Here is a 111,257-nt window from a genome sequence, read left to right as displayed (position 1 = left end):
AAGGCCGGCGGCCCGGCCAACGACCTGAACCCGGGCGGCCGCGCCGAGGCGCCGGCCCCGCCCAAGGGCGAGCTTGGCCAAGTCATTGCCGGCAAGGAACTGTTTCACGGCAATTATTGTGGGAAGGGGCAGCGCGGCGAGGGGTTGCCGCCGACCGACGACCTGGACGCCGCATGCATGCGCCACGATGCCTGCTATGACACGGCCGGGTACAGTTCATGCGCCTGCGACGCGACGCTGAAACGGGAGGCCTCCGTTGTCTCGGACAGCCCGAAGGTGACGCTGGAAGTCCGGCGCAGGGCCCTCAGCGTGATCGAGGCGACGGCCGCGATGGACTGCCGCGCCCCCTGATCCCGGTCGGTGGACCGGCTCCTCGGCCGGGACTTCGGAAGTCGCGCCCGTCCCGCACCGCCGCGGGACCGGCGGCGGCGCAGGCCGCGCGCCGGCAGATCACCCTACGGCCGCACATAGCTCCACCCCTGCTCCTGCCGCTCCATGATCTGCACGACACCGGAGGGTACGATCGTCGCCTGCGGCAGCAGCGGGATCGGATGCCCCTCGGCCTTCTCCATGGCGGTCTTGGTGTTGTTGCAGGCCGAGAACTGGATCTTCGACGGGAAGCCGGACTCGGCGAAATGCGCGATCCGGTCGGCCACGGTGGATTTGTCGGCCCGATACATGGCGAGGCCCGGCCCGAAGGCGACGATGTCGATCTCCACCGCCTCGTTCTTGGCGCGGTAATGATCGACCACGTTGGTGGCGTTGTTGAGCGTCAGGTTCATCGTGGCCGGGTCGGCTGTGTCCACCTGGAACACGACGCGGTGCCCCCTGCCCGTCTCGACGGCGGAGACCGGGGCGGCGGCGAGCCCGGCCAGCAGGAACAGGATCGGGCGTCGGGGGAGCTGTCGCATGGCTGATCTCCGGTCAGGGCCGGCGCCTGACGGAGCCCGTGACTTTGGCCCAGGCCCGGCGCCCGTGATAGCGAAGCCGCGGCTCCGAAGTCGATCCGGATCGGCGGTGCGATGCCGGGGAAGCGGCCGTGGCAGCGATATGGGTAACAGCCCTGGTCCGGGCGCTGACCTCGGGAACCGTCGTCGTGCTGGCCTCCGTGCTGGCGGAACTCCTCGGACCGGTCTGGGGCGCCCTCATCGTCAGCCTGCCGGTCTCGGCCGGGCCGGCCTACCTGTTCATGGCTTTGGAACACGACACCGACTTCGTCGCCGGGGCGGCCCTCAACGGCTTCGCCGCCAATGCGGCGACCGGCCTGTTCCTGACCGTCTACGCCCTGCGGGCCAGCGGCCGGGATCTGGGCTCGACCCTCGGTCCGGCGACGCTGGCATGGCTGGCGGTGGCCATCCCCGTATCCGCCGCGTCCTGGACGCCGCTGACGGCCCTCGGGCTCAACGCACTCGTCTATGGCGCGGGGGCCGTCGCGACCCGGCAGGCGGTGCGAACCTCCCTCGTCCGGAGCGCGGTCGTCGCGCGGCCGCGACCGGTGGATCTCCTGGCCCGAGCGACGGCCGTGGCCCTGTTCGTGGCGGTTGTCCTGGCTGTCAGTTCGGCCCTGGGACCGGCGCGGACCGGGGTGGTCGCCGCCTTTCCGGTCACCCTGACGAGCACCTTCGTGATCCTGCATCGCCGGATCGGCGGGGGCGCGATGGCACGCTTGGCCAGCATTGCGATCCGGGGCGTCTTCGGCTTCGGCCTGGCGCTGCTCACGCTTCACCTGACGGTCCAGGCCCTCGGTGCCGCCGCCGCCCTGTGTGCCGCCCTCCTCGTCTCATTGATCTACTCGGCCGGGCTTCTCATCCTGCAGCGCCGGCCCAGTCCGAAGGAGCCCGGCATCGTCACGCGGTGAAGCGGCGGGGCGTCCGATCCCCGGTGTCGCGGTACGCTCGACCGCCCTGTTGCGGGGGACGCGCCAGGAGCCGAAATCCTCGCGGCGGCGTCAGGCTGGACCCGCCACGCCCCCCCCGGGACCCGACGCAATCCGGGATGCGCGCCCTCCGTCACGGTGTCAGCCCCTCTCGGGCGCCGAGGATGCGGTCCCGGTCGGCACAGGCTGCCGCCCCTGCGCGCGCCGCTCCTCGACGCGCTGCAGGATGACGTAGAAGCACGGCACGAACAGCACCGCCAGGCAGGTCGAGGCCAGCATCCCGCTGAACACCGTGATGCCGATCGACTTGCGCGCGGCGGCGCCGGCCCCGGAGGCGGTGACGAGGGGCAGGACGCCGAGGATGAAGGCGAACGAGGTCATCAGGATCGGGCGGAAGCGCAGCCGCGACGCCTCTACGGCCGCGGCCGCGATGTCGAGACCGGCCTGCCGCTTCTCGCGGGCGACCTCGACGATCAGGATGGCGTTCTTGCTCGCCAGCGCGATCAGCAGGATCAGGCCGATCTGCGTGTAGAGGTTGTTGGCGACGCCGAGCAGCAGCAGCGCCCCGACCGTGCCCAGGAGCGCCAGCGGCACCCCGAGCAGGACCGCCAGCGGCAGGATCCAGCTCTCGTACTGGCCGGCCAGGACCAGATAGACGAGGAGGATGGCGAGCCCGAACACGAGGTAGATCTGCGCGCCGACCGCCTTCTCCTGGTACGACATCGCCGTCCAGTCATAGCCCGTGCCCGGCGGCAGCACCTTGGCGGCGATCTGCTGCATCAGGTCCAGCGCCTGCCCGGAGCTGAAGCCCGGCGCCGCCCCGCCCACGATCGTGGCCGTCGGGTAGAGGTTGTAGAGGCTGATCAGGGACGGGCCCTGCACGGTCTTGATCTCCACGATGGTGCCGAGCGGCACCATCGCCCCGTTGCCGGCCCGCACCTTCAGGTTCTCGACGTCCTCGGGGCGGAGCCGGTAATCGGGCGCGGCCTGCACGTAGACCTGGAAGGTCCGGCCGAACTTGTTGAACTGCGTGACGTAGGACGACCCCACGTAGCTCGAGAGCGTCGAGAAGACCTGCCCGACCGTGACGCCGAGCGCCTCGGCCTTGATCCGGTCCACCGCGATCGCGATCTGCGGCACGCCGGCCCGGAACGAGGTGTTGAGCTTCCGCAAGCCCGATTGCGCGTTCCCGTCGGCGACGATCGTCCGGGCGAGGCTCTCCAGCAGGGGGTAATCGAAGTCGCCGTTGCGCAGCTCCACCTGCATGGTGAAGCCGCTGGCATTGCCGATGCCCTGGATCGGCGGCGGGATGAGCACGAAGGTCGCGGCGTCCTCGACGCCCTCCAGCATCGTATTGAAGCGGTCGTAGAGGCTGCGCAGATCCTGGCCCTTCTCCCGGGCCCGGGCGTCCCAGTCCTTGAGGACGACGTAGGCGACACCGGCATTGGGCAGGGTGGCGTTGGAATCGAGGACCGAGATGCCGCTGATGGTGAGCACGTTGTCGACGCCGGCCGTCGCCTTCGCCTGCGCGCTGATGCGCTGCATCACCGCGTCGGTGCGCTCCTTCGAGGCCCCGTCGGGCAGCTGGGCCCCGATCAGCACGTAGCCCTGATCCTCCGTGGGCAGGAAGGCGGTGGGCAGGCGGGTCAATCCCCATCCCGCCAAGCCGATCAGCAGGAGCGCGAGGACGGCCATGAGGCCGCTGCGCCGGACCATGTGGGCGATCAGCCGGGCGTACCAGCCCTCGACGACCCCGTAGACGCGGTTGAAGCCGCGGTAGAACAGGTTCCGCTTCTCCGGCGGCACCGGCTTGCGCAACCACAGGGCGCATTGGGTCGGCTTCAGCGTGGCGGCGTTGATCGCGCTGATCAGCGCGGTGGCGGCGATCACCAGGGCGAACTGCTTGTAGAGCTGCCCGGTCAGGCCGGGGAGGAACGCGGCCGGCACGAAGACCGACATGAGCACCAGGGTGATGCCGATGATCGGGCCGAACAGCTCCTCCATCGCCTTCTCGGCCGCCGCCCGGGGCGAGAGGCCCTCGTCGATATGGTGGGCCACGCCCTCGACGATCACGATGGCGTCGTCCACCACGATGCCGATCGCCAGCACGATGGCGAACAGCGTCGAGAGGTTCACGCTGAAGCCCATCGCCGCCATGGCGGCGAAGGCGCCGATGATGGTCACCGGCACCGTCGTCGCCGGCACCAGCATGGCCCGCCAGTCCTGGACGAAGACCAGGATGACGATCAGGACCAGCACGGCGGCCTCGAACAGCGTCCTGTAGACCTCGTGGATCGAGGCCTGGACGAACGCGGTCGTGTCGAACGGGATGGCGTAGACGAGGCCCGGCGGGAAGGTCTTGGCGAGTTCGGCCATCCGGGTGCCGACGGCGTTCGCCACCGTGAGCGCGTTCGCCTCCGGCAACTGGTAGATGCCGATGCCGGCGGCGGCCTGACCGTTCAGGGTGAAGGACTGGCTGTAGGTCTGCGCGCCGAGTTCGACCCGGCCGACGTCGCGTAGGCGGGTGATGCGGCCGCCGTCCTGCGCGTCCGCCTTGATGATGATGTTCTCGAAGTCCGGGGCGTCGTTCAGCCGCCCGTTGATGTTGAGGGTGTACTGGAAATCCTGTCCGGTCGGCACCGGCGGCATCCCCAGGGCCCCGGCGGTGACCTCCTGGCTCTGCTGCTGCACGGTGTTGATGATGGCGTCGGGGGTGAGGCCCCGGGCCTGGAGCAGATCGGGGTCCAGCCAGATCCGCATCGCGTACTGGCCGGCGCCGAACACCGTGACGTTGCCGACGCCGGGGAGCCGGGCCAGCTCGTTCTGCACGTTGATCACGCCGTAATTCGACAGGAACAGGCTGTCGAACTTCCCGTCGGTGGCCGACAGCGTCACGAATTGCAGGATTGCGGTGGATTTCTTCTGGGTCGTGACGCCCTGGACCTGGACCGCCTGCGGCAGCGAGGACATCGCGATCGCGACGCGGTTCTGCACCAGCACCTGCGCCTGATCGCCGTCCGTCCCGATCGCGAAGGTGACCGTGAGGGTGTAGGTGCCGTCGCTCGCGCTGGTCGACTGCATGTAGAGCATGCCCTCGACGCCGTTGACCTGCTGCTCGATCGGCAGCGCCACCGTGTCGATCACCGTGCGGGCGCTCGCACCCGGATAGCGCGTGGTGACCTGGACCGTCGGCGGCACGACGTTGGGGTATTGCGACACGGGCAGGTTGAGGAGCGACACCGCGCCGACCAGCACCATGATCAGGGCCAGCACGTTGGCCAGGACCGGCCGCTCGATGAAGAAGCGCGAGATCATGCCGTTGGCCCTCGGTGCCGGCGTCTCAGGGGCGGTCCGCCGCATCGGCGGGCCGCGGATGGGCGGATGCCGGCCTCCGGTGACCGGGCGGATCGGTGCCCTGGACCATCGGTCTCGCGGGCTCGGCCGGGCGCACCGGCCGGTGTCTCACCGCTGAAGCGGCGCCGGGCTTGGGGAGGCCTCGGCCACCGCCGACTTCTGGGGTGCGACCTTGGCCCCGGGGATGGCTCGCTGGATGCCGTCCGTGACGACCCAGTCGCCGGGGGCGAGCCCCGCCTCGATCACCCGGTACCGCCCGTCCCGCGCCCCGAGCGTCACCACCCGCTGCGCGACCGTGTTGTCGGCCCCGACCGTGAGCACGTAGCTGCCCTGCTGGTTCGTCCCGATGGCGTCGTCGCGGACCAGCAGCGCCTTGTCGTCGCGGCCGACCGGGATCCGGACCCGCACGAACAGGCCCGGGAGGAGCGCGTGATCGCCGTTCTCGATGAGCGCCCGGGCCAGCAGGGTGCCGGTGGACGGATCGACCTGCGGCGCGAGGTAGTCGAGCCGGCCGGTATGCGGATAGCCGGTCTCGGTCTGCAGGCCGATCTCCACCGGTATCTTGGCCAGATCGCCCAGCGGCTGCTGCGTCGCGCGCAGGTGCTGCTTGACCAGCAGCACCTGCTGCTCGCTGACGTTGAAGTAGACGTAGAGCGGATCGATGCGGACGAGCTGCGCCAGCTTGGTCGGCCCGCTGATGCCGACGAGCGCCCCGACATCCGCCAGGTGGTTGGTGACCACGCCGTCGAAGGGCGCGGAGACCTGCGTGTAGCCGAGGTTGATGGTGGCGATGTCGAGGTTGGCCTGCGCCTCCATGACGGCGGCGCTGGCTTGGTCCTGCTTGGTCTTCGCGTCCTCGACCCGGGCCTGCGAGGCGAATTCCTGCCGCCCCAGCGTGGATTGGCGCTGATATTCGGACTGGGCGTTCGCCAGGGCGGCCTGCTGCGCCGCCAGGGCGCCCTGCGCCTGCTTGAGCTGCGCCTCGTAGGTGTTGCGCTGGATGGCGAAGAGCGGCGCGCCCGCCTTCACCACGGCGCCGTCCTTGTAGGTGATCGCCTCCAGAAAGCCCTGGACCCGCGCCTCGAGATCGACGGCCGCGAACGCCTTGGTGTTGCCGGTGAGTTCGAAGTAGCGCGTCACCGTGCGCACGACCGGCTGCGAGACCGAGACGCCGGGCGGCGGTGGCGGGACGTACTGGTTCGAATCGCGGCAACCGGCGGCGCATCCGGCGATGGCCGCGAGGGCGAGAAGACGGACGGATCCGGGAAGCTGCAGCACGATCGGCACGGCCGGCCCTCAACCTGAGATCGTTACGGATGGTCTTTGGCCTCGGTCCTGCCGCGGCTACTGACCATCCTCGGCCTTGGCTTCCCGGGCGAGGGTCAGGCATTCGAGCAGATCGACATAGCTGGGCAGGCCGTCGAGTTGCGCTTCCGCCGCGCAGCGTGTCCGGTCACCGGCCGGGTAGCTGGACCACTTTTTTTCGACCTCGGCCCGCGCCGACCCCTCATCCTCGAGGCAGAGCTTCTGCCGGCCGGCATCGAGGGTCATCTGCTGCGTCGCCGCCCGGCAGCTGCCGTGAACGTCGAAGACCGGCATCGTGTCCGAGACCGGCGTCGCCAACGCCAGCTCCATCAGCAGGGCAGGAACGGCAAACATCATGATCGACACACCCGCGCAGCGCGCCAACCGGACAACCCGGTCGATCCTGACTTTGGCGGCCCAACACAGATGCCCCGCCCTGCGACAATACAGGTTCGATGCGCAAACGGGCCCGATTCGGTCGCCTGTGCTCTATCGATAGCACATTTCGCAGCTGAGCCATGGCCTCAAAAATTGTTATCAACCAAGGCGGACTACCGAATCCCGCGATCCCCCGTCAGATCGGGCACACGATGTATTTACGTCTTATTTAAACGTCCCAACCGATACGGGACAGCAACAGACCCAACGATACACCTGCATCACGGTATTTCGGCGCGCCCAGGATCGACGGCCCGCGATGATTCACCTGTGAAAGACGGGCGCCGCCAAGGCGAGGGGATCGGCCGATCTTGGACCCGGCGGAGTGGGACGATGGACCGAGCCCCGAACAGCCGAACATGCAGGGTTCGTCGCGGTCGCGCGATCCCCCCTCCCGTCGGCCGGCGGGACGGGGCCGGTGTCGCGATCCCCTGCCTGTCGGCTTGGCCGCCGTCTCACCGCTCCGCGCGGTGGAGATGCCACAGCGCGCCGACCAGCCCGAGATTGGCGAGGCTCAGGGCGAGCAAGAGCCACAACAGGGCCTCCGGGCTGGCCTGGGTCAGCACGAACGCGCCGGCCGGCGGGGCGAGCGCCTGCGCGACCAGCCCCGGCCGCGCCAGGCGGCCGACCACCAGCGGGTAGCGCACCGGACCGAACAGGGCCAAGGGCACCGTGCCCCGCGCGATCGAATAGATCCCGTTGCCGCCGCCGTAGAGCACCAGCCAGATCCCGACGCCCGGCAGCCTCAGGGCCAGCAGCACCAAACCCAGCGCCACCAGGCCCAGGGCGGCGGTGAGAGTCCAGAGCGGGTGATGCCGCCCTTCGAACGACATCTCCACGATGCGGGCGCCGACCTGCGCCGGGCCGATCAGCGCCGCGTAGGACACGGCGGACGCCAGCGCCACGCCCCGCGCCTGCAGCAGCGTCAGCAGATGCACCGACACCAGCGCCATGATCGCGCCGCCGAGGACCAGCACCCCGGCGAACAGCCGGAACGCCCGCCGCTCGGCGGCGGACAGAGGGCCGGTGCGCGCCGCGCGGTGCTCCGCCGCCGCCGCCGGCGGGTTCGGGATCAGCAGGAGCACCAGCGGCAGCGTGACCCCGAGATGCAGGCCGGCATAGGCGAGGCAGGCGCCCCGCCAGCCGACCTGCGCGACCAGGAACGCCGAGAGCGGCCAGCACACGGTGCTGGCGAACCCGCCCCACAGGGTCAGGGTGGTGATCGCCGGCCGTGCCGCCGCCCCGTAGAGGCGCCCGAGGGTGGCGAAGGCCGGATCGTACAGGCCGCAGCCCATGCCGAGCCCCAGCAGAAGCCAGCCGGCCAGGTAGACCGGCAGGACCGGCGCGGCGGCCAGCGTGATCAGGCCGGCCGCCAGCAGCAGCGCCGCCAGCGCCAGAACCGGACGGCCGCCGTGGCGGTGGATCGCCGCCCCGACATGCGGCGCGGCGAACGCGGCAACGAGGAGCCCGAGGGACAGACCGCCGACCACCCAGGCCAGCGGCCAGCCGGTGCTCTCCGCCACCGGGCCGGCGAGCACGGCGGGCAGGTAGAACGAGGACCCCCAGGCGAGGATCTCGATCACGCCGAGGGCGGAGATCACCGGCCAGCGCCTCCCCCCGGACACGCGCGGCCTACCGGGGACCGAGCAGCGGCAGCCAGGCCGCCAGCGCCAGCAGCGTGGCCAGCAGCACGGGCGGGGTGATGACCAGACCGACCTTCATGTACTGGCCCCAGGTGATCCTCTGGCCCTTGCTGTCCAGGACATGCAGCCAGAGCAGGGTGGCGAGGCTGCCGATCGGCGTGAACTTCGGCCCGAGGTCGCAGCCGATCACGTTGGCGTAGACCATCAGCTCGCGGGTCAGCGGCGACAGGTCCGGCGCCCGCTCGATCGCGAGCGCCCCGATCAGCACGCTCGGCATGTTGTTCATCAGCGACGACAGGATCGCGGCGGCAAAGCCGGTGCCGATGGTGGCGGCCCACGGGCCGTGGCCGGCGAGCCAGACCAGGCCCTTCGCCAGCGCGTCGGTCAGGCCGGCGTTCCGGAGGCCGTAGACCACGAGGTACATGCCGAGGCTGAACAGCACGATCTGCCAGGGGGCGCCGGTCAGCACCTTGCGGATCGGGATGATCCCGCCCCGGTTGGCGAGCAGCAGGAGCACCGCCGCGCCGGCGCAGGTGACGGCCGACACCGGCACCCCGAACGGCGCGGTGACGAAGTAGGCGGCGAGCAGCACGCCGAGCAGCGGGAACGCCGCCCGGAACACCAGCGGATCGCGGATCGCGTCGGCCGGGCGTTCGAGGGCATCGACCGGGTAGGCTTCCGGCACGTCGCGCCGGAAATAGGCCCACAGCACCAGCAGCGTCGCCGCCAGGGACACCAGGTTCACCGGCACCATCACGGCGGCGTACCGGCCGAAGGTCACGGCGAAGAAGTTGGCGGAGACGATGTTGACCAGGTTGGAGATCACCAGCGGCAGGGAGGTGCTGTCCGCCACGAACCCGCAGGCGACGATGAACGCCAGGGCCGCCGCCGGCTTGAAATCGAGCCGGAGCAGGATCGCCAGCACGATCGGCGTCAGCAGCAGCGCCGCGCCGTCGTTGGCGAACACCGCCGCGATGGCCGCGCCGAGGAGCACGACCAGCGGGAACAGCCGCCGGCCCCGGCCGCCGCCCCAGCGGGCGATGTGCAGGGCCGCCCAATGGAAGAACCCGGCCTCATCGAGCAGCAGGGAGAGGATGATGAGCGCCACGAAGGTGAACGTGGCGTCCCAGACGACATGCCAGACCACCGGAATGTCGCCCGGATGGATCACGCCCGCGGCGAGAGCGACCCCCGCGCCGGCCAGTGCGCTCCATCCGATCCCGAGGCCCCTGGGCTGCCAGATGACGAACACGAGGGTGGCAAGAAAAATGGCGAGCGCGAGCATCCGGGCGTTTTCGTCTTATGGATCGGTGTGAGGCTCAGGCCGTGGCGACGCGGCGGCCGTGCTCGTCCACGACCCGCTCACCGTCTTCCTTGACGAACTCGCCCTGCTGCACCGGCAGAAGATCGAGCACGGCTTCCGACGGTCGGCACAGGCGCACGCCCTTGGGCGTGACCACCAGCGGGCGGTTGAGGAGGATCGGGTGCGCCGCGATGGCGTCCAGGAGCTGCGCATCCGTCAGCGCGGGATCGCCGAGGTTCAGCTCCGCGAACGGCGTGCCGCTCTCCCGCAGCACCGCACGCACCGACAGACCGGCGCGGGCCAGGAGCTGCACCAGCAGCGCCCGCGCGGGCGGGGTTTTGAGGTACTCGATCACGTGCGGCTCGATGCCGGCGTTGCGGATCATCGCGAGGGTGTTGCGGGACGTGCCGCATTCGGGGTTGTGGTAGATCACGACGTCGAACGGCTCAGGCATGGGCGGTCTCTCCAAGGGCGGGGCAGCAGGGTGCCAGGGCGGCCATCGCCGGGGTGCAGACCTCCGGGCGGCCCTGGCAGCAATCTTTCATCAGGAAGGCGATCAGGCCGGACAGCGCCGGGTAGGCGGCGCTGTAGATGATCGAGCGGCCCGCGCGCCGCGATGCGACCAGGCCCGCGTGGCTCAGTTCCTTGAGATGATGGGACACGGTGGCGGCGGAGACGCCCACCGCCTCAGCCAGCACGCCGGAGGCCAGCCCGTCCGGGCCGGCGGTCACGAGCACCCGCACCAGGCGCAGACGGTGCTCCTGGGCGAGGGCCGCGAAGGCGGCGAGGGCTTGCGGCTCGTCCATATTCGTTACAATCTTCAAATCACTCTTTGAACGTACAAGAAAGCTGAACCTTGGACAAGCCGCGCCAGCCTTTCACCGATGGCCTGCCGAACCTGAGCGCCGCGCATTTCGTGGTGCCGACCCGCGCGCGCCTGGAGGCGGTCAAGCCGCTCACCCACGCCCCCCGGTTCCTGATCCTCTACGGCTCCCTGCGGGAGCGCTCGTTCAGCCGCTTCCTCGCCTACGAGGCCGCCCGGCTCCTGGAAGCCATGGGCGGCGAGGTGCGGATCTACGACGCGCACGGCCTGCCCCTGCCCGACGACACGACCGCCGATCATCCGAAGGTGCAGGAGCTGCGCGACCTCTCGATCTGGTCCGAGGGCCAAGTGTGGGTGTCGCCGGAGCGGCACGGCACGCTGACCGGCGTGATGAAAAGCCAGATCGACTGGCTGCCGCTCTCCGAAGGCAGCGTGCGGCCGACCCAGGGCCGCACGCTGGCCGTGATGCAGGTGTCCGGCGGCTCGCAGAGCTTCAACGCCGTGAACAGCCTGCGGATTCTCGGCCGCTGGATGCGGATGATCACGATCCCGAACCAGTCGTCGGTCCCGATGGCCTACAAGGAGTTCGACGAGGCCGGCCGGATGAAGCCGGGGCCGCTCTACGAGCGCGTCGTGGACGTGTGCGAGGAGCTCATGAAGTTCACGCTGCTGACCCGGGAGCGGGCCGACGACCTCGTCGACCGCTACAGCGAGCGGAAGGAGCGCGCGCCGGAGCGGCTGAGCGCCGTGGCCGCCGACATCGGCTTTGTGAAGCGCTGAGACACACCGCCGCCGATGCGACCGTCCACGCGGGCGCCGTCGTGATCGCGGCGGCCACCGGCCGCCCGTGGGGCAGGTCTGTGCGGGTCCCGGCGCCCCGAGGGTCGACCGGATCCGCTGTCGCCGCGTCCACCCTCGGGGGAGCGACGGGTTCGCCCCCCGCACGCCGCAGGCCTGCACGAAGGACCTTGACGAAGGGCCTTGACGCGGTTCGGAGGGGTCCCGTATCTCTCGAGGACGGCAATGGTGTCTGCCGGGCCATCAAGGCCGAACCGCCGTCAGGCTGATGACTCCTACTTCTTGCGATCCCGCAAAGTCTTGCGGCGTCGCATCAAGGGGATGTCATGCGCGCAACCTTCCGAAATCTGTTTACACGCTTCAACGTCGCGGCCTTTGTCCGCACGCGGCACGATCATGCCGTCTCGGTCGCGCGCTGGATCCTGGTTCTGCTGCCCATGGCCGCCGCCGTGGGCTCCCTGTGCGCGGCCTTCCTCTGGAGCCTCGATGCGGCCACCCGGGCGCGCTTCGCCTATCCCGGGCTGCTGTTTCTCCTGCCGCTCGGCGGCTTGGCTATCGGGCTGCTCTACCATCGCTTCGGCCAATCCGTGGAGGGCGGCAACAACCTCATCGTCGAGCAGATCCATGTGCCCGGGGGCGGCGTGCCCCTGCGCATGGCGCCGCTGATCTTCCTCGGCACGGTGGTCACGCATCTGTTCGGCGGATCGGCGGGCCGCGAAGGCACGGCCGTCCAACTGGGCGGCAGCCTCGCAAGCGCCTTCGGCAAGGCGGTCCGCCTGGATGCGCCGAGCTTCCGGATCATGCTGATGGCCGGGATCGCCGCGGGGTTCGGCGCCGTCTTCGGTACGCCACTGGCCGGCGCGGTCTTCGCGCTCGAGGTCCTCGCTGTCGGACGCGTCGAATATGCGGCCCTCGTGCCCTGCCTCGTCGCGGCCGTGGTCGGCGACTGGACCTGTCAGCTGTGGGGCATCGAACACGGGGTCTACCGTATCGACGACCACGCCGGAGCCGTCGGCACGCACATGGTCGAGCCGCTGCTCCTGGCCAAGGTCGCGGTGGCAGGCGTGGCCTTCGGACTGGCCGGCCTGGTGTTCGCCGAGGCGAACCACATGCTCGGCGGATGGTGCAAGCGGGTCATCGCCTTCGCGCCCCTCCGCCCCGTGGCGGGCGGCCTCGCGGTGATCGCCCTGGTCTACCTCTGTGGCACGCGGGATTACCTGGGACTGGGCGTCTGGTCGGCGGATCCGCACGGGCTGACCATCGCCCGCTTCTTCGGTCCGGAGGTGCATCCCTGGAGCTGGGCGCTCAAGATGCTGTTCACGGTCGTCACCCTGAGCGCCGGGTTCAAGGGCGGCGAGGTCACGCCGCTGTTCTTCATCGGCGCGGCCCTCGGCAACGCGCTGGCCGGGGTGCTGGGGGCGCCGGTGGATCTCCTGGCCGGCCTCGGGTTCGTCGCCGTGTTTGCCGGAGCGGCCAACACGCCGCTGGCCTGCACGCTCATGGGTATCGAGCTGTTCGGCGCCACGCACGGCGTCTACATCGCGACCGCCTGCTTCCTGGCCTACCTGTGCTCCGGGCACAGCGGCATCTACCTGTCCCAGCGCATCGCCGTCCCGAAGGTTTCCGTGGGCGCCCTGCCGCCGGACGCCACCCTGCGCCATGCACGCACGCACCGCGCGGCCCGGCTGACCGCGCCGGCCCCCGCGCCGGCCACCGACAGATAGGTGCGCCCCAGGGCTTCGACGCGTCCGGTCATCCCGGCCGGGATCGGGATGGTGCGGGCATCTCCATGACGTGCGCCGACAGGGCTCGACCACGTCAAGCCCGTTCCCTGGGGGGCTCCAGGCCCCTCTGCGGGGAACGGGTCGTGCAGGCGAAGGCCGACGGCCTGCTCAAGGCCGTCGGCCGAGGACGCCCCGGTCTCAATGGGCGCCACACGCCCCCCGCAATCCGCGCCCTGCCCCTGCACCGCCGTCGGGCCGGCCCGCAAGCGGCGGAGCCGGCCCGCGCCGGGAGGGCGGACCGGGAGGATCCGGCCAGGGGCTCGTCAGGCGGCGCGGACGGTTGCGAGGAAGCGGGCGACCTCGGCACCGAGATGCTCGGACTGGCGCGAGAGTTCGGAGGCGGAGGCGAGCACCTGGCTGGCCGCGGCGCCGGTCTCCTCGGAGGCCTGCGCGACGCCCGCGATGGTGCCGGTCACCGCGGTGGTGCCGGTTGAGGCCTGCGCCACGTTGCGCACGATCTCCTGCGTCGCCGCCCCCTGCTGCTCCACCGCCGCGGCGATCGAGGTCGCCACGCCGTCGATCTCCCGGATCCGCCCGGTGATCCCGCCGATCGCCGTCACGGCCTGCCCGGTCACCTCCTGCACCGCGCCGATCTGCCGGGCGATCTCCTCGGTCGCCTTGGCGGTCTGCTCGGCCAGCGCCTTCACCTCGGCAGCCACCACCGCAAAGCCCCGCCCCGCGGCGCCGGCCCGCGCCGCCTCGATCGTGGCGTTGAGCGCCAGCAGGTTGGTCTGCCCGGCGATCCCGGAGATCATCCCGACCATGTCGCCGATCCGGGCGGCGGTCTGGCTGAGCGCCTGGACCAGGGCGGCGGTCTGGTCGGCCTCGCCCACCGCCGACTGCGCGAGCCGGGCCGAGCCGGTGACCTGCCGGCCGATCTCCTGCACCGACGAGCCCAGCTCCTCCGCGGCGGCGGCCACGGTCTGGACGTTGGCGGCGGCCTCTTCCGCGGCCGCCGCAACGGTGGTGGATTGCGAGGCCGTCTCCTGGGCGGTGGCGGTCATCTGCCGGGCGGTGGCCTGCAGCTCCGTGGCCGAGGACGAGACCATGCCGACGACGCCGCCGACCGACCGCTCGAACCCGTCGGCGAGTTCGATCATGGTGCGCCGGCGCGCCTGGGCCGCGGCCGCGTCGGCCAGCCGCTTGACCTCGGCCTCCTCGGCGGCCTTGCGGGCGACCAGGGCCTTGATCCCCTCCACCGCCCGGCCGACCGCGCCGATCTCGTCGCCCCGGCCAGCCTCCCGGATCTCCGCCTCGATCTCCCCTTGCGCCATGCGTCGTAGGACGACGACCAATCTGCCGAGCGGGCGCGTGATGCCGACGATCGTCACGAGGGCGGCCGCAGCGAGCCCGACCAGCAAGCCGAGCGCGCTGAACGACACCAGGGAGATGCGGGTGGCGTTGGTCTGCTCGGTCAGTTCGGCCGAGCCCTTCTCCATCGCGCCATCGATGTCGTTCCCGAGCTTCGAACTGCCCTGCACCAGGGCGACGAAGGTCGGGTCGATCGTACGATGGACCAGCGCGAGAGCCTCGGCGTTCCGGCCCGCCAGGCAGAGCTGGCGAACCTCGGAGACCTGCTGGACGAACTGATGGATACGGGCCGCCTGCTCGTCGATGCGCGCGCCGAAATCCGGCGCGAGTCGGCGCAGGTCGGCCAGAGCCTTTGTCAGGGTGGGGATGGCGTCGTCGAATCCAGTGTTGGCCACCTTCATCTGAGCTTCGTCTGTCTCAGCGAGGATGCGATACACCCAGTAATTCATCTCGAAGACGCTGCGATTCAGGCGACGCGCCGTTGCAACCGCCTTCGCATCGCGATCGATGAAAGAACTGTAGGCCTTATCGATCTGGCCGATCCGCGCCTGCGCAAACCAAATACAGCCACCGATCACTCCACCGATAAGCACGATGACCGCTGACAGCTTTGTCAATATTTTAGCGTTGGAGAGCAAGGACATGGTTCCACCTGTGTGCATCAGGCGAAACGTCAACGAACACGATTAAATTTCGGTTCAAGTTTCCGTGATGCGGAGAGAGCCAGCGCGATTCCGGGGGCCTCGGGGCCGGGCCGATGCGCGGCCGCTCTCGGCGATGCGGTCAAGGAACCGCCCCTCCCGGGCGCCGCTCCGCGGATTCGCGCGGTTGCGGCTCCGCATGCGGCCCGGTGCCGGCTGCGCCCGCCACAGGGGGCAGGACCTGACGGAGCACATGGCGGAGCTTGTCGGGGTTGCGGGTGATGTAGAGGGCGGTGATCCGACCGTTCTCGATGGCGAGCGCGGTCGTCTGGAGGAGATCGCCGCGTTCCCGGCTGATGTATCCCGGCAATCCGTCGATCCAGACCGGCGCGACCATCGCGGCCCGCTCGGGCCCCCATTTGCGCCGGACGCCCGCGAAGAGACGGAGCAGGCGCTCCGACCCGACGATGGGGTTGGGAAAGGCCAGGACCTTGCCGCCGCCGTCCGAGCAGAGCACCACGTCCTCCGCGAGCAGCGTGCGCAGGGTCGCGATGTCCCCGCTGGCGGAGGCCGCGAAGAAGGCGTGGGCGATCCGCTCGCCCTCCTCCCGCGCCACGGGAAAGCGCGGCCGTGCGGACTGCACGTTCCGGCGGGCGCGCACCGCGAGCTGACGCACGGCGGCCGCCTCCCGATCAAGCGTGTCCGCCACCTCGCCGAGCGGGATGCCGAACACGTCGTGGAGCAGGAAGGCTGCGCGCTCGAGGGGCGAGAGGCGTTCCAGCGCCATCATCAGCGTCAGCGTGAGATCGTCCTCGTCCACGCCGTCCTCCCCCGTCTCGACCAGGGGCTCCGGCAGCCAGGCGCCGACATAGGTCTCCCGGCGGGCGCGGGCCGACTTCATCTGGTCGAGGCAGAGCCGGGTCACGATGCGGGCCAGAAACGGATACGGGGCCGCGACCGCGCCCCGATCCGCCGCGATCCAGCGCAGCCACGTGTCCTGCACCATGTCCTCGGCCTCGCTGCGGGAGCCGAGCATGCGGTAGGCGATGCGCAGGAGGCGCGGACGATGGGCCTCGAAGGTGGCGGTCGCCGCGTCGGTCTGCGTGTCGGTCGGCGGCATGGGATCTGTCTGCGGAGCGATGGCGAGACCCGGGGATCCTCGCACGCGGCCGGAGGGAGTGTCACCGCCGGTCCGGCACGGTCAGGTCGCGGTCGTCCGTATCGACGACGAACACCGCGAGAAGGCGGGACGGCTCCGTGGCGCTGGCATTGGCGCTCACGGCGTGGTGGTCGCCCGGCTGCTCCACGAAGCTCTCGCCGACCCGGAAGATCTGCTCAGGCCCGTCGTTGATGCGGCTGCGGATCGCGCCCTCGATCACCGTCGCGGTGATGAAGGCGGAGCGCGCATGCCTGTGGGCGGGGGAGGACCCGCCCGGCCCGTACGCGACGAGGACGCCGCGCAGACTCTTGCCGGGGATGCCCGGCAGGGGGTGGTCGAAGATCGTCGTGACGCGGGCCTCGCCGGCCCGCAGCTCCGCCGCCCCGACCGGGAGCGCGAAGCCGGCCAGGCAAGCGGAGAGGATGAGTGCTTTGACCATGGGGGTTCGTCCAGCGTGGTGAGGGAGGCCGTCAGACGGTCGCGAGCCAGGTCGCGAAGCGCGTGGATCCGAGGCGCGCCGCGGCAGCGTCCTCGGGAACGAGCGAGCCCTTCTCCAGCGCGGCGCCGAAATACCGTGCGCCGCGGTCGGCCGACACCGCCCGGCGGTCGCCGGCGGCGGCGGCGCATCGGGCGACGAAGTCGCGGAAGGGCAGCCTGTCCGGTCCGGCGATCTCGATCGTCCGGCTGCGGGGCTCGTGGACGGCGACCTCCGCCAGCGCGGCCGCGACGTCGGCGGCGGCGATGGGCTGGAAATCGGCGTCGGGGACGACGATGCGATCGCCCACGACCGACGCCGCGGTGATCGTGGCGACGAACTCGAAGAACTGGGTTGCACGAACGATCGTGTAGGGCAGGCCGGACGCCACGATCAGCCGCTCCTGCGCGACCTTCGCCCGGAAGTATCCGTTCCCGTCCAGGCGATCCGTGCCGACGATCGAGAGGGCGACATGGTGCGTCACGCCGGCCCGACGCGCGGCGGCCAGGAGGTTGCGGCTCGACCGCTCGAAGAAATCGAGCACCGCCGCATCCTCGAAGGACGGTGCGTTCGCGACGTCGACCACGACCTCGGCGCCGACGAGAACCTCGGCGAGCCCCTCACCCGTCAGGGCGTCGACGCCCGTCCGCGGGGAGGCGGCGACGGCTTCGTGTCCCCTGCGGCCGAGTTCGGCGGTCAGCTGCCTGCCGATCAACCCGCTCCCGCCGATCACAACCACCTTCATGACGCGCGTCTCCTGCGTGAACCGGGCGGCGCGGCGGGGTGCCGCTGAGGCGCTCGTTCGACGTCAAGACGAGGGGACGACGCGGGATGTGACATGCCGTCGGAGAAAAAGGCGATGCCGCCGCGTGGGACGCCGTCCATGGCCACGACCGGACGCCAGCCCCCCTCCGGGCTGAGCGTCACGGGGTCGATCCGGGCCTCCCCCATCAAGCCGACCCGGAGGGCGTTCCAGCGGACAGTCCTGGCCAGACCCGGCCAGTCCCGTGACGGTCTCGCCGACCGTGTCGGCGCCGGCACCGATGCGTCCGCGGGCGACCGGACGGCCTCCGACGCCCTTCGCCGTCGCGGCGACGTCCGCGCCTCCGACCAAACCGCCGATCCGCACAGGGTCCCGATTGAAGACGTCCGCGCCGGCGTCGCGTGCGGCTCAACCGATATCGCCTTCCGCGCGACCCCGACGGGACAGCGCGCCATCCCGGAATGGCCAGGGTCCGTGGCGGAAGCCTGGACCCACTGGACTGGACCGCTCGCCTGGAACGCTTGGAGGAGGCCGCCGTTGCACCCGTCGCGAGAGGGTGGGCGTCTGGCTTGCGAGACCGCAGCCGATGCCAGTCCGAGACAGGATGTGAAGGGCAGCGCGATGATCGACACGGACAGGATCACGGGGGCCGCGCGCGCGTTCGGCGGCACGGTTCAGGGCTCGGTTGGCGACCTCGCCGGTTCGAACCGCCATGCGGTCGAGGGCCGGCTCCGCGAAGCGCAGGGCACCGCCGAGAACCTCTACGGTCAGGCCAAGGACGCGGTCCGGCACGCGGCCGACGAGATCTCGGACCACGCCGCGGAGGCCTATGACCGGAGCCGTGCCTACGCGTGGGAAGGTCACCAGACCTCCGTCGCCTGGCCCCACGCTTCCTTGCTCGTCGCCGGGCTCGCGGGCTTCGGTCTGGGCTTGCTCGTCAGCAAGCTCTGAGCCGCGACGCCCGCTCGCATCGACACCGTCGGCGGCGTGGCCCTAGCGGATCTCCCAGGCGGGGCCGCTCGCGGGCCCCGCGCGGCCGATGATCGGCCCGCGTCCCGGCCGCGCCTCCACGGCGCCGGGCAAAACGGTCCCCGCGCGGTCGATCGCGCGGCGACGCAAATCCGTGCGGCCAACCCGACCGGCCGGTCCCGCGTGTCGGTCTTTGCCGGGTCGACATCTCATGGTTGTATGGGGGCGTGCCGCGGCCCCTGTCGGCCGGCGGCGAGGCCCGCCCGTCGGCATGGCACGGGAACGGCAAGGGAGGCACCGCAATGGCCAGCGTGGTCGCCGAGGATCAGGACGCCCGGAACGCGCTCGGCGAGAGCGAAATTCCCAAGGCCACGATCTGCCTCTGGTACGACACGGAGGCCGAGGCGGCCGCCCGATTCTACGTCGCGACCTTTCCGGACAGCGCCATGGGCGCGGTTTACCGGGCACCGGCCGATTACCCGTCGGGCAAGGCGGGGGACGTGCTGACGGTGGCGTTCACGGTGGCCGGCATCCCGTGCATCGGCCTGAACGGCGGTCCCGCCTTCCGGCACAGCGAGGCCTTCTCGTTCCAGATCGCCACGGACGACCAGGCGGAGACGGACCGGCTCTGGACCGCCATCGTCGACAATGGCGGGCAGGAGAGCGCCTGCGGCTGGTGCAAGGATCGCTGGGGCATCGCGTGGCAGATCACGCCACGCGTGCTCACCGCCGCGCTGGCGGCCGGCGGCGCGGAGGCCCGGCGCGCGTTCACGGCCATGATGACCATGGGGAAGATCGACGTCGCCGCGATCGAGGCGGCCCGGCGCGGATGACGTCGCGTCGGCCTGGACCCTGTTGCCGATGACCGAGCCGATATCCGCCGCGGCCCACGCGCGCACCATCCTGGCCGCGCACGAGCATCGCCGCCCCATCGCACCGCTGACCGGCTGGGATCCGACCTTCGACCTGCCGGCGGCCTACCGGGTCGCCGAGGCGATCCGGAGCCTGCGTGCCGGGCGCGGCGAGCGGAATGTCGGCTACAAGATCGGCTTCACCAACACGACCCTGTGGGAGCGGTACGGCGTCCGGGCGCCGATCTGGGGGCATGTCTACGACACGACCCTGCGCGACCGGGCCGCCCTGGGCGGACCGGTGCCCCTCGCGGCCTTCGTCGAGCCCCGGATCGAGCCGGAAATCGTGTTCGGTCTGGCACGCGCGCCGGAACCCGGCATGGATGCCGAGGCGCTGATCGCCTGCCTCGACTGGGCCGCGAGCGGCTTCGAGATCGTGCAGTCGCTCTATCCGGGCTGGCGCTTCGCGGCGCCCGACACCGTGGCGGCCTTCGGGCTGCACGGGTTGCTGGTGGTGGGCGAGCGGGTGCCGGTTCCGGCGGCCGCGCGGCGCGCCTGGATCGGCGACCTCGCGGGCTTCACCGTCGACCTGCTGCGGGACGGCGCCGTCGCCGACCGGGGCGGCGGCCGCAGCGTCCTCGGGACGGGACCGCTCGCCGCCCTCGCGCACTTGGTCGATGCGCTGGCTAACGATCCGGTCGCCCCGCCGCTCGCAGCCGGCACGGTCGTCACGACCGGCACGCTGACAGACGCGCTTCCGGTCGCCTCCGGCCAGCACTGGAGCACGCGGCTCGACGGGCTGCGGCTTCCCGGCATCGACCTTGCCCTGATCTGAAAGACCCGGCACGGGTTATCGTGCCAGGATCGTGTCGTTTCCCGGGCCGGCTCCGGGACTCTGGCATTGGTGATGGTTAGCCGACATGCCAAATGCTGAGCGATGCCTGGACGCCTGCGGCGACGCCACACGACCTTCCTCGTCTCCGTCACCGTGCAGGGCTCCAGCCCGGCATCCGGCGCCACGGTCTACGCGGTGATGAAGCCCAGCGCCGCGGAGGCGCTGGAGGCCGTCCGCCCTCTGGTCGACCCGTCGGCCACCCTCGCCGTCGTGGGCAGCCTATCCACCCGGATCGCCAAGGCCCTCAAGCTGAAGCGCGACGAGCCGCGGGTGGTCTGAGCCGCCCGGTTCCGGCTCAATCCACCGCGAGCCGGTAGCCGACGCCCCGCACGGTCTGCAGGAAGACCGGATTGGCGGGGTCGACCTCGGTCTTGCGGCGCAGGCGGTTGATCTGCACGTCGACGGTGCGCTCCGCCGCGGCCCCGCCGGGGCCGGCGAGCTGCTCGCGCTCGACATTGGCGCCGCCCGCCATCGCCAGGATCGTCAGGATCTCGCGCTCGCGCTCGGTGATGCGGATCAGCTCGTCGTCCCGGCGCAGCTCGCCCCGGTCGACCCGGAACGCGAACGGCCCGAAGGTCACCGCCTCGGCGGCCGCCGCGCGGGGCCGCGCGCTGCGCTTGATGATGTTGTTGAGCCGCAGCGTCAGCTCCCGCGGCTCGAAGGGCTTGGGCAGGTAATCGTCCGCGCCGATCTCCAGCCCCATCACCCGGTCGTTCGGGTTGGAGCGGGCGGTGAGCATCAGGATCGGCACCCGCGACGTCTCGCGCACGCTGCGGGCGTAGTCGAAGCCGTTCTCGCCGGGCATCATCACGTCGAGGACCATGGCGTCGAACACGACGCTCTGGGCCCGGGCCCGGGCCTCCGCGGCGCTCGCCGCGGCGGTGACCCGGAAGCCCTGGTCGGTGAGGTAGCGGGCGAGCAATTCGCGCAGCCGGCGGTCGTCGTCGACCACGAGGACGTGGGGCGCCTCGTCGGGCAGGTCGGCCCGGGCGGCATTGCTCACGCGCACTCCTCCCCGGCGACGCGCCCGTCGCTCCCGCCCCCGCGCCGCGCCATCAGGCGCTGGACCGCCGGGCGGTCCTCCGGCTCGATCATCGCCATCAGGAAATCCTCCGGGGAGCCCCGGGCATCCGGCGCCGCGAGCGCCCGGGCGAGGCGGCGGGCCTGGACCCGCGTGAGGTCGGCCGCGAGACGGGCGCCGGCCTCGGTGCAGTAGAGGAGGCGCTGGCGCCGGTCGCTGGAACCGGGCTTCTGCGCGACGTAGCCCTGCCCGATCAGGTCCTTGAGCACCCGGTTCAGGCTCTGCTTGGTGATGCGCAGGATGTCGAGGAGTTCGGCGATGGTCAGGCCGGGATAGCGGTCGACGAAGTGCAGCACCCGGTGGTGGGCCCGGCCGAAGCCGTAGGCGGCCAGGATCCGGTCGGGATCGCCCACGAAATCCCGGTAGGCGAAGAACAGAAGCTCGATCAGGTCGTCGCTGCCGAGGGCGGCCGGCGCGGCACCCGGGACGGGTTTCGCCGCGAAGATCGCCTCGCGCGGGGCTGTCCGTGTCACGGCGCGGCCGCTCCCAACGGGTGATAGGTCAGTCCCCATGACGTTTCTCAAGGCGGCCCGGGCCCGTCAACCCTGACCGGGCCGGCCGGGGCGCCGGCCGGCGGCGATCCTCAAGCGGGATTGCCGCCGGTCCGGCCCCTCCGCTACGCAGGATCCTCGATCGACGGGAGCGGACGGACATGGCCGAGGCAGCTGAACCGGGACCGGGACGCCTCTGGATCCGCGATCCGCGCGCCATCCTGGCCGAGGGCGCCGGGGGCGGGATCGTCGTGGCGGGCACCCGGATCGTCGAATGCGTGGCGGCGGGCGCGAAACCCGCCGCGCCCGTGGACGAGACCTTCGACGCCTCGCGCCACGTGGTCATCCCGGGGCTGATCAACACCCATCACCACGCCTTCCAGACGCTGACCCGCGCCCACCCGCTGGCGATCAACAAGCCGCTCTTTCCCTGGCTGAAGGCGCTCTACACGGTCTGGGGGCGGATCACCCCGGAGGCGTTCCGGCTCGCCACGCAGGTGGCCTTCACCGAGCTGCTGCTCTCGGGCTGCACCACGGCGGGCGACCATCACTACCTGTTCCCGAAGGGGCTGGAGGATTCGATGGACGTCCAGGTCGCGGAGGCCCGGGCCCTCGGGATCCGGGCCGCGATCACCCGCGGCTCCATGAGCCTGTCCGACCGGGAGGGCGGGCTGCCGCCCGAGAGCCTGACCCAGGACGACGACACGATTCTTTCGGATTGCGAGCGGGTGCTGAACCTGTTCCACGACCCCGCCCCCGGCGCGATGGTGCAGGTCGCGCTCGCCCCCTGCTCGCCCTTCGCGGTGACCCGGCGTCTGATGCGCGAGAGCGTGGCGCTCGCCGCCCGGCACGGGAGCCGGCTGCACACCCATCTCGGCGAGACGCTGGACGAGGACGCCTATTGCCAGCAGATGTTCGGTTGCCGGCCGGTGGAGTACCTCGAGGAGGTCGGCTGGCTGAACGACCGGGTCTGGCTCGCCCACGGCATCCACTTCACCGATGCCGAGGTCGCCCGGCTCGGCAAGGCCGGGGTCGGCGTCTGCCACTGCCCGACCTCGAACATGACCCTGGCCTCGGGCCGCTGCCGCACCTGCGAGCTGGAGGCGGCGGGCTCGCCCGTGGGCCTCGGCGTCGACGGCTCGGCCTCGAACGACAGCTCGAACCTGATGGAGGGCGTGCGCCACGCCCTGATGATCAACCGGCTCACCTACGGGGCGGAGGCCGTGACGCATCTCGACGCCCTGCGCTGGGCCACCGAAGGCTCGGCCGCCTGCCTCGGCCGCACCGATATCGGCCGGATCGAGCCGGGCCGGGAGGCGGACCTCGCCCTGTTCACCCTGGACGAGCTGCGCTTCTCCGGCGCCCACGACCCGCTGGCGGCTCTGGTCCTGTGCGGCGCCACCCGGGCCGACCGGGTGATGGTGGCGGGCCGCTGGCGGGTGATCGACGGCCAGCCGCTCGGGGTCGATACCGGGATGCTGCGCGAGGCGCATTCCCGGCTGGCGGTGGACCTGTTCGGAGCGGTGTAGAGGGCGAGCCCTGACCCGCCCCGCTCCGTCATCGCGAGCGCAGCGAAGCGACCCAGGGCAGCGCGCGATCTCCGGATGCGGCGTGTCCCTGGATTGCTTCGCTCCGCTCGCAACGACGAACGGCGGGGCTCGCCCGTAGGCGAGCCCCGCGCGCTCCTCAGAACAGCCCGTCGATCTGCCCGTTGGCGTCCAGCCGGATCGTGTCGGCGGCGGGCACCCGGGGCAGGCCCGGCATGGTCATGATCTCCCCGCAGATCGCCACCACGAAGCCGGCGCCGGCCGAGAGCCGGACGTCGCGCACGCCCACGATGTGGCCCTCGGGGGCGCCCATCAGGGTCGGGTCGGTGGAGAACGAGTACTGGGTCTTGGCCATGCAGATCGGCAGGTGGCCGTAGCCGTCCTTCTCGAAGGTGGCGAGCTTGGCCTGAGCCTTCGTCTCGATCTGGATGTCGGCGGCCCCGTACAGCTTGGTGGCGATCGCCCGGATCTTGTCGGAGAGGCGGCTCTCCGTCTCGTAGGCGTGGCGGATCGGCGCCGGCTCGGCCTCGGAGAGCTTCACCACCGTGCGGGCCAGCTCCTCGGCCCCGGCCCCGCCCTCCGCCCAGTGGCGGCAGGTGATCGCCTCGACGTCGAGCCGCTCGCGGCACAGTTCCTTGAGCTTGGCGTGCTCGGCATCGGTGTCGGCGTAGAAGTGGTTGACGCCGACCACCACCGGCAGGCCGAAGCCGCGCAGGTTGGTCACGTGCCGGGCGAGGTTGGCGAAGCCCTTCTCCAGGGCGTCGATGTTCTCGGCCCCGAGGTTCTTCTTGTCGACGCCGCCATGCATCTTGAGGGCGCGGATGGTCGCCACCACCACCACGGCCGAGGGGGTCAGCCCCGCCTGCCGGCACTTGATGTCGAGGAACTTCTCGGCGCCGAGATCGGCGCCGAACCCGGCCTCCGTCACCGTGTAGTCGGCGAGCCGAAGGCCGGCCCGTGTGGCGATCACCGAGTTGCAGCCATGGGCGATGTTGGCGAAGGGGCCGCCATGGATCAGCGCCGGGTTGCCCTCGAGCGTCTGCACGAGGTTGGGCTGCAGGGCGTCCTTGAGCAGCACCGTCATGGCGCCGGTGGCCTTCACGTCCTTGAGGGTGACGAGCTTGCGGTCGCGGGTCTCGGCGATGACGATCCGGCCGAGGCGCTCCTCCAGGTCGGCGAGGTCCTTGGCGAGGCAGAACACCGCCATCACCTCGGAGGCCACCGTGATGTCGAACCCGTCCTCCCGGGGGAAGCCGTTGGCGACGCCGCCGAGCGACTGGGTGATCTGGCGCAAAGCCCGGTCGTTCATGTCGACGACGCGGCGCCAGTGGATGCGGCGCACGTCGATGTTGAGCTCGTTCGCCCAGTAGACGTGGTTGTCGATCAGCGCGGCCGCGAGGCTGTGGGCCGACGTGATGGCGTGGAAGTCGCCGGTGAAGTGCAGGTTGATCTGCTCCATCGGCACGACCTGGGCCTTGCCGCCGCCGGCGGCGCCGCCCTTCATGCCGAAGCACGGCCCGAGCGACGGCTCGCGCAGGCAGATCATGGTCTTCTCGCCGATGCGGTTCAGGGCGTCGCCCAGGCCCACCGTGGTGGTGGTCTTGCCCTCGCCCGCGGGCGTCGGGGAGATCGCCGTGACCAGCACGAGCTTGCCGGGCTTCCGGCTCTCCAGCCCGGCGATGTAGCCGTGGTCGATCTTGGCGATGTGCTTGCCGTAATTGTGGAGCGCGTCATCCGGGATGCCGAGCTTCTCGGCGACCTGCGCGATCGGCTTCAGGGTCGCGGCGCGGGCGATCTCGATATCTGACGGCATGGGCCTTCCTCCCTGACTCGCGGGCGCGATGCCCGCCCGCCGGCTCTTGCCGTGCGAATCTCCTGCCGTGCGGGCTGCGGCTTGGCCGCCCGCGAACGGCTGCGCACTGTGCGTCAAAGCCCGGGAAAATGCGCGTCGATTTTTATGATGTGGCGGACAAAATACTCTTGTCGCCCCCGACGTCCCCAGCTCCGACGCACGGAGCGGGTCCGGACCAGCGAGACGCCCGGTCGAGGCCTGCCATCGGCGCCTCGACCCTCAGAACCTGACCAGCTCCACGCGCCGGTTCTTCGCCCGTCCCTCCGCGCTGTCGTTGGCGGCGACCGGGCTGGACGCCCCGAAGCCCCTGGCCTTCAGCCGATCCCTCGCGACGCCGGCGGCGACGAGCTTCGCCATGACCGCCTTGGCACGGCCGTCGGACAGGGCCTGGTTGTGCGCGGCGGCTCCGGTCTCGTCGGTATGGCCGTTGATCGCGAGCCGCAGGCCGGGATTCGTCCGCAGCAGGCCCGCCACCGCGTCGATCTGCGGGGCGGAGGCCGGCAGGATCTCGGTCCTGTCGGTGGCGAAGTTGACCTGGATCACCGCCTTTCCCGTCGTGTCGAGGTCCTGCTTCAGCTGCTCGGCGGGCAGGAGGGCGGCGGTCTGGAGAAACGGCTTGGTCTCGAGGATGGTCCAGGCCGCGTTGTTGCTGCCGGGCACGAAATGGACCCAGATCTGCCGGTCCGGCCGGCGGATCACCCAGGTCTGCACCGGCTCGTTGTAGACATTGCCCAGGCCCTCATACATCCCGATCCGGATGTCCTCGGGCAGCGTCTCCGTGAGGGAGGCGGGGATCCTGCTGTCGGCGATCTTCCGGCCGCCGGCCTGTGTCAGCACGGCCTCGATGTTCTTCTTCAGCTCATAGGATGCGTAGGTCTTGCCGTCCTTGGTGCCGATGAGGGACAGGAAGACCTTGCCCTCGACCTCGTGGAGCGCCGTGCCGGTCCAGAACAGGAAATGCCCGAAAGCGCGGGTCTCGGGCGGGTTCAGCGGCTGGTAGCCGTCGGGAAGCGCGAAGTAGGGAAAGCCGCCGAGCGGCGCGTTCGAGACGGGAACGGCCTCCAGGATGGACGCAGCCGGCCCGGACACCTTGTCCTGCGCGCTCGCAGGATCGGCCGGAATTCCGGATGCCGCACAGGCGAGGGCCAGCAGGATCCAGACCGGCTTCAGCGCTTTCACGATCCACTCCGACAGGTTGCGGAGGCGCGAGCCTAGCGGGCCCGGATCGGCAGGCAATTAGGCCTCTTGAGCTACGGTCCCCAAGAGCATCCCGCTCGTCTTTGCGCTTTGCAGGACGGCGCGACGGGATGTCGGGTGCAGAATACCGGCGATCTTACGCAGGCACCGGGAGCCTGAACGGGCGCAGGCTCATGCCCGGAGGCCGAAGATCTTGCCCTTGTGGCCCGAAGCCGCCTTGCGGATCTTCGGGACGGCGCGCCCGAGCGTCGGCTACGGGCGGCGCCGGCCGCCGCACCGCCGTGACGAACGAGGTGCGGACCGCCAGCGCGCCGGATCGGGAGAGGGGCGCTAGCCCCCCGACTTCTTGGCCTTGTCGGCGGCGCCCGGCGCCTCGTGCGGCTGGGGGGCGCCCTTCGGCAATTCCGGGTTCTCGGCGTTGTGCGGGGCGGCGACCGGGGCCGGCACGGTCTCGGCGGTGGCGGTCGGCTTCTCGATGTCGGGCAGACCGTCCTTCAGCTTCGCGTTGATCTGCGTGAGGTCGTCCGGCTCGGGGTTCAGATCCTTGGCGTGCTGCCACTGGAACTTGCCCTCGAGGCGCCGGCCCGAACGCCAGTAGGCGTCGCCCAGGTGGTCGTTGATGGTCGGATCGCCGGGCTTCAGCTCGACCGCCTTCTCCAGCTCGCGCACCGCATCGTCCCAACGGCCGAGGCGGTAATAGGCCCAGCCGAGGCTGTCGACGATCATCCCGTCCCGGGGGCTCGCATCGGCGGCCTGCTGCAGCAGCTTGAACGCCTCGTCGATGTTGACGTTCTGATCGACCCAGGAATAGCCGAGATAGTTCATCACCTGCGCCTTGGCGGCCGGCTGGTTGGCCGGCACCAGGGACAGGGCCTTCTTCAGGTCGGCCTCGGCCTTCGGCCACTGCTTGGCGCGCTCGTAGGCGGTGCCGCGGAAATAGTAGGTCGTCCAGTAATTGGCCTGCGGCCGGTCGCCGATCAGGCCGATGGCGCGGGTGTAGGTCGCGGCCGCCTCCTCGTACTTCTTGCGGGCGCGCTGCACGTTGCCCAGCGCCGTGATGACGTCGATGTCGTCCGGGTGGGCCTTCATCGCCGCGTCGAGATGGGCCAGGGCCTCGTCGCCCTTGCCCATCTGCTCCAGGTTCAGGCCGATCTGGATGTCGGCGTTGAGCTTGAGCGGGGAGGCGGCCGGGATCTGCGCGTAGGCCTCGTTGGCCCGCTCGGGCTGCTTCATCCGGTCCAGCGTGTCGGCCAGCGTCAGCCGGGCGAGGGCGTGGTCGGGGGCGAGGTAGAGCGCCAGCCGCAGGTAGATCACGGCGGGCAGTTCGTCGCCCTGCGTCGAGCCCGCGGAGCCCAGCCCGTACAGAACCTCGGCTGCGCCCTCCTGGGCGGTGCCGATCAGCCGCGTGAGCGGCTTGCCCTCCTTGAGCTTGTCGAGGGCGTCGCGCACCAGCGGGTGGCGGGGCGAGAGCTGGTCGAAGTCGGAATAGGCCTGGATCGCCAGATCGGTGCGGCCGAGGCTCGCCTCCATCCGGGCATAGGCGTCGACGATGCGCAGGGTGTTGCGGTCGGCCTCGTAGGCGGCCTTGAGGCGCCGCTCGGCCTCGGCGTTGTCGCCGGTCACCGAGGCGATCAGGCCGGCATGGTAGTCGCGGAAGGTGTTGTAGTAGCGCTCGCCCCGGAGCTTGTTGACCGTCTCCAGCGCCTTCTTGCCGTCGCCCGCGCCGGCATACGACCAGGCGGTGAGCAGCGTCGCGGTCAGGTCGGTGGCCGCCCCGCGGCCGCTGCGCGAGAAATTCTGGCGGGCGGCGGCCCATTGGCCCGCCTTGATCTGGCGCACCCCCAGCGAGAGGTTGGCGAGCCCGTTGGTGGGATCGCGGGCGATGAGCTTCTCGGCGGTGCGGAACGCGTCCGGCAGGGCGCCGTCGGCGAGCAGCGAGATGAAGGCGCGCTCGACCAGCTCGGCATTGCGCGGATCGGCCTTGACCGCCTCGCGGTAGAAGGTCGCCGCCGCCGCCGTGTCCCGGGACGCGCCCGCGATGTAGGCGGAGAGGAAGTTGCCCTCCAGCGAATCCGCGGGCTCGTAGTCGAGCACCGGGGTCGATTCCCTCGGCTGCGCGGCCAGCACGGTCTGCGGCAGCCCGGCGGCGAGCAGAAGGGCGAGCGCCGAGACGCTCCGGCGGGCGCGTGTGATCATCATGAACCGATCGCGGCTCCTGGGCGCCGGCCCGTCAGGGGCCGGGCGCGAGAATGGCGGGGCATCCCCGAAAAAACGCTGGGGACACTGAACCCATCCCGCCAGCCCCGCAAGGCGAAAGGATGACGCCGCGCCCTCCCGGCCCGGTCCGGGCGCCTCACATGTTCGGGTAGTTCGGCCCGCCGGGCCCCTCCGGGGTCACCCAGTCGATGTTCTGGTTCGGATCCTTGATGTCGCAGGTCTTGCAGTGGACGCAGTTCTGCGCGTTGATCTGGTAGCGCACCCCGTCGCTCGCGGCGGAATCCGCCACCCACTCGTAGACGCCCGCCGGGCAGTAGCGGCCGGACGGCCCGCCATAGACGTCGTGCTCGGAGCGCTTCTGCAGCTCCAGGTCGCGGACCTTGAGGTGCGGCGGCTGGTCCTCCTCGTGGTTGGTGTTCGACAGGTAGACCGAGGAGAGCCGGTCGAAGGTCAGCTTGCCGTCGGGCTTCGGGTAGACGATCGGCGTCACCTCGGAGAGCGGCTTGAGGCAGGCGTGGTCGGGCTTGCCGTGCTTGAGCGTGCCGAACGGCGAGGCGCCGAAGATGCTCGTCGCCCACATGTCGATCCCGCCGAGGCCGACGCCCACCAGCGTGCCGTACTTGGACCAGAGCGGCTTGACGTTGCGCACCGCCTTCAGGTCCTGCCCGATCGGGCTGTCGCGCCAGCCGGCCTCGTAGGCGGTGAGCTCGTCGCCGGCGCGGCCCGCCTTCAGGGCGTCCGCGATGGCGTCGGCCGCCTGCATCCCGGAGAGCACCGCGTTGTGCGAGCCCTTGATCCGCGGCACGTTGACGAAGCCCGCCGAGCAGCCGACCAGGCAGCCGCCGGGGAAGACCAGCTTCGGCACCGATTGCCAGCCGCCCTCCATGATGGCGCGCGCGCCGTAGCCGATGCGCTTGGCGCCCTCGAAGGTCTCGGCGATCAGCGGGTGGGTCTTGAAGCGCTGGAACTCCTCGAACGGCGACAGGGTCGGGTTCTCGTAGTTCAGGTGCGTGACGAAGCCGACCGAGAGCAGGTTGTCGTCGAAATGGTAGAGCCAGGAGCCGCCGCCGGCCTTGTTGGGCAGCGGCCAGCCCATGGTGTGGCGCACGAGCCCGGGCTCGAACTTGCCCGGCGCGAGCTGCCAGAGCTCCTTCACGCCGAGCCCGTACTTGAAGTGGTCGCTGTGCCGGTTGAGCGAGAAGCGCTGGATCAGGCCCTTGGTCAGGTTGCCCCGGGCGCCCTCGCCGAACACCGTGTACTTGGCGCGCAGCTCCATGCCGCGGGTGTAGTCCTCGCGCGGCGCGCCGGACTTGCCGATCCCGAGATCGCCCGTGGCGATGCCCGCCACCGCGCCCTTGTCGTCGAACAGCACCTCGGAGGCCGGGAAGCCCGGATAGATCTCGACGCCGAGCGCCTCGGCCTGCGCGCCCAGGTACTTGCAGACGTTCGAGAGCGAGCCGACGAAATTGCCGTGGTTCGACATGAGCTTGGGGAAGAACAGGTTCGGCAGGGTGATGCCGCTGTTCTTGGTGAGCATCATGAACTCGTCGCGCTGGACTTCCGTCTTGAGCGGCCGCTCCGGGTCCTGGCGCCATTCGGGCAGGAGCCGGTCGAGGCCGATCGGGTCGATCACCGCGCCCGAGAGGATATGGGCGCCGACCTCGGAGCCCTTCTCGACGACGACGACGCTGATCTCCTCGCCGATCTCGGCGGCGCGCTGCTTCAGGCGGATCGCGGTGGCGAGGCCGGCCGGGCCGGCGCCCACCACGACCACGTCGAAATCCATGCTCTCGCGTTCGGGCAGCGCCATCCTCGCCTCTCCTTTTCTTCTTCCAGTCTTCTTCCAGCCCCCGATCCGCGGTGGGCCGGCATCCCTGCTGCCGTCTCAAGCGATTCCAAGCTAGAAAGGCAAGTTGCCGAAGATCCGGCTTAAGGCAAAGTTCCCTTTGCCGCACGGGGCGGTACATGTGACGGGTGCCGGACGATCCCACCCCGTCCGCAACCCGGCATGCCGGTCAGACGGCGGGTGGGGCGGGGCCCGCGGAATCGCGCTGTTCCGTCACGCAAGACCTTGCCCGGCCGGCGGGTTTCGAGAGTTGTCCACAGGCCGCGGCGTTCCCACATGCTCCTCTCCATGCCGAGCCCCAACGACGCGCAAGCCGATCTGATCGCCTATCTCGACTTCCACGTGGAGGCCGGTGCCGACGCGGTTCTGGACGAGCGGCCGCACGACCGGTTCAACGAGGCGGATGCGCCGGCGCCGACCCTGCGGGCACCGCGCCGGGCCCCCGACCCGCCCGTCGGCCCGACCGTCGGCCCCACCGCCGGCAGCCTCGTGCCGCCCCCCGGTTCGCCGCCGCCCGCCGCGCCGTCGCGGACCTTCGGCCGCGCCGCCAGCGCCCAGCCCGACGAAGCCGCGAACGACGCCCGCGCCCGGGCGCGGCAGGCGAAGACCCTGGACGAGCTGGAGCGGATCCTCGCCGATTTCGACGCCTGCCCGCTGCGCTTCACCGCCAAGAACCTCGTCTTCGCCGACGGCAATCCCGAGGCGCGGGTGATGTTTCTCGGCGAGGCGCCCGGCGCCGACGAGGACCGGATCGGCAAGCCGTTCATGGGCCGCTCGGGCCAGCTCCTCGACAAGATGATGAAGGCGATCGGGCTCGACCGGACCAGCGCCTACGTCGCCAACATCGTGCCCTGGCGCCCGCCGGGCAACCGCAACCCGACGCCCCAGGAGGTTGCGGTGTGCCGGCCCTTCGTGGAGCGCCAGATCGAGCTGGTCGATCCGGATCTCATCGTCTGCCTCGGCGCGCCCGCGACCCAGACGCTGACCGGCACGAAGGATGGCATCCTGCGGACCCGCGGCCGACTGTTCCCCTACAAGCTGCCCAACCGCGAGGTGAAGCTGCTCGCCACCCTCCACCCGGCCTTCCTGCTGCGCCAGCCGGTGCAGAAGCGTCTCGCATGGCGGGATTTCCGATCCCTGCGCGCCCTTCTCGACGGGAAAGCTTGACCACGTGGGCGGAACCGGGTCTCCCCTCCCGCCATTAGAGCTTCGTTCCCGCCGCTGGTCCACCGTCGGCCGGACATAGCGACGCATAGCAAACCGTGGGCTGCCCGAGGCGGCCGGCGCAGCATTGATGGCGGGACCCAACCATGCGCTGGGAAGATCTACGCAGCTCCGACAACGTCGAGGATCGCCGGGGCGAGGGCGGCGGCGGCGGCGGCATGGGCTTTCCCGGCGGCGGCGCCGGCGGGCTCGGCATCGGCACCATCGTGGTGCTGCTGATCATCAGCTATTTCACCGGCATCAACCCGGCGATCCTGATCGGCGGCGCCGAGCGGATCGGCGGCGGGCGCGGCCAGCAGGAGCAGCAGGTCGATCCGCAGACCCAGGCCAAGCGGCGGCAGGCGCCGACGGACGAGAGCGGCCGGTTCGCCTCGAAGATCCTCGGCAACACCGAGGACGTCTGGAGCCAGATCCTGCCGCAGCAGACCGGCAAGCAGTACACGCCGACGACCCTGGTGCTGTACACCGGCGGCACCCGCTCGGGCTGCGGCTCGGCCCAGGCGGCGATGGGCCCGTTCTACTGCCCCCTCGACAAGAAGGTCTATCTCGACACGGGCTTCTTCAAGGAGATGGCGTCGAAGTTCGGCGTGAAGGGCGATTTCGCCTACGCCTACGTCATCGCCCACGAGGTCGGCCACCACGTCCAGGACGTGCTCGGCATCCTCGGCAAGGTCCAGGCGCGCCAGCAGCAGGCGTCCAGCAAGACCGAGGCGAACGCCCTCTCGGTGCGGATCGAGCTGATGGCCGACTGCCTCGCCGGCGTCTGGGCCAAGAACTCCAACGACAAGTACGCCGAGCTGGAGCAGGGCGACATCGACGAGGCCCTGAACGCCGCCGCCCAGATCGGCGACGACGCCCTGCAGCAGCGCTCGAAGGGCTACGTGGTGCCGGATTCCTTCACCCACGGCTCCTCGGCCCAGCGCCAGCGCTGGTTCAAGGCCGGCTACAAGAGCGGCCAGACCAAGGCCTGCGACACGTTCCGGACGGCGAACAACTGAGATGTGCGGCGGGGCGGAGAGCCTCGTCCGGACCTGACATACGCCCTCCCTCCCCTCTTCGCGGGTGAGGGAGACGCGCACTCCGCCTCACCCCCGGCTCAGGCGCCGGGCATTGGCCTGGACCTTCCGCCGGTAGCTGCGGATCACCTTGCCGTTCGAGGCCCCCGCGGCGAGCATCAGAGCCGCCTCACCGGCGGCCAGCATCTTCTCGGTCACCATGAGCTGCGCCTCGACCTGCGCGGCCGGCCCCCCGAGAGCGAACATCGCCATCCGCTGGGCGATCACGCCCTGAGCCTCCAGGCCGAGCATGGCCATGTCGAGGCTCGTCGTCCACCAACCGCAAAACATCATCGTCCTCAAAGGCGTCCGCCACGGCCAAGCCCGGCACCATACGCCGGAGCGGCGGCTGGAGCGGCAGGGAAACGACTTAGCTCGCGGAATCGGGCAGAAAAGGCGTCCGGCGATCGGATGACGGTCACGGTTGCGCGCCATGCAGGGCCCCGCGGCCGCGCCCGTCTTTGCGCCGTCTCGATCGATGCCGTAAGCGCCCCGGAGCCCCATTCCCGGACACCGCGCCCGCACTTCATGATTCGCCTGGACAAGATCACCAAGCAGAACGGGCGGCAGCTCGTCTTCATCGAGGCCTCGGCCGCCCTGCAGCGGGGCGAGAAGGTCGGGCTGGTCGGCCCGAACGGGGCCGGCAAGACCACCCTGTTCCGGATGATCATCGGCCAGGAGCAGCCCGACGAGGGGCAGGTCGCCGCCGACCGGGGCATCACGATCGGCTATTTCAGCCAGGATGTCGGCGAGATGTCCGGCCGCAGCGTCGTCACCGAGGTGATGGACGGCGCCGGCCCGGTGAGCGCAGTGGCGGCCGAGCTCGCCGAGCTCGGCGCGGCCCTCGCCGACCCGGACCGCGCCGACGAGATGGACGCCCTGATCGAGCGCTACGGCGAGGTCCAGGCCCGGTTCGAGGAGCTCGACGGCTACGCCCTGGAGGGCCGCGCGCGGGAGGTGCTCGACGGCCTCAGCTTCAGCCAGGAGATGATGGACGGGGATGTCGGCGCCCTCTCGGGCGGCTGGAAGATGCGCGTGGCGCTGGCCCGCATCCTGCTGATGCGCCCGGACGTGATGCTCCTCGACGAGCCGTCCAACCACCTCGACCTCGAGAGCCTGATCTGGCTCGAATCCTTCCTGAAGGCCTATGACGGCGCCCTGTTGATGACCTCGCACGACCGCGAGTTCATGAACCGCATCGTCACCAAGGTCATCGAGATCGACGGCGGCGCGCTCACCACCTTCTCGGGCGACTTCGCCTTCTACGAAGGCCAGCGGAAGCTGAACGAGGCGCAGCAGCAGGCGCAGTTCGAGCGCCAGCAGGCCATGCTGGCCAAGGAGATCGCCTTCATCGAGCGGTTCAAGGCCCGGGCCTCCCACGCCGCCCAGGTGCAGAGCCGGGTGAAGAAGCTCGACAAGATCGAGCGCGTGGAGCCGCCCCGGCGGCGGCAATCGGTGGCCTTCGAATTCCAGCCGGCGCCGCGCTCGGGCGACGACGTCGTGATGCTCAAAGGCGTGCACAAGCGCTACGGCAGCCGCACGATCTACGAGGGCCTCGACTTCTCGGTGCGCCGCCGCGAGCGCTGGTGCGTGATGGGCATCAACGGCGCCGGCAAGTCGACGCTCCTGAAGCTCGTGACCGGCACCACCGCGCCCGACGACGGCTCGGTCACGGTGGGCGGCAGCGTCAAGCTCGGCTACTTCGCCCAGCACGCCATGGACCTGCTCGACGGCGACCGCACCGTGTTCCAGACCCTGGAGGAGGCCTTCCCGCAGGCCGGACAGGGCTCGCTGCGGGCGCTGGCCGGCTGCTTCGGCTTCTCGGGGGACGATGTCGAGAAGCGCTGCCGGGTTCTCTCGGGGGGCGAGAAGGCCCGGCTGGTCATGGCGCTGATGCTCTACGATCCGCCGAACTTCCTGGTGCTCGACGAGCCGACCAACCACCTGGACATGGGCACCAAGGAGATGCTGATCGAGGCGCTGGCCAACTACGAGGGGACGATGCTGTTCGTCTCCCACGACCGGCACTTCCTGGCCGCACTCTCGAACCGGGTGCTGGAGGTGACCCCGGAGGGCATCCACCAGTATGGCGGCGGCTACACCGAATACGTGGCCCGCACCGGCCAGGAGGCGCCGGGCCTGCGGAGCTGACGGGCGCGGACGGATCCCGTCCCGGTGTGGTGCGACCGGCGCGCCGCTATCCCCCCGGGAGGCCCCACGCTAGGCTGCGCCGAAACGGCCCCGGGTGAGATGCCGTGCGACGCCTGCTGAAGTTCCTCCACACGATGGGATCCGCCGGGCTGCTGGGGGCGATGGCGTCCCTGGTGGTCATGCTGAGCCTCGCGCCCGCGCCATCCGCCCTGGCGGGATACGCGGCGATGCGGGGCGCGATGGGGGCCGTGGCCACCTGGATCTTCCTGCCCGCCCTGGCGGTGACGCTGATGTCCGGCCTGCTGGCGATGGCCCTGAACCGCGCCTTTCTGAACGCCGGCTGGGCATGGCTCAAGCTCGCCACCGGGGTCCTGATGTTCGAGGGCGGCCTGGTCTACGTGCAGGGACCGATGAAGCAGGAGGCGGAGCAGAGCGCCCGGGCGCTGGCCGGCCTCGTCGATCCCGCCGTGCTGGCCGTGTCGCTCCCCGGCGAACGCGGGACCCTCTGGGTGCTGCTGGCGGTCGCGACCGCGAATGTCGCGCTGGGGATCTGGCGGCCCCGGATCCTGCGGATCCCCCAGTAGGCGCGCCGCATCCGCCGATCAGCCCCGTCCCGGCGCGGCACGACCGGCGTCGGAACCCGAAAGACGCGCCGAATGCCGCGTTGAGTTGCCGGCTATAGAACTACTTTCCGATGCAGAAGCCGCTGAATAGCCGGTCGAGCACATCCTCGACGCCGACATGACCCGCGACCTCGCCCAGCGCCCGGACGGCGAGACGCAGATCCTCCGCGGCGAGCTCCGGCAATCCGCCCGTGCCTTCGAGCAGGCGGTCGAGATGGCCCACGCAGGCTTCGAGCGCCGCCCTGTGCCGGGCCCGGGTGATCAGCGCATCGCCGGTGCCGAGACCGGATTCGGCCGCAGCCTGGATGGCATCCAGCAACCGCGCCATGCCGGCGCCCGTGCGGGCCGAAACGGCCGGACCGTCCGACTCCCGTTCCGTTACTGAGCCGGCAAATAGATCGGCCTTCGTGCGGACCGTCAGGATCGGCGTGCGGGTCGGCCCGAGCTCCGGAACCGCCCCGTCGGGGGGCACCAGGGCGATCACCAGATCGGCGCTGTCGATCCGCGCTCGCGTCCGCACGATCCCCTCCGCCTCGATCGGCTCCGCGGTCTCCCGGAGCCCGGCCGTGTCGACCAGCAGGACGGGCAGGCCGCCGAGGTCGAGCCGCACCTCGATGGCGTCGCGGGTCGTTCCCGGACGGTCCGAGACGATCGCCACGTCCCGTCGGCTGAGGGCATTGAGCAGGGTCGACTTGCCGCTGTTGGGTGCCCCGGCCAGTACCACCGTGAAGCCCTCGCGGAGGCGCTCGCCCCTCTGCCCGTCGCGCAGGGTCCCGGCGATCGCGTCGCGAAGGCGCGCGGCGCGGCCGAACAAGGCGGCGTCGAGCCCGGCATCGTCCACGTCGCCCTCGTCGGCGAAATCCAGCGCCGCCTCCGCGGCGGCGAGGCAATCGACCGCCTCCGCCCGCCACGCGGCCACTTGCCGGCTGAGGGCGCCGTCGAGCTGACGGAGGGCCTGCCGGCGCTGGCCCTCGGTCTCGGCATCGATCAGATCGGCGACGGCTTCGGCCGCGGCGAGATCCATCCGGCCGTTGAGAACTGCCCGACGGGTGAAGGCGCCGGGCTCGGCCGCGCGGCACCCGGGAAACCGGGCAAGCGTGGCGAGAACGCCCATCCGCACCGCCGCACCGCCATGGAGGTGCAGCTCGGCCATGTCCTCGCCGCTATACGTGTCCGGCCCCGGAAACCAGGCCACCAGAGCCCGATCGAGTTCGGTGCCGTCGGCCGGATCGCGCAGGCTTCGCAGGGACAGCCGGCGGGGTGGCGGCAGGCTCCCGCAAAGGGCGACGAGCACGTCGCGCGCGGCCGGGCCGCTGATGCGGATCACCGCGACGGCCGCGCGGCCGAAGCCGCTGGCCGGTGCGAAGAGGGTCTCGGCTTGGGTCATGATCCGGCAGGGTCGTGCGGAGGGGCAGAGTTTCACGTGAAACAGGCGCAGGTGCCCTATACCATTCCGGCGTCGCGGTGCCGCGCCGGGTTGCGGTGTCGCGCCCTCGAACCCGGATGCGCCATGCTCGTCACGACCCGCCGCACCGTCAGCCTCGGCCTGCTCGCCGCGCCCTTCGCCCTGCCCCTGCGGGCCGCCGAAGCGGAGCCGGACTGGGGCGCCCTCGAGCGTCGGCTCGACGGTCGCCTCGGCATCGCGGCCGCCACGGCGGACCGCGTCCTCGCCGCCTATCGCGCGGACGCGCGCTTTCCGATGTGCAGCACCTTCAAGGTGCTGGCGGTGGCGGCGGTGCTGGCGCGGGTCGATACCGGCCGCGAGACCCTCGACCGGATCGTCGCCTACGGTCCCGGCGACCTCCTGAGCTACGCGCCGGTGACCCGGAAGGCCCTGGAGGCCGGTGCCGGGACAGGACAGATGACCGTCTCGGATCTCTGCGCGGCCGCGATCGTGTGGAGCGACAACAGCGCCGCCAATCTGCTCCTGGCGCGCCTCGGCGGCCCCGAGGCGCTGACCGCATGGCTGCGCGACACCGGTGACCCCGTCACCCGCCTCGACCGGACGGAGCCCACCCTCAACACGGCGCTCCCCGGTGACCCGCGCGACACGACCACGCCGGACGCCATGCGGGCGAGCCTGGGCCGGATCCTCCTGGGCACCGTCCTGTCGCCGGCGTCGCGCGGCCGGCTGGAAGCCTGGATGATCGCCTGCGAGACCGGGCGCAAGCGCCTGCGCGCTGGGCTGCCGCCCGACTGGATCGTGGGCGACAAGACAGGCAGCGGCGACAACGGCTCGGTCAACGACATCGCGATCCTGCGGCCGCCGGGGCGTGCACCGGTTGTCGTGGCGGTCTACGTCACCGGCTCGACGGCGTCCCCGGAGACCTACGCGGCGGCCTACGCGGAAATCGGCCGGCTCATCGCCGCGCGAGCACAGGCAGCCTGACCGGACGACCCATGAAGACCCCCGCCAAGACCACCCGCGCGACGCTCGCCCTGGACAAGGCCGGGATCCGCCACAGCCTCCACGTCTATGCGTACGATCCGGACGCCCCGCGCATCGGCCTGCAGGCCGCGGAGGCGCTCGGGGTCGCGCCCGGACGGATCCTGAAGACCCTGATGGCGGCCGTGGACGGACGGACGATCTGCCTGCTCGTGGCCTCCGACAAGGAGGTGTCGATGAAGCGGGTCGCCGCCGCCTTCTCGGGCAAGGCGGCGGCCATGCTCAAGCCCGCCGATGCCGAGCGGCTGACCGGCTACCATGTCGGCGGCATCAGTCCCCTGGGGCAGAAGCGGCCCGTCCCGACGGCGATCGATGCCGGATCGCTGACCGACCCGGCGGCCGAGATCCACGTGAACGGGGGCGGTCGGGGCTTGCAGATCCGCCTGACCGAAGGCGATCTCGTCGGCGCCCTGAAGGCCCTCGTCGTGCCGCTCACGTGAGCGCGCGGTAATCATCCGTTTACCCTGCCGCCCCACGGTGACGCCTTCCGGCGGAGACGGGTACGGCATGCGGAAGACGGGACGAAGGGCGATGACGGCGCTCGGATTCGTCCTGCTGCTCGCGGGATCGGCCCGCGGGGCGGATCTCGACATCCGCGGAACCGCCGAGACGGGTGTGGGGGCCAGCCCGCGCTTCTTCCCGCGCAACGACGGGCTCGATCGCCGCCCGGTCTACGCCGTCCGGTCCCGTCCCGTGCCGGTGGGCTGCACGCCCCGCCGGGTGCCGGTGCCCACCAACGCGCCGGACGATCCGAGCTATGTCGGCTCCGAGTACGGCCTGGGGCATCCGAGCTATTACGGCTTCACGCCGCCGCCCGGCGTGGACGATCCCTTCGGCCGCTCCCTCCTGCCCTACTGCCGCTGACGCCGAAACACGCGCCATTCCGGAGACCGCGTCGCCGCGGCAGATCCAGGCCCGTGTTCACGCAGACGGATCGGAGTGCCGGATTCCACCGCTCCGCATCATGCTCTAGACCGGCCCTGCCCTCCCCCGGAGCCCGTCCCGTGCCCGAGCCGACCCTTCAGCCCTTCCGTGATCTCGCAGCCCTGCGCCGATGCGTCGCCGCGTGGCGCGCGGCGGGTGAGCGCGTCGTCCTGATCCCGACCATGGGGGCCCTGCACGAAGGGCATCTCGCCCTCGTGGCCGAGGCACGGCGAATCGGCCGCCGGACGGTGGCGAGCATCTTCGTCAATCCGACCCAGTTCGGCCCCAACGAGGATTTCTCCCGCTATCCCCGCGACCTGGAGACCGATCTGGCCCTGCTCGCGCAGGCCGGCGCGGATGCAGCCTGGACGCCCGGCGTGGAGACCATGTACCCGCCGGGCTTCGCCACCCGGATCGAGGTCGCAGGCCTGACCGAGGGCCTGTGCGGCCCGTTCCGGCCCGGCCATTTCGCCGGCGTCGCCACGGTGGTGACCAAGCTCCTCAACCAAGTCCGCCCGGACGTCGCCCTGTTCGGCGAGAAGGATTTCCAGCAGCTTCGGGTGATCCAGCAGGCCGTGGCGGATCTCGACCTCGCGGTGGAGATCCACGGCGTGCCGACCGTGCGGGAGCCCGACGGCCTCGCGCTGTCGTCGCGCAACCGCTACCTCTCGGCCGAGGAGCGTGCCGTCGCCCCGAAGCTTCAGGCGGTCCTGGGTGAGATCGCGGCGGCCTCCCGCAACGGCACCCCCGTGGCCGGGCGGATCGCCGCCGGGCGGGCGGCGCTGGAGGCGGCGGGGTTCCGGGTCCAGTATCTCGCGGTCTGCGACGCCCGGACCCTGGCGCCGGTGGAACGGGTCGACGGCCCGGCCCGCGTGCTCGCCGCCGCCTTTCTGGGCCGGACCCGGCTGATCGACAACCGCGCCGTGTAGGCTGGCCGGCCCCGGGCCTGCGGCGCGGGGATCGGGGGAATGCACCCCACAGCCGTCCCGCCGGGTGTTGCCCCCGGCCCCTCGACCGGCCCCTCGACCGCCCCCTCGACCGGGCGCGCGCCGTCGTGGCCGTCTGGCCACGGCCCTCGGACTTTTCGGATTTTGCGGCCTCGGCTCATTGGCTCCGGCCGGCCGACCTGTTCTCTGCTGGGACCGTGAATGGACCGCGCACCGCTCCGGCCGTCCTGGCCATGTCCCTCGCCCTGGCGGTGCCCGCGGGCGCCGGGGAGGACGCGTTCGAGGGGATGGCCGGCCCGTACGGCGAGCGTCTGCGCGTCGATGCCAAGGGGCTGACCCTCACCTTCCCCGCGCCCGATGTGAAGCTCCAGATCGGCGGCCGGCTGCATATCGACGGCGGTGCGGCGGGTTTCAGCCGGCCGGACCTGCCCGAGGCCTTCCCCGACACCGTCGCCGTGCGCCGGGCCTGGATCGAGCCGACGCTCACCATCGGCCGCGACTGGGTGATCGCCTTCCAGTACGATTTCGCCGACCCGATGCTGCCGATCAACGACGCGCTGGTGGCCTGGAAGGGACTGCCGGACACGATCCTGACGCTCGGCAACATGAAGGAGCCCTTCAGCCTGGAATGGCTGCAGAGCAACAACGACACCCTGTTCGTCGAGCGCTCGGTGGCCAATGCCCTCGTGCCGGAGCGTCGCTTCGGCGTCGCGGCCGGGCATCACGGGCAGGCCTGGACCGCGGTGGCCGGCCTGTTCGGCAACGCCGCCAGCAACGGCATCGACGGCGATGGTGTCGCGGTGGCGGCCCGCGCCACCGTCGCGCCGATCATGACCGCCGACGAGACCCTGCATGTCGGCCTCGCCGGGATCGTCCGCAACCGGTCGCGGTCCGACGGAGCCTTCGGCTTCTCGAGCCCCGCCGGAGCCTTCCTGTTCGAGCGCCCCCTGGTGGACACCGGCGATCTCCCCGATGCCGCCAGCGTGTCGCGGCTCGGGGCCGAATTCGCCTATCGCCGCGGTCCGGTCCTGATCCAGGCGGAATACATCTACGCGGCGCTGCAGCCGTTCCGCGGCCCCGGACAATCCGGCTCCGCGCTCGACTTCCAGGGCGGCTATGTCGAGGCGGCGCTCGTGCTCAACGGCGAAGGCCGTGCCTACGCGCTGACGCCGCAGAGCGGCACCACCTACGCGACCTTCAGGGGCGTGGCGGTTCCGGAGGCGCAGCGTGTGTCCCGCGGCGGGATCGGCGTGTTCGAACTGGCCGCGCGCTACAGTGCCATCGACCTGAACGCCCGCGGCTTTCGCGGGGGCATGGAGCAGGACGTGACCCTCGGCCTGAGCTGGTATCCGGAGCCGAATCTGCGGCTGATCGGGAACGTCATTCACGGGCGCGTGCAGCCGGGGGAGGCCCAATCCGCGACCCTGGGCACGGCCCCGTTCTCGGTCGACACGGTGATCGCACGCCTGCAGATCTACTGGTGACGGCGCGTGCCGGGAAAGCCAGCGGCCTCAGCTGACGCCCGTCACACCGCCCGGCGCAGGACCGATCGGAACGGACGCCGTTCGGGCGTCGGTTCCGGGGGCGGTACGGGCTGCTCGACGGGCGGGGCGGCCAGAACCTCCGACCGGACCGGCCGCGGGGCCGCGAAGGCCGTGCCCTGGGCGAACGGCACGTCGAGGTCGATCAGGTCCGGGACGTCGGCCTCGTCGGCGACGCCGGTGGCGATCAGGCGGATGCCGGCCCGGGTCAGGGCCGGTGCGATGTCCTCCACGGCGATGTCGGACAGGCTGCCCCGGTCGGAGCGCGGGCGCAGCAGCATCTCGGCCGGGACCTTGACCTGACCGATGCCGCGGTCCGCGAATTCGGCCGCATCGAAGCGCAGGTCGTCCGGACGGTCGAGGCTGAAGCCGATCCGACCCCGGAGCGGCGCGAGCAGGCCCCGCTGGCCTGCATCGAGACGGCGCCAGCTCGCCTGCGGCAGGGCGATGGTCAGACCCGCCAGGGCCGGATCGTCGGTGGCGGTGCGGGCGAGCTCGCGCAGGAGCCCGGGCTCGAACAGCGACAGCGGCGACAGGCTGTAGGTCAGCAGCGTCTCGCTGCCGCGCCGGGCGAGGTGACGCGCCACGATGGTGGCCCGCTGCAGCATGCGGCGGTCGAGTTCGGTGGTCCGTCCGAAGCGCTCCAGCACGGGCAGGAAGACCTCGGGCTCGGCCGGCGGAACGCCGGGGCCGCCGATCCGGAGCCGGGCCAGCGCCTCGTAGGCCACGACCTTGCGTTGAGGCAGGGTGACAACCGGCTGCAGATGGATCTCCAGACCGTCCCCTTCGAAGGCGCCGATGAGACCGGCCTCGTCGACGGGGGGAGCCGCGGGCCGGGGCGGGATCGGCCGCGGGGGGATCGGCCGTGCCGGGACGGATGGGGCCGGGTTCGGGGCCGGTTGCGGGTCCGGCGGAACCGCCTGCGGCCGGAGCGCCCCGTCCTCGCGCGGGGGGGCGGCCGACACCTGCGGACGCGGCAGGGCCGGGGCCGGGGCGGCGTCCGGAAGGGCCGCGCCGGGCACCGCCTCGGGCTGCGGCCGGAGCGCCTCCGCCGGCCGGGCCTTGAGGGCCGCGATCTCGGCATCCTGCGCGCTCAGCACGGTGGTGAGGTCGCGCACGATGCCGCTGAGCAACCCGAATTCGACCGTCAATTCCTCGATCTGCGCCCGCAACGCCGCCTCGGCGGCTTCGGGGCGCGGCTGAGCCGCGGCGCCGGCCCCCGCCGTCTCGACCTTGAGCAGGCGCCGGGACAGCAGATCGACCTCGCCGGATAGCTTCTCGCAGCGCGCCTTCAGGGTGGCGATACGGGTCAGGGCGAGACCGCCGGCCAGGGCGGCGGCGGCGCCGAGCGTCATGGCACTCCAGAGCGGCAGGAACACCGCGAGTGGCCCGAACACGACGAGCCCGAGAAGGCCGACCGTCAACAGCCCCGCATACCGGCCGAGGACCGGGACCATCGTCTAACCACCTGCCGGGAACGCGCGCCGGTCGCCGGGGGACATCCCGAGCGAACCCCACCGGGCGCGAACCGAATCACTGGATCATTGGCCGGGCGCACCGGGCCCGGCAAGGCTCCGGGAGGAGGATGATGCGCCATCGCCTGTTAATTCCGGGCGGTGTGACGCCGGCGCCCGCTGGAACGTTGCGGAATCATCACGGCGGATCCGATTGCGAGGCGCTCCGGGGAGGGTTGCGCGGCTTGCGAATGCGGAGGGGATGAAAAAGGGTCATAAAGCGTGGCCATGACGTTCGTCCCCCCGCGTACTTCCCGATTTCGCGCCGTTCTCGGCGCCGGCGCGCTCCTCGCGGCCTTCGGCGCGACGGCGCCGCAGGCCGCGGATCTCGGCGCAGATCTTCCGCGCACCACGCCGACCTTCGCGATGATCGATCCCAATACGTGGATCGTCACGCTGAGCGGCTCGATCCAGGCCGTGCCGCGCTATCCCGGCGCCAGCGACTACACGGCCGTCGGCTATCCCTCGATCGATATCCGCCGGGTGGGCGAGCCGCGCCGCTTCTCGACGCCGGATGACGGGTTCAGCCTGTCGCTGTTCGACACCGAGTCGTTCCGGATCGGCCCGACCGCGCGCTTCGTGCCGGGGCGCTATTACGGCGACGACCGGCGGCACCTGTACGGCTTCCGCGACGCCCGCTTCGCGGTGGAGCCGGGCGTGTTCGCGGAATTCTACCCGGTCTCGTTCATCCGGACCCGCGTCGAGGTGCGCCAGGGCCTCTACGGTCATCACGGCACGGTCGGCTCGGTGGCGGCCGACTACCTGATCCCCGCGGAGAAATTCCTGTTCTCCATCGGGCCGCGCCTGAACATCGGCGATGCCAGCTACGCCCGGAAGTATTTCGGCGTCTCCCCGATCGAGGCGGCGCTGAACGGGCGCGTCACCCCCTACGACCCGCGCAGCTTCTACTCGGCGGGCGTGCTCGGCGGCGTGACCTACACGCAGAGCGAGACCTGGGCCTACACGGCCTATGCCGGCTACACCCGCATCCTGGGCGCCTCCGGCAACAGCCCGCTCGTGCGTCGGCCCTTCGGCAATCCCAATCAGTACCAGTTCGGCCTGCGGATCGATTACGCCTTCCGGATGCCTGCGCTGTTCTGAGCCGCACGCACGGCTTGCACCGGTCGCACCCGGGCCCGACATCCCGGCGATACGACGGAAGGCGATACGGCTGATAGAGGCCCGGATGGACGAGACGCGCACCGACCTGCTGATGCGGGTGGAGGGGATGACCTGCGACGGCTGCGCCGCCGCGGTGACCCGCACGGTGAAGCGGATCGATCCCGCGGCCGACGTGCAGGTCGACCGGGACGCCGGGCGGGTGGCGATCCGCACCGGCGCGCAGGCGCTCACCCTCGCCGAGGCCCTGACCAAGGCCGGCTACACCGCGACGGCCATGACGGGCTGACGCCGAGTCGGGTCCCGGAACGCCGGATCCGGGGTGTCGGGCTGCGGCAGCAGATGTCGCGGCGCTCCATCGTCCTGGCCAAGCCCTCATCCTGGCCAAGCAGGCGTCCTGACCGAGCAGGTATCGGGACGATGATGGCCGGCCTCCGAGGAACCCCGCTCAGGAGCGGCTCAGGAACATCCCCGTCAGCAGCAGGGCGAAGCCCGCGAGGCCGAACAGCCCTTCCTTGCGCTGGGTGCGGTCGAGGAAATGGGCGGCGGCGCCGGCCGCGCAGCAGGCGGCCCCCAGACCGATCGTCAGGGACGACATGTCGAATCTCCTCATCCCGCGTCGCCCCGCGACGCGGCGAAACAGCCCTCTCGTGAGCCTGCCGGACGGCGCTGTCCGTTCAGGATGAAGTCACGGCGCAAGACTTGCACGGTCCGGGGTGACTGGCAAGCGACGATAGCCAAGTCCTCACGCATCCTTCACGAGCAATGCTTGAGGTGACGATAGATCTCGGCGCTTCGATCGCACCGAATATCGTATCCATTTCCGGCTTCGACCGGCGACCCCGATGGAGGCCGCGTCTGGCGAAGGACGACGGGGATGCGTTGACCGCCGCGCCCGCCCCCGCTTAGACCTCCCGGAAGAACCGCCGCCCCCGGGCTCCAGTCCGGAGGACAGCGGGTGTGCGTCACCCGCATCCGCGGCGGGATGTCTGCGAAAGGCTGCTCGTCACCCCATGCTCACCACCTCCTCCGCCCGGTTCGACGTCGCGGTCGTCGGCGGCGGCCATGCCGGCGTCGAGGCCGCGGCCGCGGCGGCGCGCTGCGGCGCGCGCACGGCGCTGGTCACCCACGATCCGGCGACGATCGGGGCGATGTCGTGCAACCCGGCCATCGGCGGTCTCGGCAAGGGCCATCTCGTCCGCGAGGTCGACGCCCTGGATGGGCTGATGGGTCGCGTCGCCGACGCGGCGGGCATCCAGTTCCGCCTGCTCAACCGCCGCAAGGGACCGGCGGTGCGCGGCCCCCGGACCCAGGCCGACCGCAAGCTCTACGCCGCCGCCATGCAGGCCGCCGTCGCCGACACCGCGGGGCTCACGGTGATCGCGGGCGCCTGCGAGGATCTGACCTTCGACGCGGATGGCCACCTCTGCGGCCTCGGTCTGGCGGATGGGCGCACCCTGGCCTGCGGCGCGGTGGTGCTGACCACCGGCACCTTCCTGCGCGGGCTGATCCATATCGGCGAGCGGCAGATCCCGGCGGGCCGGGTCGGCGAGGCGCCGGCGATCGGGCTGGCGCAGACCCTCGACCGCCTCGGCCTTCGCCTCGGACGCCTGAAGACCGGCACGCCCCCGCGCCTCGACGGACGGACCATCGATTGGTCGGGCCTGGAGATGCAGGAGGCCGACGCCGAGCCGGTGCCGTTCTCGACGCTCACCGAGCGGATCACGACGCCACAGATCCGCTGCGGCATCACCCGGACGAGCCAGGCCGTCCACGACCTGATCCGCGCCAACCTGCACCGCTCGCCGATGTATTCCGGCGGGATCGCCAGCCGTGGCCCGCGCTACTGTCCGTCGATCGAGGACAAGGTCGTGCGCTTCGGCGACCGGGAAGGGCACCAGATCTTCCTGGAGCCCGAAGGCCTCGACGATCCGACGATCTACCCGAACGGCATCTCCACGGCGCTGCCGGAGGAGGTCCAGCACGATCTCGTCCGCCTGATCCCCGGGCTGGAGCGGGCCGCGATCCTCCGGCCGGGCTACGCCATCGAGTACGATTACGTCGATCCCCGGGAACTCGATGTCGGCCTGCAGGTGAAGCGCCTGCCGGGCCTGTTCCTGGCCGGCCAGATCAACGGCACCACGGGCTACGAGGAGGCGGCCGGCCAGGGGCTGGTGGCCGGCCTCAACGCCGCTCGGCACGCGGGCGGCCGCGGCATCGTGGGCTTCGACCGGGCCGAGTCGTATCTCGGCGTGATGATCGACGACCTCGTGACCCAGGGGGTCAGCGAGCCCTACCGGATGTTCACCTCGCGCTCGGAGTATCGGCTGTCCCTGCGGGTCGACAATGCCGACGCCCGGCTGACGCCGCGGGGAATCGCGCTGGGCTGCGTCGGCGGAGACCGGGCAGCCCATTACGCGGCCGGACAGGCGGCCCTGGACGAAGCCCGCGCCCGCCTCGAAGCCGTGAGCCTGACGCCGAGCCAGGCCGCGTCCCATGGGATCAGCCTGAACCGCGACGGCATCCGCCGCACGGGCTTCCAGCTGCTGGCCTATCCGGAGATCGCGTGGTCCGATCTGGCGGCGGTGTGGCCGGACCTCGCGGATGTCGCCCCGCGGATCGCCGACCGGATGAAGACCGACGCCACCTACGCGGTCTATCTCGATCGTCAGAACGCCGACATCGCGGCCTTCCGCCGGGACGAGGCGGTGCGCCTGCCGCCGGCCCTGGATTACGCGAAGATCAGCGGGCTCTCCAACGAGATGCGGGTGAAGCTCGAGACCGTGCGCCCCGGGACCCTCGGACAGGCGGCGCGGATCGAGGGCGTGACGCCGGCGGCCCTGACCCTGCTGGCCGCGCATGCGCGGCGCGGCGCCCGATCGGTCCCGGTCGCGGCCCCCGTGGACCCGCTTTCGGCATGAGCGATCCGGATCGCGCCCGCGTCCTCGCGGCTGCCGGTGTTTCACGTGAAACAGCCCAGCGGCTCGACCTCTACGTGGCCCAGCTGCGGCGCTGGCAGCCCATCAAGAACCTCGTCGGCCCGGCGACGCTGACGGAGGTCTGGAGCCGCCATATCGACGACGCACTCCAGCTGCTCGACCTGGCACCGGAGGCTCGCACGTGGCTCGATCTCGGCTCCGGCGCGGGCATCCCCGGCCTGATCCTGGCCATCGCCGGCCAGGAGCGCGGCATCCGGGTGGACCTCGTGGAGAGCAACGCGCGCAAATGCGCCTTCCTCACCGAGACCGCACGGCTCACCGGAGCCCCGGCCCGGGTGCGCAACGCCCGGATCGAGGCGGTGATCGGCGACTACATCGGCACCGACGTGGTCTGCGCCCGCGCCCTCGCGCCGATGACGCAGCTCCTCGCCTGGACCGAGCCTCTGTTGAAAACGGGCACCACCGGACTGTTTCCGAAGGGCCGGGACGTACAAGCCGAATTGACCCAGGCCGGCGCGCAGTGGACAGTCGTTAACGACCTCGTGCCGAGCCGGACCGATTCCGATGCCCGGATCGTGCGCGTCACTGCCCTCGCCGCCCCGAGCCACCGATGAGCGAAGCGATCCTCGGCGATTCCGCCGACCGGTCCATGGATTCATCCATGCGACGCCCTCTGCGCGTTCTGGCGCTCGCCAACCAGAAGGGCGGCGTCGGCAAGACCACGACGGCGATCAACCTCGGCACCGCCCTGGCGGCGATCGGCGAGGATGTGCTGGTGATCGATCTCGATCCGCAGGGCAACGCCTCCACGGGCCTCGGGATCGACCGCGCCAAGCGCAGGGTCTCGACCTACGAGGTCATGGCCGGCGAAGCCTCCCTGGCGCAGGCCGTGGTCCCCACGGCGGTGCCGCGGCTGTCCCTGGCGCCCTCGACCATGGACCTCCTCGGCCTGGAGCTGGAACTGGCCACCCTCCCCGACCGGGCGCACCGGCTGCGCAGCGTCCTGAAGAGCCTGACCCAGGCGCCGAGCCTCAGCCGGATCAGCTACGTGCTGATCGACTGCCCGCCCTCGCTCAACCTGCTGACCATCAATGCCCTGGCGGCGGCCGACGCGGTGCTGGTGCCGCTGCAATGCGAGTTCTTCGCCCTGGAAGGCCTCAGCCAGCTGCTGCGCACCGTCGAGCAGGTCCGCGGCGCCCTGAACCCGAAGCTGACGATCCAGGGCATCGTGCTGACGATGTTCGACCCGCGCAACAACCTCTCCGCCCAGGTGGTGGCAGATGTGCGCGGGTTCATGGGCGACAAGGTCTACGAGACCGTGATCCCGCGCAACGTCCGGATCTCCGAGGCGCCCTCGCACGGCAAGCCGGCGCTGCTGTACGACCTGAAATGCGCCGGCAGCCAAGCCTACCTGCGCCTCGCCTCGGAGGTGATCCAGCGCGAGGGCCGGGTTCCGGCCGCGGCCTGATTGATTTGAGCCCCCTCCGGTTCGAAGAGGGGGAGTGTGGAGCGTGACACGGGTGGCGATCATGGCGGAGGAGGGGGCGAAGCCTCGACTGGGGCGCGGGCTCGCGGCGCTGATCGGCGATTTCAACGAGGCGGGCCGTGGGTCGGCCAAGGCCGAGGAGCAGCGCAAGGTTCCGATCGAGTTCCTGCGTGCCAACCCGCGCAACCCGCGCCGGAGCTTCGCCGAGACGGAGCTGTCGGAGCTCGCGGTCTCGATCGGCCAGCGGGGCATCATCCAGCCGATCGTTGTGCGGCCGATCGGCGACGTGCCCGGCACCTTCGAGATCGTGGCCGGCGAGCGGCGCTGGCGGGCGGCCCAACGCGCCGGCCTCGACGAGGTGCCGGTGGTGGTGGTCGAGATCGACGACCGGGGCTCCCTGGAATTCGCCATCCTGGAGAACGTCCAGCGCACCGACCTCAACGCGATCGAGGAGGCGTCCGGCTACGAGCGCCTGATGAAGGATTTCTCGTACACGCAGAAGGAGCTGGCCGAGATCCTCGGCAAGAGCCGCAGCCATCTGGCCAACACGCTCCGGCTGCTCAACCTGCCGCTCTCCGTGCAGGAGCGGGTCTCCGCCGGCGAGCTGACCGCCGGTCATGCCCGCGCCCTGCTGGCCGTGCGCGATCCCGAGGTGACGGCGCGCCGCGTCGTGGCCGAGGGTCTGTCGGTCCGGGACGTGGAGGCCATCGCCTCCGCGGAGGCCGCACCGGCCGAGGCACCCCGTCCCGGGCGCCCACGCCTCTCGGCCGAGCGCCCCGCGCCGGTGCGCGATCTGGAGTTGCGGATCCACCGGGCGCTCGGCGTCCCGGTCTCCTACAAGCCGAAGGACGCCGATTCGGGCGAGATCCGCATCCGCTACGAGACGAAGGACGAGCTTCAGGCCCTGCTCAACCGGTTCAAGGTCTCGGACGCCTGATCGGGCCCCCTGCCCCGCCGGTGGCGCTCGCAGGCGGGAGCGCGTGCCGTATCGGTGGCCGGAGCGGGTGTGCCGCCCGGCCCAGAGTTGGGACATGCGGGCCGGTCCGCAGTCCGGATGACCGGGGAGCCGGACCTTGGCAGACGGTACCAGCGCGGCGGCTCGGAAATTCGACGCCGAGCGGGCCGGCGAATACGCGCAGCAGAGCCGGATCGCCCTGGCCGGCTACGAGGCCTGCCATGAGCTCGCCGCCTGCATGCTTGCCGCCGTCCTGGGCAGCGGCACGCCTGCGCGGCTGCTGATCGTCGGCGCGGGCGGGGGCGGCCCGGAGATCGTCACTGCGGCGGCCCTCGAGCCCGGCTGGCGCTTCACCGCCGTCGACCCGTCCAGCGCCATGATGGATCTCACGATCGCGCGGCTGGAGCAGGACGGTCTCCACGACCGGACCGAGATCGTCCTCGGAACGGTGGATGCCATCCCCCAAGACGCGGTCTACGACGCCGCAACCCTGATCGGCGTGCTGCACCATCTGCCGGGCGACGCGGAGAAGCGGGCGATCCTGCGGGCCATTGCCGGGCGCCTGAAGCCGGGCGCGCCTCTGGTGCTCGCCGGCAACCATTACGCGTATGCAAGTCAGCCCCTGCTGCTTGCGGCCTGGGGCGAACGCTGGCGCCAGCACGGCGCCAGCGCCGACGCGATCGAGGCCCGACGCGGGAAGATCCTGCAGGGGGCCGATCCGCCCCATTCCGAGGCGGCCGTCGCGGCCCTGCTGGATGCCGCCGGCTTCGCGCCTCCGACCCGCTTCTTTTCCAGCCTGTTCTGGGGCGCGTGGCTCGCGCTGCGCCGTGCCGGAAGCGCCGACGGCGCCTGAGCCCGGACTAGCGCCGCCGCCGCGCCCCCGCCTCCGCGACCCGCAGGAGGGCCGCCGAGGCCAGGGCGTGGGCCAGGTCGGGCTCCGCCCGCCGGCAGGCCAGGACCGCCGCCTGCAGGGCCGCGACGGCCTGCCGGAGGGTGCCGGGCGGCCAGGCGCCGAGCTGGCCCTCGATGCTGGCCTTGCGCTTGAAATGCAGGCCGCGCCACGTCGCGACCATCATGGCGGGCGTCTTGTCGGGATTGTCGAGGCGGGTGGTGAGCAGCGTCAGGGCGTGCCGCAGCGCCGAGCCCAGCACCACGCCGGGGTCGAGGCCCTCGTGCCGGAAGCGGCGGTAATCGCGCTCCACCGCGTCGCGGCGGCCGTCGAAGGCGGCATCGATCAGGGTGTTGAGCACGCTCGCCGCGACGTCGCTGGTGATCGCCTCCACGTGGTCGAGGGTCACGGTCTTGTCCCCTCCCCCCTCGCCCCCGGCGTAGAGGGCGAGCTTCTCGATCTCCATCAGGCTCGCCCGGCGGTCGCCGCCGAGGCTGCGGGCCAGAACCTCCCGGGCGGCCCGATCGATGCGCAGGCCACGCTCCTGAAGGGTGCGCTCGATCAGGTCCGAGAGGGTCCGCTCGTCGTCGGCGTAGCAGGGGATCGCCAGCGCCTTCGGAGAGCGCTCGCACAGGGTGCGGAGCGGGTTGTTCTTGGCGAGATCGCCGGCCTCGACGACGATGCGGGCGTCGGCGACCGTCGCGCCGAGCACCGCCTCGACGGCGGGGGCGTAATTGCGGGTGCCCGGGCGGACCCAGATCGACCGGCGGCCGCCGAACAGGCCCATCGTCCCGGCCTCGTCGCACAGCCGGCCCGGATCGACCGCCAGGGCGTCGCCGTCGATCCGAACCAGCGCGAAGGGATCGGCCGGGTCGTCGACGAAATCCTCGGCGAGCTTCCGGGCCCGCTCGGTGACCAGCCCGGTATCCGGCCCGTAGACGAGGATGACGGGGATGCGCGGATCGGGTCCGCGCCGGATCAGCCCCTCGATCTCACCCGCCTTGACCGCCGTCACGTCGGATTACGGCTTCGTCGAGAGCACGGCGGCGAGGCGGCTCTTGATCTGATCGGACAGCACGCTCGCCAGCCGGATCTCGGCGTCCCGCGCCGCCCGCTGGCTGGCGAAGCGCTGGACCGAGCGATCGTAGGTCGCGGTCGAGGTGGCCACGCCCTCGGTATAGACCTTGGCGCCGCTCATATCCTCGAGGCTGTACTTGATGTTGGCCACCAGGGTGCCGGCCTCGGCGCGGCCGGTGGTGGAGGAGACGATCGGGGTCTGCACGATCTCGGAGCCCGAGAGCTTCAGCCGGTAGCGCTTGGTCGCCGGATGACCGGACCCGTCGAGATCGAAGACCAGTTCGCTGCGCAGGTAATGGCCGAGGCGCTCCTGCCCCTGGGCCATCGCCACGTCGTCGACTTGGACCGAGGCGAGCAGCGCCTGGACGGACTCGCCCGACGCGGTCGGCCCGTAGAGCGGCCGAAAGCAGGCTGAGAGGCTCAGCGCCAGGCCGGTCGCGCAGGCGAGGCGGGCGATCCGCCCCGCGATGGAAACTCCCGAACCCACCATCCGCCGTCGTTCCGCCCCCGCTTGTCGGATCGTTCTAGCGCGGACACGGCATGCCGCGCCACGACGCTAGGGGGCAAACGTTACGATTCCTCTGCGGCAAGAGCGTGATCGTCCGGTTTCCGAATGTCATGCCGCGGCGGGAGGGAAATCCGATGACCGGCCGCAAATCCTAGGCGATCGCCGACAGGTAGGCCGAGACCGTGACGATCGCCAGCACCGTCGAGACCAGCACCACGGTGGCGGTCAGGTCGGCCTCGCGCCGGTAGAACTCCGCCAGCATGAACGGTCCGGTGCCGGTGGGGAGGGCAGCCATGAGCACCGCGGTGTGCAGCAGGAGCGGGGGCAGGTCGAACAGGTAGCGGCCGAGGCCGTAGGCCAGCAGCGGATGAAGGGCGAGCTTGAGGCCGACGAGGAGCGCGGCGGTCCGCCCCTGCCCGCCGCCGGCGTGACGGGTCTGGGCCAGGAACAGGCCGAGCGCCACCAGGGCGCAGGGCGCGGCCGCGCCGCCGAGGAGCTTCAGGAAGGTCTCCGCGGATTCCGGCACGGTCAGTCCGGCACTCGGCACCAGGGCGCCCAGCGCCGGCGCCACCAGAAGCGGGTTGCGCATGAGCGAGCGGCCGACCGACCGCCAGACGGGCATGCGGGGCCCGCTCCGGCCCGACGCGGCCGCCTCGCGCCGCAGCCCGGTCTCGATCAGCACGATGGCCACCGCAAACACGCCGCAGACCGTCAGGATCGCCGCCACCGTGGTGGGGGCGAGCGCCTCGGGTCCGAAGGCGACCAGCGCCAGGGGGAACCCCATGAAGCCGGTATTGGCGTAGCCGGCGTTGAGCCCGTCCACCGCGGCATCGGCCAGCGGCCGCCCCTCGCCGCGCCGGATCAGCACGGTGAGGGCGAAGACCGCGAGGCTGCTGAGACCGAAGGCGCCGATGAAGCCGGGCTTCCAGATGGCGCTCCAATGGGCGTGTGCGGTGACGTCGAACAGGAGGGCCGGCAGGGCCAGGAAGACCACGAACCGGTTGAGTTCGGTGGTGGCGGCGGCGCCGAGCACGCCGATCCGGCGGGTTAGCCAGCCGGCGAAGATCAGCGCGAAGATCGGCAGCACGACCAGCACGGTCGAGAGCATGGCGGGTCCGGGTCGGAGGACGATGCTCCGGCCTTAGGACGGTTTGCGGGGCCATCTCCAGTGCCGGGGGCGGGGACCTGCCATGCCGCGGCCCCCGCTCACAGGACCTACCAGCGGTAGATCAGGCTGCCGATGACCGTCGCGGGCGCGCCGCGATAGCAGTTCCCGAACGCGCAGGTGTTATAGGTCCGGTCAAAGATATTGTAGGCGTTAACCTGCGCGCGCAGCCCCTGATACTTCGGATCGATCGCCGCGAAATCGTAGGCCACCAGAGCGTCGTAGAGCGTTACAGTCGGGTTCCGCACCGTATTGTCGTCGTCAGCGAAGCTCGTGCCGATGTAGCGGATGCCACCGCCCACCGTCAGCCCGCGCAACGGCGAATATGTCGGGAACGCGTAGGTCAGGAACGACGTGTAGGTGTCGCTAGGGATGCCAGAGACGCGGTTTCCATCCTGCGTGGCGCCCGTAAACGAGGTCTGGCTCAGGAAGCGGAAATCCAGGTGCGTGTAGGCAATCGTCAGGTTCGTGCCCGGAGCGAGGTTGGCCGTGGCCTCAGCCTCGAAGCCGCGGGACCGCACGGAGCCGGTGGCCGCCTGGAAGGCGAGGTTGGTCGGGTCAGTCCGCAGGATGCTCGACTGCACGATGTCGAATCCCGCGAAAGCGGTCTGAATGTTGGTCCCGGGGATCAGGTACTTTACACCCGCCTCGATCTGGTCACCCGTCGCCGGCTTGAAAGCTTGGCCGCGCACATCCGTGCCCACCTGCGGCGTGAAGGTCGTGGCATAGCTGGCATAGGGCACGAGGCCGGGCGCCAGAAGATAGTTCAGGCCGACGCGGCCGGTGAAGGCGGTGTTGTCCTGGCTCGTCACCGCGCTGACGGGTGAGGTCCGGTTATCCTGGAAGACCCAGTCATGACGGCCGTTCAGCGTCAAGACGAAGTCGCCGAACTTGGCCTGATCCTGCAGGTAGACGCCGATCTGGTCCTGGGCTTGGCGCGTCGGGCTCGCGAGGACGGGTGTCGGGATGAATTGTTGGCCGTAATTCTGGGTGATTAGGTTGAGAGACGGCGCAGAACCGGCGCCGAACCGGTTGCTCAGGCCATAATGGGCATAATCCACACCGGCCACGAGGGTATGGGAGATCGGGCCCGTGGTGACGTGCGCCTCGAGCTGGTTATCCAGAGTCTGCTGGACCAGTCCCTCGCGGATGTAGCCGGTCGATCGGGTACCGATGGTGCGTGCCTCGTTGATCGAATCGATTCCGGTGTATTTCGCGCTCAGGAAGACCCCGTAGTGCCGAAAGTTCTGACGGAAGATCAGGTCGTCCGAAAAGCGATGCTCGAAAGCGTAGCCGACACGGTATTGCGTCTGATCGAGCCCGGCAAAGCGGGGGTCGCCGCTGTAATACTTGGTAACGCGGAATCCGGGATCATTGTAGTAGAACACCGTCGCCGGCGTATTCCGGACCTGAAATTCGCTCAGAAACGTGAAGGTCGTATCGGCCGAGGGCTTCCACGTGAAAGCAGGGGCGATGTTGAGCTGGTCGTCGTTCGTGCCGCGGCCGATGAAGGTCCCCGCCTCCCGACGCACACCCGTCAGCCGGTAAGCCATGGTGCCGCCGGTGCCCTCGATCGGCCCGCCGAGATCGAAATTGCCCTGGAAGCGATCAAAGCTCCCCGACTGGAACCAGACTTCGCCGAACGGCGCGAAGACCGGCCGCTTCGACGTGGCGTCGAGGATGCCACCCGGTGAGCCGAGACCGTACAGGCCGGAGGCCGGTCCGCGCAGAACGGTGACGGATTCCAAGCCATAGGGCTCGATGCGCGGGAAGATGAAGCCGCTCCCGATCTGACGCAGGCCGTCGCGATAGGTGCCCTGGTTGGAGAGCACATCGAAGCCGCGGATGAAGATCTGATCGAAGCGCGGGTCGAAGCCGGACACGTTGATGGTCGCGCCTGGAACGTAGGCGAGCGCGTCGCTGAAGCTCTGCACGTTGCGGTCGTTGAGCTGCTCGCGGGTGACCACGGAGACCGATTGCGGGGTCTCGATCAGGGGCGTGTTGGTCTTCGTGGCGGTCGGGCTCACCCGCGCCACGTAGCCGGTGATGCCGGAGGGCCCGCCGCCGCCGCCGCTGGTGGCGGCGCTGCCGCCGTCACCGCCGCTGACATTGCCGCCGCCGCCGCCGGATCCCGTCGGAGCCGCCACGGCCGGCCGGGCGGCCTCCACGGAGATCTCGTTAAGCTGCACGGCGGTCTCCTGCGCGGCAGCCGCCGGGGCGAGGGCAATCGTGGTCAGCGCCGTGGTGGCGAGCAGCAGGCCGGACTGGGCGATACGGAATGACATCGGAGACCCCGAAACGCGCCCTTACGCGGCGCCTGGGGTCCACGTACCATCGTTCACGGGTCCTTGAGCAAGCCGATAACGTGTTGTAAATCACACACTTAGAAGACTTCAAATCTGGAACGGTTCGAGCCTAGAACTCGAGCGGCGGCTCCCGCAGGGCGTCGGCCTCCCGGGTACAGGCGGCCTGATCCGGCACCGTCCCGGCGCCCGCCATGGCGCTCCGGAGCTCGGCCCGGGCCCGGTCGAGGTCCGCCCGGAAGGTTGCATCCCCCATCAGGGCGGCGAAGACCGCGGTGCCGGTGAGGCGTCCCGCCGCCACGTCGCTGAGCCAGTGCACGCCGCAGACGATCCGGCTCTCGCCATAGGCCCGGCCGCGGGTCAGGATCGGCGTCGCCTTCTCGGGAACCAGGGATGCGAGGATCAGCGCGTAGGCCCACCCCTGGGTGGCGTGCCCGGAGGGATAACTGAAGCTGTCGGCCAGGGCCTGGCTGCGCTGCACGCAGATCGGCGCCTCGTTGCCCACGAACGGGCGCAGGCGGCGGTAATGGACCTTGGGGCCCCGCGTCGCCCGGGCGAGGTCGAGGCGGGCGCGCTCCAAGAGGTTAATCACCGCCGGCACACGCGCCTGATCGATCCGGGTGCCGAGGACGCAGGCGAAATTCTCCAGCACCGCCGCCGCGCCCTCCGCGACGTCGTTGGCGGCCAGGTCCCAACGGGCCGTTCCCTTGAGGACACGGGTGCTGTTGAAGGCCGCCCGGTCGGCCTTGTCGAGGGGCGCGTCGTGGGCCGGCGGGGCCGGCAGGATCTGGACGGCGTCCGGCACCGCCGCGTCCGCCAGGTAGGGCTTCACGGCCGGCTTGCCGGGCTTCAGCGTCTCGGCGCCCAGGGACGGGGCCGCAGGGGTCATCGCCGGGGGGTGGTGGGGCGCATCCTCAGCCCGGGCCGCGACGGCCAGGAGGAGGGCGAGGGCGGCCGGGGCGAGGAGGGGCAGGGACGGCGTGCGCAGCATCGGATCCGGGGCTCTATCGGATGGAATCTGCGGGGCGCGCCCGCTGCCGGACGAACGGCTCAGCCGGCCCATCCAGTCCCTGCACAGGCGCCCTCTTCTGTCCAGGGTGACGGTGCCGATCCGCGCCGACTGTCACGCGTGATCGCGCCCCCGCCGCAATCACGCCGCCCGGATCGCGGCGGCCACGGCGCCCGGATGCTCCTCGTGCGGGCTCAGGGCGCCGGGGATCGCCGCGCCGGTCACGCGGCCGCCGGCGATGAGGGCGTCCATCTCGGCGCCCGAGCGCCGGGGTGCGCCCTCGGGCCGCAGCACCAGGGTCGGCGGCAGGCCGTCGCCGAACAGGGCCAGGAAGGCGTCGCGGCTGCCCACCGGATCGAGGCCTCCGGTGACGAAGGCGGCGGTGCCGAAGCGGCCGTTGCGCTGGCGGGTGATGGCGTGCTTGTCGCGGATCAGAGCCGGGGTCACCCGGGCGGCGTCGGCATAGACATGGGCGCGCATCATCCGGCCGATGATCGGTGGGCTGATGTTGATGCGGTAGAGCGCCTCGCCGAGGAGCGGCGCCTCCACGGCGCGGCGGATGCGCGGGAACCAGTGCGCCCGTCCCGGCATCGCGGTGGGCAGCGGCCCCCGCCAGGTCGGCGCCACCAGGACCAGGCGCGCGAAGGCCTGCGGATGGCGCCGCGCCGCCGCCACGAGGTAGCCGGCGGCATGGCCGGCCGCGACGCCGAGCGCGTACGGGCCGGGGGCAGCGGCGAGCAGGGCGTCGAGGAAGGCGTGGAAGGTCGCGGGGGCGAGGGGCACCCGCGTCCGCGGCCTCGCGCCGAAACCGGGCCAGTCGGGCACGAGGCAGCGATACGCGGTTCCCAGGTCGCGGGCGAGGTCCCGCATCTCGGCGCGCGCCGAGATGGTCGACAGGGCCGGGAGCAGGAGGGCGTCCGGCCCCGCTCCGAACACGTCGCAGGGGGTCGGCACCGGCCGGCCCGCCACCGTGAGGTTCAGCTCCAGCGTCTCCATCGCGCTCCCGCCAAGCACGCTCCCGCCCAGTCTCAGGACATCAGGTGCGCAGCAGCTCGTTGATGGCGGTCTTCGACCGGGTGCCGGCATCGACGCGCTTGACGATCACCGCGCAGTAGAGGCCCGGGCCGGGCGATCCGTCCGGGAGCGCCTTGCCGGGCATCGTGCCCGAGACGACCACGGAGTAGGGCGGCACGCGGCCGTACATCACCTCGCCGGTGGTCCGATCGACGATCTTGGTGGAGGCGCCGATATAGACGCCCATGGACAGAACGCTGCCCTGGCCGACGATGACGCCCTCCGCCACCTCGGCGCGGGCGCCGATGAAACAATCGTCCTCGATGATCACCGGGTTGGCCTGGAGCGGCTCCAGCACGCCCGCGATGCCGGCGCCGCCGGAGATGTGGCAGTTCTTCCCCACCTGCGCGCAGGAGCCGATCGTCACCCAGGTGTCGACCATCGTGCCCTCCCCCACATGGGCGCCGAGATTGACGAAGCTCGGCATCAGCACGGCACCGGGGGCGATGTAGGAGCCCCGGCGGACGAAGCAGCCCGGCACGGCGCGCAGGCCCGCGGCGCGGAACTCGGCCTCGCCCCAGCCGGCGAATTTCGACGCGACCTTGTCCCACCAGGGCGCGCCGCCGGGGCCGCCCTCGATCGTCGCCATGTCGTTGAGGCGGAAGGAGAGCAGCACCGCCTTCTTCAGCCACTGGTTGACCACCCAGTCGTGGTTCCCGCTCTTCTCGGCGACCCGTGCCTTGCCCGAATCGAGCAGTTCCAGGGCCGTCTCGACCGCCTCGCGCACCGCCCCCTGGGTGGCGGTCGAGATGTTGGCGCGGTCTTCCCAGGCGGCTTCGATGGTCTGGGCGAGATCGGAATGGGGCAGGCCGGCCTGGGACATGGAACGGGTCAGAACTCTTGCGGCGGGAGCCCGTGCTTACAAGCGGCCATCGGAGCTGTCACCTGAGGAGATGCCGTCGATGACCTCGAGGAGCCCGCGCACCTGATCGAGATCGGTCACCAGCCCGGCGAGGTCGTCCGCCAGGGTGTCGTGGACGGCCTGCGCGGCCGCGGGGAATTCCTCCAGCACCCGGCGCATCAGCATCGGCGTGATGCGCATCACCGCGGCGCTCCCCTCGGCCCGGGCTTCGGTCGGGCGGGTCCCGCGTACGAACAGGGCGAGCTGGCCGATCAAGGCGGAGCGCCCGGCCCGCACCGGCTCGGCCCCCGGGGACCGGGGTGCCAGCCGGATCGTCCCGGCCATCACCACGAAGCCGCCATCGGCCGGATCGCCGCGGGAAAACAGCAGGTCGCCGTCCGCGAGGTCGCGGCGCTCCGCCGCGAAGGTCAGCAGGCGCAGGGCATCCCGGTCGAGGAAGCCGAACAGCGGTGCGGCCGCGAGGATCGCGATGTCGTCGTCGAGCCCCAAGAACGCCTCACCACCCTGCGCATACGCGAACCTGCCGGATCGCCTACACGTAAAGCTTCAATTCGTCAGGGCAGCAACTTGTATCCGCCCCCCTCGGTCACGAGGATCGCGGCGGTGGCGGGGTTCGGCTCGATCTTCTGGCGCAGCCGGTAGATATGCGTCTCGAGCGTGTGCGTGGTCACCTGGGCGTTGTAGCCCCAGACCTCGGCGAGGAGGGTGTCGCGGTTCACCACGGCCCGGCCCGCCCGGTAGAGGAAGCGCAGGATCGCGGTCTCCTTCTCGGTGAGCTTCAGCTTCGAGCCGCGCTCGCCGACGAGGAGCTTGGCTCCCGGCCGGAACGTGTAGGGGCCGATCTGGAACACCGCGTCCTCGGAGGCCTCGTGGCTGCGCAGGTGGGCGCGGATCCGGGCCAGCAGGATGCCGAACTTGAACGGCTTGGTGACGTAGTCGTTGGCGCCGGCCTCCAGCCCCTCGACATGGTCCGCCTCGGAATCCTGGGCGGTCAGCATGATCACCGGGCCGCGGAAGCCGCCGGCCCGCATCCGGCGCACGGCCTCGCGCCCGTCGAGGTCGGGCAGGCCGACATCCATCACGGCGAGGTCGATGCGCTCGGCGGCGACCCGTCGGATCGCGTCCGTGGCGTTGGCTTCGGTGAAGACCGTGAACTCGTCGCAGAGATCGAGCTGCTCGGTGAGGGTATCGCGCAGGATCGCGTCGTCGTCGCAGATCAGCAGGCGGTAGGCATTCGGCATCGTCCGGGGCCCCAGAGCAGGCTGCGGGAGAGGCGGGGGCCGCCTGCCGGGTGCAGCATGCGATGACGTCAGGATCTCGGCAGGATCGCGGCGCGACTCTACCGAGGCTTGTGTTTCCGCATCCTTTCGCCGCCGCGGCAATCGCCGCGGTGAACGGGCTGCGGGATCGGGGCGCACCGCTTCAGGATCAAGGCGTCGGACCCCACGGCGAGGCGGTGGGCTGGCTCCCGAATCCCGGCTCGGCGGCCCGGGTTCAACCGAGAAATAGAGCGCCCTTTGTGGCCGGAAGTTGCCTTGCGCGCAATTTTTCACCGGTTCGGAGTACGGATCTCGGGCATAAGGCGCGCCGGACCGGGTGGATTCGGGAGGACGGAGATGCGGCGGCCGAGCAGGGGACCCGTCCGCCTGACCCTGGGGGACATCCGCGTGCGGGCCACGGTGGGGGACCGGCGGCGCGGGCAGCTCCTCGTCGGCCCGGCGGTGATCCCCTGCGCCCTCGGGGCGGGCGGGATCGTGATCGACAAGCGCGAGGGCGACGGCGGCTCGCCGCGCGGGCGCTTCCGCCTGCGTGCCGGCGCCTACCGGCCCGATCATCTCGGGATCCGGCCGCGCACGCTGCTGCCCCTGCGGGCGACCCGGCCCGACGACGGCTGGTGCGACGAGAGCCGGGACCGCCGCTACAACCGGCCGATCCGCCTGCCGGCCCCCGGGATCAGCGCCGAATCGATGTGGCGCGGCGACGGGCTCTACGACGTGGTGATCGACCTCGACTACAACCGCGCCCCGATCCGGAAAGGGCGGGGCTCGGCGATCTTCCTGCACATCGCCCGGGACGGCTACCGCCCGACGGAGGGCTGCGTCGCCCTGGCCCGGGCCGACCTGCTGCGGCTGCTGCGCCGCCTCGGGCCGCGGACGCATCTGCGGATCGGCTGAGGCCCGACCTCAGGCTCAGGCCTTCCGGGTCCGGGCCCCGAAGATCGCGGTCCCGACCCGGACATGGGTGGCGCCGAGCTGGATCGCCGCGGGGAAATCCGCGCTCATGCCCATGGAGAGGATCGGCAGGTTGTGGGCCTTCGCGAGCCGGGCCAGCAGGGCGAAATGGGCCGAGGGCGGATCCTCCGCCGGCGGGATGCACATCAGCCCCTGAATGGCGAGGCCGTGGGTCTCCTGGCATTCGGAGAGCAGGGTGTCGAGTTGATCCGGGAGCACGCCGCCCTTCTGCGGCTCTGCGCCGGTATTGACCTGGATCAGAAGCTTCGGCGTCCGGCCGGACCGGTCGATCTCCTTGGCCAGCGCCGCCGCGAGCGACAGCCGGTCGAGGGAGTGGATCACGTCGAACAGGGCGACCGCCTCCCGGGCCTTGTTGGATTGCAGCGGCCCGACGAGGTGCAACTCGACATCCGGGTAGCGGGCCCGGAGGTCCGGCCATTTCGCTACGGATTCCTGGACGTAGTTCTCGCCGAAGACCCGCTGTCCGGCCTTGAGCGCCGGCAGGATGCCCTCGGCCGGCACGGTCTTGGAGACGGCCACGAGCTGGACCGTGGCCGGATCGCGCTCCGAATCCTCGGCGGCCCGGGCGATGGCCGCCCGCACTTCGGCGAGACCCGCGGCGACATCGGCCTGCCCCACCGGAAGCTTCGCGGTCACATGCCCCATCCCGTCGGTGGGAGGCGCACTCGGTTCGGTCTTCGCGTCGTCCATGGCCTTGCCTGTCCTGTCGCTGCCGGGCGGCGGCCCGTGCATCCCCGCTGCCGTGATTCTCGAGGGGACGGTCACCCTGTCCAACCCCCTCATCCTGAGATGCCGGAGCGCCGCGGAGGCCTCGAAGGAGGGTCCCGGCCGGCCGTCCGCCCCCTGCAGCCCTCCGTCGAGGCGGCGGCGCCGCGTCTCAGGACGAGGGGCTTGGATGGGATCGCTCCGGCGCGACCCCGCCTCATGTCCCGTCTCTCCCTGTCCGACCTATGCGTTCGCGCGCCCCGCGCAAGCCCGAATCGCGCGCTGCGTTGACCGGCTGCGGCGCAGATATGCTATCGCGGCGCGACCGTGCCGTGGTCATCCTTCGGAATGACCGACGAGCCCCTGACCCAGCCGGATCCATGACCAGCACCGCCCCCCAGCCCGTCGAGCGCTACAACGCCAAGGATGCCGAGCCGCGCTGGCAGGAAGCCTGGGCTGAGAGGCGCCTGTTCGAGACCGACAATTCCGACAGCCGTCCGAAATACTACGTTCTGGAGATGTTCCCCTATCCGTCGGGGCGCATCCACATGGGCCATGTCCGCAACTACGCGATGGGCGACGTCGTCGCCCGCTACAAGCGCGCCCGCGGCTTCAACGTGCTGCACCCGATGGGCTGGGACGCCTTCGGCCTGCCGGCCGAGAACGCCGCCATGGAGCGCAAGGTCAACCCGCGGGACTGGACCTACGCCAACATCGCGTCGATGCGCGACCAGTTGAAGGCCATGGGCCTGTCGCTGGACTGGAGCCGGGAGATCGCGACCTGCGATCCCGACTATTACAAGCATCAGCAGCGCATGTTCCTGGACTTCTTGGCGAAGGGCCTCGTGACCCGCCGCACCGCCAAGGTGAACTGGGACCCGGTGGACCACACCGTGCTCGCCAACGAGCAGGTGATCGACGGGCGCGGCTGGCGCTCCGGCGCCCTGGTGGAGCAGCGCGAGCTGACCCAGTGGTTCTTCAAGATCACCGATTTCGCCGAGGACCTGCTGACCGCGCTGGACGGGCTGGACCGCTGGCCGGAGAAGGTCCGGCTGATGCAGAAGAACTGGATCGGCCGCTCGGAGGGCCTGGAGGTTCTTTTCGCCCTTGTGCCGGATGCCCACGCCGCAGCTGCTCAACCTTCGGCCGATGGGGTCCTCCGTGACATCAAGGTCTACACCACGCGGCCCGACACCCTGTTCGGCGCCAAGTTCCTCGCCGTGGCCGCCGATCATCCGCTGGCGGCAGCGGTTGCCGCAACAAACCCCGCTCTCCAGGCCTTCATCGAAGAATGCCGGCGCACGGGCACGGCCCAGGCGGCGATCGACACGGCGGAAAAACTCGGCTTCGACACCGGCCTCACCGTCCGCCATCCCCTGGACCCGTCCTGGACGCTGCCGGTCTACGTGGCGAATTTCGTGCTGATGGAATACGGCACCGGCGCGGTGTTCGGCTGCCCGGCGCACGACCAGCGCGACCTCGATTTTTCGAACAAGTACGGGCTCGGCAACACGCCGGTGGTCTGCCCCGAGGGGCAGGATCCGGCGACCTTCGTCATCACCGACACCGCCTATGTCGAGGACGGGCGGATGATCAATTCGCGCTTCCTCGACGGCATGAGCACCGGGGAGGCCTTCGAGGCCGTGGCGCGGCGCCTGGAAGGGGAGGGGATCGCCAAGCGCAAGGTGCAGTTCCGCCTGCGCGACTGGGGCGTCTCCCGCCAGCGCTACTGGGGCTGCCCGATCCCGATCATCCACTGCGAGTCCTGCGGCCCGGTCCCGGTTCCGGTGTCCGATCTGCCGGTGAAGCTCCCCGAGGACGTCTCCTTCGACCAGCCCGGCAACCCGCTGGAGCGCGACGCGGCGTGGCGCAACGTCCCCTGCCCGCATTGCGGCGCGCCGGCCCGGCGCGAGACCGACACGATGGACACGTTCGTCGATTCGTCCTGGTACTACGCCCGCTTCACCGCGCCCTGGCTCACGGACGCGCCCACCGACCGCGCCGTGGTCGATCGCTGGCTGGCGGTGGACCAGTATATCGGCGGCATCGAGCACGCGATCCTGCACCTGCTCTACGCCCGGTTCTTCATGCGGGCGATGCGCGAGACCGGCTGGGCCGGCGTCTCCGAGCCCTTCGCCGGCCTGTTCACGCAGGGCATGGTCGTCCACGAAACCTACAAGGACGCGGCCGGCGCCTGGGTGCCCCCGGCCGAGATCCGCTTCGCCACGGAGGAGGGCGAGCGCCGCGCGTTTCACGTGAAAACTCAGGCGCCGATCACGATCGGTGCCATCGAGAAGATGTCGAAGTCGAAGAAGAACGTGGTCGACCCCGACGACATCATCGCGAGCTATGGGGCCGACACGGCGCGCTGGTTCATGCTCTCCGACTCGCCGCCGGAGCGCGACGTGATCTGGACCGAGGAGGGCGTGCAGGGCGCGGCCCGCTTCGTCCAGAAGGTCTGGCGGCTGGTCAACGCGGCCGTGCAGGCGACCGGCGACGGCGCCGCGGACCTGCCCCTGCGCAAGGCCGCCCACCGGGCGCTGGCCTCCGTGCAGGACGATATCGAGCGCCTGCGCTTCAACCGCTGCGTCGCCCACATCTACACCCTGGCCAACGCCTTGGAGGATGGCCTGCGCGGGCCGGTCTCGGGACAAGCGGCGCGGGAGGCCGCCGGCATCCTGGTCCAGCTCATCGCCCCGATGATGCCGCACCTCGCCGAGGAGTGCTGGTCCGTCCTCGGCCGCGGCGGCCTCGTGGCCCAGGCGCCCTGGCCCGAGACCGAGGCGGGGCTCCTCGTCGAGGACGAGATCACCTTGCCGGTCCAGATCAACGGCAAGAAGCGTGCGGACGTCACCGTGCCGCGCGATGCCGACGCCAAGGCTGTGGAGGCCGCGACCCTGGCGCTGGAGGCGGTCCAGAAGGTCCTGGAGGGCAAGGCGCCCCGCAAGGTCATCGTCGTGCCGGGGCGGATCGTGAACCTGGTGGTGTGAGGCGTCGATCTGCCGATCCCATCGGGAATCGACTCCATCCCACCCTCCATCCTCATCCTGAGGTGCCGGAGCGCAGCGGAGGCCTCGAAAGAGAGCTCCCGCCAGCCGGGCGATCCCGGGTGCCCTCCTTCGAGGCCCGCCGACGCGGGCACCTCAGGATGAGGGCACGGGTGAGGTCAGCGGATTCCAGGGCGAGGACGGCTCTGCCGGGCCTCTGTCACAGCGCCGGGTTGACGAAGGCCTCAGCGCGCCGCGTGACGCCCCTCAAGGCGCCGCCAACTCCGGGTCCTGCCCGCTGGCTTCCAGACCGCGCCGCACCAGTCCGTCCCGCTTCGCCTGCGCGATGAACGCGGCGAGGTAGGCGGCCCCGGCCGCGCGTCCGACCGGCCGGCCCATGGCCTGCGGGATCTCCATGAAGTGCCCCGGCAGCAATCGCACCTCCGGATGCGCCGCCGCGTAGGCGGCCAGCGGCTGATGCACGCCCGCCGCCACCTCCAACCCGTCCCGCGCGAAGGCTGTCACCGCCTCGGCCGAGGTCGGTGCCCGCACCAGGGCCGCGTGCGTCAGGGCGCGGGTCAGGAACAGGTCGTAGGCGCTGCCGCGCCCCACCGAGACGCGCACGCCGTCGCGATCCACCGCCTCCGGGGACCGGAGCGGCGAGGCGGCCGGCACGAGGTAGCTGCCGGCGATCAGCACGTAGGGCTCGGTGAAGCTGATCCCCTCGGCGCGCTTGGGGTCGATCGCCAGGAAGCAGATGTCCCAGGTTCCGGAGCTCGCCGAGCCCGAAACCGCGCCCGCTCCCGGATAGGTGATGAACGCCACCGGCACCCCGAGCCGCGCCGCCAGGGCCCGGGCCAGATCCACCGAGACCCCCGCGGGCCCGTCCGGGCCTCCCTGAGCGAGCACCGGGTTGCCGAGATTGATCGCCGCCCGGAGCGTGCCGGTGGGGGCGAGGTCGTGCAGGACCGTCGGATCGGGTGCCATCGGTCTCGTCTCGGCATGTGCGGCGGCGGGGAGCAGCAGGAGGAGGAGGGCTGCGCGGATCCACATGACGGTCGCTCCGCCTCAGGCGCGCCGCGCCGGCCCGGTCGACGCGGGGACGCCGTCCCGGGCGGGACGGCGGCGCCGGCGGGCCAGCATGTTGAGGCCCTCGACGCCGGCCGAGAAGGCCATGGCCGTGTAGACGTAGCCCTTCTGCACATGCGCGCCGAACCCCTCGGCGATCAGCGTCATGCCGATCATGATCAGGAAGCCGAGCGCCAGCATCACCACGCTGGGGTTTCGGGCGATGAAGGCCGAGAGCGGCTCGGCGGCGACCAGCATCACCACCACGGCGGCCACCACCGCCACCATCATCACCGGCACGTGCTCGGTCATGCCCACCGCGGTGATGATCGAGTCGACGGAGAAGACGAGGTCGAGGAGCAGGATCTGGCCGATCGCCGCGCCGAAGCCCAGGCTGCCCCCGGTTGGCCTGTCCGTCTCGGGCTCCGGATCCACCGTGTGGTGGATCTCCTTGGTGGCCTTCCACAGCAGGAACAGGCCGCCGCCGATCAGGATCAGGTCGCGCCAGGAGAAAGCCTGGCCGAGCACCGCGAAGACCGGTTCGGTCAGCTGCACGATGAACGCCACGGTGCCGAGCAGCCCCAGCCGCAGGATCAGCGCGAGCCCGATGCCGATACGCCGCGCCCGGGTCTGCTGATCGGCCGGCAGCTTGTTGGTCAGGATCGAGATGAAGATCAGGTTGTCGATCCCGAGCACCACCTCCATCACCACCAGGGTGGCGAGGGCGGCCCAGACGGCCGGCTGGCTCGCGAGTTGGAGCAGGTCGGTCACAGGCTGGGGGCCTCACTGGTCGGGAACAAGCGGCTGCCCAGGGTGGTGAGGTCGAACGGGCTGGGGCCGCGCACCGGCTCGGGGGCCAGCACCCGCAGAATCTGCGGGAAGACCTTGAAGTGGGCGGGCGTGTGCGTGGTCAGTTCGCCGTCGGTGTTCACCGGCCGGGGTCTGCGGGTGGAGAGGCGGATCTCCTGCGCGTGGAACGCCCGCACGTCGGCCGCCCGTCCATGCGTCCCCCGCCGAAGCGCCGGGAGCAGGGTGATGAGCCGCCACCAGTGATCGATCTCCAGGCTGTAGAAATCCAGCTTGCCGTCATCCACCGCGGCCATCTCCTCGACGGTCATGCCGCCGCCGTAGTGGCGGCCATTGCCCACCGAGACCTGGATCGTGGTGACCTTCTCCACCGTGCCGTCATGCTCGATCGTAACGGTGAAGGGCCGGACACGGCGCAGCACGCGGACAGCCGCGACCGCGTAACCGAGCACGCCCCAGGTCTTCTTGGATTCCGCCGTGAGTTCGCCGGCGAGTTCGGCGGAGAAGCCGATGCTCGCCACGTTGAAGTAGTAGTGACCGTTGACCCAGCCGAGATCCACCGGCCGCGCCTCGGCGGCGGGGATGAAGCGGGCGGCCGCCAGGGGATCCAGCGGCAGGTTGAGGGAGCGGGCGAGGTCGTTGGCCGTGCCGAGCGGCAGGATGGCGAAGGGCAGGCCGGCCTCCACCAGAGCCGGGGCGGCGTAGTTCATGGTGCCGTCGCCGCCGCCGAGAATCACGAGGTCGACCGCGCCGGCGCGGTCGCGGATGACATCCCGGCAATCGGCCTCCGGCGACGGCTCCTCCGGCTCGATCCCGCCCTCCCGCAGGATGGCGCGCACCTCGTCGAGATCCAGGGCGCCATTGCGGGCCTTGGCGTTACAGATCAGCAGGGCCCGGCGCTGGCGCGTGCTCATCGTGTGCGTCCGGGACGGGTGCCGGACGGCGTTTCGGTCTCAGGTCGGGCCAAGGGATCCTCGGTGCACGGCGGCAAGGGGGTGCCAGGGGAACGCGGGAACGGCGAAAGGCCGAGACTGTCCCCGACTTGGTACCCAAACGCACGAACGCAACCCCATCATCCCCGCAATCCAGGGCTGGTCGCCGCCGCGCAGTCGGGCAGGATGTGACGCGCGCCCGAAGCCCCCGTGGAACCCCGCACTCACACAGGCGCGTTCTCTCTCAGTCCGCCCCGGCCGCCAGGAAGGCACCGATGCCCGCCACACGTCCCACCCGTCCCCAGGCCCTCGTCCTGGGCTTGGTCCTGCCGCTCGCCATCGTGGGCTCTGCCGCGGCCCAGCAGCCGGGTGCTGCGGGCGGGGGCGGCTGGGTGGATCCGCCCCCGCGGGCGGCCGCGCCCGTTGCGGCTGCCCCGAAAGCCCCGCTCAAAGCCGCAGGCCCTCAGACCCAGGAGCCCGTCACCGCTCAGGCGAAAGCCCCGCCCGAAGGCGGGCGCGGCGCCGAGCCGCTCCGGCAGGCCGCCAGACCGGAACCGGGGGAGGATGCCCTGCCGAAGGCTGCGGCGACGCGGGGGCCGGGACCGAAGCGGGCCGCCGCCCTGGAGCGCCCGCCGGTCCGGGAATCCCTGCACCATCACGCGCGCCCTCAGCACCGGCTCGCCGAGACGCCGGCCGCGATGGTCCCGGCATCCGGCGTCTCGGCCGAGCGCGCCGCCGCCGCCCGGGCGCTGGCCACGAGCTACCTCGCCACCGTCTCGGGTTCGAGCGACACGATGGTCGATGCCGCGACCCGGTTCTACGCGACCCGCGTGCGCTTCTATGGGCGGCCGATCACCACGGCGGGCCTCGTGGCCGAGAAGCGCAGCTTCGTGCAGCGCTGGCCCGAGCGTCGCTACGAGCCGCGGGCGATGCGCGCCGCCTGCGATGCCGAGACCTGTACGATCCGCACGATCGTCGATTTCCGCACCGCCAATCCGGGGCGCGGCGCCGTCTCCAGCGGCGAGGCCGAGCTGATCCTGGAGGTCGGCTTCGCGGGCACGCGACCCTACATCCTCGGCGAGACCGGTCGCGTCCTGCGGCGGAGCATCCAGGCCGGAACCCTGGCCGCTTCGCCCGGCAAGGCGTAAGAGCCCCGAATCATGGTCCGCCGCCTCGCGGCGGGCAGGGGCGTGCGAGGTGGTGCGTCATGGGATCGGTCCCGGTGCTCGGGCGTTCCGTGAGGCGCCCCGGGCGGGCTTCGTCGGGAGGCGCGGCCGGGCCTCCTTCACGCCGCGCGCGGTGATGCCGGGATCGGGTGTATGACGTCTTCGATGGTGGTGGGGAAACAGGCGGCGGAGCCGGCGCGTCCGGCCCTCGACGGTCCCGGCCGCCTCGCCCTGCGCGAGGCAATCCGGGCCGAGATCGCGCGGGCGCGCCCGCGCCCCGTGGCGGTTCGGACCCTCGAGCTCCTGGCCGAGGCCGCCTGCACCCCCGATGAGGCGGGAACCGGCCTCCGCGTGCTCGATCGACACGGTGCCGTGCGCCTGCGGGACGACACGTCCGAGCCGATGACCCTCGTGGATCTCGTGGCGGACCTGCGCGCCCGGCATCCGGCCCTGTTCCTGCCGCCCGAGCCCGAACCCGAATCGGCGCCGGAGGCCGCCGACGAGGCCCGCGATTCGTCCCTGCTGAGCGGCGCCTACGAGATGAAGGCCGCCACCGCGCGCTTCGTCGAAACCCAGTCCGAACGGGCCCGCTCCCTGGCGGAGCGCTCCTCCGAGCAGGGTCGGGTGCTGGCGCAGAGCGCCGCCGGCCGGTTCGCCACCCTGCGGACGAGCCTGCGCGGCCGGTTCGCCCGTCCCGCGACGGTCCGGACCGACGCGGCCACGGGGGCGAGCCCGGGGGTCGATCCGGCAACGGCCTGGAACAGCGGCCCCGGCCGCGTCGGAGAGTCCCTCCGTGACGGCTTCGGCCGTCTGCGCGACCGGTTCGGCCGCGGCGGAGACGGCGCGGACGAGGGCGCACGCCGGCAGCGCCGCCTGCTCCTGGGCGCCAGTGCCGGCACCCTGGCGGCGGTGATCGCCGCGGGCCTCGTCCTGGAGGGCCGTGCGCCCGATCCCGCGCGCCCCGCGGCTCCGGCCGCGCCCCGCACGGAGGCCCCGAACGGCGCCACCCCGAACAATCCCTCCTCCGGGGCCCCGGCGGCAGCCCCCGACACGGTCACGCCGCCCCCCGAAACCGGAGGCGAGTCCGAGCCCGACGCGCCGCTGCCGCCGAATGCCGTGACGGGACAGGCCCAAGTCATCGATACCGCGACCCTCAAGGTCGGCGGCAAGGTCGTGCATCTGTTCGGCGTCGAATGGGTGCGCGGCGGCCAGGCGGAGGAGTTGGCCCGCTACATCGGCAACCGGCCGGTGACCTGCCAGCCCGCCCCCGGCAGCACGACCATGAATTGCCTCGTGGACGGGCGCGACCTCTCCGAGGTGGTGCTGTTCAACGGTGGCGGTCGCGCCTCTCCGGAGGCGAGCCCCGAACTGGTCGCGGCCGAGGATCACGCCCGGAGCGAACGGCTCGGCGTCTGGAAGCGCTAGACCGATGCCGGCCGAAGCGTTCGGCACCACCGCGGATGGCCGGCCGGTCACCCGCCATGTCCTGAGCCGGGACGGTCTGCGCGTCGCCATCATCGATTTCGGCGCGGCCGTCACGGCGATCGAGGTGCCCGACCGCGCCGGCCATTCGGCCAACGTCGTCCTCGGCCTCGACACCCTCGCGGCCTACGAGACGCTGAGCCCGAGCTTCGGCGCCATCGTCGGCCGCTACGCCAACCGCATCGCGGACGGGCGCTTTAGCCTCGACGGGCAGAGCTATCGCCTGCCTGTGAACGAGGCGCCCAACACCCTCCACGGCGGCCCGGACAATTTCGGCCGGCGCCTGTGGCGGGCGGACCTTTCCGAGGCGACGCGCCTCGTCCTGAGCCGCCGCTCCCCGGACGGGGAAGAGGGATTTCCCGGCACCCTCGATGTCCGCGTGACGTACAGCCTTCCCGAGGACGGCGTGCTGCGCATCGATTACGCCGCCGTCACCGACCGGCCGACGGTCGTGAACCTCACCAACCACAGCTACTTCAACCTCGCCGGGGAGGGGACGGGCAGCGTCCTCGGCCACATCGTGCAGGTCGAAGCGGACGCATTCGCGCCGACGGACGCGACCCAGATCCCCACCGGCGCGCTCCAGCCGGTCGCCGGGACGCCGTTCGACTTCCGCACGCCCCGGGCCCTGGACACCCGGATCCGCGAGGGGGACCCGCAGCTCGCCTACGCCAAGGGCTACGATCACACCTTCGTCCTGCGCGGGGCCGCAGGGACGCTGCGGCCGGCCGCCACCTGCATCGCCCCCGGCAGCGGGCGCCGGCTCGACGTCTGGACCACGCAGCCGGCGCTGCAGCTCTACAGCGGCAACAATCTCGACGGGCGGCTGATCGGGCCCTCCGGACGCATCTACCGGTCCGGGGACGGCGTCTGCTTCGAGACGCAGGGCTTTCCGGACGCGCCGAACCAGCCTGCCTTTCCCTCCGCGGTCCTGCGGCCGGGCGAGACCTTCGCGGCGACGACGGAGTTCCGGTTCTCGGTGGTGTGAGGGCGCGTCGCGCCAGCCTCACGCCTCCGTCAGGGCGCACACCGCCGGGCCACAGCGCCCTGAGGGCCGAACCCGGGCTCGATCCGGGACCGGCCGATCCGGTCTGACGGCCGGCTCCGGCCTCACGCGGCCTGCGGACGTCCCCGCAGGCCGGGGATCGCGGCGGCCGGCGCGGCGGGATGCGGACGCCGCGTCTCGCCGAGCGCCAGCAGGGCAACCGTCACGGCGTCGAGCCGGGACGGCTCGCCATCGGCCATGCCCTCGGCGGCGGCGACTTCCTTCAGGTACTCGTCCCACGCCCAGCGCCGCAGGATTTCGCGCTTGCAGCTGGGCAGCAGCCGGGGATGATCGAGGACCGCGGCCGGCGTGGCGAACACCGCGGCCGGGTTGACCAGGGCTCGCTCCAGATCCGGCAGCCCCTCGGGCACGCGATCGTCCGCGGAACGACCCTGCGCCGTCGCGCGGACCTGCACGGGCGCCGCGTCCCGGTTCGAGCGCCAGACCCGCACAGTGCCTGGCCGACCACGTCGGTCCGCCGGGTCGGGCGCGGGCCTGTCGAGGCGGCTCCGGCCCGGGGCAAAGGCTGCCGCCCGCTCCCCTGTCGGGCCTGTCAGCGCCCCCTCCGTGGCGGGCGTGCCGGTCTCGCCGGTCCAGCCCATCGGCGGCCCGATCTCCGGAGGCGTCGCCCGCTCGACGGCGAGGCCGCCCCTCTCGGCCCGGGCGCGGCCGGATGTCTCGACGGAGCGCCCGCCGTGGCGGATCGGCGCCCGGCGGCCGGCGCGCCTCGTTGCGCCCGCGGGCGGCGTGTCGTTTCCGAGTCCGATCGTACGATCCTGCATGGTTGCCTCCCTGTTGAGGCGCGCTCAGCCGCCGAAGAGACCGAGCCGCGCCGCCGATTGCACGCCGAAGCTCGCCGCGAACGACAGCAGCGCGGCGTCCCAGGCAGTCAGATGCGGGGTGTTGGCCGGCGGCCCGGCCTGCGTGATCGCAAGACCGAGCCACACGAAGCCCGACAGGCTCAGCAGCACGGCCAGCACCCAGGGCAGGGCCGGTGCCGGGCAGAGCGCGGCCAAAGCGAGGCACAGCGCGGCGGACAGGATCCAGCGGCCCAGCACGGCCCCGTCGGTCGCCTGCACCGGCCCACCACGCCGGCCATACCGCAACCGGGATGCGCGCCTGTGCCCACCCCTCAGGTCGAAGGTTGCCATCGGACGCCTCCGGCTCAGTTCAGCTGAGGCTCGCGCCCGGTCGGACCGCGCCGCCAGCGGCGGGTACACGCCGCGGGGAAGAGCGGCTTGGGCGGCGCCGGGGAGACGGGCGGGGCCGAACCCTCATCGAGCGCCTGGAGCGCGTCCAGGATCGCGTCGAGCGGCACGGGCTCGGCCCGGCAACCGGGCAAGCAGCGCAGCGCCGGACAGGACTCGACCGCCCGTGCGTCGGAGGCCCAGGAGGCCAGGATCGCCCGCTTCTCGGCGTGCGACAGGCCCGGATAGCGCAGCACCTCGCGGGGATGCCGGAAGACGTCGCCCGGCGCCACGAAGGCGTCGAACGGCTCGACCGCCTGCGGTCTCAGGGTGGCGGCCGCCACCGGACCGAGGCGCTCGATCTCGGGATGGATGGACGTCGTATCGATCGGCTGCATGCAACCCTCCTCGTCGTGAGCAAAGGCAGGGGCAGCCGGCACGTTGATCGGGACGCACCGGCGGCCGCATCATGCGTTCAGGCGTGCGGCCGCCGGGGCGGCCGCAGGCAAGGTCGATCCAAAGCCGGCTCAGTGCTTGGCGGCCGGCGCGCCGGTGGCGTTGATCGCGATGCGCCGACGGCGTTCCGGCGCCTCGGCGGCCCGCGGCAGCGTCACGGTGAGCACGCCGTTGCGGAACGTCGCCTCGGCCTTGTCCTCCTCCACCGGCACGGGGAGGGCGATCGACCGCTCGAAACGGCCGTAGCTGCGCTCGGAATAGCCGCGCGCCCTGTCGGTGGTCTCGGCACGCTTCTCGCCCTTCAAGGTCAGGACACCGTCCGCGATGAGGAGTTCGACGTCCTTCTCGTCGAGGCCGGGAAGCTCGGCGGAGACGCGCAGCGCCCCGTCCGCCTCCACCAGTTCGACCTGCGGCCAGCCGATGCCGCGGCTCGCGAGGCTCGGCACGCCGCCGAACCCGCTGAACACGTCGTCGAACAGGCGGTTCATCTCCCGGTGCAGCGTCAGGAACGGGCTGGCCGGCTCCTGCGACAGGGCGGTCGGCGCCGGGGCCGTGCTGCGGCTCCAGGGAATCAGATCTCTCACGCTCATGGTCCATTCTCCAGCGCATGCGATGCAGTCGTGGGAACAGGCCCGCGGCGGGTCCGCGGACCCGTGAGGGATGTCATGCGTGTCGGCACGGGGTGCCCGGACGCGCGGCCCGGGCCGCCGATCAGGCTGCCTTGGCGTCGCGGGCGATCTGAGCCGGGGCGTTGTCCTGGCCGGACGCGGCCGTCGTGCCGCCGATGGCGATGCGGCGGGGCTTGAGCGCCTCCGGCACCTCGCGCTTCAGCGCGACGGTGAGCAGGCCGTTCTCCAGGGACGCGCCCACGACCGTCACGTGCTCGGCCAGATTGAAGGTCTGGCGGAAGGTGCGCGCCGCGATGCCGCGGTGGAGGTAGTGCCTCTCGCCCTCCTGGGCGGCCTTCTGACCGGACACCAGGAGCGTGGTGTCCTGCTGGGTCAGCTCGATCTCCTCGGGCGTGAAGCCCGCCACCGCCATGGTGATGCGATACTGGTCCTCGGCGACCTTCTCGATGTTGTAGGGCGGCCAAGCGGCCGAAGGCTCGACGCGCTCAGCCTGATTGAGCAGCTCGAACAGGCGGTCGAACCCGATGGACGACCGGAACAGGGGCGAAACGTCGTAAGTCCTCATAACCACATCCTCCGACGAGCAACGTGACTACAAGCGACGCCGGACACCGTGTCCGGCGCCCTCACCGCGAGCCCGTTTCCGGGCCTCGCACGCGCGTAACGTGCCGGGTGAGGGCGGGTTCCAGGCCGAGCGAAAATTTTTGACCGCGATGCTGCGGGCTGTCGGACCGGGCATTCCGGCCCCAAGAGAGCAGGATGAGGCCGGGGACTGGGACGGGCGCCGGACCGGAACCGGCGGCACCGACGCCCGCACGCTCAGCCGACCGCCTCCTCCACCAGGATCTCGCGCTTGCCGGCATGGTTGGCCGGACCGACGATGCCCTCGATCTCCATCCGCTCCATGAGCGAGGCGGCGCGGTTGTAGCCGATCTGCAGGCGGCGCTGGATGTAGCTGGTCGACGCCTTCTGGTCGCGCAGCACCACCTGCACGGCCTGATCGTAGAGATCGCCGCCGGCCTCGCCGAAGGAGCCCTGGTCGAACACGGCGCCGTCGAGTTCGAGTTCCGCCGCGCCGGCCTTCCCCTTCCCGGCCCGTTCGCCGCCCTTCTCGGGCGCGCCCTCCTCGTCATCCGCCGTGACGGCGTCGAGGTAGCTGGGACGGCCCTGGCGCTTGAGGTGGGCGACCACCGTCTCGACCTCGCTGTCCGAGCAGAACGGCCCGTGCACCCGGGTCGTGCGCCCGCCGCCGGCCATGAACAGCATGTCGCCCTGGCCCAGAAGCTGCTCCGCGCCCATCTCGCCCAGGATCGTGCGCGAGTCGATCTTGCTCGTCACCTGGAAGCTGATCCGGGTCGGGAAGTTCGCCTTGATCGTCCCGGTGATCACGTCCACCGAAGGCCGCTGCGTCGCCATGATCAGGTGGATGCCCGCCGCCCGCGCCATCTGCGCCAGACGCTGGATCGCCCCCTCGATGTCCTTGCCGGCCACCATCATCAGGTCGGCCATCTCGTCGACAACGATCACAATGTACGGCAGCGGCGCCAGGTCCATCGCCTCGTCCTCGTAGACCGCCTCGCCGGTGTGGCGGTCGAAGCCGGTCTGCACGGTCCGGGTCAGCACCTCGCCGCGCGCCGCCGCCTCGGCGACCCGGGCGTTGTAGCCGTCGATGTTCCGGACGGCGATCTTGGCCATCTTCTTGTAGCGCTCCTCCATCTCGCGCACGGCCCATTTGAGGGCGATCACCGCCTTCTTGGGGTCGGTGACCACGGGGGAGAGCAGGTGCGGGATGCCGTCGTAGACCGACAGCTCCAGCATCTTCGGGTCGACCATGATCAGCCGGCATTCCTCCGGCTTCAGCCGGTAGAGCAGGCTGAGGATCATGGTGTTGATCGCCACCGACTTGCCCGAGCCGGTGGTGCCGGCCACCAGCAGGTGCGGCATGCGCGCGAGGTCGGCGATGATCGGCTCGCCGCCGATGTTCTTGCCCAGGCACAGGGCCAGCTTGTGCTTGCTCTCGGCGAAATCCGTGGAGGCCAGGAGCTCGCGCAGATACACCGTCTCGCGCTTGGCGTTCGGCAGCTCGATGCCGATGGCGTTCCGGCCGGGCACCACCGCGACGCGGGCCGAGACCGCCGACATCGACCGGGCGATGTCGTCGGCGAGCGCGATGACGCGGCTGGACTTGGTGCCCGGTGCCGGCTCCAGCTCGTAGAGGGTGACGACCGGGCCCGGCCGCACCGCCAGGATGTCGCCGCGCACGCCGAAATCGCCCAGCGTCGCCTCGAGGAGCGTGGCGTTCTGCTCCAGGGCGTCCGCCGAGATCAGGCTCGCCTGGGACGGGCCGCGGGGGGCGGCCAGCAGGTCGAGGGCGGGCAGGGCGTAATCCTCCGGGCGGACGGGCGGCGCGGGCGCGCGGCGCGCCGGCACCGGCGCCGCCGGGGGCGGAGCGACCCGGGAGGCGGTGGGTTCGGAGCGCGGCGGGACCGGGCTCTGCGGCGCCTCGAACGCCTCCAGCTCGTCCTCCGCATCGACCTGCGGCGCCGCGATTCGGCGGGCGGTCGTGGCCGGGGGGCCGTCCTCGGACGCCTCGAAGACCGGCTCGCGCCGACCCGGCCCCGGCGCCCGTCCCTCGGGCAGGTGGTCGGCCCAGGGCAGATCCGCATCCGTGAAGGCGCGCCGGGCCGCGAGGGCCGGCGAGGCACTGTCGATCGGCTCGGCTCGGCCGGCGCGCCATGCCGCAATCCGGTCCGCCGCGGCGACGCGCAGGCCCATCAGCCCCTGCGCCAGGGCGCCGACACCCACGAGGCCGAGGCTCGGCTCGTCGGAATCCTCGCGCTCGTCGCGGGCCGATTCCCGGCCGCGCGCCGGGGCGCGGCGGACGGGATAGGGGTCGTCGTGCAGGCTTTCCTCCTCGACGGCGCCGAAGCGGCAGGCACCGGTCAGGCTGAGGATCGCCACCGCCGCGTAGCCGAAGCCGACGAGATGGGCCGCCGCGGACGAGACCGCCCCGACGATCACCCGCGCCATCGACAGCAGGCCGTCGCCGGCCACGCCGCCGAGGCCGGTGGGCAGCGGCCAGCGGGTCGTCGGCGGGAGCGCGCTCGCCACCGCACTGGCGGCGCAGAAGCCGATGATCCAGAGCGCGATGCGCAGGCCGCCCTCGGGCAGGTTGCGCTCGCGCATCAGCCGGATGCCCCAGAGGACCGGCGGCAGCACGAAGGCCAGGGAGCCCAGGCCCAGGATCTGCATGGCGAGATCGGCCACGACGGCGCCCGGCTGGCCGAGGACGTTGTGGGCGGCGTGGTCGGTGGCGTGGTTGAGGCTCGGGTCGTCGATCGACCACGTGGCCAGGGCCACGGTCAGCGCGACCGCGCCGGTGAAGAGCACGAAACCGCCGAGTTCCGTCAGGCGCTTGCCCAGGAAGGGGCGAACGCTGTCGACGAAAGTCTCGTAGGGCGATGCGGGACGGCGAAGCGAGCGCATGCGGGACCGGACGCAAGACGGGGACTTACGCCCGAGGCTAGGCATGACCGCCTTAACGACCCGCTAAGGTTGAGGAAGGCTCACCGGCGCCCGGCCGGGCCTCCTCGGGCCGTCGCGATCCCGCCCGGGAGGATGCAAAAGCCGCCCCGCTGTGGCACAGGAGCGGCCATGAATATCGACGGCCAGCCCTACCGCACGATCTTCCCGGACCCGGACGGCGTCAGCGTCCAGGTGATCGACCAGACCCGCCTGCCCTTCGCGTTCGAGCTGAAGCGCCTCGCCACGCTGGAGGACGCCGCGGTGGCGATCCGCACGATGATCGTGCGGGGCGCGCCCTTGATCGGCGTCACGGCCGCCTACGGGCTGGCGCTGGCCATGCGGGCGGATGCCTCCCACGATGGGATCGACCGGGCGGTGGCGACGCTCGCGGCGACACGTCCGACCGCCATCAACCTGCGCTGGGCGCTGGATCGGGTCTCCACCAACCTGCGGCAGGTTGCGCCGGACGAGCGCTTCGCCCGCGCCTTCGCGGAGGCCGGCCGCATCGCCGAGGAGGACGTGGCGAGCTGCCGCGCCATCGGCGCCCATGGCAGCCAGGTCATCGCCGACCTGCACAGGGCCAAGGGCGGCGACAGACCGGTCACCGTGCTGACCCACTGCAATGCCGGCTGGCTCGCCACGGTGGATTGGGGCACGGCGCTGGCGCCGATCTACGCCGCCCACGAGCGGGGCGTGCCGGTGCATGTCCTGGTCGACGAGACCCGGCCGCGCAGCCAGGGTGCCGCGCTCACGGCCTTCGAGCTGAACGGCCACGGCGTGCCTCACACGGTCATCGCCGACAATGCCGGCGGCCACCTCATGCAGCACGGCGGCGTCGACCTGTGCATCGTCGGCTCGGACCGGACCACGGCGAGCGGCGACGTCTGCAACAAGATCGGCACCTACCTGAAGGCGCTGGCGGCCCACGACAACGGCGTGCCGTTCTACGCCGCCCTGCCGTTCTCGACCATCGACTGGACCCTCGACGACGGGGTCAAGGAGATCCCGATCGAGGAGCGCGACGGGCGCGAGGTCACCCACATGACCGGGCGGCTCGCCGATGGCGGCTTCGCCACGATCGAGGTGGTCTCCCCCGGCAGTCCCGTGGCGAATCCCGCCTTCGACGTGACCCCGGCCCGGCTGGTGACCGGCATCATCACCGAGCGCGGAATCTGCGAGGCCAGCGCCGAGGGGTTGTACGAGCTCTATCCGGAGCGCCGGAAGGCGGCGTGAGCCGCCTCACCGCACCCCGGGCCGGCCCGATTCCGCGAGCTGCTGCGCCCGGGCGCCCTGGCGCTCGAACATCCAGCCCGGATATTCCGGCGGCAGGGCGCTCACCGCATCGAGGGCGTCGAGTTCCGCGTCGCTGAGGCTGAGTTCGGTCGCCGCGATGTTGTCCTCCAGCTGGTCGAGGCGCTTGGCACCGACGATCACGCTGGTCACCGCCTTGCGGTGCAGCAGCCAGGCCAGCGCCACCTGGGCCACCGAGACGCCGCGGGCCTCCGCCACCTGCCGCATGGCGTCGATGCAGGCGTCGGCCCGCGGGCGGTCGACCGGCGGGAAGTCGAAGCTCGCGCGCCGGCCCTCCCCCGCGCCGCCGGCATACTTGCCGCTGAGCAGGCCGCCGGCCAGCGGGCTCCAGACCAGGAGGCCGAGCCCCTCCGAGCGCAGCATCGGGACGATCTCCCGCTCCAGGTCGCGACCCGCGATGGAGTAATAGGCCTGCAGGGTCTCGAAGCGGGCGAGCCCGGCCCGCGCGCTGATCCCCAGCGCCTTCACGATCTGCCACGCCGCCCAGTTCGAGACGCCGACGTAGCGGACGTGGCCGTGCTGGACGAGGATGTCGAGGGCGCGCACCTGCTCCTCGATCGGCGTCGCCGGGTCGAAGCCGTGGACCTGATAGAGGTCGATGTGGTCGAGCTGGAGCCGCTTGAGGCTCGCCTTGCAGGCGTCGATCAGGTGCAGGCGCGAGGCGCCCTTGGCGTTCGCGCCCGGCCCCATCGGCCCGTAGCCCTTGGTGGCGACGACGACGCTGTCGCGTGGGACCTTGAGGTCGCGCAGGGCCTGGCCGGTGATCTGCTCCGAGAGCCCCTCCGCGTAGACGTCGGCCGTGTCGATGAAGTTGATCCCGGCCTCGAGCGCCCGTCCGACGAGGCGCCCGGCCTCCGTCTGGTCGAGGGCGCCGATCTGGCGCCACATCCCGGCCCCGCCGCCGAAGGTCATGGTGCCGAGGCAGAGTTCCGAGACGAACAGCCCCGTGCTGCCGAGCTTCTTCTGATACATGCCTGCCTGATCCCGTCCGTGTCTGGGGTGTCAACGCGTGGGAGCGGGCCCGGTGCGCTCAGGGCTCCCAGCGGTGGAAGACCGCGCTGTCGAAGGCGAAGACCGGCTCGCCGCGCTGGTTCACCCCGGTGTTGCGGCCGAAGGCCAGGCCCCAGCCGGGCCGCGAGGCCGAGGCGCGCTTGTCGGTGAGCTTGGCGCTGAACCGGACCGTGTCGCCCGCGTAGACGGGCTTCAGCCAGCGCAGGTTCTTGAACCCGGGGGAGGGGCCCGCCTCCGGGACCGGGCCGCGGGTGGCCGTGTAGGCGGCGTCGCGGGCGCGGGTCGTGAGCATCCGGTTCATGTAGGCGGCGGCCGTGTGCCAGCCGGAGGCGCAGAGGCCGCCGAAATGGCTGCGCTTGGCCGCCGCGTGGTCGAGGTGGAAGGCCTGCGGATCGTAGGCCTCGGCGAACGCGATGATCGCCTCGGCGGTGAACGGATAGGCGCCCAGCTCCCGCACGGCGCCGATCTCGGCATCCCGCAGGAACGGCAGGATCTCGGCATCCTCCGGCTCGGCGACCGGTCCCGGCACGCCGATCTCCACCGGCCGCGGGGGCAGGGGATCGGTGCCGCGGCGGGCCAGCATGAAGGTGAAGCGCTGGGTCAGCACCGTCTCGCCGCGCGGGTTGCCGAGGGCGACCTCGGCGGTCACGAAACCGAGCCCGGGCTTGGAGGCCGAATCGCGCAGCCCCACCACCCGGAAGGTCAGCGTCAGCGCGTCCCCCGGCAGGACCGGCGCGAGCCAGCGCAGCTCGTCGATCCCCGGCGCGCCGAGCGACGAACCGCCCTTGAACGGTCCCTGCTGGAGCAGCCGCATGCCCAAAGCCGCCGTGTGCCAGCCCGAGCCGATCAGCCGGCCCGCGAAGGTCCCTTCCGCCGCCGCCTCGTCGAGGTGGAAGGGCTGGAAGTCGAAGGCCTGCGCGAAGCCCACGATGGCGTCGCGGGTGACGGTGAGCGGCGCGCCGACGATCACGTCGCCGACGGCGAAATCCTCGAGGGCGGGATCGGGCATGGCGGGCTCGTCTGGTTGATCGGTGGGGCGGGCGATCGGGATCGCCGTCTTTGCGAGCGGGGCGAAGCAATCCAGGAGCGCCATGCTCACCGATGTCGCGCTGCCCTGGATCGCTTCGCCCCGCTCGCAAAGACGCAGCGCCGCCCAGGGCTGAGCGCAACCCGAGCCTCAGTTGGCGAAGCGGAAGTGCAGCACGTCGCCGTCCTGCACCACGTACTCCTTGCCCTCCAGCCGCAGCTTGCCGGCGTCCCGGGCCCCGGATTCGCCGTTGAGCGCCGTGTAGTCCTTGAACGCGATGGTCTCGGCCCGGATGAAGCCCTTCTCGAAATCCGAGTGGATCACCCCGGCCGCCCCGGGGGCGCGGGTGCCCTTGGTGATCGTCCAGGCGCGGGCCTCCTTGGGGCCGACCGTGAAGTAGGTGACGAGGCCGAGCAGGTCGTAGCCGGCGCGGATCACCCGGTTGAGGCCGGGCTCGGCGAGCCCCACCGCCTCCAGGAACTCCGCTTGGTCGGCCTCGGGCATCACGGCGATCTCGCTCTCGATCTTGGCCGAGACCACCACCGCCACGGCGCCCTCCGCCTTGGCGCGGGCGAAGACCGCGTCCGAATAGGCGTTGCCCTTGTCGGCGTCGGGCTCATCGACGTTGCAGACGTAGAGGACGGGCTTGGCGGTCATCAGGCCGAGGGATTGGAACAGCTTCTCCTCGTCGGGCTTGCGCTCCACCAGCCGCGCCGGCTTGCCCTCGCGCAGGAGCGGCAGCGCCCGGTTGACGAGGTCGAGGCTCTCCTTGGCCTCCTTGTCGGCCCCCTTGGCCTTCTTCTCCAGGGCGACGGCGCGGCGCTCCAGGCTGTCGAGGTCGGCAAGCATCAGCTCGGTCTCGATCGTCTCGATGTCGGCGGCCGGATCGACCTTGCCCTCCACGTGGGTGACGTCGCCGTCCGTGAAGCAGCGGACCACGTGGGCGATGGCGTCGACCTCGCGGATATTGGCCAGGAACTGGTTGCCCAGGCCCTCGCCCTTGGAGGCGCCGCGCACGAGGCCGGCGATGTCCACGAAGGTCAGGCGCGTCGGGATCTTCTCCTTCGACGAGGCGATGCGGGCGAGGTCATCGAGCCGCGGATCGGGCACCGCCACCTCGCCGACATTCGGCTCGATGGTGCAGAACGGGTAGTTCGCCGCCTGGGCGGCCGCCGTCTGCGTCAGCGCGTTGAAGAGGGTCGACTTGCCGACGTTCGGCAGGCCGACGATGCCGCATTTGAAGCCCATGGGTCAGTTCCGTCGCAGCACGTCGTCGGGCGACGCGCGAAAAAGGGTTGCGGAGAGTCAGGCCCGCGAACACGGCACCGTGCGCCCTGTCCTCGGTCGAGCACGCGCGGCACCGGCGAGCCGGGCCTCAGCCACCGGGAGGCAATCGAACCGCCGACAGCCGGGCTTGTGGCGCACGGCCTTCATCGGACCCTCTCGCCCGCCCCGATATCCCGTCCCCGCGGGGGCGTGTCAATTTCGGGCGCCCAGCGTCTTCACCTCGTCCCAGCCGCGGCCGGCCATGGCGAGGTGGACCTTGTTCTGGAAGCTCGCATCCTCGCCGGCGGCGAGCAGGGCGGCGTGGTCGGCCACGGCCCGGCAGAGATCGTCCACCCAGGGCAGCTCGGCCTTGCCGAAATCGTTGAGCACGTAGGCATGCACCAGCGCCTTGTCGCCGGGATGGCCGATGCCGAGCCGCACCCGGCGATAGTCGTTCCCGCATTGGGCGGTGATCGAGCGCAGGCCGTTATGGCCGGCATTGCCGCCGCCGAGCTTCACCCGGAGCTTGGCGGGGGCGAGGTCGAGCTCGTCGTGCAGCACGATCACGTCGGAGAGCGGAATCTTGTAGAAGCGCTGCGCCTCCGAGACGGCGCGGCCGGACTCGTTCATGAAGGTCGAGGGCTTCAGGAGGATCGCCCGCTCCGGGCCCAGCACCGCCTCGGCGGCCTCGCCCTGGAAGCGGTGGCGGAACGGGCTCGCCCGGTGCTGGCGGGCGATCGCGTCGACGGCGAGGAAGCCGATATTGTGCCGGTTGCCCGCATAGCGTGCGCCCGGGTTTCCGAGGCCGACGATCAACTTCATGTCAGAGGGTTCCACGGGACTCCGTTCGGCGCGGTCTGTGGCACGCTTCCGCGCGGGACGCACCCCCGGGCCGGGTCCGGCCAGACCGGAGCGATGGGCCGGCCTCCGGGCCCGGGCCGTCTCCGTCGTGCGCCAGCGCACGGCCTCGGCCGAACCCGAAGCAGAGTATCCCCGTTGAGAGGTCACATTCGGCCAAGCAAAGCCCGAGTGATCAAGACCGCCGACCCGACGATCTTCCTCACGCGACACGGTTGACCGGATGACTTCCCGCTGAAGTCGTACGAAGACACCAGGAGATCATCATGACCGTCCGCATGCTCGCTGCCGCCGCCCTGGTCGCCGCGGTCGCCACGCCCGCCCTCGCGCAGGGCCTGGATTCGAAGCACTCGCCCTACCCGGCCTCGGCCTATTCGGGCTGGGTCGGCAACGGCGCCGTCCTGCATGGGGACGCCGCCGGTCCCGCGCGGGCGGCCGCCTACCGCTACAGCGGTCCGCATGCCGGCGGCCCGGCCAACGCCCTGCCGCGGTTCTGACGGGCGAACGGGCCCGCGGGCTCCGCGGGCCCCGATCACCGGCGGTGATCGGGGCACCGGACCGGCGGACCCTCAGGCGTGAGGGACGGGCTGGCTGGTGGGGCCGTTTGCCGGACCCGGCACCGCGCCGACGGCCGCCGTCCCAGCCCGGATCTCTCCAGGGCGCAGGGTTCCCACCAGAAGATCGACCTGGCTGACGAGACGCACGAGCGATTGCCCGCGATCCAGCGCCGGCCGCTCGGGCACGGGCCTGTCCGCGCCCAGGGCCGCCAGGGTCGCGGTGATCCAGACCCGCCACGGCTCCGCCTCGGGGGCCGCCGCCTCCGGGGCGTGCCGCAGGACGATGAGCCGGGCGCTGATCCGGCGCAGGGTCGCGTCGGCCACCAGGGCGGATTCTACCTCCGGGTGGCTGCCGGCCCGGGGCTGCTGCAGGGCGCGGGAGAGCGCCGCCTCCAGATCGTTGAGGGCGAGGCCGGCCTCGCGGCTCTGCGCCGCGATCGCGGTCTCGCGGCCCTCGCCGGGCGGCGCGCGGAGCACCGCCTCGGCGAGACCGGCCTGGGCCTTGAGCGCCCGGCGCAGTTCCTGCCGGACCTGATCGGGCTCCCAGATCGGCCACAGCACCAGGCAGCTCGCCACCGCGATCACGCCGCCCAGCACCGTGAAGCCGCCCCGCATGGCGACGATCTCCCAGGAGCTGTGGCCGGGCTCCAGCAGCTCGACCAGCAGCACCACGAGGGGGGTCAGGCAGGTGACGAAGAAGCCGTAGGAAATCTGGCGCGCCGCGAAGCCGACGATGCTGAGCACGAGGATCAGCCCGGCCTCCGCCAGGGGGCTCGTGGCGTAGTAGGCGAGCACGGCGCCCACGAGGCCGCCCAGCACCGTGCCGCCGATCCGCTCCAGCGCCCGCTGCCACGTCGCCGCGTAGAAGGGCTGCATGGTGAGCACTACGGTCATCACCAGCCAGTGCGTGAAGGCGCCCGCATAGGTCAGGGTGGCGGCGAGCGCCGGGGCCGCGACCGCGCTCGCCCGCAGGGCGTGCCGGAGATTGGGCGAGGCCAGGGTGAAGTTCTGCCGCAGCGGCCCGACATAGCGGGTCCAGCGGTCGAGGCTGCCGCCCTCCGTGAGCGTGCCGCCGGGGCGATAGCCCTCCGGGGTCGACAGCTTGGCGCCGATCCGCACGCGCCCGACGATCCGTTCGGCGAGGCGGGCGAGGGTCGGATCCTCCGACAGCCCCTCGGCCACGCGGGCGATGGAGTGTTCCAGACGGTCGAGGTCGAGGTTGACGTCGTCGCGGATCGCCCGGGCGATGGTCACCAGCAGGGGGCGCAGGCGCCGCAGAAAAACCTTGGCGAGGGCCCGGCGGCGGGCATCGGGACGGCTGTCGATCAGCTCGCCGACGGCGATCAGCGCGGAAAAGATCTGCTCGGCGCTCTCCAGGCGCAGCAGGGCCTGGGCGGTGCGGTCCGAGACGCGCTCGCGGGAGCGGGCGAGATCGAGGATCATGGTCCGGGCGGTCTCGATGCTCGCCCGCACGCCCCGCCGGTGGCCCCGCGCGTGGCCGTCGAAGGCGGCCGTGTCGGGTTCCGGCAGGACGACGAGCCGCTCGAGGTCGCCGCAGAGCCGGGCGAGGTTGTGCCAGACCTCCGCCACCGCCCGGTGGGCCGGCCGGTACGGGTGCAGCCGCCAGATCACCAGGGCCAGGAATGTCGCCCAGAGACCGCCGGCCGCGAACATCAGCGCGGTGACGGCCGCCTGCTCCGGGGTCAGGGGCCGGTCGAGGGCGATGCACAGCACCACCACGAGCACGTTGCCGGCCGACTGGGCCTGAACGCTCCAGACGCGGGCGTACGAGCAGGCGAAGATCAGCGCGCAGGCGACCGGGACGACCACCGGCAGGCCGAGGGGCTGGATCAAGCCGAGTCCGGCCCAGAGCAGGCCGCCCAGGACCGAGAAGGCGGTGAGGACCCGCAGGCGGGCGCGCATCGGGCCGCCGTTGTCGCAGAAGCAGGCGAGGTTGGCGGCGAGCGCCATCGTCAGCAGCGGCGCCCACTGGATCCAGATGTTGAGGAGGATGACGACGCCGAACGCGAAGGCGGCGCGCACGCCCTCCACGAGCCGGACGTTCCGGAGGTCGAGGCCCGTCGGCAGGCGCCGCAGGTCCGAGCCGGGCCGGTTCAGGCTGCCCCGACCCGCGGCGTTCCACCGGCGCCGGGCGGGTCCAGGGGGCGAAGCTGTGGGACTCGGCGCGGGCAACCTCGGTCTCCGGACGGGGGCGCGGTGCCCCGGCATGAACCGCGCCCCGGCCTGTCCGGATCCGCAGCGTCGCGCAACCCCAATCCGGATCCGCGGCACGATCCAGACGTCCGCATCGTCACCGCCGATGTGAACCCGGGGGCGGCGGACGTCTTCGTCTCGCGCTTGACCCCCGGGCGAGCCCGTGGCTTCTGGGGCCGCCTGGCCTCCAGACTCCGTAGCTCAGCTGGATAGAGCAGCCGCCTTCTAAGCGGCAGGTCGTAGGTTCGAGCCCTACCGGGGTCGCCAGCAACTTGCCCGCTGCGGGGATGACGGAGCGGGTTTCACGGTGCCGCAGCGTCCTCCTCCGCGTTCACGGCGCCGACGCGACCTCGGCGCCGCGGAACTCACCGCCATCCGAGCAGCACGACGAAGCCGGAAAACGTGAGGGCGGAGGCCATGAGGGCGAACGGGACGATATCCATGAGGGCCGCGTAGCGGCGAGCCGCCGGCTCGGCCATCGGGCGTTCGGCCGCTGCGGCACGATCACCGCCGCTCCGGCCATCCTGGTTCGAACCGAAGAGCGCTCTGGACCGTTGATGGCCGTTCAGCGTGACCGTTCGAAGAGCCTCCCATGGACCGCCCCCGCCGCGTCGGCCTGCCCTGGTACGCTCCGGAGCGCTACGCGGAGTTGCGCGCGCGCTTGGCGGATGGCGCCAAGCTGCCGCCCGACTATGAGACGTGGCGCGTCGCCACCGAACAGATGGAACGCGAGGTGCAGCGCAGCGGCGTAGAGGTCGTGCGCGTGCCGATCGAGCCGGAGATCTTCGCCGCGTGGTGCGAGCGGGCCGGGCTTCAGAGAGATGCGGCGGCGCGCGCCCGATACGCCGCCGCGGCACTGGCGGCCGACTGGGCGATCTGAGGAGCGCGGCGGCGTCCCAAGGATGATCCTTCGCGCCGCCCCCGGGCGGCGCGGGCGCAGTTCGGCCAGCGCGTGACAGCCGGCCGGTCGGGGCCGCCCGGCGGCTCGCATCCGGGTGGGCGACGGGGGCGATCGCGGCGCGACCCGGATGGCGTTCGGAATGCCAGGGGGCGCCCGCCCTCGACGGCGGGTGGCCGCAAGCCGGGATCCCGAAGCCTTCACGTCACGACCTGCGTCGGCGCGTGCGGACCCACCGGCCGGCCCGACAGGCTCCGCTTCCACCGGGCGCGCAGGACGGCGGGCCGGAGGCCGTGCCGCTCCTCCAGGAAGTCGGGGTCCGTGATCCGGTCGGTGCGGAAGTGCCGGAATTCCCCGCGCAGCTCGCACCAGCCGGCCAGCATCCGTGCCTGATCGAAGAACCCGACGATCACCGGCCAGATCACGCGCCGGCTCGGATCGCCGCGCGCATCGCGGTAGTCGATGCGGATCTTGCGGCCCTCGCGGATCCAGGCCCGGGTCCGCGCGACATCGATCCCGTCCGCGGTCTGCGTGAAAGCCGGCGGCGTACCGATCGAGGGATCGGCGATGAACGGATGCAGGCGCTCGGGCACGACGGCGGTGATCTTGGCGATGAGATCGCGCGCCGCCTTGGCGAGGACCGGCTCGCCCCGGCCCGCAACCCATTGCGCGCCGAGGACCGCCGCCTCGATCTCGTCGGGTGTCAGCATCAGCGGCGGCATGTCGAAGGTCTCGCCCAGCACGTAGCCGAGCCCGGCCTCGCCCAGGATCGGCACGCGCTGGCCGACGAGATCGGCCACGTCCCGATAGACCGTGCGGGCGGACACCTCCAGCTCCCGGGCGATCTCGGCGGCGGTCACCGGGCGCGGCGCACGCCGCAGGATCTGGATGATCTGAAACAGCCTGTCGGCGCGGCGCATCACTCGACTCCTGCTGACAGGATGCTGTCAGCAGGGTGGTCCTACAAGCCTCCCGTCGCGGCCATCCCGCCCGCCGTGACGAAGGAACCGCGCCATGATCACCCTGTATCACGCCCCGCAATCGCGATCCTCACGCATGATCTGGCTGCTGGAGGAGCTGGGCGTTCCCTACGCCATCGAGCCGGTCTCGATCTTCTGGCCGATGACGGGGGAGGGCGTGCCGGATGCCGCCAACCCGCATCCCGACAAACGCGTCCCGGCCCTCCTGCACAACGGCGTGCTGGTCGCGGAGTCCCTGGCCATCGTGCTCCATCTGGCGGAGCACTTCCCCGAAGCGGGGCTGGCGCCGGCGATCGGCGACCCCGATCGCGGCGCATACCTGACCTGGCTGGCTTGGTACGTGGCAGAGTTCGAGCCTGCCCTGTTCGCCGGCATGGCGGGCGAGCTCCCGGGATCGCCGCAGAAGCGGCGCGCCCACGAGGCGGTGGTTCGCCGCCTCGAAACCGCCCTGGCGCGCGGCCCCTACGCGATGGGTGAGAGGTTTTCCGGCGCCGACATCCTCATCGCCAGCGCGCTGGGCTTCGGCCGCGCCGCCTTCCCGGCCAGCGAGGCCTTCGAGGCCTATCTGGAACGCTGCCGGGCGCGACCGGCCGCCCTCCGCGGTGCGGCGCGGGACGGTGCCTCCGGTCCGCAGCAGGGTGCCTAGGGCGCCCTCCGCCGAAGCGGATGCCGGTTCTGTGGAGGGGCCGGCGCCAGAAGGACGGACCGAGCCCGCACCGCGCCGGCGTGCAGCGCGGTGCGGGCTCCGCCGGCCATCGCCGCGCAGACGATGTGCGGGGGCGCCCTCCACCGCGGGTGTTTCAGGACACGCCGGACCTGAATGCTTGAGCTTACATCAGGATCACACCGCGAACGCCGCCGCACATCTGATGGAGATGACGATGACCTGGACGAACCGCATCACGATCGCCGCCACCCTGATCGCGGGCGCGATCGCGCTGGTCACCTACGCGCAGGCTCTGAGCCTCCCCGCGCATTTCGCATAGGACGGACCGGCAGGACGGCCGACCGCCGCATCCCGGTCCGCGCCGGGGCAGGCTCAGCCGTGTCGCTGAACCTGCGCCGAACGGTTCCGCAATGCAACGTGACGCATCGCACCGCACGCGCCCGGCCGATCCGGCATCATCGTTGCAGTTGGTTTTCCCGGGCCTTTGAAGGCCCGCCGCGTGATGAAAGGAGTGCACGACATGGTTCTGAAGGGCTTTTCCTACGCGATGATCGGCGCTTTCCTGGGCGGCCTCGCGATGACGGTGACCGGCTCGGCCGGCGTCCTGATGGGTTTCTGAGCGACGAGGACTGGCAGCCCGCGAGGCTGCCGTGGCAACGGTCTTCGCGGGCGGCGGGGTTCTTGCCCCGCCGTCGTCGCGTTCGGGGACCGGGTAGATCGCGGCACCGCCGCGCAAGCCGCGACGGCAGCCCACTTCCAGTCGCCGGCCGGCCTAGCGGGATCCGGCAGGCGCGTGACGGCCGGGCGCAGTGCACCGCTCCCGATCGACGGTGAGGCGAACCGGAATCCCGCCAACGTGCGGGATTGGGCCCGACATTCCTTTACCGTGCGAAGCGGATCGCCGGTTCGAGACCGCCGGAGTCGGCACGCCGCCGGCCGCCTCGGCCGATCTCCCGAGGCTCGGGCCGGCCGCTGGAGCCGAGTCGGAGCATCAGGTCGGTCACGTCCCTCGGTGGGATCGCTCGGATCGATCCTTCCGCGACGGTGCGGCCTCCGTCGATCTTCGGGCGTAAGCCGGGCCGGTCCGCGACCGGCCCGGCGCTGTCCGTCAGGCCGCCTCCCTCCGGGTCACGACCAGGGCCCAGATCGTCGCCGGGATCCATCCGATGATCGTCAGGTGGAGGATGATGCAGAGGATACCCTGAAGCACCTTTCCGCGCAGGAACATGGCGAGCCATGGCGCGAGAAAGCAGATGAGGATCATGATCATGGGGGTGACGTGTCTCCGGGTTCGTGAGCGAACACGGAAAGCGCCGGCTGGTTCCTGGGGGCCGGGCCTCCGCCGCGACACGCATCGGATCGAGGCCCCGGATCGAGGCCCCGGGGCGCAGGGCGGATGCCGGTTCGGCGCCGGAGGGCTTGTGAGAACGGGCATCCGACGCCGTGCCGGTTCGCCCGGGGCCGGGTGCGGCTCTAGGCGCCGAGCCGCGCCCTGAGGCGCGAAGCCCGGCCGGATCCGTCGATGCACTCGATGCCGCCGCCGGCGTTGAGCGTGTGGAGACAGCTGCCGGGCCAAGCCGGCCCGGGCTCGATCCGGCCGAGGACGGTCTGGGCGAACCCGTCTTGGTCCAGCCGGTCGATCCGCGCCAGCGACAGGGCGCGGCCGTAACCGTGGGCGCAATCCTGAACCGGACGGATCAGGCGCCCGCCGCGCGCGACGATCCGGCCCGCGGGCCGCGCGAACGAGGGGTCGACCAGAACGGGATTGGCCGGATGCGGCACATACGGTCCCCGGAAGTCGGGGGCCGACCAGAGATACAGCGCGTCGTGGTGGCACCCCGATCCCGCCGGGGCGCCGGGGGGGGCGTCGCGCACGGTGGCGAAGAGCCACCAGCGGCCATCCTGTTCGAGGAGCGTCGCGTCGCTCGCGACCACGCCGGAGAGGAGCGTCGCTTCCTTCACCCAGCCGCCGGGGTAGCGCGTCGCCCGGTAGAGGTCGACCGTGCCCGCCGCGGAACTCTCCGGCACCATCCAGACGGCGCCCGCCCGCGCGAACACGAACGGGTAGGAGAGGTGATACGGCTCCTCCAGCACGGGGATGGGCGCCCCTACGGGACCGTCCGGCCCGAAGCGGACGGCCGAGATGATCGCCTTGCCGGTCGCGTGCGGGAATTCCTCGACGAAGACGTGGGTCGTCCCATCGGCGGCGAGCGGGAACGGGTCGGCGTAGAAGCGACGGCCGTCGTCGGGCAGGATCTGCCATCCCCCTTCGGGATGGCGCCCCAGGTCGATGAGATCCGGCCCGCGCAGAACCCGCCATCCGGTGCGCCAGTGCGGCGCGTGATAGCACAGCCTGTACAGGCGGCCGACGAGACTGCGGGCCAGCAGCCGCGCCGGTCGGGACGCCCGGATCCGCGCCGGGCGCGCGGGCCCGGCGGCCGCCGGGGCCGGGGTCTCAGCCGCGGCGCGGCCCGCCAATCGGTCCCGCAGCGCGGCGGCGACCAGCGTGGTCGTGCGCACCAGCGCGTCCTCGAACGACAGCGCGATGGAGCCCCGGTAGTCCGATCCGAGGCGTCCCGAGACCAGGACGGTGTCGCCTTCCAGCAGGTCGAGGCGCGGCACGCGGCCGGCGAGCAGGCTCCCGAGCAGGCCGATCTCGCCGAAGCCGCCATCGTAAGCCACCCGCCAGACCGGGCAGCGGGCGACCGCATCGCCACACAGGTCGAGCAAGAGGTCCGGGGCCGCGGGATCGGTCCAGGCGGCCAAGTCCGCCGGCGGCACAGGCGCCGACCCGTTCGGGGCCACCCGGAAGATCAGGGATTCGAGCCGGAACAGGAGGTCGGCCTGGACCGGCCAACCGTCCGGGCCGGGTGCGGCCTCGACACTGACGGCTTCGATGCCGGGCAGGCCCGAGAGTCGCGTCAGCAGCGCGACGTGCCAGCGGCGCGGGTTCGCGCCGTCGAGGCGAACTCTCACATGCATGGCAGCCGGGTTCCTATCGATGGGTCACTCGAGACAATGACTGTCGATCCCGTCTATTTTCCCGCTGGTAACGGGAGTGATAACTTTGGGCGGCCCATAGGATTTACCGTCGATCGGCTGCCGGACAGCGGCGAGGGTGCCGAAACCCGATCATCCGCGCGGCGCGCGATTGCCGGCGACTGGCTCGGCGGCCCGGTCCGGAATCCCGCGGGATCGATCTCGAGTGTCAGGCCCGGCCCAGGCGGCGCCCTCCCCCCACGAGGCCGGTCGGTCGCGCAGGGGCACCTGTGGCTCGACAGCCACAGGTGCGGGCGTAGGCACGGTGCGATGCAACCAAAACGCCTTCACATTGTTCTCGCGCGCGCTCGCGGTATGAGCGATGTATTTCGGCACCTCGGCGAATCTTGAGGGATGATTTACTATGGCATTGCCCGCCATCGACGGGCGGTGTGTCCGTAAAACTACAGCCATTTTCGTCGATGATCGGTAGCCATACGTCCAGATCGAAATTTGGACCTTACCTGATGACCAAGCTCCTGGCCTCGCTGGCTGCCTTCACCGCCCTGACCGCTGCCGCCTCGGCCGCCGACCTGCCGCGCCGCGCCGCCCCGCCGCCGATCTTCACCCCCGTCCCGGTCTTCACCTGGACCGGCGCCTACTTCGGTATCAACGCCGGCTACGCCTTCGACGCCAGCGACCGCAACACCGGCAACACCTTCGCCGTGCCGTTCCCCTACGCCGCCCCCGGCACCGTCGCCTCCTTCCGCAACCGCAGCCAGGACGGCTTCTCCGGCGGTGGCCAGATCGGCTACAACTGGCAGCTGACCCCCGGCTCCGGCGTCGTGTTCGGTATCGAGGCGGACGCCCAGTACCTCGACTTCGGCCGTAACCGGAACAACGCCTTCGTCGCCGGCGCGCTGGCCCCCGGCTACTACGTCACCGACCCGCGCGGCCTCTCCAGCCTCGACTTCTTCGGCACCGTCCGCGGCCGCCTCGGCTACGCCTTCGACCGCACCCTCGTGTACGGCACCGGCGGCTTCGCCTACGGCTCCGGCAGCGCCGACCGCTCCTTCGGCGGCTACGCCGGCAACGACAGCTTCCGCACCGGCTGGGCCGTCGGCGGCGGCGTCGAGTACGCGCTCCCCACCGACTCCTTCCTGAACTTCTTCCGCTCCTCGGCCGTGACGCTCAAGGTCGAAGGCCTGTACGTCAACCTCGACCGCAACACCCGCAACCAGGGCGCGTTCGTCATCAACGCCGCCAACAACTTCCCCGTCGTCTACAGCGGCATCGGCCGCCGCTCCGACGAGTTCGCCGTCGTCCGCGCCGGCCTGAACTACAAGTTCGGCTCCTACTAAGACCGCGCCGCGGCGGTCGGATCCCGACCGCCGCGCCAAGCCGAACTCGCAAGGGGCCGTGTCCGAAAGGACGCGGCCCCTTCGGCGTTCGGAGGCCGTCGCGTCTGCGACAGGACGGACTTTCCACGGCCTCAACCGCGGAGCGCTGTGAACCAGGGCCGGGCGACCTCGGAGCGGGTGGCCCACCCCGGATGGCTTCGCTGCGCGCGTGAAACCTGGACGCCGGCGTCGTCCGAGCGCTTCACGCGGAATCCGTATCGGACCGCCCGCCGCGCGTGCGGCGCGGGGCATCGACAGCCTGCGCCCCCCAGGTCCGCAGCCGATTCTCCGTCGGTCGGAGCCGGGGGATCAGCCGATCGCCCAGAAGAGCGGCAGGGCGCCCGCCAGGAACAGCGCGGAGGAGATGAGCACGGCGACGCGCTCGCGATGACGGAGGATGAGGGCGTGGGGCTGGGCGAACATGCGATGAGGGCGCTGGGTGAGCCGGATCGGCGGTGCGCGGTCATGCTGGCCTGCGAACCTTGACGGATCGGGGGCAGGTCACGTCATCCACAGGCGGTCGTCGTCGGGTGTCGCGGCCGCGCCACAGAGGCCGGCGCGGCGCCCGCGGTCCCGGCGGACCCCGGAACGCGTCGAGGCCGCAGGGCGGCTATCGCCGCCGTGGGACGCCGGCCGATCGGGCGGCCCGATCCGGCCCCGCATCGACCGTCCGGGCTCCGGGCCGTCGTCGATCCGCAGCGTGCCTCAGGCGACGGCCGCGTCCGGGCGGCCCGGTGCCACGAAGCCTTCGCACGCACCGATCTGCTCGGCGAAATGCTCGATCGGCTGCGGCTTGCTGATCAGATAGCCCTGGGCCTCGTCGCACGCCTCCGCGGCCAGGAAGCGCATCTGCGCATCCGTCTCGACGCCCTCGGCCACGACGCTCATCCCCAGGCTGCGGCCGAGCCCCAGGACCGCGCGCACGATCACAGCGGCCTGCGCGCTGACCTCGACATGGCCCACGAACGACCGGTCGATCTTGATCTTGTCGAAGGGGAACGCCTGCAGCGTCGCCAGCGACGAGTAGCCCGTCCCGAAATCATCCATCGCGATGGAGATGCCGAAGGCCTTCAGCCGACGCAGGATGCCGAGCGCCCGCGCCATGTCGTTGATGATCAGGGTCTCGGTGATCTCGAGTTCGAGCCGCGTCGGCGCCAGGCCCGTCTCGGTGAGGATGGCCAGGATGCGCTCGGGCAGATCCGCCTGCTGGAACTGGCGCGGGGACAGGTTCACCGCCACCTTCAGCGGACGGGACCACCGCGCCGCCTCCCGGGAGGCGGCGCGCAGCACCCACTCCCCCAGCAGCAGGATCAGGTCGCTCTCCTCCGCCAGCGGGATGAAGGCATTCGGCGGCACCAGCCCGCGGGTCGGATGCTCCCAGCGCACCAGCGCCTCGAACCCGAGGAGCCGGCCGGTGGCGGTGCTCACCTGCGGCTGGTAGTGCAGGATGAGTTCGTCGCCCTCGATCGCCTGGCGCAGATCCCGTTCCAGGTCGCGCCGGGCCGCCTCGGCCTCGTCCATCGTGGGCTCGAACACCCGATGGGTGTTCCCGCCCTCCGCCTTCGCCCGGCAGAGAGCGAGATCGGCGCGCCGGAACAGCGTCTCGCTATCGGGACCGTGGCCGGGCGCCTGCGCGATGCCGACGCTCAGGCCCACCTTCAGCCGCTGCTTGCCGAAGCGGATCGGCGCCTGCACCGCCGCGATGAGGCGCGCCGCCAGGGTCTCGGCGTGGGCGGGATCGCCCGCATCGGCCACCAGCACGGCGAACTCGTCGCCGCCGAGGCGCGCCACCATGTCCTCGGTCCGCAGTACCGCGCGGATGCGATGGGCCACCGCCCGGAGCAGGAAATCCCCGGCCGCGTGGCCGAGGCTGTCGTTGACGGCCTTGAAGCGGTCGAGGTCGAGGCACAGCACCGCGCAGGCGCCGCCGTGGAGATGCAGGTCGGCGAGCCGGATCTCCAGCCGCTCGTAGAACAGCGCGCGGTTGGGCAGGTCGGTGAGGCCGTCGTGGCGCGCCATGTGGGCCACCTGCCCCTCGGCCGCCTTGCGGGCGCTGATGTCGATCTGCGTGCCGATGAAGCGCAGGGCACGGCCATCCGCGGCGCGGGCCACGACCTTGCCGCGGGTCATCATCCAGGCCCAAGTGCCGTCCTTGCGCCGCATGCGGTGCTCGCACGCGAAGGTCGGCGCCCGCCCGCTCAGATGCTCGATCAGGGCCCGGTCGGCCGCGCCCGCATCCTCCGGGTGGAGCAGGGCCCGCCACGTCTGGGCGTGGCTCGCCAGCTCGCCGGGTTCGTAGCCCAGCACACCCCACCAGCGATCCGAGGACCACGCCTCCCCGGTCGTGAGATCGCAATCCCAGAGCCCGTCACTGCCCGCGTCCTGCGCGAGGGCGAGGCGCGTCTCGCTGACCTGCAGCGTCTCCTCGGCCCGCTTGCGCGCGGTGATGTCCGTGAAGGTCCGCACCGCCCCGCCATCGGGCAGCGGCACGGTGCGGATCTCCAGCACGGTGCCGTTCGGGCGCTCGCGCTCGTAGGTGTGGGCGTGGCGCTCCAGCCCGCGCGCGGCCACCCAGCGCCGCAGGGTCTCGCACGCCGCGCCGAACTCCCCCTGCGCGATCTGATATTGCCGGACGGCCTCGAAGGTCGGGCGGGTCCGCATCAGCGCCGGCGGCAGGTCGAGCAGCGTGAGGGCGCGGGCATTGCAGATCTGAACGACGCCGGCGGCGTCGATCATCATGAGCCCCTGGTCCATCGTGTCGAGGACGGTGTCCAGAAGCTTCGCCTTCTCCCGCAGCGCGCCCATCCCACTGTTCATGTTCCGGGGATCCCACTCGTCCGCCTGCGCGAACGTACTGCTGGACGGTGCACGCTCCCACCAGGCGAGACTTTAGCAACGGGGAGCTTTCCGGATTCTTTCCGGAAGACCTGATTTCAATTGCTGCGTGTAATCCCGGAGGCGGATGGAGCACGGCTCCGCGGGCGTCCGGCGCGCCGCATCGGCCCTTGCCGGGCCGCCCGCGGAGCCTTCCGATACGCGGACCACAGGCGGCCCCGGGCTGGAGGTGGTCAGGGATCACGGCCGGATCCTGACCTTCGCGGCCCCCGGGATGTCGGCGGCACCGCAGACCAGCGCGGCCGGACGCTCACTCGCCTTCGTCCCGGACGAGGGAGATGCAGGCCCGCACCATCTCTTCGAGCCTGAGTTCCTTCGTGTCACCGATATTGGCGGTCTCTTCCAGACACCGCATGAAATACGCTTCGTCGAGTTTGGGCGACAGCGTGTGGAAGGCCCGGCCCATCCGGCTGGAAAAATCGATCTTGTCGGTCATGCTCGCCCGCGGCCACAGCGAGGCCTTGTCGTCCATGGTCAGGCGGGCGGCATCCGCCGGCAAGGTCCCGCAGGTCAGAGCAATTAAGACGATTATAAGCTTGGTCTGCATTGTAAATCCCCGATCCTGCGGCATAACCCTGCGTGACTCTGCGCAGCGGTGACGGTCGACGGACGCGCTGCTCTTCGAACAGGATGAGAGAAGCCATGCGCGTGGTCCGTCTGTCCGGTCTGGTCTCGGCCGGCCTCCTTCTGAGCCTGCTGACGGCCCAGGCGCAGACCCAGACCCAGACCCAGACCCAGGACCCATCGGCCGGCGACCCGCGGCGCAACCAGGCGGCGAAGCTCGCCGGGCTCGCCGGATTCGTGAACCTCGAATGCCCCGGCCTGCGGAGCGATCCCGCGCGCCTCAAGCAGACCGTCGAGGCCCTGGGCGTCGATGCCGCCAGCCTGGAGACCGGCGACCTGCACCTGATCGCGACCCGGTACATCGCGGCCTACCAGAAGGACGTGGCGGCGAATTGCCGGAAGGCCGAGGCGACGTTCGGGCCGCAGGGATCGATCATTCCCGGCCTGATCGTGCCGCGGTAGCCCCGGCCCGCTGTCGGCGGCGCTGTCGGCCGCGCTGTCGGCTGCCCGCCTCACACCGGCCGCCCGTCCCGCGACAGGGCGATGCGGAGGAGGTCGGCGAGGCTGCCGGCGCCGAGCTTCTGCTTCATGCCCGAGACGATGGCCGACACGCTTCGGTGGCTCATCGACAGGCTGTCGGCGATCGCCTCGTTGGACTTGCCCGCCCCCAGCAGCGACAGGACCTGAACCTCCCGCGCGGTCAGGCGCGCGAGGGGCGAGTCCAGCAGGCCGGCATTCAGCATGGCGATCTTGGTCGCGACCTCGTGCGGCAGGTAGCTGTGCCCGGCAGAGACGGCCGCCAGCGCCTCGTGGAAGCGCGTCACCGCCGTGTCCTTCAGGACGAAGCCATGCGCCCCGCCCTCGATGGCGCGGGCGACGATCACCGGGTCGTCGTGCATGCTGAAGGCGAGGATCCGGGTCGCCGGCTCCAGGGCCCGCACCCGGCGGATCAGCGACAGGCCGGAGAGGCCCTGGTCGCGGAAGCCGAGGTCGGTCACCACCAGCCCGGGACGGTGGCGGTGGAACGTGCGGTATCCCGACACCACGTCGGCGGCCTCGTGGACCGCCCGGACGCCGGCATCCTCCGCGAGGTGGCGGAAGCCGCGCCGCACCACCGGGTGGTCGTCGACGATCAGCACCGCGTCGAGGATGGCCGCACCGTCCCCCCCCGCCGGCCAATCGGCCGAGGCCCGGGCGGCGCTCACGGCGTGCCCTCGAGGACCGGATGCGGGGCGGCGAGGCGCGCCAGCGCGGCCGCATGGTCGGCCCCCTGCATCCGCGCGTTGTAGTAGTGCTGGCACATCTCGCCGTAGAGGCTCTTGCGGCGCCCGCGTTCGGCCGCGATCCCGCCGAGCCCGTCGAGGATCGCGCCGTAGCCCTCGCCGATGCCGGCCTCGGCCAGCATCTGGCCGAGCTGGACGGTGCGGTTGGCGATCATGCGCGGATCCTCGATGAAGCCGTCGCGGGCCCGGGCCAGCGCCGCCGCCATCGCGCGCACGCGGGGCTCGTCGGCCGGCAGGGCCTTGCCGGCCTCCCGGCCCGCGAGCCAGCGGGCCGGGTCGGTCCCATCGGTCGGCGCGAGCCAGGCCGGCAGGGTGCCCTCGGCGGTGGTGGCGACCACCGCGCCCGCGGCGTCGCCGCGCTCGTCCGAGTCCCGGTTGCAGGCGCCGAGCGCCAGCAGGACCAGGCCGGACGCGATCCGGATGCGGCAGGCCCGTCTCATCGCCCGGGCTCCCCCGGCGCCAGGACCGTGCGCGGGCCCTCCGCCACCTTGATGCGCGCCGTCTCGCGCAACGTGGCGAGATCGATCACCGAGACATCGTCCGAGAACCAGTTCGCCACGTAGGCAAGCGGACCGACCACCGCGATGCCCTCGGGATAGGGCCCCACCGCCACGGTGGCGACGATCTCGAGCCGGGCCGCATCGATCACCGTCACGGCGGCGGCATGCTGGTTGGTGACCAGGATCCGGCTGCAGTCGCCGATGACCGCGACGCCGTAGGGCATCCGGCCGGCCGGAACCGTGGCACGGGCCCGCAACGTCGCCGTGTCGATCACCGTGAGGTCGCCGCTGCGCACGTTGGCGACGTAGAGGCTGGCCTCGTCCGGCGCGAGCGCCAGGGCGAAGGGCGCCTCGCCGGTCGGGACGACGGCCACGCGGGTCATCGTCCCCGTGTCGATCACGCTGACCTGACGGCTCTCGCGGTCGGCGACGTAGAGCCGCCCGCGCCGGTCGAGGACGAGATGGGCCGGTTCGTGCCCCACCGCCGCGGTGCCCTCGACGGCGCCGGTCGCCGCGGAGATCCGCAGCACGCGGTCGCCCGACCAGTCGCCGACGAACAGGTGCGCGCCGTCGGGGCTCGCCGCGAGGCCGAAGGCCTGGCCGGGGACGGGCAGGCGGCGGGGCGGCTTGCCGGGCTCGACGACGGTCACGGCGCGCCCGTCCGGGTGGGTGAGATAGAGGCGGCCGGCCCGGTCGGTGGCCGCCGCCACCGGCGCGGGCCCGAGCGGGATCCGCCCGGCCACGGTCCCGGCCTCGATCCGCGCCAGCTCGGCCCCCTGCTGGCTGACGACCCAGACCGGGTCGGCGGAGGCGGACGCGCCACCGGTCCCGGTGGCGGCCGCGAGCGCGAGCGTCGCGATCAGCCGGAGGTGGCGCATGCGGGGCCTCAATGGGTCGTCCGGCCCTCGACGGCCGCCTTCAGCCCCTTGAGCCCGTCCGCGAAGTAGCGGTTCATCGCCGTGCGCCCGGCCTCGTCGCTGAGGTTCTCCGGCGGCTCGTTGCCGGTGTCGCCCCGGTAGAAGCGGCCGATCCACGACACCTTGGAGCCGGTCCCGTCCGGGGTCACCGTGAGGGTCGCCGAGTAGGAGGAGACCGGGAGCGCCTTCAGGTCCGGGTCGGACATCCGGTACGAGTAGGTCCGGCCGTCGGCCAGCCACTCGTCCAGCCCCTCGACCAGGGTGCCGCCGGCCTTGAGGGTCACCCGGCGGGTCGTGCCCTCGACATTGCCGCCGCTGGCCTCGGCCTTGGCCACGTCGGGGTGCCAGCGCCCGATGCCGCCGAAATCGCCCACCACCTTCCAGACCGCGTCCGGGGGCGCCTGGATGGTGATCGACTGGTCGATCTTCTGCGGCGTCGGCCCGTGGGCCAGCGCCGCGCCGGCGAGGCCGACGACGGCGAGGCCCGCGGCGACGGCCGGGACGAGGGCGAGGGGCATCCGCATGGTCAGGTCCTGATCGGTCCGGTTGGAACGAGGGTTGGAACAGGGTGGGCCGCGCGCCCGCGGCGCGTGCGCTGGACGAGGGCGAGGGGGTTCGCCAGGAGGGCCAGGAGCGTCAGCCCCAGGGACGCCGCCAGGAGGGCGGGGCGCGGGTCGAGGCGGCCGGGCAGCGGGCGCGGCGTCGCCGCGGCGCGCAGGGGGGCGGCCAGGCCGCCCGGGCCGTCGAGATGGGCGTAGCCGAGGCCGGTCTCGGCGGCGAGGCGCTTCAGGTAGGGTTCGCGGACCGCGGAGAGGTGCTCGCTGCCATGGGCCGACTGGGCGCCGAAGGGGGCGTTGCGCGGGTTGTAGCCCTCGCGCGATTCCGCGTCGGCCGGGGGCGGCCCGGAGCGGTTCTCCTGCTGGACGTCGCTCTCGCCCAGGAAGCCCGCCGGCCGGCCGCGATCGTCGAAGCGCGGGATCGGCGACAGGCCGTAGCCGCCCGCGCCGACGATCAGCCCGCGCACCGCGCCGGGCTTGCCGTCGAAGGTCGGGCCGCCGGAGGCCGGCAGGGGCGGCGTCTCCTGGCCGTCGGTGAGGAACAGGAGGTCGGCGTCGATCTCCCCCGCCATGGCGATCGACCGGAACAGGCCGGCCGCGATGCGGCTGTCCCCCTCCCAGGCCATGCGCGGATCGAGGGCCGCGATGGCGCCGTCCAGCGGCGCGAAATCGGCGCAGACCTCGACCGGCGTGAACAGCAGGAACGGCCGCCGGTCGGTGAACAGGCCGAGCGCCACCCGCGAGCCGCAGGGGAGGTCGGGCAGCATCGCCCGCAGCGCCGCCTTGACGGTCTCGAGCCGGCTCACGGATCCCGCGGCGGCGGGATAGTCGCGCACCGCCATGCTGCCGGTGATGTCGACCACCGCCAGCACCGACACGCCGGTGCGGGTGAACGGGATCGGCGGGGCGACGAGGGCTGCCAGCGCCAGCACCAGGGCGGCCGCCAGGACGCGGAACCGCCCGTCGCGCAGGTTGCGGGCGACGAAGGGGGGCAGGACGGAGGGCCGAACGGGGGGCAGGACGCGCCGCGGTCTCACGGGCCGCCCCGCGGCTGGCCGGGGATGTCGGTCCAGATCTTCTTCGGTTCGGCGCGCAGCTCGTCCCCGGTCTTGCGGTCGAATTCCGGGTAGTCGCGCACGAGGCGCGAGGCGACGTCGAGATTGTACTTGGCGTCCCAGAATTCGGGCCGGGCCTGGAGGGCGCGGCGGTAATCCTGCCGCGCCAGCGTCACCTGGGGCGCGGCCTTGTCGAGATCGCCGCGGCCGATCAGCACGAAGGCCTGCCGCATCCGCGCGTTGCCGATGACGTACCGCGCCCGGGCCGCCTCCGGCACCGCGCCGGCGCGGTCGAGGGCGGCGAGGAGGGGCTCGGTCTCGCCGAGACGGTCCCGGGCGGCGAGGAAGCCGATCCGCGCCACCAGGAGGGCCGGCCGCGCATCCGGGTCGACCGGCCGGTCGCGGCCCGCCTCCAGGGCGGCGATCCGGTCGTCGTCGCGCGCGGCGCTCCAGCCCGAGACGGCGAACCACAGGGCGGCGGCCGCGAGGACCAGCGGCAGGGCGACCAGCAGGGCCGGCCGGACCCGGCGCCAGGCCGCGGCCACGCCGAGGCGGGGAAGGGCGGCGCGGCGGCGCGGGGCCGGGCCGTCGAGGAGGGCGCCGGAGCTCATGCCGCCCTCCGCGGCGCCGCGCCCGCGGCTTCCGTCGCCGTCTCCGCCGGCGCCTCCGCGAGGTCCGCCTCCGCGAGGTCCGCCTCCACGAGCTTGGCGAGGACGAGCACGGCGAGGCCCAGCGCGGCGAGCGCGGCGGCGAGCCCGGTCAGGTCCCGGCGCGGGCGCTCCTCGACATAGGGGATCGGGTCCCGCTCGAGGGCCTCGATCTGCCGGATCGCGGCTTCCACCGCCGCGGCGCCCTCGGCCTCGAAGGCGCGGTAGGGCACGCCGAGGCTCTTGAAGAACAGGTCGAGGTGCCGCTCCGGCGCGGCCTGGGGCGTATCCTCGCCGGCCGGCCGGTCGGCGATGCCGGGCGAGCCCTTGGTGCGCAGGAACAGCCAGTACAGGTTCGGCCGGATCCGCGCGACGGCGGCACGCAGCTGGTCCTGGATGCGCGGGTCGATCACCGCGGCGCCGTCGGACACGAGCAGGAGCACCCGCGAGGCGCCGACATCGACCCCGAACTGCGACAGGGCCATGCCGAGGCCGCGGCCGATATTGGTGTAGTCGAGGCCGGGCCGGTCGATGGCGGCGATCGCCGCCCGCACGGCGTCGTGGCGGTCGGTCATCGGCATGACCAGCATCGGCGCGGTGGAGAAGGCCGTCACGGCGAACAGGTCGTGCCCCCGCGCGCCGACGAAATCCGCCAGGAGGCGCCGGGAGGCGGCGGCCTTCGATTCCTCGGCGCCGGAGGGCTGCCGGCCCGCGAAGGTCTCGTTCATGCTGCCCGAGCGGTCGATCAGCAGCGACACCTGCGCGCCGATGCCGAGGCGCTCGATCCGCGCGCCCGTCCGGTAGGGGCCCGCCAGGGCCACGATCAGGCCGGCGATGGCCAGGATGCCGGCGAGCGTCAGCGCCCGGCCGAGCCAGGCCGAGAGGGGATCGGCCGGGGCGGCGGCGACCGCCGGCACGGAGGTCCGGCGCAGGGCCGAGCGGGCCAGCGGCAGCAGCGCCAGCGGCAGCAGCCACAGGGTCCAGGGTTCGGTCGCGCCGAGGCGGGCGAGGAGATCGGTCACGGCGTCACGCGCTCCGCTCCGCCGCCGCGAGGCGGGTCAGGAGCATCTCGGCCTCGGCGAGGGGCCAGGCCGCGCGCGCGGCGGGCAGGCGGCCGCCGAAGAAGGCGAGGCGCGAGGCCTCGAAGAAGCGCGCGAGTCCCTCCGCCTGCCCCCGAAACGCCCCGTGGCGCGCGAGGACGTCCCCGAGATCGTCGGCCAGCACCCGCCGGCCGGCGGTCTGGTCGAGCCCCCGATGCAGGGCCAGCAGCGCCGCCCGGTAGGCCTGATCGGGCTCGGCCCCCACCCGCTGCCGCCGGAGCACGCGCAGGGCCGTCGCGAAGGGACGGCCGCGCCGTGTCCGGAACGGCCCCCAGGCCCGGTCATGCGCCAGCGCGAGCGCCGCGAGGCCGGCCAGGGTCCCGAGGCCCGCCGCCGCCGCGACATCCGGCCCGGGATCGATCCGCCCGCCGCGACCGTCCGGGCGCAGGTACTCGGCCGGATCCTCGCGCCGCTGCGGCTGCACCTCGCGCAGGGGGGAGACGCCGAGGCTCCAGCCCGGCACCTGGACGGCGGCGGTGGTGAGGCCGGTCGCCGCCTCGCTCGCCAGCGTCAGGGGGAAGCCCGGCACCTCCAGGGTGCGGGCGTCGAGGGCGGCATAGAAGCTCTGGTAGGTGAGGCGCAGGCGCACCCGCCGGGCGCCGGCCACCGTAACGTCGTCGACCGCGACGGCGCGCAGGTCGAGCCAGTAGGTCACCGGACCGGGCTGGGGCAGGGTCGCGCGCTGCAGCCGGAAATCGGGATCGGCCCGGATCTCCACCTGCGCCTCGACGAGGTCGCCCAGGAAGATTCCGAAGGGCCGCGGGCTGCGCACCTCGACGGAGCGCACCTGCGCGGCGGCCGTGCCGGCCGTCAGGGCGAGGGGCGCGGCGAGGAGGCCGGCCAGCAGGAGGGCGGGAACGCGCGCGCCCATGCTCAGGTCGTCATCAGGTGGCGGGTGAGCGCCTGGGCGTCGAAGCGCCCGGCGAGCTGGAAGACCCGGCGGGCGAAGGGCGCGGCGGCGCGCTCCAGGGCGGCGATCCGGTCCCGCTCCCGGGCGATCCAGGCCCGGCGCAGGCTCGGGCGCAGCAGGACCACGCGGCGGCCGCCGCCCTCCAGATCGTCGAGCTCGACGAGGCCGAAGGCCGGCAGCGCCTCCGCCTCGGCGGGGTCGGCGAGCAGGATCGGCACCGTGTCGTGCGGCGCCAGCGCGGCGAAGACCTGGGCGATCAGGGCCTCGGGCCAGCGGAAGTCGGAGGCGAGGAAGACGAGCTTCGGCCGCCCGGCGAGCCGCCGCGCGGCCTCGAGCATGCCGGCGCAGCCGCGACCCGTGCGGGGCGCGCCCGCGACCCGCTCGGCGGCGGCGACGGCCGCGCCCCGGTGGCGGGTGGCGGGCAGGGTGAGGTCGTCGCGCAGGGTCTCGTCGCAGCCGATCAGGCCGAACCCGTCGCTGATCCGGGTCGCCGAGACGGCCAGCGCCCGGCAGAGATCGCCCGTGAGCCGCGTCCGGTCCGCCGTGCCGCGGAAGCCCATGGAGGCCGAGAGATCGACCAGAACCCAGGTCTCGACCGCGGTCCGCGCCTCGAAGCGGCGGACATGCACGCCCTCGAACGGGTCGCGCAGCGTCGCACGCAGGTCGATGCGGCGGGCATCCGGCAGTTGCAGGAACGGCACCTGATCGCGGAACGGGCCGGAGCCGCCGGCGTCGCGTCCCCGGTGGAGGCCGGCCCGGCTGCCGCGCGGCCGCCAGCGCGGCAGGTAGACGATGTCGGCCGTGCGCGGGTCGCTCACGGCGCCGGCACCGTCTCGAACGCGGCCCGGCACAGGGCGGGCACGATGGCGCCGCGCTGCAATTCGTGGACGGGTTCGAGGAAGACGCGGTGGGCCATCACCTCGGTGAAGACCGCCCGCACATCCTCCGGCACCAGCCAGTCGCGCCCCTCCAGCCACGCCCGCACCCGGGCGGCGCGCACCAGGAAGGCGACGCCGCGCGGCGAGGCGCCCCCCTGGACGAGGGTGGCGGTGTCGAGGCCCGGGAGCCGGATCCCGGCCTCCGCGGGGCGGACCAGGGCGTCCCAGAGGGCCACCACGTAGGCCTCGATCGACGGCTCCGCCCGGACGGCGTGCTGGATCGCGGCGGCGATGCCGCCGATCCGGACGTGGTCGAGCACGCCCTCCGCGACCGCGCCGACGAGGGCGTCGGTGTCGTGGAAGCGCGGGTCGAAGACCAGGGTCCGGCGCACCGCCGCGTCCCGGGGCGCCTCCAGGCCGATCTCCATCAGGAAGCGGTCGCGGGCCGCGGCCGGGAGCTCGAAGGTCTCCTCGCGCTCGACGCGGTTGCGGTCGGCGAAGACCTGCAGGTTCGGGAACGTGTAGGTGCGGCCGAAGGCCTGGACGCTGCGCTCGGCCATCAGCCGGAGCAGCAGGGCGTGGACCTGCGGCCGCGCCCGGTTGATCTCGTTGAAGAAGAACACCGAGAGATCTTCGGCCCGGGCCAGGACCGGACCGGGATCGACCCGCGGCCGGCCGTCGGGGCCGAGATAGGTGTGGTAGATCAGGTCGGTCGGCATCATGTCGACCGTGCCCTCGACGCGCTCGTAGGCGCCGCCCAGCGCCCGGGCCACCGCCCGCAGCAGGGTGGTCTTGCCGACGCCGACATCGCCCTCGAGCATCACGTGGCCGCGGGCGAAGATCGCGATCGTCACGAGGCGGATCGCCCGCTCCTGTCCGACCACCGCCTTGGCGACCTCCGCCTCGAAGCGGGCCGCCGCGGCCCGCCAGTCGGTGAGCATCGTGTCTCCGGGACGGAGGGTGTTCATGAGGCGGTGCCTGCGGTGTCGGGCGGGGCGCCGGTACGGTGGCGCCGGGTGTCGATGCTGCGTGTCGGTGCGGCGCGCGGTACCGAGCGTCGCTGCGGGCCGGCGCCGCGGCGCGGGCCGGCCCCAGGACGCCCGATCGGCCGGCCGGATCGGTCGGCCGCGATCCGTTCGACGCGATCAGTTCGATGAGATCTTGGCGACGTCGTACTCGAACTTGCCGGTCTTCTTGGCGTTCTCGATCCGCTTCTTGTTGCGCTCCTCCATCTGCTTGATGGATTCGGCCTGCTTGCTGACCTCCTTCGGGTCGTGCTTGGGATCGTACTTGGTCCCGGCGACCTTCTCGGGGAAGCCGGGCTTCGGCTGCCAGCAATTGCCCGGCGCCTTGCAGGTCTGCCCGTCATAGGCCAGCGCCGGCACCGCGAAGGCCGCCCCCGCGATCAGCATCGCCGTCGTGATCACTGTGCGCATCGTTGATTCCTCCGTCTCTTCCTTGGCCGGCCGGTCGGGCCGTCGGTTCGCCCCGTCTCCCGCGGGGCGCGACTTGCCGAGAACGGCTAGTCCAGCGGCTTGCACTGGCCGGGCACGTCCTTGGCAAAGGTCTCGCCCTCCTTGAAGGGCTTGTAAGTCTTCTTCTGCGCGTCGGTGAGCCACTCGGCATCCTTCACCGGACCCGTGTAGAGATGGCGGATCCAGGCAATGACCTGAAGCATCTCGTCGGGATTGAGATCCTCGTTGTGCGGTCCCATCATGCCGTTGGCGCCGCCCCAGAGGGTCGAGAACAGGCCGACATCGGTCGTGTTCGCCGGGTAGGTCCAGTAATCGTCGTTGAGGCCGGGCCCGACCTTGCCTTCGCCGAGATGGCCGTGGCAGCCGGAGCACGAGGTCAGGAACAGGCTCTCGCCGTTGCGCAGGCAGGACTTGTCGTCGATGTAGAGATTCTTGCCGGTCTGGAAGAAGGTCTTGACCGCCTGCGTGTCCCGCCCGCCCGGCTTGCCCTCGGCCGTGTCCATCGCCTCGCCGGTGATGGTGTTGCGGAAGACGATCCCGGTCTGCGGGCCGGACTGGGGCTGCGCGCGGGCCGCAACGGGCATGGCCACGGCGAGGGTGAGAAGGGCGACGCGTGCCGAACGAACGATGAGCATCTGTTGAGCGGATCCTGATGTCTTGGTCGGTGGCCCGGGCGCGCCGGGCCGGTCTCGGGGGAGTCGGGGCGGGCGGGGCTCAGTTCGAGGCGACGACCGGCACCCCGTCCTGCTTGAGGATCGCCGCGATGGCGGGCCGCGCCTTCTCGATCCCGGCGTCGAGGGCCTTGCGCAGGGCCTCGTCGTCCTTGCGCACGCCCATCGACTGGTCGAAGACCTGCGGGACCTTGCGGCCGTCGCTGCCGACCGTGTCGGCCGGGACCAGCGTCATGCGCAGGGGCGTCGGGGAATCCTTGACGTAGCGGGCGACGTCGGGACCGAAGGCGACGCCGACATCGGCCTTGTCGTTGGCCACCTCGCTGACGATGCGGGCCGGGTCGATCTGGGTGTACTGGTTGCGCGGCGAGCGGAAGTTCACCAGCGAGTAGAGGTAGGCCATGTCCTCCTCGTAGCGGCCGATATCCTTGAGCATCGCCTCGCCGGGGGAGCCGAACGGCACCACCATGTGGTCGAGGGTCTTGAGCCGCGGGTCGGACCAGGACTTCACGTCGAGATCCTTGTCGGCGCGCGTGATGAAGACGTAGCCGCTCCGGTAGTACGGCTTCGTGGTCAGCACCCGCGGGTCGTCGCTGTCGAGGCCGACGACCACGTCGCAGGTCCGCTTCTCCAGGCCGTCGCGGACGAGGTAGATCGCGGGCTTCGGCAGCCAGACGAAGACGGGCTTCTTCCCCATCGCCTCCGCGACCGCCACGGCGACGCGGTTCTCGAGCCCCGATCCGTCCCGCATCGAGAGCGGCGGCTGCTTCTCGGAGGCGCAGATGCGCAGGGTCGCGGGGTCGGCCGGCGGGGCGGCCGGAGCCTTGCCGGGATCCTGCTGGATGGCCTGGGCCTCGGAGTCCTGGGCCGCCACCGGCCCGGCGGCCAGGGTGGCGAGCGTCAGGACGGCGGCGAAACGGGCCGCCAGGATGCGGGCGCGCGGGCGCGGCATGGACGTTGATCCCTGTTGTCGAAGCGTTTCTTGATGGCGGTCCGGAGGGGCGCGGCCGGGCTGCGGGGCGCCGTGGCGCCCCGCGCGTCCCGGACCCGGCCCGGAGTCCCGCCGGCCGCTTGGCCGGCGGGATGAAGGCGGGCCTTACTTGGATGGCCCTACTTGGCGGGTCCTACTTGGCGGCGTGCTGCTCGTACTCGCCGACATTCGGGTCGTCGTAGGGGCCCTTGCCGTCCAGCGAGAACACCATCACGCCGCCGCCCATCTGGGTGTAGTTGGCGAGCTTCTTGAAGGCGCCCACCGCGCCGAGGCCGGCGGTCGGGTCGGCGAGGTCGAACACCAGGCCCACGCCCGGCCAGCCGCCGACGCCGTAGTAGATGGCGACGTATTGCGTGCCCTTGTGGGTGTAGGTGATCGGGTAGCCGATGGCGCCCGACGGCAGCTTGAACTTCCAGAGGAGGTCGCCGTTGTCGGAGTCGCGCGCCTTGATGAAGCCGTCCAGCGTCCCGTAGAGGACCAGGTCGCCGGCGGTGGCGGTGGTGCCGCCCCAGACCGCGAAGCGCTCCATCTTCTCCCAGTTGAACTTGCCGGTGATGGCGTTGTAGCTCTTGATCTGGCCGAGGCCCTCGTAGTTCTGCCGGTCACCCTTCGGGCCCGGATACATGTTCAGCGTCGCGCCGACGAAGAACTGACCCGCCCGGTAGGGCAGCATGAAGGGCTCCCAATCCATGCAGATGTGGTTGATGCCCATGTAGAAGGCTTGGCGCTTCGGATCGTAGGAATCGTGCCCCTGGTTGTGGTAGCCCATCGCCGAGGGACAGATGTCCTTGGCGAGGTGGTCCATCCGGGTGCCGTATTCCGGATCGCGCACCGGCGTGCCGGTCTTCAGATCCACCGACTTGAACACGTTGACGGTGTCGTCGATCTTGTTGGCCGAGACCAGCGTCCCGTCCGTCCGGTCGAGGGTGTAGACGATGCCGTTGCGGTCCGGGTGGGTGAGGAGCTTCCTCATCTTCCCGTCCTTGTCCTTCTGGTCGGACAGCATCATCACGTTGACGCCGGCATAGTCCCACTCGTCGTGCGGGGTCTTCTGGTAGCCGAACTTCGCCTCGCCGGTGTCGGCGTCGCGGCCGAAGATCGTCATCGTCCACTTGTTGTCGCCGGGACGCATGGTCTCGTTCCACGGCGCCGGGTTGCCGGTGCCGAAGTAGATCAGGTTCGTGCCCGGGTCATAGGCGTACCAGCCCCAGTTGGTGCCGCCGCCGATCTTCCAGGCGTCGCCCTCCCAGGTCGAGGTGCCGAGGCCCTTCTGGCCGTAATGAGCGTTGTGGATGTTGAAGTCCTTGGCGAGCAGCAGGTCCTCGTCCGGGCCGGTCGCGTAGGCGCGCCAGACCTGGGCGCCGGTCTTGACGTCGTAGGCGGTGAGGTAGCCGCGGACGCCGAGCTCGGCACCCGAGGAGCCGATGATCACCTTGTCCTTGACCACGTAGGGGGCGATGGTGAGCGTCGAGCCGACCTTGATGTCGGAATTCTCGACCTTCCACACCGTCTCGCCGGTCTGGGCGTTCAGCGCCGCCACGTTGCCGTCGAGCTGGGTCTTGAGGATCAGCGCCGGGGTCTTGCCGTCGCCCGGCCAGTAGGCGAGGCCGCGGTTGACGAGATCGCAGCAGGCGACCGAACGGGCGGCCGGGTTCTGCTTGGGCTTGTCCTGCCACAGGATCTTGCCCGGGTCGTCGAGGCCGAGGGCGAAGGTGTTGTTCGGGAACGAGGTGTGGATGTACATGACGCCGTCGACGACGAGCGGCGCGCCCTCGTGGCCGTTGAGCAGGCCGGTGGAGAACGTCCAGGCCGGCTTGAGCTGCTTGACGTTGCTCTTGTTGATCTGGGTCAGATCGCTGTAATTGTTCGAGTCGTAGTTCTTACCGGGCATCACCCAGTTCTCGTCGCTCTTCGATTTCTCGACGAGCTTGTCGTTGGCCTGCGCCACGCCCGCCATGGCGACCGGCGCGAGCGCCATGATCGCCAATGCCGAGACGGAATTCCGGAGCCTGATCATCCTGCGTCTCCTCGCCGGACTGCCACGCCGTTTGGCCTCGCAGTCATCGTGGTGTTCATCCGATGGCGACACGTCTTCCGACGACAAATCCGCTTTCAGCATCGCGATATCCCGGCTATTTCCAGTATTCGCTAGGCTTATGAAAGACTTATTATCGTTGTGCGCCACTCGATTATTCGCACGGCTTGTAATGCGTGTCTTTGCAAAACGAAACATTTCTTTTCGGGACAATCTGGCAATACGCCACCGGAGATTTGGTAAGATCAGCGAGGTCTTGACCGATCGCCGACATCCATCCCAGACAAGCGGAAACGATATGCGGGCGTGCGGGCACGGTGCCGTCCGCCGACCCGCTCCGGGAGGACGCGATGGGTCTTGTCACGGGCGGCGCAGGCCGCTTTCTGGCGCTGGCGACCTGTGTCGCGATTCCGGCCACGGCGGCCGGGACCGGCGGCGGACAACGCCTCGCCGCCCTCTACGCACAGGACGGGCGGCGCGAACTGACGGGGGCGGATCTGGAGCGCTTTACCGGCGCGGGCGTCCTGTGGTGCCGCCGCCCGGACGGGATCCCCCAGAAGGCCGCCGCCGCCTGGCTGATCGGGACCCGCTCCCTCGTGCTGATGAACGCGCACAATTTCCGCAATCGCCAACTGGAGGTCACCCGCACCGTTGCCGATTGCTACTTCCAGATCGCCGGCCGCAATTACGGCTTCGCACCGGACTTTCTGGAACTCGGCATCGAGCCGGAGGCGCGGCGCCTGCACATCACCGACGACTGGGCGCTCCTGCGTCTCGCCGAGCCGGCCGAGGCACGGCCGCAGCCGATCCCGGACGCCCCGCACCTTCCGACCGGCGACCTGACGCTCCCGGTGACGATGGTCTCCCCCGCCGGCCACGAGAACTACCGCGGTCAGAGCAGCCGGGAATCCTGTGCCATCCGGCGGATCGATCCGCCCAGCGAGGGCGACATCCGCCGCGCCCGCCACGACTGCAACGACGGCTACGGAGGGTCGGGCTCGGGCCTGTTCGACGAGGCCGGGCATCTCGTCGCGATGCAGAGCGCGTCGCTCTCGATGAACCAGCGCCACGCCTTCGACATCGAGTTCCACTACGGCTCGGCCCTGCTGATCGAGGGCCGGCTCCGCGAGGCCCTCCGGGCGCAGGCCCGCTAGGGCCGTCGGTCTGACCCGCCCGCCCGGCATCCGCTTCGGCGGCGCGTGCCGGATCCGCCGTCCGGCCGCACGGCTTCCCGGAGGCATTCCGGTAAGCCTCCGGTAAGCACCGCGGCGATTTCCGCACCGCCCGGGCGCGAATGCCTCGACGGCGACGCCGTGGAGCGCCAAAACTTAACGTTGAGCCTCGAATCTGGTCCCGCGAGGGTGCCGGGATGCCAGCGGTCGGAACGTTCAGGGTCTGCGAGCCGGGAAGGCTGCCGCTCACGGAGGCCGTGGGGGAGGCTGTGGCGGAGGCGATCGCCCTGCCATCGGTGCTCGTCACGATGCTGGGCAGCCTGATCGAGGCTTGGCCCCGGCAGATCTATACACAACCCCTGGTGACAACGCGCTTCCTCGGCCAGCGCACCACCTACGTCTGCGACCCCGGACACATCCGCAGCCTGCTGGTCGATCAGGCCGAGGCGCTGGAGCGCGAGCCGTTCATGCTGCGGGCCCTCGCGCCCGCCCTCGGCTCGGGCGTCCTCACCGCGGACGGTTCCCACTGGCGGGGGCAGCGCAGGACCGCCAGCCCGATGTTCCGCCCGGACCGGGTCCGGAGCTTCGTGCCGGCCATGGCCCGGGCCGCCGCGGCGACGCGGACGCGCTGGCATGGCGCCGATCCGGCCGGGGCGGAGCGGGACGTCCTGCACGAGATGATGCGCACCACCTTCGAGGTGATCGTCGCCACGATGGTGTCGGGCGATCCCCATCTGGAGGTCGAGCCGTTCGGGCGCGCGATGGACGCCTATCTCGGCCAGACCAGCTGGAAGATCGCCCTCGCGATGCTGCGCGCCCCGGCCTGGGTCCCGCATCCCGGGGCCCGGGGGGGCGCGGCCGCGGTGCGCCACCTGCGCGGCGAGGTCGCCCGGACGATCGCGCGCCGCCGGGCGCGCGGCGAGCCCGGCACCGACCTCCTCGGCCTCCTGCTGGAGGCGCGGGATCCGGAGACCGGACAGCCGCTCCCCGAGGCGCGCGTCGTCGACAACCTGCTGACCTTCGTGGCCGCGGGCCACGAGACCACCGCCCTGGCGCTGGCCTGGACCCTCCGGGTCCTGGCGGAACACCCGGAGGTGGAGGCGCGCGTCGTCGCCGAGATGGCGCAGCTCGGCGACGATCCCGCCGCCGATCCCGAGGCCGCGGACCGGTTGCCCTACACCCGCCAAGTGCTCCTCGAGGTGATGCGCCTCTATCCGCCGGCGCCGCTGATCGTGCGGCGGACCCGGGCGCCGGTCCGGCTCGGGGACAGGGTCGTGCCGGCCGGGCAATCGGTCCATGTGCCGGTCTACGCCCTGCACCGGCATGCCCTGCTCTGGGACAGGCCGGAGGTGTTCGATCCGGATCGCTTCGCCCCCGAGCGGGCCGCCGCGCGCGACCGCTACGCCTACCTGCCGTTCGGAGCCGGCCCGCGGGTGTGCATCGGCATGAGCCTCGCCCTGACCGAGTGCCTCGTCATCCTGGCGACGCTGCTGCCCGCCTTCCGCTTCAGACCGGTCACCCGGGCGATGCCCGCGACGCAGTTCCGCGTGACGCTGCGGCCCAAGGGCGGCCTGACGATGAGGGTCGAGCCCCGCCATGTCGCGTGAGACGTCCGCCGCGGCGGCCGGCCCGGCCGGCGGGCCCGATCCGGCCCGGCGGTCGCGGCGCCGGACGGGATCGCTGCTCGGCCGCCTCCGCGGCCCCGACACGGTCGACGCGCTGCCGAACCGCTACCGGCTGCAGGTGCGCACCGGGCTCCTCGACGAGA

General features: G+C 71.6%; 104 protein-coding genes, 1 tRNA gene and 1 riboswitch (2 of these 106 only partly in view). Of the genes, 40 read left to right on the top strand and 65 right to left on the bottom strand.

What is annotated here, in order from left to right; translation table 11 throughout:
* On the top strand, positions 1-351 hold the 3' portion of the coding sequence (locus ABC766_RS18480; protein ID WP_342142837.1) for a phospholipase A2 family protein. Its footprint begins 225 nt before the window's first position; the window shows 351 of its 576 coding nt (coding positions 226-576); its start codon lies off the left edge, out of view; the stop codon is at positions 349-351.
* A gap of 104 nt (positions 352-455) precedes the next feature.
* On the opposite strand, the gene ABC766_RS18475 is transcribed toward ABC766_RS18480, so the two are convergent.
* The gene (locus tag ABC766_RS18475) at positions 456-911 is read right to left on the bottom strand and encodes a hypothetical protein (RefSeq protein ID WP_342142839.1); all 456 of its coding nucleotides are present in this window, start codon (positions 909-911) and stop codon (positions 456-458) included.
* 128 nt (positions 912-1,039) lie between these two features.
* Between ABC766_RS18475 and ABC766_RS18470 the strand changes: the two genes are divergently transcribed.
* The gene (locus ABC766_RS18470) at positions 1,040-1,858 is read left to right on the top strand and encodes a hypothetical protein (RefSeq protein ID WP_342142841.1); all 819 of its coding nucleotides are present in this window, start codon (positions 1,040-1,042) and stop codon (positions 1,856-1,858) included.
* 159 nt (positions 1,859-2,017) lie between these two features.
* On the opposite strand, the gene ABC766_RS18465 is transcribed toward ABC766_RS18470, so the two are convergent.
* The 7 genes from ABC766_RS18465 to ABC766_RS18435 all read right to left on the bottom strand — a co-directional run bounded on the left by ABC766_RS18465 (position 2,018) and on the right by ABC766_RS18435 (position 10,725).
* Positions 2,018-5,191 (bottom strand): multidrug efflux RND transporter permease subunit, encoded by a 3,174-nt coding sequence (locus ABC766_RS18465; protein ID WP_345819189.1) that lies wholly within the window; start codon positions 5,189-5,191, stop codon positions 2,018-2,020.
* Between the two features lie 147 nt (positions 5,192-5,338).
* On the bottom strand, positions 5,339-6,517 hold the full coding sequence (locus tag ABC766_RS18460) for an efflux RND transporter periplasmic adaptor subunit (protein ID WP_051976111.1): 1,179 nt from the start codon (positions 6,515-6,517) through the stop codon (positions 5,339-5,341).
* Positions 6,518-6,574: 57 nt separating this feature from the next.
* On the bottom strand, positions 6,575-6,892 hold the full coding sequence (locus ABC766_RS18455) for a hypothetical protein (RefSeq protein ID WP_236952735.1): 318 nt from the start codon (positions 6,890-6,892) through the stop codon (positions 6,575-6,577).
* A gap of 536 nt (positions 6,893-7,428) precedes the next feature.
* A complete protein-coding gene (locus tag ABC766_RS18450; protein ID WP_053609601.1) occupies positions 7,429-8,598 on the bottom strand; it encodes an MFS transporter in 1,170 nt (389 codons plus the stop codon).
* A gap of 7 nt (positions 8,599-8,605) precedes the next feature.
* A complete protein-coding gene (locus ABC766_RS18445) occupies positions 8,606-9,901 on the bottom strand; it encodes an arsenic transporter (RefSeq protein WP_043384014.1) in 1,296 nt (431 codons plus the stop codon).
* Between the two features lie 34 nt (positions 9,902-9,935).
* Positions 9,936-10,373, bottom strand: coding sequence for an arsenate reductase (glutaredoxin) (arsC, locus tag ABC766_RS18440; protein WP_043353683.1), 438 nt, complete (start codon positions 10,371-10,373; stop codon positions 9,936-9,938).
* Complete coding sequence (locus ABC766_RS18435; protein WP_043353685.1) at positions 10,366-10,725, bottom strand: ArsR/SmtB family transcription factor; 360 nt, start codon at positions 10,723-10,725, stop codon at positions 10,366-10,368. The genes arsC and ABC766_RS18435 overlap by 8 nt, the downstream gene beginning before the upstream one ends.
* Before the next feature lie 50 nt (positions 10,726-10,775).
* Between ABC766_RS18435 and arsH the strand changes: the two genes are divergently transcribed.
* Together arsH and ABC766_RS18425 are read left to right on the top strand one after the other, a co-directional pair.
* Entirely contained in the window at positions 10,776-11,522 is a 747-nt protein-coding gene (arsH, locus tag ABC766_RS18430; RefSeq protein WP_043353686.1) for an arsenical resistance protein ArsH, read from the top strand.
* A gap of 230 nt (positions 11,523-11,752) precedes the next feature.
* Positions 11,753-11,825: riboswitch (Fluoride riboswitch) on the top strand.
* A 41-nt stretch (positions 11,826-11,866) separates the two neighbouring features.
* Positions 11,867-13,264, top strand: coding sequence for a voltage-gated chloride channel family protein (locus ABC766_RS18425; protein WP_345819188.1), 1,398 nt, complete (start codon positions 11,867-11,869; stop codon positions 13,262-13,264).
* A gap of 323 nt (positions 13,265-13,587) precedes the next feature.
* Here ABC766_RS18425 and ABC766_RS18420 read toward each other — a convergent pair whose 3' ends face one another.
* The 4 genes from ABC766_RS18420 to ABC766_RS18405 all read right to left on the bottom strand — a co-directional run bounded on the left by ABC766_RS18420 (position 13,588) and on the right by ABC766_RS18405 (position 17,655).
* A complete protein-coding gene (locus ABC766_RS18420) occupies positions 13,588-15,279 on the bottom strand; it encodes a methyl-accepting chemotaxis protein (RefSeq protein ID WP_278306096.1) in 1,692 nt (563 codons plus the stop codon).
* A gap of 139 nt (positions 15,280-15,418) precedes the next feature.
* The gene (locus tag ABC766_RS18415; protein WP_274926649.1) at positions 15,419-16,396 is read right to left on the bottom strand and encodes a sigma-70 family RNA polymerase sigma factor; all 978 of its coding nucleotides are present in this window, start codon (positions 16,394-16,396) and stop codon (positions 15,419-15,421) included.
* A gap of 61 nt (positions 16,397-16,457) precedes the next feature.
* Complete coding sequence (locus tag ABC766_RS18410; protein ID WP_043384020.1) at positions 16,458-16,874, bottom strand: cupin domain-containing protein; 417 nt, start codon at positions 16,872-16,874, stop codon at positions 16,458-16,460.
* Positions 16,875-16,905: 31 nt separating this feature from the next.
* The gene (locus ABC766_RS18405; protein WP_043759449.1) at positions 16,906-17,655 is read right to left on the bottom strand and encodes an SDR family oxidoreductase; all 750 of its coding nucleotides are present in this window, start codon (positions 17,653-17,655) and stop codon (positions 16,906-16,908) included.
* A gap of 639 nt (positions 17,656-18,294) precedes the next feature.
* On the opposite strand from ABC766_RS18405, the gene ABC766_RS18400 reads away from it, so the two are divergent.
* From ABC766_RS18400 to ABC766_RS18385, 4 genes are all read left to right on the top strand, one after another.
* Complete coding sequence (locus ABC766_RS18400) at positions 18,295-18,624, top strand: CsbD family protein (RefSeq protein WP_075382010.1); 330 nt, start codon at positions 18,295-18,297, stop codon at positions 18,622-18,624.
* Positions 18,625-19,001: 377 nt separating this feature from the next.
* Positions 19,002-19,475, top strand: coding sequence for a VOC family protein (locus tag ABC766_RS18395; RefSeq protein WP_043384134.1), 474 nt, complete (start codon positions 19,002-19,004; stop codon positions 19,473-19,475).
* A gap of 28 nt (positions 19,476-19,503) precedes the next feature.
* Positions 19,504-20,328, top strand: a complete 825-nt coding sequence (locus ABC766_RS18390; protein WP_043759451.1) for a 2-keto-4-pentenoate hydratase — start codon at positions 19,504-19,506, stop codon at positions 20,326-20,328.
* A gap of 102 nt (positions 20,329-20,430) precedes the next feature.
* Complete coding sequence (locus ABC766_RS18385) at positions 20,431-20,667, top strand: hypothetical protein (protein ID WP_043353327.1); 237 nt, start codon at positions 20,431-20,433, stop codon at positions 20,665-20,667.
* A 16-nt stretch (positions 20,668-20,683) separates the two neighbouring features.
* Here the strand turns inward: ABC766_RS18385 and ABC766_RS18380 are convergent, their stop codons facing one another.
* Together ABC766_RS18380 and ABC766_RS18375 are read right to left on the bottom strand one after the other, a co-directional pair.
* Entirely contained in the window at positions 20,684-21,391 is a 708-nt protein-coding gene (locus ABC766_RS18380) for a response regulator (RefSeq protein ID WP_043353334.1), read from the bottom strand.
* Complete coding sequence (locus tag ABC766_RS18375) at positions 21,388-21,981, bottom strand: MarR family winged helix-turn-helix transcriptional regulator (protein WP_210274645.1); 594 nt, start codon at positions 21,979-21,981, stop codon at positions 21,388-21,390. The genes ABC766_RS18380 and ABC766_RS18375 overlap by 4 nt, the downstream gene beginning before the upstream one ends.
* Positions 21,982-22,121: 140 nt before the next feature.
* Here ABC766_RS18375 and ABC766_RS18370 point away from each other — a divergent pair, with 140 nt between their 5' ends.
* Complete coding sequence (locus ABC766_RS18370) at positions 22,122-23,489, top strand: 8-oxoguanine deaminase (protein ID WP_345819187.1); 1,368 nt, start codon at positions 22,122-22,124, stop codon at positions 23,487-23,489.
* 157 nt (positions 23,490-23,646) lie between these two features.
* On the opposite strand, the gene ABC766_RS18365 is transcribed toward ABC766_RS18370, so the two are convergent.
* The 4 genes from ABC766_RS18365 to ABC766_RS18350 form a co-directional block, all read right to left on the bottom strand.
* Positions 23,647-25,320, bottom strand: a complete 1,674-nt coding sequence (locus ABC766_RS18365; RefSeq protein ID WP_345819186.1) for a formate--tetrahydrofolate ligase — start codon at positions 25,318-25,320, stop codon at positions 23,647-23,649.
* Between the two features lie 258 nt (positions 25,321-25,578).
* A complete protein-coding gene (locus tag ABC766_RS18360; RefSeq protein ID WP_342145412.1) occupies positions 25,579-26,538 on the bottom strand; it encodes an OmpA family protein in 960 nt (319 codons plus the stop codon).
* A gap of 348 nt (positions 26,539-26,886) precedes the next feature.
* Positions 26,887-28,755: a tetratricopeptide repeat protein gene (locus ABC766_RS18355; protein WP_043384035.1), complete on the bottom strand. Its 1,869-nt coding sequence runs from the start codon at positions 28,753-28,755 to the stop codon at positions 26,887-26,889.
* Between the two features lie 154 nt (positions 28,756-28,909).
* Positions 28,910-30,583: an electron transfer flavoprotein-ubiquinone oxidoreductase gene (locus tag ABC766_RS18350; RefSeq protein WP_043353371.1), complete on the bottom strand. Its 1,674-nt coding sequence runs from the start codon at positions 30,581-30,583 to the stop codon at positions 28,910-28,912.
* Positions 30,584-30,895: 312 nt separating this feature from the next.
* On the opposite strand from ABC766_RS18350, the gene ABC766_RS18345 reads away from it, so the two are divergent.
* Positions 30,896-31,786, top strand: a complete 891-nt coding sequence (locus tag ABC766_RS18345; RefSeq protein WP_345819185.1) for a uracil-DNA glycosylase — start codon at positions 30,896-30,898, stop codon at positions 31,784-31,786.
* Between the two features lie 143 nt (positions 31,787-31,929).
* A complete protein-coding gene (gene ypfJ, locus ABC766_RS18340; protein WP_043384038.1) occupies positions 31,930-32,841 on the top strand; it encodes a KPN_02809 family neutral zinc metallopeptidase in 912 nt (303 codons plus the stop codon).
* 87 nt (positions 32,842-32,928) lie between these two features.
* Here the strand turns inward: ypfJ and ABC766_RS18335 are convergent, their stop codons facing one another.
* Positions 32,929-33,189: a hypothetical protein gene (locus ABC766_RS18335; RefSeq protein ID WP_043384142.1), complete on the bottom strand. Its 261-nt coding sequence runs from the start codon at positions 33,187-33,189 to the stop codon at positions 32,929-32,931.
* Between the two features lie 237 nt (positions 33,190-33,426).
* Here ABC766_RS18335 and ABC766_RS18330 point away from each other — a divergent pair, with 237 nt between their 5' ends.
* The gene (locus ABC766_RS18330) at positions 33,427-35,049 is read left to right on the top strand and encodes an ABC-F family ATP-binding cassette domain-containing protein (RefSeq protein WP_111473581.1); all 1,623 of its coding nucleotides are present in this window, start codon (positions 33,427-33,429) and stop codon (positions 35,047-35,049) included.
* Positions 35,050-35,153: 104 nt separating this feature from the next.
* Positions 35,154-35,633, top strand: coding sequence for a hypothetical protein (locus ABC766_RS18325; protein ID WP_043356918.1), 480 nt, complete (start codon positions 35,154-35,156; stop codon positions 35,631-35,633).
* A gap of 100 nt (positions 35,634-35,733) precedes the next feature.
* On the opposite strand, the gene mnmE is transcribed toward ABC766_RS18325, so the two are convergent.
* A complete protein-coding gene (gene mnmE, locus ABC766_RS18320) occupies positions 35,734-37,059 on the bottom strand; it encodes a tRNA uridine-5-carboxymethylaminomethyl(34) synthesis GTPase MnmE (RefSeq protein ID WP_342144217.1) in 1,326 nt (441 codons plus the stop codon).
* Between the two features lie 123 nt (positions 37,060-37,182).
* Here mnmE and bla point away from each other — a divergent pair, with 123 nt between their 5' ends.
* From bla to ABC766_RS18295, 5 genes are all read left to right on the top strand, one after another.
* Positions 37,183-38,061 (top strand): class A beta-lactamase, encoded by an 879-nt coding sequence (gene bla, locus ABC766_RS18315; protein WP_342144219.1) that lies wholly within the window; start codon positions 37,183-37,185, stop codon positions 38,059-38,061.
* Between the two features lie 11 nt (positions 38,062-38,072).
* Positions 38,073-38,558, top strand: coding sequence for a YbaK/EbsC family protein (locus ABC766_RS18310; protein ID WP_043356908.1), 486 nt, complete (start codon positions 38,073-38,075; stop codon positions 38,556-38,558).
* 67 nt (positions 38,559-38,625) lie between these two features.
* Positions 38,626-38,982, top strand: coding sequence for a hypothetical protein (locus tag ABC766_RS18305; protein WP_345819184.1), 357 nt, complete (start codon positions 38,626-38,628; stop codon positions 38,980-38,982).
* A gap of 140 nt (positions 38,983-39,122) precedes the next feature.
* Positions 39,123-39,971: a pantoate--beta-alanine ligase gene (gene panC, locus ABC766_RS18300; protein WP_043356904.1), complete on the top strand. Its 849-nt coding sequence runs from the start codon at positions 39,123-39,125 to the stop codon at positions 39,969-39,971.
* Positions 39,972-40,222: 251 nt separating this feature from the next.
* Complete coding sequence (locus ABC766_RS18295) at positions 40,223-41,473, top strand: OprO/OprP family phosphate-selective porin (RefSeq protein WP_345819183.1); 1,251 nt, start codon at positions 40,223-40,225, stop codon at positions 41,471-41,473.
* A gap of 41 nt (positions 41,474-41,514) precedes the next feature.
* On the opposite strand, the gene ABC766_RS18290 is transcribed toward ABC766_RS18295, so the two are convergent.
* Positions 41,515-42,987: an EAL domain-containing protein gene (locus tag ABC766_RS18290; protein ID WP_053609613.1), complete on the bottom strand. Its 1,473-nt coding sequence runs from the start codon at positions 42,985-42,987 to the stop codon at positions 41,515-41,517.
* A gap of 285 nt (positions 42,988-43,272) precedes the next feature.
* Between ABC766_RS18290 and ABC766_RS18285 the strand changes: the two genes are divergently transcribed.
* Together ABC766_RS18285 and ABC766_RS18280 are read left to right on the top strand one after the other, a co-directional pair.
* Positions 43,273-44,145, top strand: a complete 873-nt coding sequence (locus ABC766_RS18285; protein ID WP_051976115.1) for a MipA/OmpV family protein — start codon at positions 43,273-43,275, stop codon at positions 44,143-44,145.
* Between the two features lie 85 nt (positions 44,146-44,230).
* The gene (locus ABC766_RS18280) at positions 44,231-44,452 is read left to right on the top strand and encodes a heavy-metal-associated domain-containing protein (protein WP_043353346.1); all 222 of its coding nucleotides are present in this window, start codon (positions 44,231-44,233) and stop codon (positions 44,450-44,452) included.
* A 159-nt stretch (positions 44,453-44,611) separates the two neighbouring features.
* Here ABC766_RS18280 and ABC766_RS18275 read toward each other — a convergent pair whose 3' ends face one another.
* A complete protein-coding gene (locus ABC766_RS18275) occupies positions 44,612-44,761 on the bottom strand; it encodes a hypothetical protein (RefSeq protein ID WP_164706362.1) in 150 nt (49 codons plus the stop codon).
* Between the two features lie 415 nt (positions 44,762-45,176).
* Between ABC766_RS18275 and mnmG the strand changes: the two genes are divergently transcribed.
* The 5 genes from mnmG to ABC766_RS18250 all read left to right on the top strand — a co-directional run bounded on the left by mnmG (position 45,177) and on the right by ABC766_RS18250 (position 50,396).
* Positions 45,177-47,084 (top strand): tRNA uridine-5-carboxymethylaminomethyl(34) synthesis enzyme MnmG, encoded by a 1,908-nt coding sequence (gene mnmG / locus ABC766_RS18270; RefSeq protein ID WP_345819182.1) that lies wholly within the window; start codon positions 45,177-45,179, stop codon positions 47,082-47,084.
* Positions 47,081-47,716, top strand: coding sequence for a 16S rRNA (guanine(527)-N(7))-methyltransferase RsmG (gene rsmG, locus ABC766_RS18265; RefSeq protein WP_345819181.1), 636 nt, complete (start codon positions 47,081-47,083; stop codon positions 47,714-47,716). The genes mnmG and rsmG overlap by 4 nt, the downstream gene beginning before the upstream one ends.
* Complete coding sequence (locus ABC766_RS18260) at positions 47,713-48,570, top strand: ParA family protein (protein ID WP_043354859.1); 858 nt, start codon at positions 47,713-47,715, stop codon at positions 48,568-48,570. The genes rsmG and ABC766_RS18260 overlap by 4 nt, the downstream gene beginning before the upstream one ends.
* A 61-nt stretch (positions 48,571-48,631) precedes the next feature.
* Positions 48,632-49,525 (top strand): ParB/RepB/Spo0J family partition protein, encoded by an 894-nt coding sequence (locus ABC766_RS18255; protein ID WP_345822795.1) that lies wholly within the window; start codon positions 48,632-48,634, stop codon positions 49,523-49,525.
* 136 nt (positions 49,526-49,661) lie between these two features.
* Positions 49,662-50,396 carry a class I SAM-dependent methyltransferase gene (locus ABC766_RS18250; protein WP_345819180.1) on the top strand — a complete coding sequence of 245 codons (735 nt, stop codon included), beginning with the start codon at positions 49,662-49,664 and terminating at the stop codon, positions 50,394-50,396.
* Positions 50,397-50,403: 7 nt separating this feature from the next.
* On the opposite strand, the gene holA is transcribed toward ABC766_RS18250, so the two are convergent.
* From holA to ABC766_RS18205, 9 genes are all read right to left on the bottom strand, one after another.
* Complete coding sequence (holA, locus tag ABC766_RS18245; protein ID WP_345819179.1) at positions 50,404-51,447, bottom strand: DNA polymerase III subunit delta; 1,044 nt, start codon at positions 51,445-51,447, stop codon at positions 50,404-50,406.
* A 6-nt stretch (positions 51,448-51,453) separates the two neighbouring features.
* Positions 51,454-51,999 carry an LPS assembly lipoprotein LptE gene (lptE, locus tag ABC766_RS18240; protein WP_342144234.1) on the bottom strand — a complete coding sequence of 182 codons (546 nt, stop codon included), beginning with the start codon at positions 51,997-51,999 and terminating at the stop codon, positions 51,454-51,456.
* Between the two features lie 169 nt (positions 52,000-52,168).
* Positions 52,169-53,125 carry an AEC family transporter gene (locus ABC766_RS18235; protein ID WP_345819178.1) on the bottom strand — a complete coding sequence of 319 codons (957 nt, stop codon included), beginning with the start codon at positions 53,123-53,125 and terminating at the stop codon, positions 52,169-52,171.
* Positions 53,126-53,232: 107 nt separating this feature from the next.
* The gene (locus tag ABC766_RS18230) at positions 53,233-55,467 is read right to left on the bottom strand and encodes a TonB-dependent siderophore receptor (protein ID WP_043384067.1); all 2,235 of its coding nucleotides are present in this window, start codon (positions 55,465-55,467) and stop codon (positions 53,233-53,235) included.
* A gap of 130 nt (positions 55,468-55,597) precedes the next feature.
* Positions 55,598-56,476, bottom strand: coding sequence for an acid phosphatase (locus tag ABC766_RS18225; protein WP_043346862.1), 879 nt, complete (start codon positions 56,474-56,476; stop codon positions 55,598-55,600).
* Between the two features lie 159 nt (positions 56,477-56,635).
* Positions 56,636-57,490 (bottom strand): alpha/beta fold hydrolase, encoded by an 855-nt coding sequence (locus tag ABC766_RS18220; RefSeq protein ID WP_043384071.1) that lies wholly within the window; start codon positions 57,488-57,490, stop codon positions 56,636-56,638.
* A 40-nt stretch (positions 57,491-57,530) separates the two neighbouring features.
* Positions 57,531-58,376: a 2,3,4,5-tetrahydropyridine-2,6-dicarboxylate N-succinyltransferase gene (gene dapD / locus ABC766_RS18215; RefSeq protein WP_043384148.1), complete on the bottom strand. Its 846-nt coding sequence runs from the start codon at positions 58,374-58,376 to the stop codon at positions 57,531-57,533.
* Positions 58,377-58,427: 51 nt separating this feature from the next.
* A complete protein-coding gene (locus tag ABC766_RS18210; RefSeq protein WP_043384073.1) occupies positions 58,428-58,919 on the bottom strand; it encodes a cyclic nucleotide-binding domain-containing protein in 492 nt (163 codons plus the stop codon).
* A gap of 65 nt (positions 58,920-58,984) precedes the next feature.
* Positions 58,985-59,671 (bottom strand): response regulator transcription factor, encoded by a 687-nt coding sequence (locus ABC766_RS18205; RefSeq protein WP_043346856.1) that lies wholly within the window; start codon positions 59,669-59,671, stop codon positions 58,985-58,987.
* Between the two features lie 375 nt (positions 59,672-60,046).
* On the opposite strand from ABC766_RS18205, the gene ABC766_RS18200 reads away from it, so the two are divergent.
* Positions 60,047-60,604 (top strand): L,D-transpeptidase family protein, encoded by a 558-nt coding sequence (locus tag ABC766_RS18200; protein ID WP_043759476.1) that lies wholly within the window; start codon positions 60,047-60,049, stop codon positions 60,602-60,604.
* 15 nt (positions 60,605-60,619) lie between these two features.
* On the opposite strand, the gene ABC766_RS18195 is transcribed toward ABC766_RS18200, so the two are convergent.
* Positions 60,620-61,372 (bottom strand): YggS family pyridoxal phosphate-dependent enzyme, encoded by a 753-nt coding sequence (locus tag ABC766_RS18195; protein ID WP_043346853.1) that lies wholly within the window; start codon positions 61,370-61,372, stop codon positions 60,620-60,622.
* Between the two features lie 395 nt (positions 61,373-61,767).
* On the opposite strand from ABC766_RS18195, the gene leuS reads away from it, so the two are divergent.
* Complete coding sequence (gene leuS / locus ABC766_RS18190) at positions 61,768-64,377, top strand: leucine--tRNA ligase (protein WP_345819177.1); 2,610 nt, start codon at positions 61,768-61,770, stop codon at positions 64,375-64,377.
* Positions 64,378-64,641: 264 nt separating this feature from the next.
* On the opposite strand, the gene ABC766_RS18185 is transcribed toward leuS, so the two are convergent.
* The 3 genes from ABC766_RS18185 to ABC766_RS18175 are packed head-to-tail and all read right to left on the bottom strand — an operon-like array spanning position 64,642 to position 67,163.
* Positions 64,642-65,427 (bottom strand): ABC transporter substrate-binding protein, encoded by a 786-nt coding sequence (locus ABC766_RS18185; protein WP_345819176.1) that lies wholly within the window; start codon positions 65,425-65,427, stop codon positions 64,642-64,644.
* A 15-nt stretch (positions 65,428-65,442) separates the two neighbouring features.
* Positions 65,443-66,213, bottom strand: coding sequence for a TerC family protein (locus tag ABC766_RS18180; RefSeq protein ID WP_053609619.1), 771 nt, complete (start codon positions 66,211-66,213; stop codon positions 65,443-65,445).
* A complete protein-coding gene (locus ABC766_RS18175) occupies positions 66,210-67,163 on the bottom strand; it encodes a lipid kinase (protein ID WP_043346841.1) in 954 nt (317 codons plus the stop codon). Before ABC766_RS18175 ends, ABC766_RS18180 begins: the two co-directional genes overlap by 4 nt.
* Before the next feature lie 293 nt (positions 67,164-67,456).
* Here ABC766_RS18175 and ABC766_RS18170 point away from each other — a divergent pair, with 293 nt between their 5' ends.
* The 3 genes from ABC766_RS18170 to ABC766_RS18160 all read left to right on the top strand — a co-directional run bounded on the left by ABC766_RS18170 (position 67,457) and on the right by ABC766_RS18160 (position 70,817).
* Positions 67,457-68,329 carry a hypothetical protein gene (locus tag ABC766_RS18170; RefSeq protein WP_043346839.1) on the top strand — a complete coding sequence of 291 codons (873 nt, stop codon included), beginning with the start codon at positions 67,457-67,459 and terminating at the stop codon, positions 68,327-68,329.
* Positions 68,330-68,500: 171 nt separating this feature from the next.
* Entirely contained in the window at positions 68,501-69,772 is a 1,272-nt protein-coding gene (locus tag ABC766_RS18165) for a thermonuclease family protein (RefSeq protein ID WP_043384087.1), read from the top strand.
* 4 nt (positions 69,773-69,776) lie between these two features.
* A complete protein-coding gene (locus tag ABC766_RS18160) occupies positions 69,777-70,817 on the top strand; it encodes an aldose epimerase family protein (protein ID WP_345819175.1) in 1,041 nt (346 codons plus the stop codon).
* Positions 70,818-70,939: 122 nt separating this feature from the next.
* Here the strand turns inward: ABC766_RS18160 and ABC766_RS18155 are convergent, their stop codons facing one another.
* From ABC766_RS18155 to ABC766_RS18130, 6 genes are all read right to left on the bottom strand, one after another.
* Positions 70,940-71,656: a hypothetical protein gene (locus ABC766_RS18155; RefSeq protein ID WP_345819174.1), complete on the bottom strand. Its 717-nt coding sequence runs from the start codon at positions 71,654-71,656 to the stop codon at positions 70,940-70,942.
* Between the two features lie 24 nt (positions 71,657-71,680).
* Positions 71,681-72,025 carry a hypothetical protein gene (locus ABC766_RS18150; protein ID WP_345819173.1) on the bottom strand — a complete coding sequence of 115 codons (345 nt, stop codon included), beginning with the start codon at positions 72,023-72,025 and terminating at the stop codon, positions 71,681-71,683.
* 14 nt (positions 72,026-72,039) lie between these two features.
* The gene (locus tag ABC766_RS18145) at positions 72,040-72,459 is read right to left on the bottom strand and encodes a hypothetical protein (protein ID WP_345819172.1); all 420 of its coding nucleotides are present in this window, start codon (positions 72,457-72,459) and stop codon (positions 72,040-72,042) included.
* Between the two features lie 129 nt (positions 72,460-72,588).
* Positions 72,589-73,107 (bottom strand): Hsp20/alpha crystallin family protein, encoded by a 519-nt coding sequence (locus ABC766_RS18140; RefSeq protein ID WP_043346830.1) that lies wholly within the window; start codon positions 73,105-73,107, stop codon positions 72,589-72,591.
* 121 nt (positions 73,108-73,228) lie between these two features.
* Positions 73,229-73,711, bottom strand: a complete 483-nt coding sequence (locus ABC766_RS18135) for an Hsp20 family protein (RefSeq protein WP_043346827.1) — start codon at positions 73,709-73,711, stop codon at positions 73,229-73,231.
* A 254-nt stretch (positions 73,712-73,965) separates the two neighbouring features.
* Complete coding sequence (locus ABC766_RS18130) at positions 73,966-76,632, bottom strand: DNA translocase FtsK (protein WP_345819171.1); 2,667 nt, start codon at positions 76,630-76,632, stop codon at positions 73,966-73,968.
* Positions 76,633-76,800: 168 nt separating this feature from the next.
* Between ABC766_RS18130 and mtnA the strand changes: the two genes are divergently transcribed.
* Positions 76,801-77,904 (top strand): S-methyl-5-thioribose-1-phosphate isomerase, encoded by a 1,104-nt coding sequence (gene mtnA, locus ABC766_RS18125; protein WP_345819170.1) that lies wholly within the window; start codon positions 76,801-76,803, stop codon positions 77,902-77,904.
* A gap of 6 nt (positions 77,905-77,910) precedes the next feature.
* Here the strand turns inward: mtnA and ABC766_RS18120 are convergent, their stop codons facing one another.
* The 4 genes from ABC766_RS18120 to pth form a co-directional block, all read right to left on the bottom strand.
* Positions 77,911-78,954: an aldo/keto reductase gene (locus ABC766_RS18120; RefSeq protein ID WP_043759490.1), complete on the bottom strand. Its 1,044-nt coding sequence runs from the start codon at positions 78,952-78,954 to the stop codon at positions 77,911-77,913.
* A gap of 58 nt (positions 78,955-79,012) precedes the next feature.
* Positions 79,013-80,002: a MaoC/PaaZ C-terminal domain-containing protein gene (locus ABC766_RS18115; protein WP_345819169.1), complete on the bottom strand. Its 990-nt coding sequence runs from the start codon at positions 80,000-80,002 to the stop codon at positions 79,013-79,015.
* Between the two features lie 168 nt (positions 80,003-80,170).
* Positions 80,171-81,268 (bottom strand): redox-regulated ATPase YchF, encoded by a 1,098-nt coding sequence (gene ychF, locus ABC766_RS18110; RefSeq protein ID WP_043355673.1) that lies wholly within the window; start codon positions 81,266-81,268, stop codon positions 80,171-80,173.
* A 231-nt stretch (positions 81,269-81,499) separates the two neighbouring features.
* Positions 81,500-82,108 carry an aminoacyl-tRNA hydrolase gene (gene pth / locus ABC766_RS18105; RefSeq protein WP_043387837.1) on the bottom strand — a complete coding sequence of 203 codons (609 nt, stop codon included), beginning with the start codon at positions 82,106-82,108 and terminating at the stop codon, positions 81,500-81,502.
* Between the two features lie 302 nt (positions 82,109-82,410).
* On the opposite strand from pth, the gene ABC766_RS18100 reads away from it, so the two are divergent.
* A complete protein-coding gene (locus ABC766_RS18100) occupies positions 82,411-82,641 on the top strand; it encodes a hypothetical protein (protein ID WP_345819168.1) in 231 nt (76 codons plus the stop codon).
* Between the two features lie 72 nt (positions 82,642-82,713).
* Here the strand turns inward: ABC766_RS18100 and ABC766_RS18095 are convergent, their stop codons facing one another.
* Positions 82,714-84,930 carry an FUSC family protein gene (locus tag ABC766_RS18095; protein WP_427902246.1) on the bottom strand — a complete coding sequence of 739 codons (2,217 nt, stop codon included), beginning with the start codon at positions 84,928-84,930 and terminating at the stop codon, positions 82,714-82,716.
* Positions 84,931-85,105: 175 nt separating this feature from the next.
* Between ABC766_RS18095 and ABC766_RS18090 the strand changes: the two genes are divergently transcribed.
* Both ABC766_RS18090 and ABC766_RS18085 read left to right on the top strand, forming a co-directional pair.
* A tRNA-Arg gene (locus ABC766_RS18090) sits at positions 85,106-85,182 on the top strand.
* A 325-nt stretch (positions 85,183-85,507) separates the two neighbouring features.
* Positions 85,508-85,795 carry a hypothetical protein gene (locus tag ABC766_RS18085; protein WP_043351475.1) on the top strand — a complete coding sequence of 96 codons (288 nt, stop codon included), beginning with the start codon at positions 85,508-85,510 and terminating at the stop codon, positions 85,793-85,795.
* A gap of 218 nt (positions 85,796-86,013) precedes the next feature.
* Here ABC766_RS18085 and ABC766_RS18080 read toward each other — a convergent pair whose 3' ends face one another.
* Positions 86,014-86,733, bottom strand: a complete 720-nt coding sequence (locus ABC766_RS18080) for a helix-turn-helix transcriptional regulator (RefSeq protein ID WP_043387833.1) — start codon at positions 86,731-86,733, stop codon at positions 86,014-86,016.
* Positions 86,734-86,827: 94 nt separating this feature from the next.
* Here ABC766_RS18080 and ABC766_RS18075 point away from each other — a divergent pair, with 94 nt between their 5' ends.
* Complete coding sequence (locus ABC766_RS18075; protein WP_345819166.1) at positions 86,828-87,439, top strand: glutathione S-transferase family protein; 612 nt, start codon at positions 86,828-86,830, stop codon at positions 87,437-87,439.
* Positions 87,440-88,568: 1,129 nt separating this feature from the next.
* On the opposite strand, the gene ABC766_RS18070 is transcribed toward ABC766_RS18075, so the two are convergent.
* Both ABC766_RS18070 and ABC766_RS18065 read right to left on the bottom strand, forming a co-directional pair.
* Positions 88,569-88,730: a YqaE/Pmp3 family membrane protein gene (locus ABC766_RS18070; protein ID WP_085987713.1), complete on the bottom strand. Its 162-nt coding sequence runs from the start codon at positions 88,728-88,730 to the stop codon at positions 88,569-88,571.
* A 203-nt stretch (positions 88,731-88,933) separates the two neighbouring features.
* Positions 88,934-90,442 carry a glucosamine inositolphosphorylceramide transferase family protein gene (locus ABC766_RS18065; protein ID WP_043357056.1) on the bottom strand — a complete coding sequence of 503 codons (1,509 nt, stop codon included), beginning with the start codon at positions 90,440-90,442 and terminating at the stop codon, positions 88,934-88,936.
* A gap of 524 nt (positions 90,443-90,966) precedes the next feature.
* Here ABC766_RS18065 and ABC766_RS18060 point away from each other — a divergent pair.
* Positions 90,967-91,800 carry an outer membrane protein gene (locus ABC766_RS18060; RefSeq protein ID WP_274926606.1) on the top strand — a complete coding sequence of 278 codons (834 nt, stop codon included), beginning with the start codon at positions 90,967-90,969 and terminating at the stop codon, positions 91,798-91,800.
* Between the two features lie 744 nt (positions 91,801-92,544).
* On the opposite strand, the gene ABC766_RS18055 is transcribed toward ABC766_RS18060, so the two are convergent.
* Positions 92,545-94,656 carry a putative bifunctional diguanylate cyclase/phosphodiesterase gene (locus ABC766_RS18055; protein WP_345819165.1) on the bottom strand — a complete coding sequence of 704 codons (2,112 nt, stop codon included), beginning with the start codon at positions 94,654-94,656 and terminating at the stop codon, positions 92,545-92,547.
* Between the two features lie 328 nt (positions 94,657-94,984).
* The gene (locus ABC766_RS18050) at positions 94,985-95,281 is read right to left on the bottom strand and encodes a hypothetical protein (protein ID WP_236952738.1); all 297 of its coding nucleotides are present in this window, start codon (positions 95,279-95,281) and stop codon (positions 94,985-94,987) included.
* 95 nt (positions 95,282-95,376) lie between these two features.
* Here ABC766_RS18050 and ABC766_RS18045 point away from each other — a divergent pair, with 95 nt between their 5' ends.
* Positions 95,377-95,760, top strand: coding sequence for a hypothetical protein (locus ABC766_RS18045; RefSeq protein ID WP_278306140.1), 384 nt, complete (start codon positions 95,377-95,379; stop codon positions 95,758-95,760).
* 50 nt (positions 95,761-95,810) lie between these two features.
* Here the strand turns inward: ABC766_RS18045 and ABC766_RS18040 are convergent, their stop codons facing one another.
* The 14 genes from ABC766_RS18040 to ABC766_RS17975 form a co-directional block, all read right to left on the bottom strand.
* Positions 95,811-96,503 carry a response regulator transcription factor gene (locus ABC766_RS18040; RefSeq protein WP_078947215.1) on the bottom strand — a complete coding sequence of 231 codons (693 nt, stop codon included), beginning with the start codon at positions 96,501-96,503 and terminating at the stop codon, positions 95,811-95,813.
* Positions 96,500-97,021, bottom strand: coding sequence for a hypothetical protein (locus tag ABC766_RS18035; RefSeq protein ID WP_043386683.1), 522 nt, complete (start codon positions 97,019-97,021; stop codon positions 96,500-96,502). The genes ABC766_RS18040 and ABC766_RS18035 overlap by 4 nt, the downstream gene beginning before the upstream one ends.
* Positions 97,018-97,959, bottom strand: a complete 942-nt coding sequence (locus ABC766_RS18030) for a YncE family protein (RefSeq protein ID WP_345819164.1) — start codon at positions 97,957-97,959, stop codon at positions 97,018-97,020. The genes ABC766_RS18035 and ABC766_RS18030 overlap by 4 nt, the downstream gene beginning before the upstream one ends.
* An 8-nt stretch (positions 97,960-97,967) precedes the next feature.
* Positions 97,968-98,522, bottom strand: coding sequence for an SRPBCC family protein (locus ABC766_RS18025; RefSeq protein ID WP_043386677.1), 555 nt, complete (start codon positions 98,520-98,522; stop codon positions 97,968-97,970).
* A gap of 2 nt (positions 98,523-98,524) precedes the next feature.
* Complete coding sequence (locus ABC766_RS18020) at positions 98,525-99,592, bottom strand: vWA domain-containing protein (protein WP_345819163.1); 1,068 nt, start codon at positions 99,590-99,592, stop codon at positions 98,525-98,527.
* On the bottom strand, positions 99,589-100,221 hold the full coding sequence (locus ABC766_RS18015; protein WP_345819162.1) for an MxaK protein: 633 nt from the start codon (positions 100,219-100,221) through the stop codon (positions 99,589-99,591). Before ABC766_RS18015 ends, ABC766_RS18020 begins: the two co-directional genes overlap by 4 nt.
* A complete protein-coding gene (locus ABC766_RS18010; RefSeq protein ID WP_345819161.1) occupies positions 100,218-101,279 on the bottom strand; it encodes a vWA domain-containing protein in 1,062 nt (353 codons plus the stop codon). The genes ABC766_RS18015 and ABC766_RS18010 overlap by 4 nt, the downstream gene beginning before the upstream one ends.
* Before the next feature lie 4 nt (positions 101,280-101,283).
* Positions 101,284-102,228, bottom strand: coding sequence for a nonribosomal peptide synthetase MxaA (locus tag ABC766_RS18005; protein ID WP_345819160.1), 945 nt, complete (start codon positions 102,226-102,228; stop codon positions 101,284-101,286).
* Between the two features lie 2 nt (positions 102,229-102,230).
* A complete protein-coding gene (locus ABC766_RS18000; protein ID WP_043386697.1) occupies positions 102,231-103,085 on the bottom strand; it encodes a DUF58 domain-containing protein in 855 nt (284 codons plus the stop codon).
* Positions 103,082-104,113 carry a MoxR family ATPase gene (locus ABC766_RS17995; protein WP_345819159.1) on the bottom strand — a complete coding sequence of 344 codons (1,032 nt, stop codon included), beginning with the start codon at positions 104,111-104,113 and terminating at the stop codon, positions 103,082-103,084. Before ABC766_RS17995 ends, ABC766_RS18000 begins: the two co-directional genes overlap by 4 nt.
* Before the next feature lie 177 nt (positions 104,114-104,290).
* Positions 104,291-104,581, bottom strand: a complete 291-nt coding sequence (locus ABC766_RS17990; RefSeq protein ID WP_043386662.1) for a methanol dehydrogenase [cytochrome c] subunit — start codon at positions 104,579-104,581, stop codon at positions 104,291-104,293.
* Between the two features lie 86 nt (positions 104,582-104,667).
* A complete protein-coding gene (gene moxG, locus ABC766_RS17985; protein ID WP_043759515.1) occupies positions 104,668-105,255 on the bottom strand; it encodes a cytochrome c(L), periplasmic in 588 nt (195 codons plus the stop codon).
* A 79-nt stretch (positions 105,256-105,334) separates the two neighbouring features.
* The gene (gene moxJ, locus ABC766_RS17980; RefSeq protein WP_043386657.1) at positions 105,335-106,243 is read right to left on the bottom strand and encodes a methanol oxidation system protein MoxJ; all 909 of its coding nucleotides are present in this window, start codon (positions 106,241-106,243) and stop codon (positions 105,335-105,337) included.
* Positions 106,244-106,415: 172 nt separating this feature from the next.
* Complete coding sequence (locus tag ABC766_RS17975) at positions 106,416-108,299, bottom strand: methanol/ethanol family PQQ-dependent dehydrogenase (protein ID WP_043386654.1); 1,884 nt, start codon at positions 108,297-108,299, stop codon at positions 106,416-106,418.
* Between the two features lie 368 nt (positions 108,300-108,667).
* Here ABC766_RS17975 and ABC766_RS17970 point away from each other — a divergent pair, with 368 nt between their 5' ends.
* The 3 genes from ABC766_RS17970 to ABC766_RS17960 form a co-directional block, all read left to right on the top strand.
* Complete coding sequence (locus ABC766_RS17970) at positions 108,668-109,471, top strand: trypsin-like serine peptidase (RefSeq protein ID WP_051976220.1); 804 nt, start codon at positions 108,668-108,670, stop codon at positions 109,469-109,471.
* 215 nt (positions 109,472-109,686) lie between these two features.
* Complete coding sequence (locus ABC766_RS17965) at positions 109,687-111,096, top strand: cytochrome P450 (protein ID WP_043759520.1); 1,410 nt, start codon at positions 109,687-109,689, stop codon at positions 111,094-111,096.
* A protein-coding gene (locus tag ABC766_RS17960; protein ID WP_345819158.1) for a putative bifunctional diguanylate cyclase/phosphodiesterase crosses the window boundary here: on the top strand, positions 111,086-111,257 show its 5' end (the start). Its footprint extends 2,288 nt past the window's final position; 172 of the gene's 2,460 nt are visible here — the first part of the coding sequence; it begins with the start codon at positions 111,086-111,088; the stop codon falls past the right edge of the window. The genes ABC766_RS17965 and ABC766_RS17960 overlap by 11 nt, the downstream gene beginning before the upstream one ends.

It is taken from the genome of Methylobacterium fujisawaense, from assembly GCF_039619325.1.
GTDB lineage: Bacteria > Pseudomonadota > Alphaproteobacteria > Rhizobiales > Beijerinckiaceae > Methylobacterium > Methylobacterium fujisawaense.
This window is presented reverse-complemented; position numbering and strand designations above follow the sequence as displayed.

Bases quoted from the DNA above. Each gene is read 5' to 3' on its own strand.
- bla (WP_342144219.1), top strand. From the start codon at position 37,183: ATGCTCGTCACGACCCGCCGCACCGTCAGCCTCGGCCTGCTCGCCGCG.
- leuS (WP_345819177.1), top strand. From the start codon at position 61,768: ATGACCAGCACCGCCCCCCAGCCCGTCGAGCGCTACAACGCCAAGGAT.
- ABC766_RS18425 (WP_345819188.1), top strand. From the start codon at position 11,867: ATGCGCGCAACCTTCCGAAATCTGTTTACACGCTTCAACGTCGCGGCC.
- ABC766_RS17995 (WP_345819159.1), bottom strand. From the start codon at position 104,113: ATGAACACCCTCCGTCCCGGAGACACGATGCTCACCGACTGGCGGGCC.
- ABC766_RS18200 (WP_043759476.1), top strand. From the start codon at position 60,047: ATGCGGCGGCCGAGCAGGGGACCCGTCCGCCTGACCCTGGGGGACATC.
- ABC766_RS18445 (WP_043384014.1), bottom strand. From the start codon at position 9,901: ATGCTCGCGCTCGCCATTTTTCTTGCCACCCTCGTGTTCGTCATCTGG.
- ABC766_RS18280 (WP_043353346.1), top strand. From the start codon at position 44,231: ATGGACGAGACGCGCACCGACCTGCTGATGCGGGTGGAGGGGATGACC.
- ABC766_RS18050 (WP_236952738.1), bottom strand. From the start codon at position 95,281: ATGCAGACCAAGCTTATAATCGTCTTAATTGCTCTGACCTGCGGGACC.
- ABC766_RS18235 (WP_345819178.1), bottom strand. From the start codon at position 53,125: ATGCTCTCGACCGTGCTGGTCGTGCTGCCGATCTTCGCGCTGATCTTC.
- ABC766_RS18295 (WP_345819183.1), top strand. From the start codon at position 40,223: ATGTCCCTCGCCCTGGCGGTGCCCGCGGGCGCCGGGGAGGACGCGTTC.
- ABC766_RS18385 (WP_043353327.1), top strand. From the start codon at position 20,431: ATGCCTGGACGCCTGCGGCGACGCCACACGACCTTCCTCGTCTCCGTC.
- ABC766_RS18005 (WP_345819160.1), bottom strand. From the start codon at position 102,228: ATGGGCGCGCGCGTTCCCGCCCTCCTGCTGGCCGGCCTCCTCGCCGCG.
- ABC766_RS18165 (WP_043384087.1), top strand. From the start codon at position 68,501: ATGACGTCTTCGATGGTGGTGGGGAAACAGGCGGCGGAGCCGGCGCGT.
- ABC766_RS18475 (WP_342142839.1), bottom strand. From the start codon at position 911: ATGCGACAGCTCCCCCGACGCCCGATCCTGTTCCTGCTGGCCGGGCTC.
- ABC766_RS18345 (WP_345819185.1), top strand. From the start codon at position 30,896: ATGCTCCTCTCCATGCCGAGCCCCAACGACGCGCAAGCCGATCTGATC.
- ABC766_RS18335 (WP_043384142.1), bottom strand. From the start codon at position 33,189: ATGTTTTGCGGTTGGTGGACGACGAGCCTCGACATGGCCATGCTCGGC.
- ypfJ (WP_043384038.1), top strand. From the start codon at position 31,930: ATGCGCTGGGAAGATCTACGCAGCTCCGACAACGTCGAGGATCGCCGG.
- arsC (WP_043353683.1), bottom strand. From the start codon at position 10,373: ATGCCTGAGCCGTTCGACGTCGTGATCTACCACAACCCCGAATGCGGC.
- ABC766_RS18170 (WP_043346839.1), top strand. From the start codon at position 67,457: ATGCCCGCCACACGTCCCACCCGTCCCCAGGCCCTCGTCCTGGGCTTG.
- ABC766_RS18255 (WP_345822795.1), top strand. From the start codon at position 48,632: ATGGCGGAGGAGGGGGCGAAGCCTCGACTGGGGCGCGGGCTCGCGGCG.
- moxJ (WP_043386657.1), bottom strand. From the start codon at position 106,243: ATGCCGCGCCCGCGCGCCCGCATCCTGGCGGCCCGTTTCGCCGCCGTC.
- ABC766_RS18435 (WP_043353685.1), bottom strand. From the start codon at position 10,725: ATGGACGAGCCGCAAGCCCTCGCCGCCTTCGCGGCCCTCGCCCAGGAG.
- ABC766_RS18415 (WP_274926649.1), bottom strand. From the start codon at position 16,396: ATGCCGCCGACCGACACGCAGACCGACGCGGCGACCGCCACCTTCGAG.
- ABC766_RS18225 (WP_043346862.1), bottom strand. From the start codon at position 56,476: ATGCTGCGCACGCCGTCCCTGCCCCTCCTCGCCCCGGCCGCCCTCGCC.
- ABC766_RS18060 (WP_274926606.1), top strand. From the start codon at position 90,967: ATGACCAAGCTCCTGGCCTCGCTGGCTGCCTTCACCGCCCTGACCGCT.
- ABC766_RS18275 (WP_164706362.1), bottom strand. From the start codon at position 44,761: ATGTCGTCCCTGACGATCGGTCTGGGGGCCGCCTGCTGCGCGGCCGGC.
- ABC766_RS18070 (WP_085987713.1), bottom strand. From the start codon at position 88,730: ATGATCATGATCCTCATCTGCTTTCTCGCGCCATGGCTCGCCATGTTC.
- ABC766_RS18410 (WP_043384020.1), bottom strand. From the start codon at position 16,874: ATGGTCAAAGCACTCATCCTCTCCGCTTGCCTGGCCGGCTTCGCGCTC.
- rsmG (WP_345819181.1), top strand. From the start codon at position 47,081: ATGAGCGATCCGGATCGCGCCCGCGTCCTCGCGGCTGCCGGTGTTTCA.
- ABC766_RS18140 (WP_043346830.1), bottom strand. From the start codon at position 73,107: ATGAGCGTGAGAGATCTGATTCCCTGGAGCCGCAGCACGGCCCCGGCG.
- ABC766_RS18290 (WP_053609613.1), bottom strand. From the start codon at position 42,987: ATGGTCCCGGTCCTCGGCCGGTATGCGGGGCTGTTGACGGTCGGCCTT.
- ABC766_RS18045 (WP_278306140.1), top strand. From the start codon at position 95,377: ATGCGCGTGGTCCGTCTGTCCGGTCTGGTCTCGGCCGGCCTCCTTCTG.
- ABC766_RS18065 (WP_043357056.1), bottom strand. From the start codon at position 90,442: ATGCATGTGAGAGTTCGCCTCGACGGCGCGAACCCGCGCCGCTGGCAC.
- lptE (WP_342144234.1), bottom strand. From the start codon at position 51,999: ATGGTGGGTTCGGGAGTTTCCATCGCGGGGCGGATCGCCCGCCTCGCC.
- ABC766_RS18195 (WP_043346853.1), bottom strand. From the start codon at position 61,372: ATGGACGACGCGAAGACCGAACCGAGTGCGCCTCCCACCGACGGGATG.
- mnmE (WP_342144217.1), bottom strand. From the start codon at position 37,059: ATGACCCAAGCCGAGACCCTCTTCGCACCGGCCAGCGGCTTCGGCCGC.
- ABC766_RS18100 (WP_345819168.1), top strand. From the start codon at position 82,411: ATGACCGTCCGCATGCTCGCTGCCGCCGCCCTGGTCGCCGCGGTCGCC.
- ABC766_RS18085 (WP_043351475.1), top strand. From the start codon at position 85,508: ATGGACCGCCCCCGCCGCGTCGGCCTGCCCTGGTACGCTCCGGAGCGC.
- pth (WP_043387837.1), bottom strand. From the start codon at position 82,108: ATGAAGTTGATCGTCGGCCTCGGAAACCCGGGCGCACGCTATGCGGGC.
- ABC766_RS18135 (WP_043346827.1), bottom strand. From the start codon at position 73,711: ATGAGGACTTACGACGTTTCGCCCCTGTTCCGGTCGTCCATCGGGTTC.
- ABC766_RS18455 (WP_236952735.1), bottom strand. From the start codon at position 6,892: ATGATGTTTGCCGTTCCTGCCCTGCTGATGGAGCTGGCGTTGGCGACG.
- ABC766_RS18130 (WP_345819171.1), bottom strand. From the start codon at position 76,632: ATGCGCTCGCTTCGCCGTCCCGCATCGCCCTACGAGACTTTCGTCGAC.
- ABC766_RS18080 (WP_043387833.1), bottom strand. From the start codon at position 86,733: ATGCGCCGCGCCGACAGGCTGTTTCAGATCATCCAGATCCTGCGGCGT.
- ychF (WP_043355673.1), bottom strand. From the start codon at position 81,268: ATGGGCTTCAAATGCGGCATCGTCGGCCTGCCGAACGTCGGCAAGTCG.
- ABC766_RS18145 (WP_345819172.1), bottom strand. From the start codon at position 72,459: ATGCAGCCGATCGATACGACGTCCATCCATCCCGAGATCGAGCGCCTC.
- ABC766_RS18095 (WP_427902246.1), bottom strand. From the start codon at position 84,930: ATGCCGGGGCACCGCGCCCCCGTCCGGAGACCGAGGTTGCCCGCGCCG.
- ABC766_RS18075 (WP_345819166.1), top strand. From the start codon at position 86,828: ATGATCACCCTGTATCACGCCCCGCAATCGCGATCCTCACGCATGATC.
- ABC766_RS17975 (WP_043386654.1), bottom strand. From the start codon at position 108,299: ATGATCAGGCTCCGGAATTCCGTCTCGGCATTGGCGATCATGGCGCTC.
- ABC766_RS18155 (WP_345819174.1), bottom strand. From the start codon at position 71,656: ATGCAGGATCGTACGATCGGACTCGGAAACGACACGCCGCCCGCGGGC.
- ABC766_RS18305 (WP_345819184.1), top strand. From the start codon at position 38,626: ATGCGGAAGACGGGACGAAGGGCGATGACGGCGCTCGGATTCGTCCTG.
- ABC766_RS18390 (WP_043759451.1), top strand. From the start codon at position 19,504: ATGACCGAGCCGATATCCGCCGCGGCCCACGCGCGCACCATCCTGGCC.
- ABC766_RS18030 (WP_345819164.1), bottom strand. From the start codon at position 97,959: ATGCGCCACCTCCGGCTGATCGCGACGCTCGCGCTCGCGGCCGCCACC.
- ABC766_RS17965 (WP_043759520.1), top strand. From the start codon at position 109,687: ATGCCAGCGGTCGGAACGTTCAGGGTCTGCGAGCCGGGAAGGCTGCCG.
- mnmG (WP_345819182.1), top strand. From the start codon at position 45,177: ATGCTCACCACCTCCTCCGCCCGGTTCGACGTCGCGGTCGTCGGCGGC.
- ABC766_RS18115 (WP_345819169.1), bottom strand. From the start codon at position 80,002: ATGCCCGATCCCGCCCTCGAGGATTTCGCCGTCGGCGACGTGATCGTC.
- ABC766_RS18025 (WP_043386677.1), bottom strand. From the start codon at position 98,522: ATGCGGATGCCCCTCGCCCTCGTCCCGGCCGTCGCCGCGGGCCTCGCC.
- ABC766_RS18175 (WP_043346841.1), bottom strand. From the start codon at position 67,163: ATGAGCACGCGCCAGCGCCGGGCCCTGCTGATCTGTAACGCCAAGGCC.
- ABC766_RS18405 (WP_043759449.1), bottom strand. From the start codon at position 17,655: ATGAAGGTGGTTGTGATCGGCGGGAGCGGGTTGATCGGCAGGCAGCTG.
- ABC766_RS18350 (WP_043353371.1), bottom strand. From the start codon at position 30,583: ATGGCGCTGCCCGAACGCGAGAGCATGGATTTCGACGTGGTCGTGGTG.
- mtnA (WP_345819170.1), top strand. From the start codon at position 76,801: ATGAATATCGACGGCCAGCCCTACCGCACGATCTTCCCGGACCCGGAC.
- ABC766_RS18015 (WP_345819162.1), bottom strand. From the start codon at position 100,221: ATGAGCTCCGGCGCCCTCCTCGACGGCCCGGCCCCGCGCCGCCGCGCC.
- ABC766_RS18035 (WP_043386683.1), bottom strand. From the start codon at position 97,021: ATGAGACGGGCCTGCCGCATCCGGATCGCGTCCGGCCTGGTCCTGCTG.
- ABC766_RS18465 (WP_345819189.1), bottom strand. From the start codon at position 5,191: ATGATCTCGCGCTTCTTCATCGAGCGGCCGGTCCTGGCCAACGTGCTG.
- ABC766_RS18220 (WP_043384071.1), bottom strand. From the start codon at position 57,490: ATGGAGACGCTGGAGCTGAACCTCACGGTGGCGGGCCGGCCGGTGCCG.
- ABC766_RS18285 (WP_051976115.1), top strand. From the start codon at position 43,273: ATGACGTTCGTCCCCCCGCGTACTTCCCGATTTCGCGCCGTTCTCGGC.
- ABC766_RS18185 (WP_345819176.1), bottom strand. From the start codon at position 65,427: ATGTGGATCCGCGCAGCCCTCCTCCTCCTGCTGCTCCCCGCCGCCGCA.
- ABC766_RS18055 (WP_345819165.1), bottom strand. From the start codon at position 94,656: ATGAACAGTGGGATGGGCGCGCTGCGGGAGAAGGCGAAGCTTCTGGAC.
- ABC766_RS17990 (WP_043386662.1), bottom strand. From the start codon at position 104,581: ATGCGCACAGTGATCACGACGGCGATGCTGATCGCGGGGGCGGCCTTC.
- ABC766_RS18230 (WP_043384067.1), bottom strand. From the start codon at position 55,467: ATGTCATTCCGTATCGCCCAGTCCGGCCTGCTGCTCGCCACCACGGCG.
- ABC766_RS18260 (WP_043354859.1), top strand. From the start codon at position 47,713: ATGAGCGAAGCGATCCTCGGCGATTCCGCCGACCGGTCCATGGATTCA.
- ABC766_RS18120 (WP_043759490.1), bottom strand. From the start codon at position 78,954: ATGTATCAGAAGAAGCTCGGCAGCACGGGGCTGTTCGTCTCGGAACTC.
- ABC766_RS18160 (WP_345819175.1), top strand. From the start codon at position 69,777: ATGCCGGCCGAAGCGTTCGGCACCACCGCGGATGGCCGGCCGGTCACC.
- ABC766_RS18310 (WP_043356908.1), top strand. From the start codon at position 38,073: ATGAAGACCCCCGCCAAGACCACCCGCGCGACGCTCGCCCTGGACAAG.
- ABC766_RS18420 (WP_278306096.1), bottom strand. From the start codon at position 15,279: ATGTCCTTGCTCTCCAACGCTAAAATATTGACAAAGCTGTCAGCGGTC.
- ABC766_RS18330 (WP_111473581.1), top strand. From the start codon at position 33,427: ATGATTCGCCTGGACAAGATCACCAAGCAGAACGGGCGGCAGCTCGTC.
- ABC766_RS18400 (WP_075382010.1), top strand. From the start codon at position 18,295: ATGATCGACACGGACAGGATCACGGGGGCCGCGCGCGCGTTCGGCGGC.
- ABC766_RS17970 (WP_051976220.1), top strand. From the start codon at position 108,668: ATGGGTCTTGTCACGGGCGGCGCAGGCCGCTTTCTGGCGCTGGCGACC.
- moxG (WP_043759515.1), bottom strand. From the start codon at position 105,255: ATGCTCATCGTTCGTTCGGCACGCGTCGCCCTTCTCACCCTCGCCGTG.
- ABC766_RS18150 (WP_345819173.1), bottom strand. From the start codon at position 72,025: ATGGCAACCTTCGACCTGAGGGGTGGGCACAGGCGCGCATCCCGGTTG.
- ABC766_RS18375 (WP_210274645.1), bottom strand. From the start codon at position 21,981: ATGGGGACTGACCTATCACCCGTTGGGAGCGGCCGCGCCGTGACACGG.
- ABC766_RS18365 (WP_345819186.1), bottom strand. From the start codon at position 25,320: ATGCCGTCAGATATCGAGATCGCCCGCGCCGCGACCCTGAAGCCGATC.
- ABC766_RS18355 (WP_043384035.1), bottom strand. From the start codon at position 28,755: ATGATGATCACACGCGCCCGCCGGAGCGTCTCGGCGCTCGCCCTTCTG.
- ABC766_RS18205 (WP_043346856.1), bottom strand. From the start codon at position 59,671: ATGCCGAATGCCTACCGCCTGCTGATCTGCGACGACGACGCGATCCTG.
- ABC766_RS18370 (WP_345819187.1), top strand. From the start codon at position 22,122: ATGGCCGAGGCAGCTGAACCGGGACCGGGACGCCTCTGGATCCGCGAT.